Genomic DNA, 115,343 nt, shown 5'->3' with positions numbered 1-115,343 from the left:
GCACTTGTAATCGGAGGAGGCAACATTTTCAGGGGCGTTCAATCCGAGAAAATCGGAATCGACCGTGTGCAGGGTGACTATATGGGCATGCTGGCCACTTTGATCAATGCCATGGCGCTTCAGAGTGCCTTGGAGCAAAACGGCATGTACACCCGACTGATGTCCGGCATCAAAATCGAGAGCGTATGCGAGCCTTTTATCCGCAGAAGAGCCATTCGTCATTTGGAGAAAGGAAGAGTAGTGATTTTTGGTGCAGGTATCGGCAACCCATACTTCACCACGGATTCTACGGCGAGTTTGAGAGCCATTGAAATCGAAGCTGAGGTGGTATTGAAAGGCACCCGAGTGGATGGAGTATATACTGCAGATCCTGAAAAAGACGCCAATGCCACCCGTTACGAAACCATTTCCTTCCAGGAAGTTTATGAAAACAACCTAAACGTAATGGATATGACGGCTTTCACCCTTTGCCAGGAAAATAACCTTCCTATCATCGTCTTCGACATGAACAAAGACGGCAATCTGGAAAACCTGATCAACGGAGAGGACGTTGGTACTTTAATTATGTCAAAATAAGCTTTTAACTATATCATGGAAGAGATTCAATTAGAACTTGATAATGCAAAAGAGCTCATGCAAAAAGCCGTAGACCACACGGCTGCTGAGTTGGTAAAAATAAGGGCCGGAAAAGCTATGCCAAACCTGCTTGACGGGATCATGGTCAGCTATTATGGCGCTCCTACCCCATTGCAGCAGGTGGCCTCAGTCACCACGCCAGATGCCAGAACCCTCACTATCAAGCCATGGGAAAGAAACCTGATCGGTGAAATCGAAAAGGCAATTGTAAACTCCGACCTAGGACTTGCCCCGCAAAACAACGGGGAGATCATCATCTTGACCATCCCGCCTTTGACAGAAGAGAGAAGAAAAGGTTTGGTAAAGCAGGTGAAGCAAGAGTGCGAAAACGGCAAGATCAGCCTCCGTACCGTCAGAAAAGATACCAACGACTCCTTGAGAAAGCTGCAGAAAGATGGGGCTCCTGAAGATGAAGTCAAAAGAGCAGAAGACATGGTTCAGAAATACACCGATAAGTTCAGCGGAAAAATCGACGAGCTTTTCGACAAGAAAGAAGCCGAAATCATGAAAGTATAAAAAAATCCCTTCGGGGATTTTTTTATTGTACTAAGTACACTGTACTAGGTACTAAGCAGTCTAGCGCTTTAGGTTCTGCCCATTAAAATAATATTTTTTTCGGCCTCCCTCCCTGAAGAGGCTCTATGACCCTTTCCCTCCGCAAAGTGCCCTTTCCCGCTCCGCTTCTCGGAACAAGTTGTGCCACTTCTTTAAAACTTTGTGGCCAATTACTCCGCGAAGTGGCTTTTGTTATCATTTTAATATTTCGTCCTCACTCCCGGATGCTTGCCCGCAATATCCTTCAACCTTTGAATTTGGCCCTCCGTCACGTCTCTTTTTGGAATCAGCAGTGCCATTTGGGCATTTTGCCAAAGCAGCACCCAGTGGTCTGAAACTTCAAACTTATAAAGTTTCTTCCATGAGAAGGTTGTGTCAAACGATTCGCCCAAAACCTGTATCCTCTCCCTGTCAAGTTTGTAGGTAAACTTCTCCCTCAAGCGGGCATCGCCAAAATAGTTCTTCTTGGACGACCTGAGCAAGGACAAGGGTGGCAACAAAACCATCGCCGCACCCAAGGCAATTGGCAAAATGGGAAAACTGGAATAATAATCAGGCCTCAAAAAATATAAAACCACCGTGCCCAATATCAACAAAACCCCCAGCACCAGCATCCCCCTGGTCATATTCCGCCTATACAGCAAAAAGAAATTCGCCCTCCTGTAATCTTTAAAACTCAATCCGGTATGTATGGTGACTTCTGACATAGAGGGAAGATAAGGTGTAGGGATTTATTTTGCAAGGTAGGGGCGGGATATATGGGTGAAGTACCCTACCAGCCATCACCCTAACCAACCACTAAACCCTTTCCCCCTGCATCATTCTCCAAAAACCCCTATTTTCAATCCAAACCTACCAACCTATGAAAACCTCCTCCCACAATATTTCCCTTTATTTCCTTTTATCCCTATTTCCTCTAATAGCTTGTTCTCCGCAAGAACCCATTACAACCGAACCCGCCTATTCCGGAAATCCGGTTATTGAGGGTTGGTACGCTGACCCGGAGGGAATTGTCTACGGCGACACCTATTGGATCTACCCCACCTATTCGGATGCCTATCACCGGCAGGTCCATATGGACGCATTCTCCTCTAAAGACCTGGTCAACTGGGAAAAACACGAGCGAATTATTGACACAGCCGTCATTACTTGGGCCGACAGTGCCATGTGGGCTCCCTCGGTAATTGAAAACAAGGGCAAATACTACCTTTTCTTCGGGGCAAACGATATACAAAAAGAGGAAGCTCTGGGAGGTATAGGCGTGGCTGTAGCGGATCAACCCGAAGGGCCTTTTGAAGACCTCATCGGCAAGCCTCTAATCAACGAGATCGTCAACGGCGCCCAGCCCATTGACCAGTTTGTTTTCCGGGATGCAGACGGGACCCACTACATGTATTACGGTGGCTGGGGCCACTGCAATGTGGTCAAGCTCAATGAGGACTTCACCGGGCTCGAGCCATTTGAGGACGGGGAACTTTACCAGGAAGTAACTCCGAAAGATTATGTGGAAGGACCATTTATGTTTATCCGGGACGGAAAATATTACTTTATGTGGTCCGAGGGAGGCTGGGGAGGCCCTAATTATAGAGTGGCTTATGCAATTGCCGACAGTCCATTCGGCCCATTCGAGCGGGAAGCCACCGTCCTCCAGCAAGACCCCGAAGTAGCCACCGGTGCCGGCCATCATTCCGTCATCCAGATTCCCGAAGAGGACGAATACTATATCGTATATCACCGCAGGCCCTTGGAGGAAACCCACCACAACCACCGCGTGGTCTGCATAGACAAGATGGAATTTGACGAAGAAGGAAAGATCAAGCCGGTAAGGATTACCTTTGAAGGGGTTCCGGAGAGAAAAATTGCCGGAAAATAGTTTAGAAGTTTATTTCCCGAACACCCCTTCGGGGATTGGGAGTTTAGGAGCCTGTCTGCACCAGGTAGGTTTAGCTGGAGGAGACCCTCTAAACCATCATATCTCCTGACATCTGCCATTACGTTTTTGATGCAACCAAAGGTGCTTTTTTCACCCACTTATCAGAGGAAACCTGATCGACTAAAAACATCCCCAAGTCATCCAATCTAATTGAGGTGCCCGGCATCCGTTTGTCATCGGCCAACACCTTACCCGTCCCCGCTTTTTTAGTGATCATGGCAGCTCTCACAAAAGTCCAGTATATCTGCCCATTTGATATAATTATGGGCATCAGTGCTTCTTGGGCCTGTTTCATCTCTTTAAAAAGTATACTTACAAAAACCTTCATAATTCTCCTTTGCAAATCCAATGACTCATTAGGAAGGGCACTGACGGCCCCGGAGATATTGACCAACCGCTTTATTCCTTGATCATTCATTTTACCTGTCAGCAACTGTCCGATACGTTGAAACTTTTCAAACTGATCAGGCTCTTTCACTCCCCCCGCGGCATTAATAACCGCAGCACTCCCTTGAAGTGCTTTTTCAACTGCATCCGCATCCAACAAGTTACCGGTGACTACCGTAACTTTATCTCTCAGGTCATTCAGCTTTTCCGGAGATCTCACTAAAACTTTCACTTGGTAGTTTTTCTTTAACGCCTCTCGAAGTACTGAGCCACCCACCTGACCAGTGGCTCCCAAAATAGTGATTTGCATAATGTTGGAATTTTATCAGAAGTGAAATTATACACTAAAACATACCCGATCGGCATTAAAAACCTCACACCGAACCAACTCGCAAAAACCTAAAAATTAACCACTTACAAATTTACCGATAAACTCATTCAGATCAAAAAGATTATCTCTAACTTCGTACTTAAAAATTCTTCGTGCTACTACTTTTGAACTTTGTCCACTTTGTGACCATAGTGCCCTTTTTGACCAATTCTTACTCCGCGAAGAGGCCATAGTGTACTTCTTTAAAATTTTGGGTCCTTTGCGGCCCATTTTCTTCCGCAAAGAAGTTAAACCTTAAAACCACACGCCCTCTCAATCTCCTCAGCCACCTTCATCACACATACGCCCAATTCATTCTTCACCTCAAAATCCCAAAACCTCAAAACCGTCCAGCCTTTGGACAGGTAGTAGGCATTTACTTCTTGGTCTCTTTGCATGTTTCGCTCGATTTTGGGCAGCCAAAAATCTCGGTTGCTCTTGATGGAAGATTTCCTGCGGTTCCAATCATGACCATGCCAGAAGCTGCCATCTACGAATACAACCAGCTTATACTTGATGAATGATATATCAGGTCTGCCTAGGAGTTTTTGGCTGTTGCTTCTGTATCGGACTCCCGCATGCCAGAGCGCCTTTTTCAGTATTTTCTCAGGCTTGGTATCCCAACCTTTGATGCGGGCCATGTTGTCAGACCGTTTTTTGGTGGTATAAAAGCCATTCTCCTCACTGAATCTAGGCACTTGTATTTTGGGCTGCTTATATAACTTACTCATTGGAAATTCACTCCACTACACTTTCTCTGGAGCTATAACATACCCAAGGACTCAATCGTGCAATTCAATGAAATAACTCCAAATCATGTAGAAACAATCCCCTTGCCCTAAAGGAAACTACGATTACTTTTCCCTGATGCGGGAAATAGAATTCTTGTTGATTTCCGACACCATGAGATGGAAGTGGGCAGGCGCCAATCATTTTTCACTCCCTTATACACCTCACCGATCGAAGAAATACATTATCGGGATTATCAAACCCTGATTCATGAAGTGTTTGACTTAACCATACGGAATGAACCACATCATAGGGAAACCAAGGGTCCTCCATTTCCTCCACCGTACTGGTCCACCAAGAAGTCATTTCATTGAACCTACTGAAATAACTCGGAAAATTATAGCCAAAAAGGTCAAGCCAGACCAACCCTGCCCCTACTGCATTGAAATCACTCTCATTGGTGGCTGTTCGGTGAAACTCTTCGATCCAATATCTAGGGTTGGTACTTCTCATTTTTTCTGGGGCTTCTTCACTGCCTCCTAAGTAATCGCGAAGTTCTCTCCAGTCATCTAGGCTTGGGACTTTATAACCACAGGGACAGATATTTCTATCATCGACTACAGCCCTATTGTTATAAAGCTTGCCATATGGAATATCATATTCCGGCTGATTGTCAAATGACCAGGCACCTGGGATGTCATTGCCATATTCCCAATCCCAATTGGGCTGGCCGGCATCCTCCAGCGGATCACCATTGCAGAAAGTAGAGCTACGCAGGTTTTCGGCCATCCAATATTGATTGCCGATTTTGACTACCTTATATACATTCCCCTCAGCATCCCTGACTACCCCCTCCACTGCAGGAGTCAGGTCCAGCCCCTCCTGAATCAGCGAAAATTCAGTAAGTACTAATTGAAAATATGCATTACCTTGCTCAGGAAGCTGCAAATAATAATGGTAATGGTTGGCAGCCTCCACGGCCACTTCCATTTCAAGAACTTCCCTATCAAAATGTTCTATTACCCTCAATGTGCCATTGGTACCACCTCGCACATATTGATAGTAAAAGTTGCGATCAGCAGATCTCCTCAGCTCCTTTTCATCTCCTCCGGAAACTATTTGGGATGCCTCCACATATTCATTCCTCAGTGAAACCAAACCATAATCACTGAAAGCTTCAATGGTGATCGAAACAGGACTGCCATTAACGGCAAATGCACCGTGGGTTTCGAAAGGCAGGTAATCCTCAAAAACTCCAGCTGAAGGCTCATAGGAAAACACATAATCCCCAAAAGGCAAGTCCACACTGTAAGGAGTGCTGAAATCGTTGGGATCTAGGGGCAAAAGTAATTCATCACCGGTCTGTTGGTTAACTATTGAAATCTCAATGTAATCGGGTAGCACATGTTGCCAATCAGATGCATCCGCTTGTCTAGCGTTTATGGAACTCTGTCCAAAATCGGCAATATTGATTCCCGTAAATTGCAGGGTGGAAGTAGGAATTATTTCCTCCTCTTGGGTACAACTGAGAAGCCCCAATAATAAAAATATATAAAGCAGTTTTTTCATGGCTTAGGGGTTTTCATTAATGCATCTGATGGACATTCCTTCGGTTTTGTAGCCATCGTGAACCCCCGGGTTCACATACCCGACGCTATTAAATCTCAAATCCATAACATAAAGGGTATTGAACCTATACCCCGGTGGCTCAGGTTGAGAAGCATACCACCAAAACCTGAATTCTCCCTCGGTCTGCGTCCACCAACTCCCCACAAGATGCAACCAATTGTAGCCAACCCTTAAAGGGAAGGGATAATGCCATCTATTTTCTTCCCTGTCGCGCTGTGGGGTCTGCCTGAGCAACATTCCGCCACCTCTCATGGTCATGCCCGTTTCATTGGTCGCCCCTGTGTTTGGCGATTTCCAGTGCTCAAATCCGGTATCCTTCATTCTATCTGGTCCTGTATAATCTTGGTCCAATAACTGGGCAAGCTCTTCAAAATCCTCCTTAGTGGGCACGCGCCAGTCGCAAGGGCAAATGTTCCGCTCATCGGTTGCAGCATAGCCGTTGTAAAGTTTTCCGTAAATCGGCCCATAGGCCTCATTGTCATCATAGTAAGTCCATAGCCCTTCTTCTACATCATCCCAGTTTTCAGGATTTGCCTCCCGTCTTATAGGATCGCCATTGCAATAGGAGGAGGTCCTGAGATTTTCGGCCATCCAAACCTGGTTGCCGACCTGAACGGTGCGATACCTGTTTCCATCCGCATCATACACCACATTGGTAAGGTTATCCAAAGCTATCTCTTCCTCGGTATAGGAAAACTCCCCCATCACCAAGTCGACCAAGCTCGAATTGGGCTCTCCGCTTGGATTGATGAAAAAATGGTAATGCTCAGAGGTCCCAACTGTCAATTCCCGATTGATCGGATCCTGTCCATCTTTGGGATTGACTGTTAGGCTGACAGCACTTCCCCCCGCTACGTATAAGTAATAGAACTCCTCATCATCTGTCAGGTAAAATTCCTGCCCTTCACTGCTCACCCCATCCACTTGGTCATTGAGCACGGTGATTAGCCCATAGCTGCTTTCTGCCTGCATGCTGATTTGGGCCTGAGGGCCTTGGAGTTCAAAAGTCCCTTCAGACCTGAAGGGCAAATATTGCTCCATTTCCCGGCCATCCAGTGTGACCTCATAGGTATAGGTGCCATAGGGTAGTAGGATGGTTTGGGGCAAATTAGAATTGGAAAGGGTAAAATTCAGCACATGGCTGCTGCCATCGGCGGTGCTCTGGATATGAACCTCCATTGATGCGGCCATCTGGTGCTCCCAGGCTGAAATTCTAAGCTGGCGCGCATTGATTTCCACATTGCCAAATTGGGGCATATACCCTATTAGAAAGCTGGCTTGCCCATCTGCGGTCTGTTCCTCGTAGGATTGACAAGCTATTAGGCTAAAAAACGCTATAAAAGTTAAAAATCTCTTCATCTAAAATCCCTCTACTTCGCCAAAAAGCGATATTCTTAAAAACTGCTAATAGCATCAAACAATCTATATACCAAAAATATCTTGATTAAATTATATTAGCAAATTAAATCAGTGTTTTGTTTACTATTTTGAATCGAAAAAATTTAAAAACTAACTAGAAAGACCAAAGGGAATTGAAGGGAAATATAACAACAAAGGTAGCAGAGGGGATTTGGGGGAAGTCAAAGGTAAGAGGTAAGTAGTTAGGAGACTATGGTTTTACAGCGCGGGTCGGTTGATAGGTTGATGTCGGATGGCGCTTTGCGCATCCGAGGGATTAAGGGATTAACGTAAAGTGCTATTGTTCCTTAATCCTTTATTCAGGTCCGAATGGAATACAGCGAAGCTATTCCATTTCGGTATGCTCAACCATTCAACCAGCACTCTACAACACCTAAACCGAGGCCGAAGGCCGACTAAACTCCTAAACCAGAACGCCAAAAAATAAAAAAGGCTTCAAAGAAGCCCAGACTCTAAAGAATTGGCCGTCATTGACAACCAGTTCTTTCCATTATTAAACCTTACAGGGATAAAGTTACATAAATACTTTGTATCAAAAAAGGCAGCAATAATAAAAGTTTAACCTAATTATATACCACACGCTATGCATCTCTTGCATGAAGCTGCTAAAATTACCGCCTGTAAAGAATTCATTAACCTTCGGCTATAAAGCCTTAACTTGCAATTGGGAAAATGGACTAGTATGGGAATTGAAAATAAAAACAAGCTGGAAAGCGAACAATTGGTAAAGGTCTCCAAGTTTAAGGAGGTAATCAAAAAAACCAAACCTCATAAACATGCTGGCTATTATGAACTTATTTTTTTAAGCGAGGGAGAGGGTTTCCATTGGGTGGAAACTGAAAACTTTCAGGTCAAAATTCCAGACCTTTATTTCATGAAACCTGGGCAAGTCCACCATTGGCAATTTACAGCGGTTCCGAAAGGCTACGTTGTCTTATTCAAAGAGGAGTTTATCAATAAAATAACTGACGCACCTCTTTGGTCATTATTGAATAGACTCCCATCCATACTGCGTAAATCTGTAAAACAGGAAGAATGGAACAGTGAAATCATCCTGCAAGAAATGTTTGCTGCTTACAAATCTGATTCCCCGTTAAAAAATGAGATGATACTGGGTTACCTAAGGGTAATCCTGGCCTACTTATGTAATTTTGAAGAAACTGAGAGCCTTACTGTGCCAGACCACGGCGGGATGTTTGATCAGTTCCAGCAGCTATTAACCACGCATTGTCCCCAATATCACCAAGTCAATCAATTTGCAGAAGCCTTGGGGACTACACCCCAAAACCTAAACAGGATATCTAGAAAGCATTCTGGTAAAAGTGCAGGAGAATTAATAACGGGGCAAATAATACTGGAAGCCAAAAGAAATATCCTTCATTCAGAGTCCAACATCAATGAAATAGCTGACCTGCTTCATTTCAATGACGCCTCTTATTTTATAAAATTCTTCAAAAAACACGTTGGCATCACCCCTTATCAATTTAGAGCCAGACACTTTACTCATCAATCCTGATTTCATATTTACCATTTTACCTCTCAAATTTACCAAAGCCCGCTTGGATAATCCTTTTAACTTGCATTTGGCTTTAGGCCTAAAATTATATCTAACCTTACTCCATGCATAAAACCATAAGTTTATTCTTTCTTTTGGCTTTGACCCTCATACAGGAAGCTTTTCCCCAAGAGAGTATCAACCTACTGGTAAGAATCAGCACCGAAAAATACCCAGAAGTCAGGGCAAGGCAATTGGAAACGGCTGCAGCCCAAAGGGAACTTTCTTACCAAAAAGCAGATATTACCCCCCAGCTCAACGCCTCATATCAAGCCAATTATGCTACCGCCAACAATATTACGGGGATGTTTATGCCCGGGCAGGTTTTGCCTATCAGTGGCCCTCCTTCCCTAGAAAATTCCGCCCAGATGGTATACGGGAGCGCTGCTGCACTATTATTAAACTGGTCTCCGCTGACCTTTGGGAAAAGACAAAGCCGGGTCAACACTGCCCAAGCAGAATTGGAGTTTTCAAAAGCCAATGAGGAATTAGCCATCTTGGACCATCAAATAAAATTTATCCATGCTTACCTCGATTTTTGGGCGATGACGGCCAAAGTCAATGCGCTTGAAAAAAACATGGAGAGGTACAGGTTTAATCTTGAGTTGAGCCGAAGTTTGGTAATAAATGGACTTAGACCTGGCGTCGATTCATCCCAGTTCAACTCACTTTTCATCAAATCCAAATTGGAATTACTCCAAGGCCAAAGAGAAATGGAATCCTATCGAACTTTGGTAAGAGAGCTTTTGGGTGACGATGATGTCACAATACCTGTAGACCAAAGACTCGGCAATCAAACAGCACGCTTACCCTCCTCCACAAATACCCTTCATCCATTAATCCAAAGCTCCCAACAGCAAACGGCAATTGCCCAATACCAAAAAACACAGATCAGCCGCTCATTACTTCCAGACCTAAATTTTTGGGGAACCGGATTTGCCAGGGGCTCGGCCATCCTAGCCGACGGGACTTTTGAAGCGCCTACAGAAGGTTTGTCATTTTCAAGGTACAATTATGGTTTAGGATTTCAAGTCACCGTTCCGGTTTTCCAATTTGCACAGACCAGGCAGCGGATCAAGCGACAGGATTACTTGGTCGAAGCTTCCAAAGCCCGGGAAGAGACAATCTATAGGGGTTTGGAAAAAGACAGGATAGTAGCCCAAGTGACTTTCGACAAGGCTTTGGAAACCGCCGAGCTTGCCCCTGATTACGTTCAGGCAGCCCAGTATAGTTTTGATGCGCTCCAGGCCAGGTATGATGCCGGCCTGATCAATATGGCTGAACTTTTACAGGGACAGGCCACTCTGGCCGAAGCAGAGGCCGAGGTGATCAAGGCCAAGGCGGAAATGTGGAAAGCGTTGCTTTACCAAGCGGCCGTGCAAGGAGAAATCAGTGTATTTACCCAAAACTTCGAATGATATGGATTTGATCAAAGCCTCTTTAAGAAAACCCATATCAGTGATGGTGATCGTGCTTTCGATTGGGTTCTTTTCCTTTTTGACCATCAGGTCAATGCCCATTGACATTTTCCCCGAACTTGGGATTCCTACCATATATATTGCCCAGCCTTACGGAGGCCTTTCGCCGGAGCAGATGGAGGGTTATATGACCTCGGTTTACGAACAGCATTTCATCTACATCACCGGGATCAGCAGTATGGAATCGAGGTCGATCCAGGGCATGTCCCTGATCAAGCTGCAATTCCATGAAGGCACCAATATGGCCGAAGCCATGGCCCAGGTAGTGGCGCAGGTCAATCGGGCCGGGGGAAAAATGCCCCCGGGGACCATTGCCCCTTTTGTGGTGCGGTATGATGCAGGCAATGTTCCTGTAGGCCAACTCGTTTTCAGCAGCGAGGAGCGATCTTTATCGGAAATCCAAGACCTGGCGGTAAACAGGGTTAGGCCCATGTTTTCCTCCCTTCCCGGCGTTTCCTCCCCTCCCCCGGTGGGCGGAAATCAGCGTTCGATCGTCGTAAACGTGGACCCCGAAAAAATCCGCAGCTACAAACTCTCCACCGAAGATGTGGTAGAGGCCATTGCCAGGGGCAACCAACTCGTTCCTTCGGGAAGTATCCGAATAGAAGATACGGAGTTTCTTACGCGCCCCAATACCGTAGTAGAAAACTATAAGGAACTTGAAAACATCCCCATCTACACCCAGTCAGGGCCATCGGTTTACCTGCGGGATGTAGCAGAGGTGCAAAACAGTGCCGACATTGCCACTGGCTATGCTTTGGTCAATGGGCAGCGCTCAGTCTATATCCCTGTCACTAAAAGGGCTGATGCCTCCACTTGGACAGTGGTAAAAAACATCAAAAACGCCCTACCTGCCATGCGGGAAGCAGTACCCGAGGATATCAAAGTAGAATATGCCTTCGACCAGTCCGGGTACGTGATCAAATCCCTCAGGAATGTTTTGACCGAAGGGGTAATTGCCTCCATTCTGACCGGGGTGATGGTTCTGCTGTTCTTGGGAGATTGGCGCAGTGGACTCATTGTGGTCATGACCATTCCGTTGGCCCTATTGACTTCACTTGTGTTCCTGAATCTTGCCGGGCAAACTATAAACATCATGACCTTGGTCGGGCTGGCCCTATCCATTGGAGTACTGGTAGATGAGGCCACCGTCACCATTGAAAATATCCACAGGCATCTTGAATTGGGAAAAAGTCTTCCCAAAGCGATAATTGACGGCACCAGGGAGATTGTGGTCCCGAAGATTCTGATTGTATTGAGTATCCAGGCGGTCTTTGTGCCTTCTTTCTTTATGTCAGGTGTACCGAGATCTATGTTTTTACCGCTTTCCCTGGCGGTAGGCTTTGCCATGATGGCCTCTTTTATACTTTCCCAATCCTTCGTACCCGTATTGGGCAACTGGCTGCTAAAAGAGGATAAACTGAAAAACCATGCCCAGAAGCAGGAGGCAGGAAGGTTTGCAAAGTTTGCCGCTCACTATAAAGTAAAGCTTCAAAACCTGTTGGACCGCTCAAAACTGACCATAGCCCTCTATTTCTCCATTTCCCTCTTGGGAGTAGTGGGACTTTATTTATTGATAGGAACCGAGATATTCCCTTCAGTGGACGCAGGCCAGTTTCAGTTGAGGATATCAGCTAAAGAGGGGACCCGGATTGAGCAGACTGAAAGGCTCACACAGCAGGTTTATCAGGAAATCCTGGACCTTACCGGAAAGGACAACATTGAGGTAAGTTCGGGATACGTGGGGACTATTCCTTCAGCCTATCCTGCCTCCACCACCTACATCTGGAACAATGGACCTCAGGTGGCTTTCCTAACCGTTAAGCTAAGGGAAGGAAGCGGCATAGGGATAGAGAATCTGAAGGAAGAAATCAGGACAAGACTGGCCGAAAAACATCCCGACCTTAAACTTTCATTTGAACCGGCAGATCTGGTGGACCAGGTCATGAGTATGGGGAGTGACACTCCTTTGGAAGTTGCCGTGACCGGAAAGAATATCCGGGAAACCCGTGCATATGCCGAAAAGCTTGAAAAAGAGCTTCAAAAAATCAGTTATTTGCGCGATGTCCAGATTGCCCAACCTTTGGACTACCCTACTTTTGATGTCAATATTGACAGGGTGATGGCTGGCCAACTGGGACTCTCAGCAGGAGAAGTGGGCAAGGCCATGATTTCAGCGACCAATTCCAGTAGGTTTACCAGACCCGTTTATTGGCTGGACCAAGGTTCGGGGAACGCCTATCAGGTACAGGTAGAAATTCCGCAGTACCGAATGAACAGTGAGGATGAGTTGCGGAATATTTTCATGCCCAACATAGAAGGTTTCAACAATAGGCTTGGAGACCTGGCTTCCATTGAACCGACTTATACCCAAGGGGAAGTGGTCAGGCTCAATCAACAAAGAATGGTATCGGTGCGGGCCAATATTCATGGCAAGGCCATTGGCTCCATTAAAAGGGATGTGGACACCGCCATCGCCAGCTTGGGCGAAAAGCCAAGGGGATTGAATGTACTTGTGCGGGGCCAGTTGGAATTCCTTGACGACACCCTTTCTGAACTACAGACGGGATTGATCATTGCCATATTTGTCATCTTCCTTATGCTGACGGTCAATTTCCAATCCTTCAAAGCCGCCCTTTCCACGCTTTCTACCATTCCGGCAGTGGCAGTGGGTTCTCTTGGGTTCCTGTTGTTGTTTGGCGCTACGCTGAATATCCAGTCGTATATGGGCTTGATCATGGCCCTTGGGGTGTCCATTGCCAATGCCATCTTGTTTACCACCTTTGCCGAAGAAGAAAGAAAGCGTGGCAAAGAAGCTGTGGTTGCCGCCCAATCGGCAGGAGAAAGCCGCTTGAGGCCTATTTTGATGACCAGTATATCCATGATTGTCGGGTTGATCCCACTGGCAGTAGGAGGAGACCAAACTGCTCCGTTGGGCATTGCGGTAATTGGGGGCTTGCTTTTCTCCACCTTCACCACCCTTTTGATTATGCCGGCAGTTTATGGAAAAATAATGCAGGGGGCCAGTATCAAATCTGTCTCTTTGGATCCTTACGATGAAAAAAGTGAAAAATATGAAAAATAAATATATGGGTTTGTTCATCCTTTTAGCCCTGTTTGGCTGTGGGACGGCCCAAGATGAAAACACCAACCAAACCGTTCAGGAGGACAACCATCAGACCTTTGAGCTTCAAAGGCAAAACCTGACGGGTGAAGTAAGTCTTCCTGCAGAGCTCCAACCCTATGAAGCCATCAGTCTATTTGCCAAAGTGACGGGGTTTGTTCAGGAAATCAAGGTGGACATAGGCTCCAAAGTGAAAAAGGGAGATGTCCTGGCCATCATAGAAGCACCAGAAATTTTGGCTGAGCTGGCTTCCTATCAAGCCAATCTGGAAACTGCACGAGGCAGGAGCCTTCAGGCCAGATCAAGATACAATACAAGTCAGGACCAATTTGATAGATTGCAACGAACTGCCCAAACAGAGGGAGCTGTCTCAGAGGGCGATATTAAGCGCATGGAAAACCAACTGCAGGAAGATCAGGCGGGATTTGAGGCAGCCCAGGCCAGCCTGAATGCCGCCGAGGCAAATCTAAAAGCTGCGCAACAGAGGGCAGCCTACCTTACCATTCGGGCACCCTTTGACGGGGTAGTGACCGAAAGAAATGTTCATACTGGCGCATTTGTCAACCAACAGGGAGGCGAAGGGCAGCAGCCATTATTCCGCTTGGAAATGACTCAGAAACTGCGGTTAAGGGTACCCATGCCTGAGAGTTATGCGGGTCTGGATTTTGGCAGGGACAGCCTCAGCTTTACCGTTAATACACTTCCCGGAAGAGTTTTCAAGGCGAAGGTTTCCAGACAATCCGGTAGCTTGGCCAACCACACCAGAACGGAAATGGTGGAAGCTGACATTGACAACTCTGATCTTTCAATTAAGTCAGGAAGCTTTGCTCAGGTCAATTTGGTTTATCAAAAGGAAAACACATTTGCAGTTCCCCGCACGGCGATGTTGACTACCATGGAGGACCGCTTTGTGGTGAGGCAAACCGCTGATGGCAAGCCCGAAAGAGTGCCTGTCAGAAGAGGTCTGACTGCTAAGGACAAGGTTGAGATTTTCGGGAATCTAAACGAAGGGGATATAATAATTGAAAACCCCAGTGAAAATATCTAAACGACAATTAATTTTCCGGGTTAGATCAAGCCCATTCCTAACCCAATGGAAATGATGATCAGCATGACAGCCACTATAGTCTGAATGGAATCCAAGGTGACCTTTTTCAATAATTTATTGCCAATAAAAGCACCTAGGATTCCGGCAAGTGTAGCCGAAATGACTAACGTAAGATTTTCATAGAGCCCTGTCTGGCTGAACCTGGTTGCATAAACACTCAACCGGGTAAAATCAACAAAGGTCGAAACCACCACGGCGGTCCCGATGAAAGCCTCCTTGGACAGGCCAGCCTTGATCAAAAAGGCACTTCGCAAAGCACCCTGATTTCCGGACAAGCCCCCGAAAAACCCACTGATGAAACCTCCCAATGGCAGCTTGTCCTTGCTGAATTCCATCCTTTTGAAAAACGGAATCAAATCCATGGTGGCGAATACAATCAAAAGGAATGAAATCAGTAGTTTCAATGGATCCACGCTGAATGTCCTCCCTCCTAGTTGATAACTGAAAAGTGGCTGCAGTTCGGTAAGGTTGATCAATATCCAGGATCCCAGAAAAGCGGCCAAAACAGCGGGCCCACCAAAATAAAGTAACACCCGCCTATCAGCACTCCTTCCCACCAGAATCAGCTTGAAGATATTGTTGAAAAAGTGGACTACCCCCGTGAGTGCAATGGCCAATTCAACAGGAAAGAAGATCATGAAAATAGGCGTAAGGATGGTCCCCAGCCCAAATCCTGAAAAGAAAGTAAGAATGGCGACCAAAAAAGCCGCCAATGAAATGATTACTATTTCCATTTAGTATCGCTTGGTCTGTAGTGAGTGATCCACCGACCAATAGCCTCCCCCTTTGATCAAAAGGAAAATGCTTCCCAGCAGCATGGACCAATCCGTACGGCTGCCGTGCATCATCTCCCAGAATCCGTCTTGAGCCAGCACCTCAGATTTGGTGGTGGCAAAGGCGACCAACATGATAACGATTAAAGGCAAACTTGCCAACCGGGTAGCCAAACCGAGCAAAATCAAAAGGCCACAGATAATTTCAGATGCACCTACAAATCCCCCCAAGAATTCCGGGTTAGGCAGCCCGATCTTTTCAAAACGCCCAGCTCCCCTAATTGCCGGAAAAAGGAACTTTTGGATCCCTTCGGAAAGGAATACTGCGCCTACCATGAGGCGGATGAGGATAGTGGTTTTGGAGTGGTCTGTCTGTAATAGTGTTTTGAACATTCTTCTTTGGTTTTGCCGGATGTTGGTATCCGAGGATGGTACAAATGTTAATGGCAGCGTAAAATTCACATTTCCCCGCCAAAGTCTCATGGTAAATCTGAAAGTATTTCGGTGGAAACCAATAAAGAAATCCAAAAAGCCAAAGCGGGACCTTGTTTTTGCTTCCTGTTTTGATGCCGTCAGCTACCCAAATCGGGACAGAAGACCGAAGTCGGGAACCGAAACTCTCCTTCGATATCACATCAACCCACTATGTTGCCAAGCATACTGAGGCAAATGCGGATATAGATTGTTTTCTAAAGAAAACAAAAACTACAATAGTTTTTTACAAAAACAATTACGATCAATTAATATTGATAAACGAAGCCACCCCGATCCTTACCCCTGAGGTACTATACCGACCGTTTTCAAAACCTGCACCGACTTCGAGCCTGAAGATTCGGAATAATTGATCTAGGGAATAGCCGATTTCAACATAATGGGGAGAATTGGCTGTTTTTAAATAATTAAGAAAAATATTTTCCCTCAGCCCCGTGTATCTCAGCATGGGCAGTTGTGTAAACAGGAATTTTCTAAATTGATAATGGACAATGGAGCTGATAAAATCCGTCTGTGTACTGAAACGATAATAGTCCAAGAATCTATAATTTGAGGCCACACCCATGTTGCTGAAAATTGTCCTATTCCCGCCAAAATGTTTGTAATCCATAAAATACATACGGTCATTATTCAGAAATGTCCCAGCGTTGACATTGAAATCAAGACGCCCACTCACCCCAAACAGGAAGCTGTGGGACACACCGGCCTCTAGCAGGTCAAAGTCAGTGGTAGTTTGACCACGGAAGTTGGGAATCCCCTTGGTGTAGCCAAAATTGAACTCCGGAGCCCGGTCATAAATAGCATACCTTCGCCCGTTCCTTATTCCATATTTCACCCCTGGCCTCCATCTGAAGGCCGCATTAAGGATCAAAGCCTGGTGGTTTTGAAAATTGGTGGGGCTAGATTCCAAGTTGTCAGGGCGGTTTGGCGTAAACTCCCGAGTCTCCTCATAAAAGAAGCTATTGTCCGACTGGTTAAACAGCTCTCTCCTATCTGCCCATTTCAAGCTACCTTCATAACTGAACTTGTCACTCAGACGACTGGAATGATAAACTTGAACAAAATCCTGCTCATACAGCTTCATGAAATTCTGCCTCATTACGAGGGTATACAGCGTATTTACAAATTCGGTGATAGGTTCATCACTGTTAAACTGTTCAATATACCTGCCTCCTGTTATCCCGAGTCTGGAATTTATAGAGCCCGCTCTTACATTCCTGTAAATATCCGTTTTGAGATAAGGCCTCTTGCTGGCAAACCCATAGCGGAAAGCTGGCCGCACTTGGTATTCCACTGTCCTCCGCGTGACCGAGTCAGCAAGCGTATCCACTTTGGCATATCTCAAGTAGCCCGATACACCAAACTTCCACCCCTCCACGGTATTGAACCCGGTTTTGAAAAGGTTTTCATCAAAGCCGGCAGATTTCCCTCCACCAAAACTGTAGCTACCCCCAGTAATGACAGATAAAGGGTCAAATTTCTTTTTGACTTTCTTCCTTGCAGTGGTGTCGCTTTTATCAACTTTTGCTTTCTCAACCACAGCAAGGCTGTCATCCCGCTTGTATCCCCTGATTTCGTCAGCGGTTAACTTTACCGGCCTTATGCTGTCCCAATAATTTTCATTTCTCTTAGAAGCCAGGCTGTCCACTTTGTAATTTCGCTCCCTTACTACCTCCACATCTTCCCGCTGCTTCAAGGCCTCTTTTTCATATTGATTGACCATTTTCCGAAATTCCTTTCGGGTCAGCTTATCCCCTTCTTCAAGCTTTTCCAAGGAAGAACTTTTCTTGTCGAACCTGACAATGTCCTCTGGCACTTCCTGCACCTTTTCATCTATTATTTCTGGCTCCACCTCCAGATCCGGGTTCAGCTTAATGTCATAATCTCGGATCGAAGCTAGGTATTTGTACTCCCCAGCAAAACCAAAGATTTTTCCCCCAAAGAGATATGTATGACTGATAGGCATCCAAACCTGATCCTTCACTGGGGCGTAGATTTGATTCACATTGACCTGGAATCCCATGATGGATGTTTTGAGATCCAAGCTGTGGATGGCCCACAGGTCTTCAATGATATAAATGAACCCCTCGAAAACATTTTCACCCCTTGAGCGTGGCGTCACCTTAACCTTATTGATTAGGATGCCATCCTCCATAAAGGAACCCATTAGGGTAAATTTATAATAGGCAAAAGCGCTTCTTGAAAGAGGGGAAATGGCTCCATTGATTTTCTCATTATAAAAGCTGGTGCCGATATAGGGTGCCGGTGAAGTGGCGTTGTCGTCACCGCTTGAGCGGATACTGATCACTCTTTCCTCGATTTTATCAGGCTGGGAAAATTTAACCTCAGAAACCGACTCTGATGTATAGGCCTCATTCAGGTTTAGCCCCTCTTCCTTAAGTTTTTTCTTCAGAAAAAAAGGCGCGTTAGTCAATTTACCAGTGCCTTTTAGGTAAACCTGCATGGAATATTCCTGCACTTGTAGGCGGTGAAATTTGGCTTTTGAAATAGCTTTTCTCATCACAGTGAGGGCTGGGTCCTCTTGCCCGCTTCTTACCACCACCTCTTGCAGTCCAAAAACCTGCTCTTTGAGTTCCACATTCAGCTCTACCCATCGGTCTTGGACCTCTACGGTTTTGAGCACAGAAGTGTATCCAATATATTGAACCAATATATCATACATGCCGGGTTTTAGGGCATACTCAAATTCCCCATTTTGATTTGTAGGCACTCCGTCACCCAGATTCCGGATATATACCGAGGCATAAGCCAGGGGGTCACCAGATTCGGATACCACTTTGCCTCTCACCCCTTGGGCATAAAGGCCTTCACCGAAAAATGAAATGGCCAAAATCATCAATATTGTTATTCTCATAATAAAATGAATGCGCTGAAAAGCCGAACTTACTCAATCCTTATAATCGGTGTAAATTAGATAAATCGCAGGACATAAGGAATACTTAAAAACTTACCCAAATAATACAATAAGGCCAAAAAACAAAATCAACGTAATATTTACCAAATCAATCCGAAACCAAATCATAGCATAAAATAGAAAATTGGCCATTACGACATCTTTACCAATGTTAGTATCTTACAACATTTTTAATAAAACAGTGAAATTTTAAGTATTAATAAAATTCAATCGTTTTCGATTAACATTTTTGCAAATAATACAACATAATACTATCAATTTTACAAAATAGACTACTAAAATTTAACAAACCATCTCAATAACAGGTAATTTTGAAAATGTTAAATTTTGCAAAAATGAATTAATTATTCGATTTTACATTAGAATTAGCATGTTCTACCAATTTTTGAAGTTTAACAGAATAAACCTATGAAAAACTATTTACTCAGCATGAAAGTCATGCTGCTGTTTTTGGCCTTGTTTATTACGGCTGAGACAGTGTATGCACAGGGCAGGCAGATTACCGGTACGGTGATCTCCGGCGAGGATATGCAGCCGCTTCCCGGCGTTGCAATCCAGGTAAAAGGGACTTCCAGGGGAACCGTCACCGACATGGATGGCAAGTTCAGTCTGGATTTACAAGGTGGTGAAACGACCTTAGTTGTATCTTTTATTGGGTTTACTACCCAAGAGGTTTCAATTGGAAATCTTTCACTTTTCACAATTGCACTTGAAGAAAACATCCAAAGCTTAAGCGAGACGGTAGTCATCGGTTACGGGCAGCAAAGGGCCCAAGACGCTACCGGTGCGGTGATTGCACTTGGTGAGGAAAAATTCAACAAAGGTATCATCAACTCTCCTGAGCAGTTGCTACAAGGTAGAGCTGCTGGTGTGCAGGTGACCCCGAGTAGTGGTGAGCCAGGTGCGGCGGTCAACATTCGTATCCGGGGTACTTCTTCAGTAAGATCTGACAACAACCCGCTTTTCGTAATTGACGGCGTTCCCTTGGACGGTGCAGCCACACAAGCTGGTGGCGCTGACTATGGAGCCGGTGGTTCACAGCCAAGAAACCCGCTAAACTTCCTAAACCCAGACGATATCGAAAGTATCTCTGTTCTTAAGGATGCATCTGCTGCCGCGATTTACGGTTCAAGGGGTTCCAATGGTGTGGTTTTGATTACTACTAAGAAAGGAAAAGCTGGACAGGAAAGCCTTACTTTCTCTACCAGCGCGAGTGTAAGTACCAGAGCCAGAAAAATTGACCTTTTGGATGCAAACGATTACATTCCTCAGGCAGTAGCCGCTGGAGCTGATGAAAACGTCATCAACTTTGGAGGAGCCACCGACTGGCAGGATGAAATATTCAGGACTGCTATCACCCAAAATTACAATGTTGGTTATGGTGGGGGCACCGAAAACACCCAATATAGGGTATCCCTCAGCTACATGAACCAAGATGGTATTATCAGAAACACTGGACTTGAAAGAATCACCGGACGTATCAATGCTTCTCACAAAGTTTTTGACGACAGACTGAGATTTGACTTACAATTAACCGCCTCAGACATCAAGGACACATATGCTCCTCTTGGTGAAGATGTGGGCTTTGAAGGTAACCTTATCGGTGCGGCCCTTCAGGCTAACCCTACCCGCCCTATAAGAAATGCAGATGGCACTTTCCAGCAATCTCAGGATTTTAGAAACCCAGTAGCCATGCTGGCTTATATCGATGATCGCGGTGAGACGACCAGGGTATTGGGTAACATCGGTGTTACATTTAATTTCACAGACAACTTCTTCTACAAAATGAATTTCGGTATGGATAATTCATCCGGGGTTAGAAGAACAAGTTTGGACCAAAGATTAGTGTTCCCCGGAATCGAAAATATCGGTAGAGGTGTGATCAACAATACCTACCAGCGTAACCAGTTGATCGAGCACACCCTGAATTACAACGGTACTTTGGGAGAAAACAGACTAGAAGCCCTATTGGGTTTCTCTTATCAGAAATTCGAAAGCCGCGGTCACTTCTTGCAATCGCAATTTTTCACCTTACCTAATGTGCCTCCAGTGGATAACATGGGTGGTGTGGACAACGTAACCGCTAGGGCATTCCTAGGAAATTCATTTAGAGGCCAAGATGAACTGCAATCCTTCTTCGGTAGGGTAAATTACAACATCCGGGACAAATATTTGATCACTGCCACATTGAGAGCTGACGGCTCTTCAAAGTTTGGTGAGGACAATAAATACGGTGTATTCCCATCTCTTGCTGCAGCTTGGAGGATCAACGAAGAGGACTTCATGAGTGGAAGTACTTTTAACGACTTGAAATTGAGAGCAGGTTGGGGTGTCACTGGTAACCAAGAATTCCCTAGAAACGCGGCAGTAACAGTACTTAGAGCGGATAACCAAGGCGGTACTTTTATCTCGAACCAATTCAACCCTAACTTGAGATGGGAAGAAACGGTTCAGTACAACGTAGGTTTTGATTTTGCCATCATGCAATCCAAGCTTACCGGTGCTATTGACTATTTCAACAAGCAAACGGAAAACCTGCTGATCCTTGTGGATTTCCCGGCTCCGGCAAATGCCATCACCAGATGGGAAAACCTTCCGGGCCGCGTAATTAACGAAGGGGTTGAATTTACTTTGGATTATTTGGCCATAGACAGAGAAAACTTCTCTTGGAACATACTAGGAAATGCTACTTTCCTGAGAAATGACGTTCAGGGCATAGGTACTACCTTGAATACCGGTAACATTGACGGACAAGGTTTGACGGGAGCTTTTGCCCAGAGAATCACCGATGGACAGCCGCTATACTCGTTCTACATGAGGGATTTTGAAGGTTTCACTGAAGACGGCTTGGGTATTTACAGAAACAATGAAGAATTGTTCTACTTGGGTTCTCCATTCCCAACATTCACGTGGGGGCTTACCAACAACTTCGCCATCGGCAGATTTGACGCCAGCGTCTTCTTCAACGGACAGAATGGCGGTTTGATTTACAACAACACCGCTAACGCCATCTTCTTGAGAGGTAACTTGGCCAACGGTAGAAACGTAACCCGTGAGATCGCCAATTCCGGTGAAAACCCCGCAAACTTTGGTGAAGTTTCTTCCAGATTCTTGGAGTCAAGTGACTTTGTAAGGTTAGCCAACCTAAACCTGGGTTACACCTTCAATATGGCTGACAGCCGTTATATCAGATCGATGAGAGTTGGCTTTACTGGCCAAAACCTGCTGTTGTTTACAGGATATAGCGGTTTTGACCCAGAGGTGAACACCAATAAAGCCAGGGACGGGGTTCCTTCCTTGGGTATAGATTATACAGCTTTTCCTTTACCGAGAATCTATACGCTTAACTTGAACTTTGGATTTTAATTGACATGGACATGAAAATATTGAATAAATATTATCTACCTGCACTTGCCCTTACCTTGGGGATGGCTTGTACAGAATTAGATGATGCGGCCTTGGATGCGGAGTCGTTCAATAGGCCATCGGAAGCAGGCGAGGGAGCTGAGGCGGCGGCTGCCCTTCAAGGTACTTACAACCAGCTGAATGCTTTTTCGGATCAGGCGGGAATTTATGCCCTTCAGGAGCATCCCTCGGATGAGATGATGGGACCCACCAGAGGTACTGACTGGAGTGATTTTGGGGTATGGAGACAGTTACACCTGCATTCTTGGGATGCCAGCCACGAATTTGTATTCAACGCCTGGAACATTCTAAATACCGGACAGCTAAGAGCCACACAAGTAATCGATGCGCCTAACGCCAGTGCCCAGCAAATTGCGGAAGCGAGGTTTTTGAGATCGTATTATATCTATAATATCGTGGATCTATACGGCCAAGTACCGATAAGACTTGACTTGGATGATCCAAATGAGATCCCAACCGTACTTAGCAGAGCTGAGGCTACCCAGTTGATCATTGATGATTTGGATGCAGCGATTCCAAACCTGCCATCCTTGAATGGCGCCAACACCGGTCAGGCGACAGTAGAGGCTGCACATTTTCTTAGAGCAAAAGTTTATCTAAACAGGGCTGTATTTACTGCAGCTGAACCTGCTGGTCCATATAACTTTACGAATGAAGATATGCAGGCAGTGATTGAAAGTACTGATGTGGTGCTCAATAGTTCTGTAAGTTTGACTCCTTTCTATTGGGATAACTTTGTGCCGGACAATAGAACCACTTCTAGGGAAATCATTTTTGCCAGAAGAAACGAAACTGGCAATGCCGTGGCAAGTGTTCAGAACCGTTATAAAATGACAATCCACTACAACCAGGTACCTGGATCAGGAGGCGGTTGGAACGGTTTCACCACAGTGGCAGACTTTTATAACAAGTGGGGAGAGACTGACGATGTAAGGAAAGGGCAGGCATTGCCTGGCTTTACAGATAGACACGGTTTGAGGGTTGGATTTCTAGAGGGCCAGCAGTTTGACGGGGCCGGCAATCCGCTTACTGACAGAGGTGGTAACCCGTTGGTATTCACTCCAGAGGTTAGCTTGCTTTACTCTAATGAGAGACAAGGGGTCAGGGTAATCAAATACCCCCCGGATCCCAATAACCTTGCGGACAACTTAATCGGCACTGACTACATCTTCTTCAGGTATGCTGATGCTTGGTTGATGCGTGCAGAAGCTTTATTTAGAACTGGCAATACCGGTGAGGCATTGGCAATGGTTAATGGATTGAGAGAGGCAAGAGGTGCAGAACCTTTAGCCAGCTTGACCGAAATGGGTCTGCTTGATGAGAGAGGCTTTGAACTATACTGGGAAGGCTGGAGAAGAAATGACCAAATCCGATTTGGCATGTTTCTCCAAGAGTGGCAAAACAAGCCGGTGACCCCTCCCCACGTGGTATTGTTCCCCATCCCACAAAGGGCCATGGACACCAATCCAAACTTCACCCAGAACCCAGGCTATTAACTCTTTATTTAAATTCATATTTTTTGACATAAAAGCAGGTAGCGATATCTGCTTTTTTTTTATACTTACTAATCACAAAAACCTCATTTCTTGCCCTCTCCAATTACTAAATTAATTATCTTTAGTACATGAAGTACCCCAATTATCTTTTTGCGATTATCCTTTTGACGATAGGTTGTCAAAGCCAGCCTGAAACCGATATTCCCCAAGGCAAACTATTCACGAGGCTTACTCCCCAGCAGACAGGCATTCACTTCACTAACGAATTGGAAGACAGTGAGGATTTTGACGTCTTCCGATATAGAAATTATTACAACGGTGGCGGGGTGGCCATAGGGGACATCAACAATGACGGCCTGCCAGACATTTTCCTGACGGCCAACCGTGGTCAAAATAAACTCTACCTCAACCAAGGCGATATGCGGTTTGAAGATATAACCGACAAGGCAGGGGTGGCCGGCACTAAGCCTTGGTCCACCGGCGTGACGATGGTGGACATCAATGGGGATGGCCTGCTCGATATTTATGTGTGCAATTCCGGAGACCTTGAAGGCAACAACATGGAAAATGAGCTGTTCGTCAACAACGGAGATGGAACCTTCACGGAAAAAGCTGCCGAATACGGCTTGGCTGACCCAGGTTTTTCTACACATGCGGTGTTTTTTGATTATGATGGGGATGGAGACCTTGATTGTTATTTACTCAATAACTCGTTTCGCCCAATTTCAACTTTGGGATTCCGAAATCTAAGAACCCAACGGGATGCAAAAGGCGGGGATAAACTCTATAAAAACGAAAAAGGGAAATTTATAGATGTCAGCGAAGAGGCCGGTATCCATGGAAGTGTTATCGGTTTCGGACTTGGGGTAAGCGTGGGGGATGTAACCGGAAACGGGCATCCTGATATTTTCATTTCCAATGACTTTTACGAAAGAGATTATCTCTACATTAATCAAGGCGATGGTACTTTCCAAGAGGCCCTACCCGACTACATGCAGCATATCAGCATGTTTAGCATGGGCGCCGATATCGCCGACATCAACAACGATGGGTATCCGGAAATCTTCACTACCGACATGATGCCGGAATCGGACCGGAGGCTGAAGACAATGGCGCAGTTCGAGACCTACGATGTGCTCCAACTCAGGCTTCAGCAGGACTATTTTTACCAATATATGCGCAATACCCTGCAGCTCAACAATGCAGGGCAGAATTTCAGCGAGATCGGATACTTAGCCAACGTGGCTGCGACCGACTGGAGCTGGGGGGCGCTGATTGCAGATTTCAACAATAATGGCAACAAGGAGATTTTCGTCAGCAATGGGGTGTATAAAGATGTGACAAACCAGGATTTTGTGGAATACTTGGCCTCCAATGAAAATATGAAAGCAGCTGTAGAAGGTAAAAAGGTCAATTTCCAAGACTTCGTCAACCGAATGCCCTCCGAAAAACTGACTAATTACATGTTTACCCAAAAGGCCAAGCTACAATTTGAAAATGTGGCCGATGATTGGGGATTTGGCGAGCCCACTTTTAGCAACGGTGCGGCATATGGGGACCTGGATGGAGATGGTGACCTCGACCTGGTGATCAACAACCTAAATCAAGAGCTTTACATTTATAAAAACAACACCGTAGAAACTCAACCTGACAACAAATTTCTGACTTTCACTTTTGAGGGAGAAGGCCAAAACAGTTTCGGTCTAGGCGCCAAGGTGCAGGCTTATGCAGGAAATGAGGTCATCAGCTTTGAAAACATGCCGATAAGAGGGTTTCAGTCATCCATGGATTACAAGATGGTAATGGGACTTGGAGACTTTATTCCTGATAGCGTCCTTGTGCATTGGAGAAACGGCAAGGTGCAAAAACTGACCGACCTTGAGCTAAACTCCCATTATCATTTGAAGCAGGCAGATGCGGATGATAGAGAATGGAATAGTAGGGAAGCTGAGCCGCTATTTCTAGAAGGACCAAGGGTGGATTTTCAACATGTGGAAAACCCTTTTAATGATTTTGACAGAGAAAGGCTTACCTTCAAAATGCTTTCTACAGAGGGGCCAGCATTTGCGGTAGCAGACCTCAATGGTGACGGGCTGGAAGATTTCTTTGTCGGAGGGGCCAAGGATCAGGAAGGAGCTGTCTTTCTTCAGACTTCTGAAGGCGAATTCCTCCAGACAGGGCAAAAGTTCGCTAGTCATTCCGGGTCTGAAGATGTCTCTGCCCTGTTTTTTGATGCCGACAATGATGGAAAATTAGACCTTTTGGTAGTGAGCGGAGGGAGTGAGTTCAGCTCCAATTCTCCACAGTTAAGGGACAGACTATATCTAAACAAAGGTCTCGACGCCAAAGGCCATCCCATTTTTGAACATGCCGAAGACGCTCTACCTAATACTTTCCAAATCGGCAGTAAGGCCGTCGCATTTGATTTTAATGGAAATGGACATCAGGACCTCTTAATCGCCAGCCGAAAAAGCAACCAATACTATGGGCTCAACCCCACCCACCAATTGCTCATCAATGACGGCAATGGCAACTTTCAGGACAAAACGAGAGAAAATGGTCAGGTCCTAAGAGATATAGGAATGTTGACAGACCTGGCTTTATTTGAACACGGTGGAAAAACAAAAATCCTGGCCGTAGGCGACTGGAACTCTATCAAACTGCTTTCAGTGGAAGACCAAACTTTGGTTAGTGAAGAATTAAAAATAGAGGGGATTGACAATACCGATGGCTGGTGGAATAGCATCACCCTTGCTGACCTAAATAAGGATGGCAAAATGGATATCATTTTAACCAATACAGGTCTTAACACCCGTTTGAAAACTTCCCCTGAAAACCCCATTAGCCTTTATGTGAATGATTTTGACAACAATGGATCGTATGAACAAATCACCACGTATCACCAAAATGGAAGGGACCTCCCGATTCATACCCGACACGATGTGGTAAAGCAAATGAGCTCCTTGAAAAAGAAGTTTCAAACTTATGACTCCTACGCTGAAAAAAGCATGGAGGAGATATTTGATGACAAGCAGCTTTCAAGAGCAAAGGTTTTGAGAAGTTTTATTAGCGAAAGTGTCGTTCTGATGAGCCGAGGCAACGATAGCTATTCCATGGAAATCCTCCCACTAGCGGCACAGTTTACCACCATGCGGAGTGCAGAGGTGATGGATGTAAACCATGACGGACATTTGGACATCATCATGGCTGGAAATCTATATGGAGTAAAGCCAGAGTTGGGCAGATATGATGCATCCGACGGCGTGGTCCTGCTTGGCGACGGCAAAGGCAATTTTGTACCCCAGAACTTCACCGGTTTTAAAGTCCCAGGCGAAACCAGGCACTTGCGCAAGCTGCAATCCACGTCTCCCAAACTGATTGCAGTTCGCAATAACAATACACCCCTAGTTTTTAAATTGAATTAAGATGAAGTACCGAGTACCCGCTTTTATATGCCTATCCTTATTTGCATCCTGTAGCTCCAGCAAAGAGGAGGATAAGGACACCCTCTTCAGATCAGTTAGCGCAGAGGAATCCGGCATTCATTTCAGCAATGAACTGGAGGAAACCGTAGATATGAACATATTTACCTACATGTATTTTTACAATGGCGGCGGTGTGGCTGTGGGGGATGTAAATGGTGACGGCTTGCTCGATGTATATTTCACCTCCAACCAAAACGAGAATAAACTCTACCTGAATGAAGGAAACCTGAAGTTTAGGGACATCACGGAGGAATCTGGCGTGGCGGGCTTTAACAGTTGGACTACAGGTGTGAGCATGGCGGATGTCAATGGTGATGGACTGATGGATATTTATGTCAGTTACTTAGGAGATCATTTGGAGTTTAAAAGCCAAAATCAACTATTCATAAACCAAGGCAATGATGCAGACGGCATTCCAAGCTTCCGGGACGAGGCTGCCGATTATGGACTCAACCTAATCGGGTTTTCTACCCAAGCGGTCTTTTTCGATTACGACCTAGATGGGGACTTGGACATGTTTATGCTCAACCATTCGGTGCACAACAACGGAACCTTTGGTCCCAGCACCCTCAGGGATAAAACCCATCCTTTGGCTGGTGACAAATTATTGAGAAATGATAACGGCCGGTTTGTGGATGTGACCGAGGAGGCCGGCATATTTAGCAGTGCAATCGGCTATGGCTTGGGCGTGGTAATCAGTGACGTGAACCTCAATGGGTACCCGGATATCTTTGTTGGCAATGACTTCCATGAAAACGACTACCTCTATATCAATAATGGCGATGGGACATTTACCAATAAGCTGAATGAATCCATGATGCATACCAGCCATTTTTCCATGGGAGTGGATTTTGCGGATTTGAATAATGATGGATTTCCGGAGCTTTTCACGTTGGACATGCTACCTGAAGATCCCAAAATCTTAAAAGCCTCAGCTGCGGAAGACCCTTATGATGTATATAACTTCAAGCTAAATTACGGTTTCACCCACCAGTTTGCCCGCAACACCCTCCAGCTCAACAATGGTAACGGCACTTTCAGCGAGGTGGGCATGATGGCCGGTGTACATGCCACGGATTGGAGCTGGTCGACATTTTTGGCTGACCTTGACCTGGATGGGTACAAAGACATTTTTGTTGCCAACGGAATCCTGCGAAGAAGCAATGACCTCGATTACATTAACTTTATAACGGATGAGGACATACAGTACCAGTTGCAATATGACCTCACTGAAAAAGAGCTTGCCTTGATTGAGAAAATGCCCACGATCAAACTACCCAATTATGTCTACCGCAACAATGGCAACATGACTTTCACAAACATGTCGAAAGACTGGGGATTGAACCTGGACTCCTACTCAAACGGGGCTGTATTTGTGGACCTTGACAATGACGGGGATCTGGACATTGTGGTCAACAATATCAATGACCAGGCATTTGTACTGGAAAACAGAAGCATTCAAAAGGATTCAGAATCGGATAAAAACTATGTTAAAATCCTTTTAGAAGGGAAGCCTGGGAATAATTTCGGTGTAGGCAGCAAAGTATTGGTATATCAGGGAAATGATTTTCAGATCCAGGAAGTCAGTCCAGTAAAAGGCTTCATGAGCTCATCTGATTATCGGGTGAATTTTGGGTTCAGCAAAGAACAGCCAATTGATTCCCTAATTGTAATTTGGCCGGACTTCAGCTATCAGATTATCTCCGATGTTTCTCTCAACCAAACCTTGGAGGTACAGCAGACAAATGCTTCAGGAAAGTTTGATTACAGCAGGTTTCACCAAGAAAAGCCTTTCACCGTCCAAGTTGAGGATGATTTGGGAATAGATTTCAAGCATAAGGAAAACACATTCAATGAATTTACCCGAGAGCCCCTCCTCCCCCACATGCTTTCGGCAGAAGGTCCAGCCGCTGCGGTGGCTGATGTGAATGGGGATGGATTGGAGGATTTGTATATCGGCGGAGCCAAACATCAAGCAGGCAAGCTGTATTTGCAAACCTCAGGTGGCAGATTTCGCCCCAGCACTCAGCCGGTATTTCAATTGGACAGCCTGAATGAGGATGTGTCGGCTATCTTCGGAGATTTTGCCGGCAATGGTTTCCAAGACTTATTGGTTGTGAGCGGTGGAAATGAATTTTATGGAAAGAATGCTGCCAATCAACCTAGACTTTATGTTAATGACGGAAAGGGCAACTTCAGTAAATCGGAAAACTTCCCTACTCTCTTCCTCACAGGCAGTGTGGTAGCTGCCGGAGATTTTGATGGAGATGGTGACCTGGATCTGTTTATAGGTGCCCGTACTGAACCTTGGAAATACGGAAGCAAACCCCAGTCCTATCTCTTGGAAAACAAAGGCAACGGGAAATTTGAAGATGTTACCGCCGAGAAAGCCCCTTTCCTAGAGCAAATCGGAAAGGTGAAGGATGCCAAATGGTTGCCTCTCGAAGACAAGACCTACCCTGCCTTGGTAATCGCCGCCGAATGGGAGCCTATTACCATTATCAAAAACGAGCAAGGCAAACTCACCCAGCTGGATGTGGCTGACAGCCCGCTTGCCTATACAAACGGTTGGTGGAACACCATCGTGGAAGGAGACTTCGATGGAGACGGAAGAATGGATTTTATCATGGGCAACCTGGGCACCAATTCGAAACTGAAAGCGAGTAAGGAGCAGCCACTGCGGCTGTATGTGAATGATTTTGATGAAAATGGGACAAGGGAGCAGGTTCTTTCCCACTTTATGGCTGGAAGGGAGTACCCTTTCCATACTAAAGATGAATTGTCAAAGCAGGTACCTTCGCTGAAAAAGCAGTTTCTTTCTTATAGCGTTTTTGCTGAAGCTACCTTGGAGCAGGTCTTTGGCAAAAAACAACTTGAGGAATCGGCCAGAATGGAAGCCTATCAGCTTAATTCCCTACGGGTAAGAAATTTGGGCAATTATAAATTCGAGGTTGACACCTTGCCGTTTGAAGCTCAAATCTCCCCCATTCAAGCGGGTTATTACGATGCGGAGCAAAAAATGGCCCTCTTAGGTGGTAACTTCTACCCCGTAAATGTGCAAAGAGGACGCTATGACGCCTCCTATGGCCTGGCTTTGAAAGGCTCTTCCAATCCTGGCAAATTAACAGCATTATCCGGAAAAGAATCCGGTTTGAAAGTCACCGGTGAAACCAGGCGCATACTTCCTATTATTATTGAAGGGGAAATGCATTATCTATTTATTAGGAATAATGATACGCCGGTATTGGTGAAGAGGACGGAAAACGGGGGACAGAAGAAGGAAAGCTAATGAAGTAGTGACTTTGAAAAAATACAATTTTGAAGTATCTTACTTTATATTTTAAACAGTAATAATATTACCAAATTTTATCGGGATGAGAATTCAGTTGTCCATAGTATCATTTACCTTTCTGATTATGGGATGGGCATGCCAGCCTAAGGAAATGGATGAGCGGGTTTATACCGGAGATTTGCTTATAGATGCCAATGAACAGCTTACCCAAGTGATTGTTCACGACATTTTTAGCCCACCCGTGGCCAGCAGAATCTACGCTTATCCCTCCATAGCAGCTTATGAAGTGGCTGCTATGGCTGACCCATCTCTACAGTCCCTTGCAGGGCAGCTCAATGGCTTTGAGGAAAAGACCTATGATGTCCCCGAAGATGTATTTTACCCATTGGCAGCACTGACTGCATACTATCAAGTGGCCACTGCGTTGGTTTTTTCGGAAGACCAGCTGGAAAACCACCAAAAAGAGCTTTTAAAATCATTTAGGTCAGCATTGTCCACAAAAGCTTATTCCAATTCCATCGATTTGGGAAAAGAAGTGGCCGCCCACGTACTTGATTATTCCAAGGGGGACAATTACCACCAAAGCAGGTCTTTTGAGAAATACGGGTTGACGGGCATAGAAGGGACTTGGCAGCCCACGCCTCCAGCTTACATGGAAGGTATAGAGCCGCATTGGAATAAAATCAGGCCATTCTTTTTGGATTCAGCCGCCCAATTCAAATCAACACCTCCAACAGCCTACAGCAAGGATCCAGAAAGTCAGTTTTACAAAGAGGCCTACGAAGTGTTCAATGTTCATCAAACCATGACCGATGAGCAAAAGGATATTGCCTTTTTCTGGGATTGCAATCCCTACAAGATGAATATCAAAGGCCATGTGATGTTTGCCGAGAAGAAAATCACCCCTGGAGGGCACTGGATGGGCATTGCAGGCATTGCAGCCAAAAAGGCACAGCTAGACTGGAAAGGCACTGCTGAGGCCATGGCTTATACCGCTATTACTTTAATGGATGGATTTATCGCCTGCTGGGATGAAAAATACCGAAGTGTACTGGTAAGGCCTGAAACTTTCATCAATCAGCATATCGATGAAGACTGGGTACCCTTGTTGCAGACTCCCCCATTCCCAGAGTACACCAGTGGCCACAGCGTAATTTCTACAGCCGCAGCCAATACATTGACACATCTATTTGGGGAGCCATTTGAATTTGTGGACTCTACTGAGGTAGCTTACGGCCTTCCTACACGCACCTTCCCTTCTTTTAGGGCAGCAGCCGAAGAAGCAGCCATCAGTAGGCTATATGGAGGAATTCACTATAGGCCAGCGATAACGGAAGGCACCAAAAAGGGTCAAAAAGTAGGCGACCACCTACTTGTAAAGGTAAAAACCCGCCAGGAAAACTTGGCGGAGAAAAGGTAACCTGAACTTAATCAACAGCAATTTCAACTACCAAGGCTAAATGTTCTTCAGAAGTATCGAAAACTCCGATAATTCCTTCAGTGCCGTAGAACCCAGAATAGATTCCAGATTTTGAGAGTTGAAAATCAACAGCCACCTCTACTTTTGGAGACTCCAATAGGTCAATCACTATAAATACTTCTTTTAAGCCTTTAGGAATAATAACACCTTCTCTAAAATCAAACTTATTCCAGCCTCCGCCTTTACTTATCTCAATTACCTGTTGAGCAGAAACCAAATCCCTGAAATGCGAAATATTATAAATCTTACCGTCCTTTTTGACCTTTCTGTGATCGGCTGAACCTAAAACCCTTACACTTGCTAAAATTGATTCTGCAATATCCTCTGAAAAATGTACTTCCACTGCCTTCACAACTCTTTCTTTTTTGGAAGGCAATGTTACCAAAGCAGTATACCGATAATTCATAGTCGCATTAGCAAATTCAATGGGCCTATATGATTTAATTAAGGAATACTCTTTATTACCAATCCAAACAGTCTTCATTTTTTTATCGGTCACAACCACTTCTTGAAGATCAATGATTCTTGGAGTCAGATAAATCTTATCTGTAGCTATAATGTCCTTTATGGAAATTACCGTATCCTTCACTTCAGCCCCTGATATGTATAGTTCCTGGCCTATCCCTGAATCCAAAAGGCTGTTACCTTTTTCGTCTGTGAAAATAACTTTACCCGAAGGTTTGTACACCAATTTAACATAAGGTAAACCAACACCTGTATCGGAGGACACAAATGTTTTCGATTTTTCTTGGGCACATAATGGATTAGCAAACATCAGCAGTATGAGCCAAATGAAAATATCACACAATTTATGGCAACTTAAATTCATAGGTAATCAATAAAGGATTATCCAAATTAACCGCTGCGAGCTGAATATCCAGTTCCTTCAGCAGTTCCCTATCATATTCTCCTGGTAACAAAACAGCTCGATTAAACCCATCCCTAACACTTAAGGGTCGATACAGCAATTCTTCAACACGACTTTTGGGAGAAAAAACACGTAAAGAGCCTCCATTTTTATCCATAATTCCTAATCGGACATTTTCAGGGGAACCTTCGTAGTAGTTGAAGGAATACAGTTGTTCATTGAAATTAAAATTATGAACTGCAAAAAAATAATTACCTTCATCCAATAAATCATAAAAATCATATGCCTCTTTCATTGAAAATACCCTCTCCGAAATCCGCTTTTTACCGAAATCCAAACATACTCTATTCAGTAAATTATCTGAATCTATTAAAAACACTTTATCGGAAAAGGGTTCTGAGAAGTAACTACTTCCATTGATAGTTGATATATTAAAAGAATTAAAGCCTTCAATCGAAGCTGGGAAAGCATTAATTTTATTTATAATGTTTCCATTTTTATCCGAAAAGATATAGCCTTCATACCAATCATTATCAATATCTGAATCGGAAACTAAAAATAGCCCACCTGTATCGTTGGAAGAGTAGCCCCCAATAAAATAATATTCTGATTTTCTTTCAGATAAAAACTCAAAAGATTCTATATCAAAATCTAAAAACTTCATAGAGTGCCTATCATATAAAATAAGCTTATCATTTGTAGCAAGGAAAAAATCAATATCAAAGTACTCCCCAGGTCCAGCACCCAATTTATTTAATTCCTTGATAAACTTACCTTTGTCATCAAAAAGCATTAAGGAGCTGATTACACCATTTTGATGGATTAATGTATTGGATTTTATAAATTCCACCGCCTTCACATCTCCTATAGTTGTATTTTCAGGCAATTCCAACTCTAATACATCAATAATTTCTATATATGCAGATAAACTATCAATTGATGGTCTTCTATCCAATGTTGCGACAAGGCAATCATCCGAATGTCTACAACTAAATTGAAACACCAGTAAAAGTAGTACAAGGGATTTTTTCATGTCCGTAAATTGATATAAAAGTAAGCAAGACCACTGAAAAACATCCAGCGGTCATGGCTAAAAACTAAGTTAGGGTAATGATGGTGGATCGGGCAGCTGAGGTTGATCACACCTAAGAAGACATGTATAATTTTCTTTGTACTTGCAATTAGTGCTTAACCATTGCTTTTTATAATCAATCAAAGCATTTCCACAAGGCACAGTTTCTTGAGCTGAAATTATTTGTGGAAAGACATTTAAAAGCAAAAACAGCACTCCCCCCATTAAAACAGATACTTTCTTTTTCATATCTAATTTGGTTTTGTTAAAAATAATTTAGTTCAATGATAAAAAAAAACTAATACTTCAAAATTTCACAGAAAAAATTTTCTATCCAAGATAAACTCCTCCACTTTGGGGTGAAGTAGATACTTTACAGAAAAGCCTGACTTGATAGATTTTCTGATAAAGGTGGCAGAAACGTCAATCATCGGGGCATCTACATAGCGCACATTTGAATGCTCTAACACTTTATTTTTCCCCGGCCGGGGATACACATACAAGCCATACTGCTCTAGAATTTGCTCACTGTTTTTCCACTTGTGGAAATGGTTGAGATTGTCCCCCCCAATGATCAGCTTAAACTCATGGCCGGGATGTTTATCGGAAAGGTACGTGAGGGTATCAATGGTATAGCTTGGCCTGGGCATGTGGAATTCCACATCGGTGGCCTTGAAGGAAAAATGGTCGGCAATGGCGAGCTCCACCATGCGGAGTCTATCCTGTTCGTGCAGTAAAGAACGGGGGTTTTTGAAGGGGTTCTGGGGAGAAACGACAAACCATACCTCATCCAAATCCGTCTGATCCACCATTACGTTAGCAATGATGAGATGACCTATGTGAATGGGATTAAAAGAGCCGAAAAATAAACCGATTTTCATGGAAAAAGGGACACAGAGTTAAACAGAGTTTAAAATGAGTTTCACAGAGTTTCAACTGAAGCACAAAAGTCTTACCCTATTTTCTACCGTATCCGGTATTCGGCCTCCCGTCCTCCGTCTTCGGTCTTCGGTCTTCGGTCAAAATTATTTATTTAGAAAATCACCGACCAGCTTTTCTGCTTCGGCAAATGATTTTTCCATATCATCGTTGACCAAGGTGACGTCGAATTTGTTTTCGAAGCCCATTTCAAACTTGGCTTTGTAAAGTCTTCTGGAAAGACTCTCTTCCGATTCAGTGCCTCTGTCTTTGAGTCTCTCGGTGAGTTCGTCCAGAGAAGGGACTTTCACAAAAATCGCCAAAGCCTTATCTCCAAAATATTTCTTAAGGTTAAGGCCTCCTTTAACATCCACATCGAAGATCACATGGCGGCCCTCATCCCAGATCCGTTGGATCTCTTCTTTGAGCGTCCCGTAGAAGTTGCCTTCATAGACTTCCTCCCACTCGATAAATTCGTCTTTGTCAATTTTTTGTTTGAAATCCTCAGGGGTTAAAAAATAATAGTCCTTTCCGTTTTGTTCGGAGCGACCGCGTTTGTCCCTAGTACAGGCTGAAATAGAAAAACCCAGCTTTGGGTTTTTAGAAATGAGGTGTTTTACAATTGTGGTTTTCCCGGAACCCGATGGAGCCGAAAAAATAATCGCTTTTCCTGATGACATGAATTAACTTAATTATTTAATCTCTTCGATTTTTTGGCGTATGCTGGAAGCTAATTCACTGGGAACCGGCTGCTTGGAGCATTTGGTTTTGAGTACTTCTCTGATGGCTTGTTCTAAATGAAAATATTCAAAGCAAGGCTGGCACTTGGCAAGTTTGCCGTCCAGGGTTTCCTTTGATTCGGAATTCACTTCACCATCTAAGATGCTTTCCAAAAGCTGGAAGCATTTACTCACATCATCACATTCTAGTTTTCTTTCTCCGGAAGGGGTTAAATCTTTCTCCATTGCTTTATTTTATTCAATAACTAAGTCAAATTAGTCCTCATTATCAGTATCGTATCCCATGTCTTGTGCGTAGGAACGCAGCTTGTCTTTCAATAAGTTCCTGGCCCTATGCAATCTTGATCGCACAGTGCCGATCGGGATGTCCAAAATCTTGGCCATCTCCTCATAAGTGAAGCCTTCCAGGTCACATAAAATTATGACCGTACGGAAATCAACCGCCAGGCTGTTCAGGGCATTGGAAATCTCATCCCCGATCATGTCCTTCACGGCATCTACCCTCAAATCTGAAGTGATACTATGGTCAACACTCTCGGAGTTATAATAAGTTTCAACTTCCTGATAATCTACCTTTGCGGGCTGCTTGCTCTTCTTGCGGTACTCATTGATGAAACTGTTCTTCAGTATTCTAAACAACCAAGCTTTGGCATTGGTGCCCTGCTCAAAGGAATTAATGAACCGGTAGGCTTTCAGGTAGGTGTCCTGTACCAAATCCTTTGCATCATCTTCATCAAAAGTCAGCCTATAGCCAAAGTTATACATCGAATCTATGTGGGGCATAAATTCGTTGTCGAAGATGTTGGTTTTTTCTTTTTCAGAATATTTTTTTTTCTGTACTTCAGACATAAGTTCCAAAAATACTAATTGACTTAATTTATAACTAATTTTCGGCCAGAAAGTCACTCAATTTCCTTTAATTTGAAAATTATTTTCTGCGCCCCTCCAATGTGTTGGAGAAATAATACGCAAAACCCATCCGAATGTTTATCATAAAGCTTATTTCCCGGCTTCCGCTGTCGGTTTTATATATCCTGTCCGATTTTCTATATTTCCTGGCCTGCCATGTATTGCAATACAGAAAAGAAGTCATCGTGACCAACCTCCGCCATGCCTTTCCGGAAAAATCGGAAAAGGAAATCCAAAGAATCAAAAAAGATTTTTACCGCAACTTCACCGACTCGATTGCAGAAACCGTCAAGTTCCTCACTATTCCCAGGGAAGAGCTTTTGGAAAGGGTCAAGCTGGTCAATTATGAGATCATCCGAGAAAGAGTCGAGGCCGGCAAACTGGTTATCGGGGTGTGCCCTCATTTCTTCAACTGGGAGGCCCATTTGCTCGCCGGCACCGCCACTTGGTCCATTCCAGTGGAGACTGTATATCAGAAGGTTAATGAAGCGTTTTTCGAAAACCTCATGTACCAAATCAGAAGCCGTTTTGGCTGCGACTTGGTAGAACGGGGCAATTTCCAGCGGAATTTCATCAAAAAAAGAAACGAACCCAGGCTGATCGTCCTAGCCGCGGATCAGCGCCCCACCCATTCGGATATCAGGTATTGGAGAAGCTTTATGAACCAAGAGACTGCATTTTTCGAAGGGGCTGAAAAGATCGCCAAGAGGTTTGACAGCTCAGTGATCTTTGGCTTTACCACCAAGCCGAAGCGTGGGCATTATACCTTCACCTACCAGCTAATCTCCGATGCCCCACATGATGCAACTGAACACTGCATCACGGATAGGTTTGTGGAGCTCACGGAAGAGAACATCCGCCAGGAGCCAGCTCTTTACCTTTGGAGCCATAATAGATGGAAGGAGAAGAGGGAGAAGAGTTGATCGGAAACTTTTTATTTTGTACATATATACAGATAATATCATTTCTATGCTCACTACAACTTTATCGGATTTCAGGAAAGATATCAAAAGATATTTTGATACCGTAACTCAAAATTTTGAGACACTCATCATAAACCGTGGAAAGGATAATGGTGTGGTAATCATGTCATTAGCCGAGTACAATTCTTTATTAGCGACTCAGCACGAGCTTTCTTCCAAAGAAAATGCGCGTCGACTGGATTCTGCTATAGAAAAATTAAATTCGGAAAAAGGCAGTTCCAAAAATCTTTTGGAAGAATGAAATTTGTGTTTGTTGAACTCCTAAAGGATATTTCCAGAAATCCATTTGAAGGAATAGGAAAACCTGAACCCTTAAAATTTAAATATTCAGGTTATTGGTCACGAAGAATCGATGAGGAACACCGGTTGATTTATAAGGTTAAGGGTGATGAACTTCTAATAGCAAAGTGTCGATTTCATTTTGAATGAATCGAACGAGCATAAAAACCCTTAAACTTTAAAAATTAAACTTCACTCCCACTAATACCGGGTTTCCTTCTATATCTAGGTTTTCGGAGATGCCTTTTATTTTTTGGATGTGTTTATCATGGTGTTTTTGAAGCAGATTCTCTGAAAAATTCTGCTTGAAGCTTTCGGGCTTGCTCAGAAAATAGAAGGTCTCCCCAGAAACCCCAATCAGATAACTCGATGGATCAAGGGTTACATCATCTATCAAATCAGAATTTTTAAAAATGACAGACTCCCCAGTATAATTTGAATAAATGTTATTCCACTTTTCCCCATCAAGAAAAAAAGAAAGGAATCTATACCCCTCCGACTCAAAGAAGTACAAAGTATTTGCCGATTTGGCAATTTCAGACATCATGACTTCATCTTTCTCCCCTAGCCATTCGTACACGTTTGGTGCTCTATTACCATATTGAACTTTCAAGTAAGGCTCTGGGTAATCCAGATTGTTGACAGCAAAGAGAGTGTCGTTGAGACTTCTTCTATAGATGACTTGATTATTTGCATTGGTTGACAAAGGATTTAAAAGCATAGCATTCAATGGCCTAGCCAAATAGGGAAAATGGGAGCTTACCAGATTTAAAGAGCTGTCGGTAAGGTGTAGATTATTTTCATGTGGCCCCGCTCCAATGAATGCATAACCATTATCCAATTTGTGAAACCTAGAAGCCATAAACCCACTAAATTTTCTTGAGGAAACAAATGTCCCATCAAGTTCATAGCTGTGGATTTTTCCAACATCCAACACCTCAATCTTATCCTCGAGCAAGCCAAAATCCATGGCTTGCAGATATTGCCCCAGGCCATTGCCTCGACTGCCTATCTTCCTAACAAATGATCCACTTTCATCAAAAACCCTGGGCTCCCCATCCCCGAAAATGTCAAATAGGAAGAAATTGCCATCCCTCTTTTCTAAAACATCAATAGAAGTCATATAAAAATAATTTCCTTCAACATCAGTATTGGAAAGTGGGATGACCACTATTTCCTCAGTGACAATATCGGAAAAATGAAGATTTTTGGCTGCTGAGGAGTAGTCAATGATCAATTCAGATAAATTCAAATTTATTTCTAAATCCTTTCCAGAGCAGGAAATAAATACATTTATTAAAACGACAAGAACAGTTGTTCCTATTAAAAATTTTTTCATAATAATAATATTAAAGTAGAGAAAGACTCCTCTTTCTCTACCTAAGTTTAAATTAATCCTTGCTAATTGCAATTTCGAGTACTTTCTCCATACGTACTGCAAAGAGCCCCGTCCCCTGTATACCAACAAGTTTCAAGAATAGTCCCATTTGGACAAACTCGCTGCTGCCAGCTCAAGGTTGGCTCAGGCTCAGGAAGGGAGGCTTGAGACATAGCGGGGGAAACATAAAACCCCATTGCACCCGCAAGTGCCAAACTCAAAATTAACTTTTTCATTGTTTATTAAAAATTAGGTTAGTTTAAAAACTCCGGCCGAAGCTGGCTTTCACTTAAAAGCTGACTAAAGATGTCTATTTTTTTTTTTGATCCAAATCTTTAGTTCAAAAAAATAAAAAACTAATTCCCTCTCAAGAATCAGAAATTCAAAACCACTCCCCCGTTTGTGGGATTGAGGTTTAGGTGAAGATTACTCATGCCGGAGGCGGATTGAAACAGCTGCCGGTTATAGAGGTTGACTGCACTTTGCCGATTGGCCCGGGAGGCATTGAGAAGGATGGATCCGGAGATCAATGACACAAAAGAAGCTCCGCCTACAACCAGTCCTGCCCTCTCATTTTCAAACAGCAAAACTGTACCGGCAACAAGCCCAACCCCACCGGCGGTTACCAGCCCTACTCCTATACCCCTTTGGCGGTTGGCTTTTAATATTATGTCTTTTAAATTGGCATCTTCTGCAAGAATATCAGTAAGCTCATGGTTATTCATCCGGTGGCCATCCTGGATATAAGAAAAATAACGAAATGGGGTTTGCCCATATTCCAGCTCGATGAAGGACCCCATATTGCCCGCCCCCATTTCTTCAAATTGGGTTCGGTTATAATTATTAACCGCTCGCAGCCTATTTCTCAAATAAGAATTGATATAAAGAGACCCCATTGTCTCCACAAAAATGGAAGACAGGAAAACCCAATCATGCGTTTGAAAACTGGTCTCGTTCGAATTTATATTGTTTCGATTAATCAATACCAAGCTTGCAATCAATCCCACGCCTCCGGCAATATTCAGCGGCACCCCAATCCTTTTGTCCCTTCTTCCATTTTCCAAAAGATTGTAGGAAAGCGCGTTCCCCTGAAAAAGCTCACTTAAACTTTCATCATCCAAATCAATTTCATTGACACTATGCTGAATCCGGTTTGTGCCTGCAAAACTGAAATTGCGAGAGTACTTTGTCTCTACAAACCCATCTTGGGCAAAGGCATTGCTGACCATCAAAACAATCAGGAGAGTGAATAGGTGTTTCATATAAAAAGGTTGGTGTAATTGCACATTTTAATGGGACCTGTATACCGCAGACGGCTAGTATCATTTCCAGTAAAATTAACCAAGAAAAATTAAAAACCTAGTAGCAAAATTTACAATTAACAACCCATTAGTTATAGCCGCTATGGAGTAATATCGTCTAAAAGCAAGATTAGCTCTTTGTTAAGTTGAAAGATTCTTTGTGCTACTTCTTTTTCACTTAGTGTCCTTAGCGACCAATTGCTCCAATTATTCGGTCTTCCGTCTTCCGTCTTCCGTCCATTGTTCACCTATTTATTCCTAAAAGCCTCATTTCCCAAAAACATCTATGAGTCCGAATACGCATATCCTGTTCAATTCCTTACCTTTGTAAACATTCAAAGAACCAAAGGATTGAACCATCGCCCAGGCATGGTGATTATAAGCAATATGGATTATTTAGAAGGACTCAACCCACCACAAAGACAAGCTGTAGAACAAACCGAAGGTCCGGTAATGATCATCGCCGGCGCAGGATCAGGTAAAACCAGGGTACTTACCTATAGGATCGCCCACCTGATTTATTCCAAAGGCGTGGATGCTTTCAACATTCTTTCGCTCACCTTTACCAACAAGGCAGCTGCGGAGATGAAACACAGGATCGAGCAGGTGGTGGGTCTGGAGGCCCGCAATACCTGGATGGGAACTTTCCACTCCACTTTTGCCAAGATCCTAAGGGTGGAAGCCGACCGGTTGGGCTATCCTTCCAACTTCACCATTTACGATACGGATGATAGCAAGTCGCTTATCCGTACTATTGTGAAGGAAAAGAGACTGGATGATAAAGTTTATAAGCCAAACACGGTATTGGCCAGAATCTCCGGTGCAAAAAACAGGCTGATCTCCTGGCAGACTTATCAAAATGACCCCTATATCAAGGCTGATGATGAAACTGCCATGAAACCCAAAATCGGGGAGATTTACAAAACTTACCAGGAAAGGCTGTTCAAGGCGGGAGCCATGGATTTTGACGATTTGCTTTTCAACACCAACGTGCTTTTCAGGGACCACCTTGATGTACTGAATAAATATCAGCAGAGGTTCAAATATGTAATGGTGGATGAGTTTCAGGATACCAACCTATCCCAATACCTGATTACCAAAAAACTGGCGGCAGTGCACCAAAACATCTGTGTGGTGGGTGACGATGCCCAAAGTATCTATGCTTTCCGCGGAGCGGATATCCAAAACATCCTTAATTTTGAAAAGGACTACCCGGATCTATTCGTGGTAAAACTGGAACAAAACTACCGCTCCACCAAAACGATCGTAGAGGCAGCCAATTCCATTATTTCCAAAAACAAAGCCCAGTTAAAAAAGAACGTGTGGACCCAAAATGAAAATGGGGACCTCATCGAGTTGATCAAGGCTGCCTCTGATAATGAAGAGGGACGTTTGGTGGCCTCCACCATCTTTGAGGAACGAAACAACAAAAAACTAAACAATAGCGATTTTGCCATCCTCTACAGAACCAACTCCCAATCCAGGGCAATGGAGGAGGCCCTGAGAAAGATGAACATACCTTACAAGATTGTGGGGGGATTGTCGTTTTATCAGAGGAAGGAAATCAAAGACTTGATGGCCTACATGAGGTTTACGGTCAATCCGGCTGACGAAGAGGCCTTCAAGAGGGTCATCAATTATCCAAAACGTGGCATTGGTGACACTTCAGTGGAGAAGATGATGATTGCGGCCTATGAGCACGACATACCGCTATGGGAAGTGGTGACCAATGGTTCCAGCTTCCTTGCTGGCCGTGCGGCAAACTCTGTGGATGATTTTGCCACCATGATCAAGAGCTTCAAACTAGAGGTGGAAAGAAAGGATGCCTTTGAGGCCGCTACCTCAATCGCCAAGCAGTCTGGATTGCTCCGAGAGTTATATGAGGACAAAACCATTGAGGGACTCAACAGGTACGAAAACGTGCAGGAATTGCTGAATGCGATCAAGGAATACGTCGACAATCCTGAAAATGAGGACAAAAGCTTGGGGGCATTCCTGCAGGAGATCGCCCTGCTGACCGACAATGACCGCGACAAAGACCAAAGCGATGCGGTCACCTTGATGACCATCCACTCCTCAAAAGGGCTTGAGTTCAGGCAGGTTTTTGTGGTTGGAATGGAAGAAGACCTCTTCCCTTCGCAGATGATGATGCAGAGCCGTGAGGATTTGGAAGAAGAGAGAAGGCTCTTTTACGTAGCCACCACTAGGGCAATGGAAAAACTTTATTTGACCTACGCACTATCTCGGTACAGATTTGGTAGGCTATTAAATTGCGAGCAAAGCAGGTTCCTGGAAGAAGTCGACTCCACTTATGTGAAGGTTAACAAACGGATGAGCTCAGCCATTGCTAGCAGCTTCCGAGACTATGGCAGTGAGGGTAAAAGTGGGTTTATAGGCCTCAAAAAGCCGGCAATGCGCACAGGCACCACTGCCAAGATTCATACACCTAGCCCAGACTTCAAGCCTTCCAACACCAACAATCTACAGGAAGGCCAAAAGGTGGAGCATCCAAAATTTGGATTTGGTGACGTGATGAAAATCGAAACAGAAGGGGCAAATAGAAAAGCTTCAATAAAATTTGATAATTTTGGCGAAAAGACTTTATTACTTAGCTTTGCAAAGCTCAGAATATTAGAATAAAATAGGTATAATGAAATAGTGAAATATTAGAAATAGTGAAATAGAGGTTTAATCCAGTATTTCAATATTTCCTTAATTCATTATTTCCCCATAAATATATTGACCTCCTGCTGTTAAATGCATTGATCAATTCTCCGGTTAAGTGACATATTTTTTGTAAATTATAGTGTCATTTCAAACTAAGCAGGCAGAGGTATGGAGATAAATGAAAAGAACAAACACTCAGTAATCTTGAAAGAATACGGCAAAAACATCCAGAAGCTGGTGGACTATGTCCAGACCGTGCCCGATAAGCAGAAGCGTACCGACTATGCTTACACCCTGGTGGACCTGATGAAACAACTCAATCCACAGTTGAAATCTGAAAGTGATCAAAAGCTTTGGGATGATCTTTACATTATGTCCAACTTTGAGCTGGACGTGGATGCCCCTTTTCCGATGCCGGAAAAAGAGCTGCTTGGAAAAAGACCTCAGATGATCGGCTATCCGGAAGGTGAGGTGAAATATAAGCACTACGGCAGAAACATCGAAAAGCTCATCGAAAAAGCCATTGAGATCGAGGACGATGAAGAGCAGGAAGCGGCCATTATTTTTATCGGTCAGCTGATGAGAAGTTTCCATTCCACCTGGAACAAGGAAAATTTCGACGACGGCATTATCTTGGACGATATCAAGACCCTTTCAAAAGGTCGGCTTCATATTGACCTGGAAAAAGTGAAGGAAAACGGCCTGTTTGAAACCAGCATGAGACGGGACTTCAAACCCGGCTCCCAATCTAACAATGACTCCCAAAACCAAAGCAGTGGCCGCAGAAATTACTCCCAAAACTCCGGGGGCAATGGCCATAAGAGAAGAAACAACGGAGGAAACTACAAAAAACGCAGAAATTAATGTCTTCATTTAGAGTAAAAGGGGGATTGAAACTGAAAGGTGAAATCACTCCTCAGGGCGCCAAAAACGAGGCGTTGCAGATACTTTGTGCAGTATTGCTAACAGAAGAAAAAGTCACCATCAACAAAATCCCCAACATCCGGGATGTCAATAAACTGATAGAGCTATTGGCCGACATGGGTGTAAAAGTGGAAAAAGTGGGCCCAGAGAGCTATACCTTCCAAGCGGATGAGGTGGATTTGAATTATCTTGACACACAGGATTTTCTAAAGAAGGCTTCAGCCCTTAGGGGATCCGTCATGATCCTAGGGCCACTATTGGCCAGGTTTGGAACGGGAAGACTTTCCAAGCCAGGAGGAGACAAAATTGGAAGAAGAAGATTGGATACCCACTTCGTTGGATTTCAAAAATTGGGCGCCAAGTTCGAATACGACAGCAAGCAGGAAATCTACAAAATCGACGGCACCAATCTTAAGGGGACCTATATGCTTCTTGACGAAGCTTCGGTCACCGGTACGGCCAATATTTTGATGGCCGCCGTGATGGCAGAAGGCCAAACCACCATCTACAATGCTGCCTGCGAGCCTTATTTACAGCAACTTTGCGATATGCTCAACAGAATGGGCGCGAAGATCACCGGTGTCGGTTCCAATTTGCTGAATATCGAAGGAGTGGAAAAGCTGAATGGAACTGAGCACACTTTGCTGCCGGATATGATCGAGATCGGTTCTTTCATTGGCCTAGCTGCCATGACAAAATCTGAAATCACCATCAAAAACGTACAGGTGGAAAAGCTGGGTATCATCCCAGAAACCTTCCGCCGCATGGGTATCAAGCTTGAAATCAAAGGAGACGATATCTATATCCCCAGCCAGGAACATTACGAGATCGAGACATTCATCGACGGGTCAATATTGACGATCGCCGATGCCATTTGGCCTGGCTTCACGCCTGACCTTTTGAGTATTGTGTTAGTAACTGCCACGCAGGCTAAAGGCACTGTCTTGGTGCACCAGAAGATGTTTGAAAGTCGCTTGTTCTTTGTCGATAAACTGATCGACATGGGTGCACAGATCATCCTATGCGATCCGCACAGGGCTACTGTGATAGGTTTGGACAGGAAATATCCACTGAGAGGCATCAGAATGACCTCTCCGGACATTAGAGCCGGCGTATCTTTGCTTATCGCCGCCCTTTCCGCTGAAGGCACCTCTGTCATTGACAATATTGAGCAAATTGATCGAGGCTACCAATATATAGACCAGCGTCTTAATGCCTTGGGAGCTGACATTGTAAGAATCGACTAAAATATATGAAACACCTTCTTTATCGGAAGGTGTTTTTTTATATCCTACTATGAAAGACAGGTTTTCACATGATTCCGCCGGTTATGCTAATTTTCGACCACATTATCCCGAAAGCGTGTTTAAGGAGCTCTTTGGGCTATGTGTGTCTTTCGATGCCGCTCTGGATGTAGCCACAGGCAATGGGCAAGTTGCCCGGCATTTGGCGAGAAAATTCAGCCAGGTCAAAGCAACCGACATCAGCGAGCAACAAATCAAGAATGCGTACCAGGCATCAAACCTTGAATACTCCATTCAGCCTGCCGAGGAAAGCAGTTTTGTAGACCATTCCTTTGATTTGATCACGGTCGGACAAGCGGTCCACTGGTTCGATTTCAATAGCTTCTATGCTGAGGTAAGAAGGCTCCTGAAGCCAAATGGGCTTTTGGCGATCTTGGGATACGGGTTGATTCAAAGCGAGCCAAGTGTTGAGTTGATAATTGGATATTTCTATTCTGACATTTTGGGCAATTATTGGGACCCTGAGCGGAAATGGATCGATGAAAATTACCAGACCATTCCGTTTCCTTTCAAGGAAGTGGACTTTTCCAACCACACCATAGCCTATTCTTGGAATCTAGAGCAGCTGACCGGGTACCTCCAAACTTGGTCAGCCGTCAAAAATTATAAAAACCAAACTGGGTTAGACATAATGCCACAAGTCACTGAGGAACTGAAAAAAGCATTTGGTGAAAGAAAAGAAGTTAAGGTTTCCTTTCCTATCTTAGCTAGGATAGGAAAGGTCTAATCCTCCACGGGTGCCTTCCAAAGCAGTCTACCTGAAGCTGTCCGGAGAAGTTGCTCGTTTTCGAAATGGCCCAACCTTTCCGCTTCACCTGACTCCAAAGTGTTTTCAAAATAAGCCGCCCCTTCTTTATCTTCCCTCAGCAAATCCGATTGGCTGAGGGTTACCGTTTCCAGAGGATTTTCAACTGGTTCGACAAGTGAAGCAAAAACATAGGCTTTTTCCTGATTCGGCAAGGTCACTCTATACCAGTCCTTGGTTTGTGCCTCCACTCTCAGCACCTCATGTTGGCTAAGCTCCCGCACTATATCCCCAGAGGTTGATGGAAGGCTTCGAAGGTTAATTCTTGCATTGGCCACTCTATGGAAATTTCCGATCATGGTAGTATCCTGCAATTCCATTTCAGCCAGCTCATCGGGAGAGTGCAGGAAATGAAAAGGATCAACAGCTCCTCTTCCCGCTCGGTAAATCCCAAAATGCAAATGTGGCGCCGTGGTGATGGCATTACCCGTATTGCCTACCAAACCAAGAGTATCCCCCAGTTGCACAGCTTGGCCCACGTCCACCAATTGGCTGTCCAAATGGGCATAATAATAGGAATAGCCAGGCCCACTTAAGTTTACCACTTTTCCACCCAATCGATTGTTTCCTACTCGTCTGACTCTACCATCCCTTACGGCCACCACTGGTGTGCCTCTTGGTGCAAAAATGTCTACGCCTTCATGTTTTCTGGCGCCTGCATCACGGCCATCTCCATAAAAGCTGGCTATGTTTCTACTAGTTTTTTCCGGAATTGGAAAAGCCAATGTCGCCTCGTTGCTCACTTGAAGTGAGAACACTCCCCCTCTAAAAAGCTCTGGCTGCACCCGCACGGCATGGAGGCCATCTTTTTTAACCTCATAAGATATACTCAGCTCCTCTTCCGCATAGTGTCTCCGAGCAAGCTGCCCATCGGCGCCCACTTCAAATACATCCACAAAATATTGGGAATCCACTTGGGATACGGGCTCCACTTTCACATTGATCCGCTGCCCCTCTTTCACTTCATATCGAAGCAACATGGCAGATGCTTCCTTAGGATCAAAATACCCCACCTCTTGATAGGGCAGGTTAATGCTAAGGCTGTCAGAAAGCACCTTCTCCCCTATCCTCACCCAATCCCTGACCATGGCGCTATGCTCCAAGGAAGAGGTTTCCAGTCCGTTTTTATATTTCTCATACGGGCTTCTCTCACCCAAAAACCTGTCTACCCTTGTGCCATTACAGGCCATCAAAAGAGTAATTGCTATTAAAGACACATATTTCTTCATCGTAATAAAAAACAGGAAGATGCCGTTTTGGTTCATTTTGACCCATCCAGCAAAGCTGGGCGAAAACTTCTGCGTAAACCCAAACCTTCGACATATTAAAATAAAACTAAACCAAACAAACCTCTACTTTTAACCAAATATTAAACCAGTTATCAACCTGATATCAACATATTTTAAACCTATATTAAACCATTACAAGATTGTTTTTACACTGGTTTAATACTGGTATAAGTATTATCGAATTACCAAGAGGAATCCAATTCCTATACAGAATGATCTTATACTGCTATAATTCAAAAGGGCTGCTTCATTAAATGAAACAGCCCTTTAATTAAGATGGCAAAATTATGCTAGACAGTCTTCTGGTCTTCGTGAACACCCTCTTTTATTTCCTCAATCAGCTTCTTGTTGAATGCTGGAAGATCATCTGGCTTTCTGGAGGTCACGAGGCCTGAATCGCATACACACTCTTCATCCACCCAGTTGACACCGGCGTTTTTGAGATCTGTTTTGATTGATGGCCAGGAAGTCATCTCTCTTCCTTCCAGTGCACCAGTCTCGATCAAGGCCTGTGGCCCATGACAGATGGCTGCTACCGGCTTGCCTTTTTCAAAAAAGGCTTTCATAAAGCTCACTGCCTTTTCATTCATTCTTAGTTTGTCAGGGTTGATCACCCCACCCGGCACTACCAGCGCATGGTAGTCGTTAGCATTGGCGTTATCTAGAGCCAAGTCGATTTTCACCTCTTTGCTCCAGTTGCCATCTTTCCAGCCTTTGATTTCCTTGGCTGGGGATATTACATGCACAGTGGCACCCTCTTTCTCCAAGGCTTCCTTTGGGCTCAGCAATTCGCTCTCCTCAAATCCGGTCTCGGTTAATATAGCTACTTTCTTACCTTGTAAATTAGACATGGTGTTTTAGGTTTTGTGGTTTAATTATCTGTTTATTCCTAAACAGGCGTAACCCTGCATTGTTTGTACAATCGAATAATTTTTAGGCCACAAAAAAAACGCCCCAATACTAAATATTGAGGCGTTTTCATTATAAATTTTAATGTCTACTTCTTATACGTAGTTATTCAACATAACAGGCATCACCAACATCAAGATATCTTCGTTCTCTCCCTTATCAGAAGGAACAATTAGACCAGCTCTGTTAGGAGCGGAGAACTTCAAGGTTACTTCTTTGGCAGAAATGTTATTCAACATCTCGATCAAAAACTTGGCGTTGAAGCCGATTTCGATATCTTCTCCTTCATGCTCACAAGATAGGCGCTCATTGGCTTCGTTAGAGAAGTCAAGATCCTCAGCAGATATTTGAAGCTCGCTTCCTACCAATTTCAATCTTACCTGGTGGGTAGTTTTATTTGCATAGATGGCGATACGCTTCATAGAGCTCATAAATTCTACTCTATCGATGGTCATATCGTTGTTGTTGTCCACTGGAATTACGTTTTCGTAATCAGGGAAACGCTCATCAATCAACCTACAGATCATCCTGATGTTGTTGAAGTTGAAGTAAGCATTGCTGCTGTTGAATTCAACTGACACCGGCACATTTTCAGAAGGCAAGGTTGATTTAAGCAAGTTTAGGGCTTTTCTAGGGATAATGATGCTTGCCGCATCAGGAGAAGCCACATCCACTCTTCTATATCTGATCAATCTGTGGCCGTCGGTTGCCACAAATGTCGCATTGGTACTGCTTAGATTCACATACACCCCAGTCATCGCCGGTCTCAACTCGTCGTTGCTGGTTGCAAAGATGGTGTTGTTGATGGCACTGCTAAGGACCTCAGTGGACATATCCACAGTAGTGGCATTGGTTACTGAAGGGATTTTTGGGAAGTCGGTAGCGTTCTCACCAGCCAGTTTATAACGACCGTTATCCGAGCTGATTTCAATGCTGTAGGTTTCACTATCGATGCTGAATGTCACCGGCTGCTCCGGAAGGTTTTTCAAGGTTTCGATAAGAATTTTGGCAGGAACGGCGATGTTGCCATCTTCCTTTGCCTCCACATCAATTTCAGTCATCATCGAAGTCTGAAGATCAGAGGCGGTAATGGTCAGTTTACCCTCTTTAATTTCAAAAAGAAAATTTTCAAGAATAGGCACCACCGGGTTTGTGGTCACTACCCCATTGATAGCAGAAAGCTGCTTTAAAAGTGCAGAAGAGGAAACAATGAATTTCATACGGTCGACTAATTTTTCTATTGTAGTTATAACAGGGTAAATTTAGAAATAAAATTATAAAAGCTCCCCTTGCTGGGAGATTTATGGCAAAATATTTCGAATAATCTTCATTTTTTTGGGGTTAACCATACTGCTTTTTTCGCAGGTAGACTTTTACCAAGCCAATCAAACAGATCAACAACACGGGACCTCCAATATTCATCACTTGCCAGAAAGTTTTCTGATTGCGGATTTTTACCTTATTCAAAGGTCTAATCTGGAACTGTTTGGTCCGAGTGGCAATGATGCCGTCGGGCTCGATGAGGTAGCTGACCATGTTTTGAAGAAACAATCGGTTAGCATACTCACTGCCCGTAAAAGGATCCATTCCCAAAGGTACAGGCTCTCTGGAATTGAGATCAAAGTCGCTTTTAAACACCTGGCTATCCCCGATCACCACCACTTTTCCTTGGCTGCCTTCCTCGATAAACTCTTCCTTATTGGCCCCATCAGGGAGAAACCTATTTTTGTAAAAAGAAGTGAAATTGCCTTCTAAAAGATATGCAAGAGGCAAATGCCTTTCGTTAAACCTCTCCACCTCCGGCTCCTGAGCCATATCCTCAAAAGCCACCCTAACCGGGAAGGCCATCACTCTGCTATTGTCACTTGAGAAAATCAGGGGAGTTTTGGTCACCCCCTCAGCCTTTACCGTATCAATGGAGCTGATAAACTGGAATTGAACCTGATCCAATCCTTTGGTGATGGGGTGGTTTTCCATTCTCCCCGCCACTACATAAAATGGCCATGGCAAAGGCGTTATCTGCGGCTGATCCCCAAACTGCCCGGTCATTACAGGATGATAGCCGAAGCTGAGATCCTGGATCAAATCCCGATTGACGCGCACTCCATAGCGGAAGAGCAGGTCATCCAAATTGCTTTCCATCGGCAAAGCCGTGGTGCCACCACCTCCGGCTTCGGTCAGATCCACCTGCATCTGATCCAGCAGGAATATAATGTTCCCACCTCTCATTAAGTACTGATCCAGCAGATACTTGCTTCTTTCCGAATACGCCTGCTTTGGACCGGCCACCAGCATTACATCGAATCCCAGGATATCTTCCACAGAGGTGGCGTCTGCCAAAGGCACCTTATATACCTCATAATCTTCCACCAAGGCTTCCACCATCCCAAAACCGTCATCATCATCCAGCTCCCCATGGTCCATCACCATACCTACTGCATACTGCTGTTTGGTAATCAGTTTTTTTATCCCATTGATAAGCTCATATTCCAGATTTTCAATCGAAAGGTTGAGGATTTCCTCCGGGCCCATCCCTCTTTCTCCTCTTAGGAGCAGCACTCCGGTCTCAAACTCACTGTCACGAATCACCACACCGGGAAATATAAGTCTGGAAGACTGCCCCCCGTCTACCGTAGCATGAAGATTTGTTGGGCTAATTCCATATTCGGAAAGTGAATAGATAAAATCACGCTGCTCTTCTCCTTCAATTTCTAGCGGGTCCTGGTAATGATAAGTGATTCTATGAGAACTGTAGGCATTGAATGTCCTTATCGTCTCCTCGATTGCCAGTTGAAGTCGGCGCATACCACCGGGTAGTTTGCCGGTAAGGACAATTTCCACTTCAAGCGGCTCGTCGAGCTCTTTTAGTGTTTCCTTTGTTGCGGGATGCAGGGAATACTCTTTATCTTCAGTCAGGTCAATCCTAAATGGAAATAGACTTTCCAAAATAAAAAACAGCACCAGCAATCCCGCAAGAATTCCGATAGACTTCAATATGCTCTTGTTGGTGTTTCTCATTTTCTGCGGATGATTAAAGCTGTGGCACCCAATAATACCGTGATCAAGGCAAAAAAGTACAGCAGGTTGGATGATACGATCACCCCTCTGCTTAGGCTGCGATAATGATAGCTCAGACTCACATTTTCCAGCCAAAGGCTAAATTGGCTCAAGGCCATCAGGTCGGTGACGGCTGTGAGACCAAAATAAAGGAAAAAGCTTAGGAATACCCCGATCACAAATGCAACGATCTGGTTATCTGTAAGAGCAGAACTGAAAATCCCAATGGCGGAAAAGACAGCACCTATGAAAACCAGTCCTATGAACGACCCAAAAAAACCTGCACTATCTATATTCCCCACCGGGCTCCCCAATTGGGAAATGCTAAAATGGTAAATCAGGGTGGGCAAAACGGCTATCAAAACCAAAAGCACAGCGGCTAGGTACTTGGCTAATACGATCTGAAAAGGATTAATGGGGGAGGTCATGAGCAATTCCCATGTCCCGGTTTTCTTTTCCTCGGCGATCATTTTCATGGTGATAGCCGGCACCAAAAACACAAACACAAAGGGAGTATAGGTAAAAAGCGGGTCCAAATCTGCATAACCGTACTCCAAAACTGAGGTATCCGGAAAAACCCACACTATTAGACCTATAGAAATGAGGAAAATGATGACAATTAAATATCCTGTGAGTTGGTTGAAAAAGCTGTTGATCTCTTTCTTTAATAAACTACCCATTCTGATTGGTCAACTGATGGAAAATGGATTCTAGGTTTTTTTCTTCTTGCTGTATCCGCACCAAGGTAAGGTCTTTGTCTTGGACAAACTGCAGGAGCTGTTTTCTCAAAAGCTTTGGATCGGAAGTATAAAAAAGTGCCGTATGTTGGTCAACCAGCTTATGGCTATTCACCAAAGGCAGGTTTTTAAACAGCTCCAGATCCATGGTTTCTTCTATCTGGAGCAAGATTGAGCTTTTACCCGCTTCGGATTTGAGGTTGGCCAAAAGGTCTTGGGCGACAATTTGCCCTTTATTAATGATGACCACCTTTTCACAAATGGCCTCCACCTCTTGCATGATGTGGGTACTGAGGATAAGCGTTTTATTCCTACTGATGTCTTTGATCAGCTTCCTGATATCTACCAATTGATTGGGGTCAAGCCCGGTGGTGGGCTCATCCAAGATAATCACAGAAGGATCGTGGATCAACGCTTTGGCCAGCCCTACCCTTTGGCGGTAGCCTTTGGAAAGCTGCCCGATCTTTTTATGCTGCTCCGGGCCTAGGCCGCACTGTTCAATTACTGTTTTGGCCCTGCTTTCATGATGGCTTTTCCCCATGGAATATAGTCCTGCTATAAAGGCAAGAAATTCCTTAACATACATATCCAGATAAAGAGGATTATGCTCAGGCAGATAACCTATCATTCTGCTGACTTCCTTGGGATCGGACAAAACTGAAACCCCGTTCACCCTAACTTCTCCCTCATCGGGAAGCACGTATCCGGTGGCGATTTTCATGGTCGTAGACTTTCCAGCACCATTTGGCCCCAAAAAGCCCAGAACCTGTCCGGCCTTGGCTTCAAAGGAAATTTTGTTGAGCACCTTCTGCTCCCCGTAAGTTTTAGAAAGGTTGATTACTTCCAAAGACATAGTTCAGCGGTTAGTGCGTAAAAATACAGGGAATGCTTTACATACCCAAATGAGAGACCGAAGACCGAAGAAACCTCAATCCTACTTCTTCTTGCCTTTTGGCTGGAGTGGGCGGCACTCTACGTCGGCGATGAAGAAATTGGGGTGGGTTTCCAGCATTTGCACAATGGTGGTGGCCACATCTTCCGGTCGCATCATGTTTTCACTCGATTCCATTCCATCGATATCATCAAAAAACTGCGTCTGGGTAGAACCTGGATAAATTGTGCTGACTTTGATCCCAAAATCCCTCAATTCCATATAAAGTGAATGGGAAATACCCCTCACAGCATGTTTGGTAGCACAATAGGCGGAAAAATTAGCCAGCCCATTCAGCCCGGCAATGGAGGAAATGTTTACAACATGGCCCTCTTCCATTTTTTTCATATGGGGCACTATTCTCTTGGTGGCATAATATATCCCGTGGACATTGGTCTGGAACATTTTCTCCCAATCCTCTGATTTCATTTCATCAATCGGAGAAGCTTGTCCATACCCGGCGTTGTTGATCAGGATATGGATCTCTTTACCATATTTTTCCTTGGTAGACTTATAGGCTTCCTCAACAGAACTTTCGCGGGACACATCGCAAGGGAAGAAGGTAAAGTTGTCGTGGTAAAGGTCGGGATGGCTCCTGCCCCAACCGGCCACTTTTACACCTTTTTCCAAAAGTTGGGTCACCACCTGGTAACCAATGCCCTTGCTGACTCCCGTCACGATGGCTAATTTTCCTTCAATTTCCATATGGTTTGTTAAAATCTGTATCCAACACCGAACACCAATCCGTAGTCAAAAGTAGAACCTAATTCTGAAGGGGGCTGGTTGTCAAAGTTGTTATAAAAGTTCAAGTTTATTTCAAAGTTATTGATTACCGTCCAGGACAAGCGGGTATCCCCATCGTTTCTGATCCTGCCCTGCTGGGTTAGGCTGACAAAAAGACTTTGGGTCGTTCTGAAGTTCAGCTGGGGTTTTCTAAGGCGGAAAAAGGTGAATTCTAAAATCACCGGCACCTCATAGAGTGGGGAATTGACCTGCCTTTGAATATTGACCTCCTGATTAATCACAAGCCCACTGGCCAACCTGCTGATAGTTCGCTTATCCTGTATGGCAAAGATACCCAAACCTGCCCCCTGCTGCAAACGCCTCAGTATGCCCAGCTGTAAATTCCGCTGATAATTCCCAAGCCCCCAGGCATGCCAACTCGGGCTGAGATAATAATTAGCAATCAGCAGGACATTTTCCCTATCCCGGCTGAATCCCCCTTCTTCTTGGCTGACGATAATGGAACCCGTAAGGTCAATGTCGAGCCTTTCGGTATCATATCCGAGTTCGAGCGAACCGTTCCAAAGCCCAATGTTACTGGATCGGGAAAAGGTATACCCTGCAGTTGCCCTTCCCTGCACTCTTTCCAAAAAGTTTTCTCTCAGCAGGTTTACCTCATTTAGATTTCGAATGGCTATATCAATTTCATCATAGCCCGTCAGAATCCGGACCCGGCCCTCCTCCTCATGAGTTTTGAAGATCCCGATGTAAAATTCCCTGTTGGCCGTCTGCACCCGGTAGCCGAATCCATAAGTCCGGAAGGTCTTGATATTCGTAATATCCACTTCCACCCTACCCACATTGTCGGCATTGAAGCGCACCACGCCAAATTGAATCCGCTCCAATTTGCCGACAAGGGGTGATTGGTTCTTTATGTATAGGGTGTCTTTTTCTTGGGCTAAGCCAGTAATGCTGCTTGTAAAAATGAAAAAGATCAGCAAAAAGAAATACCTCATTAAGAATGATGTTTGGTCAATTCATGCAATCTTTATTCCATTCATAAATTTGAGATGTATAAGAAATGGAAATTTTGTATTTTTAAAAAATTGACCATCACACAACTATCAAAAACATGAAGAAAGCAGTACCAATTTTACTCTATATGGTGTCCCACTTAGCCTTGGGGCAGAGTGATTTAAAGTCCATGGTGGATGAAAAAACAAGTTCGATTGAGGACCAGGTAATCGAATGGAGACGCGATTTTCACCAACACCCTGAGTTAGGCAACCAAGAAACCCGTACGGCCAAAATTGTGGCCGACCACCTGAGGTCTCTGGGAATGGAAGTTCAGGAGGAGGTGGCCGTGACCGGAGTGGTTGGCATTTTAAAAGGCGGGAAACCTGGCCCCACCGTAGCCTTGAGAGCTGACATGGATGCTCTACCAGTGACGGAACGGACAGATGTCCCCTTCAAGTCTACCGTAAGAACAGAATATAACGGACAGGAAACCGGCGTGATGCATGCCTGTGGGCACGACACCCACGTGGCCATGCTGATGGGTGTGGCTAAGGTTTTCGCTGAAATGAAGGATGAGCTGAAAGGAACCGTCAAGTTCATCTTCCAGCCTGCAGAGGAAGGCGTTTTTTCACCCGACGTGGAAACCTGGGGAGCCAAGCAGATGGTGGAAGAAGGTGTAATGGAAGGCGTGGATGCCATTTTTGGTCTACATATCAATTCCCAGACTGAGGTTGGCAAGATTCGCTATCGTTCAGGACCTGCTATGGCCGCAGTTGATAATTTAAAAATACGGGTCAAAGGACGCCAAGCCCATGGGGCAGCACCTTGGGCGTCCGTTGACCCCATCGTGACTTCAGCCCAGATCGTGACGGGCCTCCAGACCATTCTAAGCCGAAACGTCAACATCACCGAAAGCCCAGCTGTGGTCACCATAGGGGCGATCAAGGGCGGGGTCCGCCAGAATATCATCCCTGAGGAAGTGGAGATGATCGGAACGGTTAGAACCTTTGGAGACGACCAGCAGGAATTGGTGCACAAGCGCATTGCAGAAATTGCCGAAAAGATCGCCGAAAGCGCAGGGGCAAAAGCAGAAGTAACCATTGAAAAAATCTATCCATCCACGGTAAATGACCCTGACCTGACCTCTAGAATGGAAGCCACCCTAAAAGAAGTGGCAGGTGAAGAAAATGTGATCTATTCAGATCCCATCACAGGAGCGGAAGATTTCAGCTATTACCAAAGAGAGGCCCCGGGGCTGTTTTTCTTTCTCGGCGGAATGCCCAAAGGCGCTGACCCTACCGAGGTGGCCTCCCACCACACGCCTGACCTCTACCTGGATGAAGGAGGTTTTGTGCTCGGCATGAGGACCTTGGCGTATTTGACTTTGGATTTTATGGAGCAGAATTAAGCGAAAAGGCTATCCCAGAAATTGGGATAGCCTTTTTTGTTAAGCCAATTTGAATTTCACTTGTAGCTTGTTGTAGGCCGAATACAAGCGGGGATAATCTATGGACAAGATTGCTTTTCTCAAAAGGGTAGAAATGATTCTGTTTTCATTTCTCTTTTCCTTTAAATAGGATTTAAACCAATATAAAAACTTCCTCCTGATGTCTATATATTTAGCCCTATCCGCTACTGTGGACATCATGGAATCTTTCCTCTGCCTGTAAAAATTATTGCATGATGAGGAAATGTATCCCACCTCATTGTAATATAACTTGCTTAAAAACACTTGATCCTCATACATTCCAGTAAAGGACTCCTCAAAACCATCATTTCTTAATATAGACTCCCTTTTCACCATTACGGCACACATACAAGGAGCTGCATGGGTTTTGAGGGGATATAGGATTTGATTCAATTCTTGTGGATTATAAACCTGCTCACTTGGAGCTCCCACGTATACAATTTGGTCATTATCATTCCCCTCCCAATACAATGTGGCCTCACATATATAGGATACTTTATGGTTCAGCATCTTTTCAACCTGAGTACTGACATAGTTCGGAAGGTACACATCATCTGCATCTAAAAAAGCAACATACTCCCCTCTGGCAAAATGAATCCCACGGTTTCTACTGGCGCTCAACCCTCTATTTTCACCGTTGGCGTGTTCCACCAACCTGATCTTTTTTTTGTGGGCTAACATAAAGTTTTCCACAATCCCGCGACTTGCATCGGTGGAGCCATCATCAACTAGAATAATTTCAAGGTTGGGATAAGATTGATTCAAAACACTTTGGATTGCTTCGCCCAAATATCTCTCCTCATTAAAGAAGCAGATTACAACAGATACCAATGGTCTCATAAAGCTTCCTTTTTGATTACTGACCCAACCACTGGGTACATTTGTAAGAAAAATCCTCCCTTCCCCAGTCCATAACCTGAAACCTGCCCATTTCAAAAGGCTTAGTCTTTTTGGAAATTGGCACGGGAACCGTCGTAAGTCCAGCCTCCAGCCCAAGTCTATCTACTACCTCAAGGGTATTTTCGTTGTAACTTCCTGATGGGTAGGCTATAAATTCTGGGATGGAACCAGTCAGTTTGTATAGATAATCCAGGTTTTGCTTGATTTCAAAAAACTGAGTCTCGATAGAATGGGCCTCAAGAGCGGGATGTGAATGGGTATGAGCCCCAATCGTGAAAAGCTCATTACTGGACAAATCCTTCAGCTGCTCTTTACTCATGCATTTGTCTACATCATAAGAGTTTCTGTTTGCCCACGCTTTAACCTCTGCGAGTCGGATGTCCTGCTCCCTCCATTTCAAGGGACCAAATTCCTGCCATAGCATGTAATAAAGTTCTGATCTTTTGTTAATCGGCTCCATGGCGTAAAACCTTGCATTTCCATCCCAATGGTTGGCAGCAATTGTCATTTCATCACCAAGGTCTATTTCCGACCCATTGGCATGTATGGAAGCGGGGAGCTGGCCGGAATGCAAGGCTATTTCTTCCAAATCATCCCACCAAAAGCTTTTCCCATCCTCAAGGTTTCTATCCGTAATAAAAAAAGTTGCTGGAATCCCGTACTTCTCCAAGATTGGTTTGGCCAATATATAGTTATCTTCATACCCATCGTCAAAAGTAACGGCTACGGAGTTTTGGATGATTTTTCCAGCCTTTAATTCCCCTATAAGCTGGCCAAGGGCAACAACCCGAAGATTGTTGGACAACCAGGCCATTTGCTGATCAAAATTCTCCTCGGAAACAGCAAGAAGCCAGGGGTCGGTCTTGGGTGAGCCGATCTTATGGTACATCAATACTATAGCTGTGGAGGGTTTAAGTAGGTTATTGATAAACTTCCTCATAATTTCTGAACCTTTACGGTCACCACCACCTGAAAATCTGGGTCCTGGTAATCCAGCTGCTCATGCGTAAGTTCCTGCCACCCCAAACCATATAAAAAACTGGAAGCCGAAAACACATTTCCAAAATTCTCAACCTCAGTTTTTCCTTGGGGACACACTGCCTCCATGATCTTCTGCATCGCTCGGGAGGTAAATGACCAGTACCAGCTTTCCCCCCATTCATCTTTTGCAATTGGAGTAATACCGGGTACAGTTAGCAAAAGGAATCCTCCTGGCTTTAATATCCGAATAGTGCTTTGCAATGCTTTTTTGAAATCGTAAATCAGGTGAAGAGTCTGTGTCAAAATAATACAATCAAAACTGTCATCCTCCACCTGCGGCAAATCCGAGATATCACCAATGATTGTCGCTTGTGGATTCCGCTCATGAACATGCAGGATATCACTGCGCAGCACCTTGTCTCCGCCAAACCGCATGGTATATTCATTGTCTCCAATTTCGAGACAACGCCCTTGAATGCATTCAGCGTTGTTTGTTAAAAAATTCTCGATATAATAGCGGTCAATAGGGCCTCCCCTATCATAACCAAATACATCGCTAATGGGAGTTAATCTTTTGAAATCTCCGAATTTCATCTGCCCTACAGTAGGCTTAAAATCATAATGAAAACCGAAATTAATAAGATTGCGCTTAAGGGAGGATTTGATGGAATCCTGAAAAAGTATTTTCATATTAAAAAAGTTTAAATGTTACTAAATTTAATCTTTTTTTCAAATACAAAGCAACCTAAACCCATAAAAAAAAAGCAGGTTTTCAAACCTGCCTCAATCCTTCAATAGCTGTCGGAATATCCTGATCGCCAGAGAGTATCTCAAAAGTCAACCCTGTACCATAGTCCCTATCCAAGCAGTGAATCATCACTGATGCCACATCCTCCCGTGGGATTTCTCCCTGCTCCTCCAATTGAAAAGCTGCTTTGATCTTACCTGTCCCGTTTTTGTGGGTCAGTGCGCCAGGTCGTACGATGGCATAGGGCACTCCGCTTTTTTTCAGATGCTCGTCGGCAAGATTTTTTGCCGAAAGGTAATGGTGCATTCCGGAATCCGGATCCGGGTCTTCAGCCCCCATAGAGCTGAGCATTACATACTTTTTAATCCCGTGCTTTTTGGCTAAGTCTACACTTTTCTGGGCGCCATCTTTATCAATCGACTCGGTTTTATCCTTGCCTGTGGAAGATCCCGACCCCGCGACAAAGATGACCTTATCCACAGTTTTATAGCAGCTTTCAAATTCTTCCTCTAGATCTCCCAAGCAGGTTTGTACGCCCATTTCCTCAAAATAATCCTTCTGACCCGCATCCCGTATCATGGCTACCGGGATATACGAAGCAGCATCCTTTAATTTGGTTGCTATGATTCTTCCCGTATGCCCATTGGCTCCTATAATTAATACCTTTTCCATATTCTGTCAATTTAGGGTTAAAAAACAACCTAAAATTGTCAAGAAATATGCCATGGAAGGGAATCAGCTCTGAAGCAGCTCCTCGACCAATTTGCTCAGGGAAGCCTCAGCCTTTTGGGCAGCATCCACCACACCATCATGAGAAAAGTGTTGCTTTTCTTGGGGTATGCAGAGGTTGGTGATGGCACTTACGGCTATCACCGGCAAGTCCATGTGCCTGGCCACGATCACTTCTGGCACCGTACTCATCCCCACGGCATCGGCACCGATGATCCTCAAATACCTCATTTCTGCCCTTGTCTCTAGTTTAGGTCCTTGCACACCTGCATATACACCTGAATGGGCCAAAATATTGTTTTTGACTGCAATCTCCAGAGCCTTTTTGCGAAGCGCCATATCGAAGGGTTCACTCATATCCGGAAATCTGACACCAAAGTCATCTTCATTCTTTCCACGAAGTGGATTGTAGGGGAACAAATCAATATGATCCTGGATAATCATGAGGTCACCCACCTGAAAACTGGGATTCAGCCCTCCGGCAGCATTGGAGATTACAAGAAAATCTATTCCTAAGAGCTTCAACACCCTGACCGGAAAAGTCACCTTATCCATCTCATATCCTTCGTAGAAGTGAAACCTCCCACTCATGGCAACCACGGGTATGTTTTTGAGCGTTCCAAATATCAACGTTCCAGAATGGCCCTCCACGGTGGATTGAGGAAAATTGGGGATTTCGGAATAGGGAATCTCAATCGGACCTTCTATCCTGCTGCTGAAATTGCCCAAACCCGAGCCAAGAATGATCCCGGCTTTAGGTAATGTGGGGAATTTGGACCTGAGGAAATCCAAGGTTTCGGTAAAGTTTTCTCTCATCAAAGCCATCTTAGGGAAGTTGTCCGATAAGTTTTTTAATGATCAGCGCCATTCCCGGCTCAGCTTTGGCCGCTGCGGCAAGTACCTCGGCGATGCTTACTTTCTTGATATTGCCCGGCGAGCAAAGATCTGTGATGGCAGAAATCGCAAATGTCGGCAATTCCATATGCCTAGCTACAATCACTTCGGGAATGGTGCTCATCCCCACGGCATCAGCGCCGATGGTGCGCAGGTATTTGTATTCAGCCTTAGTTTCCAAGTTAGGACCTTGCACGCCAGCATATACACCCTCATGGGCCATTACTCCTTCTACCTGGGCAATCTTCTTGGCTTTTTCGATCAACTCAAAAGAATAAGGCTCGCTCATATCGGGGAACCTCACGCCGAACTGGTCTAGGTTTTTCCCTCTCAACGGGTTTTCAGGAAAGAGGTCGATGTGGTCATTCAAAATCATGACTTCCCCGATTTTATAAGAAGGGTTCAACCCGCCTGCAGCATTGGAGACAATCAGACAGGAAACCCCAAGTTGCTTCATGACACGAACAGGGAAAGTCACTTCCTTCATGTCATAACCCTCATAGTAATGAAAGCGCCCTTTCATGGCCACAATGGACTTTCCATTGATCTTGCCAAAAATCAGTTTGCCCGAATGGCTTTCCACAGTAGAAACAGGAAAATGAGGGATATCCGCATAGTTCAGTTCCCCTTCGATTTCGATATCGTCAATCAATCGGCCCAAGCCTGTCCCGAGGATCACCCCTACTTGAGGATTAAATTGAATGTGGTTTTTTATATGGCTCACCGCCTGCTCAATGCGGCTGGAATAGTCAATTTCGCTCATGATAACTTGGTTTTTGCCCAAATTTAATAGAAAATCCACAGGAATCATTTGTGCATTGCCTAAATTCAGGGCCCAGAAACTTAAAGGTAGCTTTTGGTGTATTTAATTCAGCCGAATTAAACCAATATTAGCAACGGGTCACAAAATTGCACCAAGCTTAAATAGAAGGACACCAAGGCAGTCTATCCGTAGGCTTTAAACTTTAAACTTCAAACCATAAACAAGATAATCCTAACAGGACCATTTTGAGATGATAAAAATTATAGTAAGCACAAACAGGAGAAATTCCATTTCCAGCCAGATTGCCCAGCAGTATTTGGAAATCCTGCAGGACTTGAATCAGGAAGCTGAGATCATTGACCTAATGGACCTGCCAAATGATTTCATATTTACGGCTCTATATGAGCACAATGGCAAAAACAAGGAGTATAACCGGGTGCACAACCAAGTCAAAGAAGGGATGAAATTTGTATTTATCGTACCGGAATACAACGGCTCGTTTCCGGGAATACTGAAGTCGTTCATCGATGGGATGAGTTATCCCAACACTTTTAGGAACAAAAAGTGCGCTTTGGTGGGGCTTTCCTCAGGAATTGGCGGGGGTGGCATCGCTTTGAGCCACCTCACCGACATCTTCCATTATTTGGGAATGCATGTATTAGCCAACAAGCCAAAACTGGCCAAAATTGAGGAAAATATGTCTGACAATCTGCTCACCAACAGATTCTACATTGACTTATTGCAAACCCAAGCTGAAATGTTGATTGATTTTTAATCAATCAACATTGTCATGCAAAAACCTGTTGTTGCCAAGTATTTCGTTGTCATCATTCAGGTTAAACTTGGAAATGCTCTGCTCAGAACTGTGCTGAACATCCTGAAGCTTCACATTTTTTCTCAAGTAAGCTGGAGTCTCTAGTTTTTCCTTGAAATCTTCCTGAGACTGGTTTACAGATCTCATCTGGCTTAATCTTTCAAATCTTTCGTGGGCTCTTTTGATCGCCTTTTGCTTGTACTGCTCGTAATGGTCAGTAGTATAGGCACCGCTCACCTCTTCTTCCTTAGTCTCTTGATATCTAGACTGAGGCTCTGGTTCACGCTCATCACGCTGGTTATCATTAGGCTTGATGAAAGTATATTTATTTGATGGTGTATCCTTTTCGGTTCCATCCAAAGTATATACTTTTCTCTCAGGTTGCTGTGGAGCAGATGGCGCCTGCTGCCTTTGCGGCTGCTGGTAACCATAGTTTACATTTTCCTGTCTAGCAGGATTAATTGGAGAACCCGGAATGTTGATTGGGAAAGTAAAGGTAGACCCCGCTTCTGCAGTCTCTTCCACTTTAGAAGTTTTGCCTGACTCCAAATCAATGATCTTGGTAGCATTGGCTTCTTCTTCCAATCTTTTCTTTTCCGCTTCTAACTTGGCTTTTTCTGCTGCAATTCTAGCTTTTTCAGCCTCTTCCTCTTCCTGCTTCTTTTTTTCCGCCTCCAGCTTCGCACGCTTCTCATCTTCTTCTTTAGTTAATGAATCAGCTTCAAAACCTGTAGCGATCACGGTGACACGGATACATTTCTTAAGATCCTGATCGATACCCTGACCGAAGATAACCTCTGCCTCTTCTCCAGCTTTCTCTTGGATAAATTCAGTGATTTCGCTCAATTCGTCCATAGAAAGCTCCTCTTCCTCACCAGACATGATGGAAAGTAAAATCTTCTGCGCACCTCGAATGTCCACATTGTTGAGCAATGGAGATGCGATGGCTTTCTCAGCGGCTTTGATGGCACGGCCTTCGCCTTCCTCTGTTGCAGAACCCATCACGGCTGCCCCAGCATCATACATCACAGTTTTCACATCTTCAAAATCGACGTTTACATCCTGGTGTACGGTAATGATTTCAGCGATGGATTTGGCAGCAGTAGAAAGGATGTTGTCGGCCTTTCCAAAAGCAGATCTGATGGCCAGGTTGCCGTATATTTCACGCAACTTGTCATTTAGGATAACAAGCACGGTGTCGCAGCTTGCACGAAGGGCTTCGATCCCCTGCTGGGCTGCTCCCATTTTCTTTCTGCCTTCAAAACCAAACGGAGCAGTGACGATACCCACGGTAAGGATATCCATCTCCTTGGCAATCTTGGCAATCACCGGTGCGGCACCTGTACCGGTTCCACCGCCCATACCGGCAGTGATAAATACCATCTTGGTATTATCGGAAAGTAATTCCCTAATTTCTTCCTTGCTTTCAATAGCAGCGTTTCTTCCTCTTTCAGGATTGGCACCGGCTCCAAGACCTTCTGTAAGGTTGGCGCCGATCTGCACCTTCAAGGGTACAGGACTGCATTTGAGTGCCTGGGAGTCGGTATTGACTACCACAAACTCCACATCCTTTATACCTTGGTTGAACATGTGGTTCACTGCGTTAGAACCACCCCCTCCTACTCCTATCACTTTGATGATAGACTTGTGGTTTTTCGGAAGGTCAAATCTGTAATCTTTGTTGTCTGACATTTTTTCCTCAATTTTTGGTGAACTGTAATTTAAAATCTAAAAATATGTAATCGTTAAAGTGAACTTGGGAGGGAAGCTTAAGGCAAGGCCTTAAGACTCCCTATTTGATTAAGCCCTAGTAAAATGGAACTACTTCCAAGTGTCGTCGCCTATATCATCCGTAATGAACCCTTTGAGCCTGTCTCGGATGGAACCGAAGATGTCTTTGGCGCCAGCTTCCACTTTCGGCTGTGTGCGTGGGGTTACGGATACCGTTTGTCTCTGTCTGTAAAGATCCTCTCTGTCGTCCAGCGCTTTAAAACCTGCTAGCACCAAGCCCACACTAGTAGCGTACATAGGGCTCTTTACATCTTCTACAACTGTCTTACCCAGGTGTTCATTAGGGTAACCGATTCGCGTATCCAGACCAGTCATGTATTCAAAAAGTTGGCTTACACCTTGGAGCTGTGACCCACCGCCGGTGAGCACAATTCCGCCTGCCAATTTCTTATATAGACCGCTGGCCATGATTTCTGATTGTACCATTTCAATAATTTCCTCCATTCTGGCCTCAATTACGGAAGCCAGGTTTTTGATGGAAATCTCTTTTGGAGGCCTGTTTCTAAGGCCCGGGATGGATACTATTTCATTTGGATTGGCATCCTCAGCGATTGCCCTACCGAATTTGGTTTTCAGCAACTCCGCCTGAGTCTGCATTACCATGCATCCTTCCTTGATATCTGTGGTTATGATATTTCCACCAAACGGAATGACAGCCGTATGTCGGATGATGTTGTCATAAAATATAGCTATATCGGTAGTACCACCTCCGATGTCCACAAGACATACCCCTGCTTCTTTGTCTAAATCACTCAGGACCGAAAGTGAACTAGCCAATGGTTCAAGAATCAAATCCCTGGAAACAAGATCTGCTCTTTTCACGCATCTGTTGATGTTGTTTATAGCTGTGGTTTGGGCGGTGATGATATGGAAATCCGCTTCAAGCTTGGCACCAGACATACCTACCGGATCTTTGATCCCATCTTCATAATCGACAGTGTAATCCTGAGGCATCACGTGGATGATGGTGTTTCCCGGAGGCACTACGATGTTTTCCATGTCGTTGGAAAGCCTTCTTACGTCCTCTATGGTAATCTCATCTTCTTTAGTATTTCTGATGATTACGCCATGGTGGATGGAACTTCTGATGTGCTGACCTGCTATACCCACGATCACCTCGCCGATATTCACGTTCGCCATTTCCGAAGCCTCGTTTACGGCTTTTTCAATAGCACTCACTGTCTTGTCAATGTTGGTCACAATGCCGCGGATCACGCCGTCAGAAACAGCCTTGCCCATACCGAGTACTTCCAACTTGCCAAACTCATTTTTGCGGCCGATGATGGCGCAAATCTTGGTGGTCCCAATGTCCAGCCCAACTACTATTTTGTCATTTTCCATAGCTATAATCAATTATTCACAAATAATCTGGTCCTTATATTTGACATTCACCCTGTCGTAGGCATTCCAGCCTTGCTTGGGTAAAATCTCCTTATACAAAATCTCTATCTTTTTGAACTTCTCCTCAATCTCAGTAGGCTTGCCAAACTCAATCGTCTGCTTGCCTACTTGCTGGTATAGGGTAATGTCGCCCTTTTGATTGATTTCCATGGAGGAAATCTGTGCGTTCCAAAACTTATCATTTACGATAAAATGGATCAGTTCAAGCAGCTCTTTATCAGTCTTACTGATATCCTTTTTGCCCAACAAGGCTTCACCATTTGGCCCATCAATCAAAAGCACCCTTGAAGTGTATTTCTGGGAAGTCGGCAAAACAATTCCTTCTGAGGAAATATATCCATCGGCAGCCATCGGTCTTACCACTCTCGCAATAGGTTTGTGCTGGTTGATTTTCACCACCACATTTCCTTTAAGGTCCTTAAATGCTTCTGCGTCCTTTACAAAAGGATGCTTGCCCACCTTTTTCTCCACGCTTTTCAAGTCAATAGCATGGATTGGCGTACCTGGCTTAAGGGTAGAAAATTCATTTTCCAGAATCTTCACGATTTCCTTTTCATCCACAAAGTATACGTCGCTTATGCTGGCAACAATTACTTCAAGTTTATGGAAAACCTTGCTGTCTTCCTTCTTTTCCACAAATGCAATAAAGCCCAGCAGCACCGCCACGAGCAGGGTAAACACTACGCTGTTTTTAATTCTTAACCTACTCATCATTTCCCTCCATCCATTTAGTGATCGGTTCCACCATCCGGTCAATATCTCCGGCTCCAATAGTCACCAGGACCTCCGGCTTGTTTTTTTCCAAAAACGGAATCACATCTTCTCTTGCCAATACAGCTTTGCTCCCAGAGGTAATCCCCGGCAATAACATCCGGGAAGTCACACCCTCGATAGGTAGTTCTCTGGCAGGATAGATATCCAATAGCAGCACTTCTTCCGCAAGGGAGAGGCTTTCTGAAAATTCCTTCGCAAAATCTTTGGTTCTGGAAAACAGGTGAGGCTGGAAAATTGCGGTCAGCTTGTTGTCTGGGTACATGGCTTTCACCGAACCAAGAAAGGCTTTAATCTCCTCGGGGTGGTGGGCATAGTCGTCAATGTATACCCGGCCATTTTGCTGATACCTGATTTCAAATCTTCTCTTTACTCCTTTATAGCTCTCCAGTCCTTTTCTGATCGAATCGGCATCGATTCCCAATTCCAAAGCAACAGAAATGGCAGCCAGGGCATTCTCCACATTGTGGAATCCCGGTACATGAAGAGCTAGATTCTCTAAACTCTGATTTTTTCCTGAATAGGTAAACTCAAAAGAACGTATTCCGGACTGAATATCAAGGGCTTGAATAGACGCGCCATTCAACCCATATATTTCTAGGTCCAAAGAGCCAAAATTATTCCTATTTAACCTTTCAACAGCATTTTTTTGAATAAATAATTTACCTTTTTTGTCTATCAAATTAATGAAGTCGGCAAATGATTTTTCAAGCTCGTTGGCATCTCCATAAATATCCAAATGGTCAGGATCCAAAGAAGTCACAATGGCAATATTTGGATGAAGGGTAAGGAAAGAGCGATCAAATTCGTCAGCCTCTACCACAATCACCTGCGCATCGGAATCACCTTCGGAAAGCAACAGATTGCTATTGAAATTCTGGGTGATCCCACCCAAAAATGCCGTCACATTCAACCCTCCGACTTTCAGCAAATGGGCTACAAGTGCGGATGTTGAAGTTTTCCCGTGCGTGCCAGCCACGGCCACCGTTTTGAACCCCTCCGTGATCATTCCCAATACCTCAGACCGCTTCTTCAACTGGAAGCCGTTTTGGCGGAAATAATTCAGCTGGTAGCTGTTGGCTGGTATAGCCGGAGTCCAAACCACCAAGGAGTTTTCTTTATCCAATCCACTTGGCAAAGTGGCCTGGCTATCTTCAAAATGAACCTTAATCCCCTCCTGCTCCAACTGCTGGGTCAAAGCCGAAGAGGTGCGGTCATATCCGGACACGGCAATACCTTGATGTGCAAACCATCTGGCAATGGCGCTCATCCCGATACCTCCTATGCCGAGGAAATAGACGCTATGTAGGTTCTTCAAATTCATTTAATCAATTGTTCAATTTCTTCTACAATGGTATTGGTAGCCTCTGGCTTTGCCAAGCGCTTGATATTTTGCCCCAAGAGTGCCATTTCAGCCTTATCGGCGATCAGGTTGGCGACCGTTTCCCCAAGTCTTTCCACTGCTACATTGTCTGCCAGCATTAGGGCTGCTTTTTGCGACACATAGGCCATGGCATTTTTGGTTTGGTGATCTTCGGCCACATTCGGAGAGGGTACAAAAATCACCGGCTTGCCCACCAAGCTCAATTCGGACACAGATAGCGCACCCGCTCTGGAGATCACGATATCTGCGGCAGCATAGGCGAGGTCCATTTCCTTGAGAAAGGCCAAAACCTTCACATTTTTAAACTTGGAACCTTCTACTGCCTTGGACATCTCCTCGAAATAAAATTTCCCGCTCTGCCACAAAACCTGATACCCAAGTTCATCAAACTGCTGAAGAGCCCCAAGCACCGATTGGTTGATCGTTCTGGCTCCAAGGCTACCGCCCAATACTAGGATTACAGGCTTGCCTTTTTCGAGACCGAAGTTTTCCAGTCCTTTATCTTTTTTTCCCTCCAAGGAGAGTATATCTTTTCTTACCGGGTTTCCTGTGTAGGTGATTTTTCCCGATGGGAAAAACTTGTCCATTTCAGGATAAGCCACGCATATGGTATTGGCTTTTTTGGCAAGGATCTTATTCGTCAATCCAGCATAGCTGTTCTGTTCCTGAATCAAGGTTGGGATACCTTTCCCCTGGGCAGCATATAAAACTGGCCCACTGGCATACCCCCCAACTCCAATCACCGCATCCGGATTGAAATCCTTCACCAGTTTCTTGGCTTTTTGGAGGCTAGCTAGCACTTTGAAAGGGAAAGCCAGATTCGCCAAGGTCAATTTCCGCTGCAGACCGGCTATCTTCAAGCCCTTGATTTTATATCCCGCCTGAGGCACCTTCTCCATTTCCATTTTGCCTTCAGCACCCACAAACAGAATCTCTGACCCGGGATGCTTTTCCATCCAGGCATTGGCAATGGCAATGGCAGGGTAGATATGTCCGCCGGTGCCACCACCGCTAATCATGATTCTATATGTTCTTGCTTCTGTCATTTAGGCTACTTTGGCAAAATTTCTAGCTGTACTCATTTCTACCGGGAAGGCATCCTCATGGTCTCCACGGCTTACACTCAATATAATTCCAAGGGAAATCCCTGTAAATATCAATGATGTCCCCCCCATACTCAACAGTGGCAATGGAAGGCCTGTAATCGGCCCAATACCCACCGCAACGGCCATATTGACCATGGCCTGAAGGACAAGCGCGAAGCTCAAGCCTGCGGACAACAAGCCACCAAAGGGTCTGTTAGAAATGGCTACCACCCGCATTCCTCTATAGAGCAAGGCCAAGTAGAGAAACAATACCCCGGTACCGCCTACCAATCCGTACTCCTCGATAATGATCGCAAAGATAAAATCGGAGTAAGGGTGAGGCAGTCTGTTGCGTTGCTCACTGTTACCCGGTCCAAGACCGAAAACCCCACCATTTGCAATGGCTATGTAGGACTGCTCGGCTTGGTAGGGAACTTCATCCCCGGTCACGAAATTCTCAATCCTGCTGAAGAACGTACTTCCCCTCTGACCTAGGAAAATGGCCGATGTAAGGGCCAAGCCCCCGATCAAAAGCACCGCCATGATGAACTTCATAGGCACCCGGCCAATGAACATTAACAAAAGGCAAGTACAAAGTAAAAGCACCGCTGTGGACATGTTAGCCATCGCAATCAGCATACAGATTATTCCTATCCAAATCATGATGGGAAGGAAAGTATTCTGGAAATCCTCAATATTTTTTTGCCTTTTGGCAAGCATTCTGGCTACCGCCGCAATCAAAGCAAGTTTGGCCAAATCAGATGGCTGGAAAGCCTGGTTGATCACCGGAATGGTCAACCATCTGGAAGCCTCATTCACGTTGGAGCCAAAGAAATAGGTAAATGCTAGCAATGGAATGGATATCCACAAAGCAAACAAGGAAAGCTTGGCGTAATATTTATATGGCAACTTGTGCGCACCCCACATAACAAACAAACTGGCCAGAATCAACGATGAATGCTTTATCAGGTAAGCCTCTGTGTTGCCTCCCATTTTTTTGTAGGCAAGGGTACCAGTAGCGGAATACACCACCAGAATACTGATAATGGACAACAGGATTACAATACCCCAGATTATAGGGTCACCCTTCAAATTATTGTCGATCCATGTTTTTACTGTTCCCATCACTTCACCGTTTCCATTTCCTTTACCGCTTCAATAAACTTCTCACCTCTGTCCATATAGTTTTTGAACAGATCGAAGCTGGAGCAGGCTGGTGATAATAGTACCACATCACCTGCTTGTGCTATTTGCTGTGCCATTTGCACGGCTTGGCGCATCTCTTGGGTTTCCATAACTTGAGGTACCATTTGCCCAAAAGCAAACTTCAGTTTCTCGTTATTTTTGCCCAGGCAGATCAAAGCTTTTACCGAGCTTTTCACTACTTCTGCCAATTCATTATAATCATTGCCCTTGTCCACACCTCCAGCAATCCAGATAATTGGCTTTGACTGGTAGGCCGCAAGAGCATAATAGGTTGCATTTACATTTGTCCCCTTGCTGTCATTGATGAATTCCACCCCGTTGAGCTCGGCTACTTTTTCCATTCTGTGGGCGGCATTCTTAAAGGTAGTCAACCCCTTCATAGCCCGCTCTTCATCAGCTCCCGCGGCAATCACCGCCTGAGCTGCAGCCATCACGTTAACCATGTTGTGATGCCCTTTTAAGGGAAGAGATGCTGTATCAATTATTTGAAAACCCTTCCCTGTGGAATAATGAATCTGGCTTCCATCGAAATAGGCACCGTTTTCCACTTTTTGAGCAATGGAAATTTGATGGATATTGGCCTGTACAGAAAGCTCCTTTAGACCTCTCCAAATATATTGATCTTCCTTAAAATAGATCAGATGCCCTTGGTTATCCATGTTTTTGACCAAGTTGAGCTTAGAATGGATGTAATTTTCAAGTCTATACTCATACCTGTCCAAATGATCAGGCGTGATATTAAGAATGACCGCCACTTGGGGCTTCAGCTTTTTGAATCCATCAATTTGAAAACTGCTGACTTCCAAAACCCACCAGGCACGATCACCATCCACCAACTGCCTTGCCCAGCTATCTCCGACATTTCCCGCCAGCCCCACATCCATTCCCGCTTCTTTCATCAGGTGGTAAGTAAGTAGTGTGGTAGTGGTTTTTCCGTTTGTCCCGGTGATGGCAATGACTTTTCCATTGCTGAACCTGGAAGCAAACTCCAATTCATCAATAAGTGAAATCCCTTTCTCCATGATCTGCTTCACCATAGGAGCAGCATAAGGAATCCCTGGGCTTTTTATGACTTCGGGGAAAGTAAGGAGCTTTTCCGCAGAATGTCCCCCATCCTCATAGGCAATACCTTTCGCATCGAGCAGAGCCTTGCGCTCCTCGCTGATAAGGGCAAATTCGGATACAAAGACCTCGTATCCTTTGGCTTTTGCCAAAAGAGCCGCGCCAATGCCGCTTTCACCTGCTCCAAGTATTGCTATCCTATTCATCATCTAAGCTTCAAAGTTGCCAATGTAATGATGGCCAATAATATCCCCACAATCCAAAAACGGGTTACGATCTTGGATTCGTGGATTTCCTTTTTCTGATAATGGTGGTGAAGCGGGGACATCAACAATATCCTTCTTCCCTCACCGTATTTCTTTCTTGTATATTTAAAATATGACACCTGTAAGATCACGGATAGGTTTTCAATCACGAAAATCCCGCAAAGCACAGGAATCAAAAGCTCTTTTCTTAGGGTCAGTGATAGCACCGCGATCACTCCGCCCAGCATCAAACTTCCCGTATCTCCCATAAAAACCTGGGCGGGATAAGCGTTGTACCAAAGGAAGCCGACACAGGCCCCTACAAAAGCCGCACAGAAAATCACCAACTCGCCTGAGTTAGGGATAAACATCACATTCAGGTACTGTGAGAAAATGGCGTTACCACTGATATAAGCAAAAATGGCGATGGTTAGGCCTATTATGGCCGAGGTCCCGGCGGCCAGACCGTCAATCCCATCGGTAATGTTTGCCCCGTTAGACACTGCCGTAATGATGAAAATCACGAGCAAAATGTAGAGATAAGGGGTAAGGTCATCGCCAAGGAAACCCAAAAGCCTTTCATAATTCAGCTCGTTTCCTTTCACAAATGGGATGGTGGTTTTGGCCACTTTTACATCTCTAAAGGCCGGTGTATCCACCACGCCTTCCTCAATGGAGACAGGTGTTTCAAACTCTCTAACCACCACATCTTCATGGAAGAAAAGAGTAGCTCCCACAATCACCCCGATACCAATTTGGCCGGCGATTTTGAATTTGCCTGCAAGGCCATCCTTGTTTTTCTGAAAGACCTTGATGTAGTCATCAATGAATCCAATCGTTCCCAGCCACACAGTGGTGATCAGCAAAAGAATGATATAAATGTTATTAATATTGGCGAAAAGCAATGTCGGAACGATGATAGCGGCCATAAGCATCAATCCACCCATGGTCGGTGTGCCTTTTTTGGCCTGCTGTCCCTCAAGCCCCAAATCACGGATGCTTTCTCCGATCTGTTGCCTACGGATCCAGTTGATGATATGGTGTCCGAAGGTAATCGTGATGATCAATGAGAATAGCGCTGACATACCCGCACGGAATGAGATGTACCGAAACACCCCTGCGCCCGGTAGATCTAATGCTGTGTCGAAATAGTCAAATAGATGGTATAACATTCCTTAATCTTGGTGTATCTGTTTTAATAAATTTTCCGCGATCTCCCTATCATCAAATGGGTATTTCACGCCTTTAATCTCCTGATAAGTTTCATGGCCCTTTCCGGCAATGAGAATAATGTCACCTTTTACGGCAAACATGGCAGCCGTTTTAATGGCCTCTTTTCTATCTTCGATCAACATGGTTTTTTTGAAGTTGATCGGATTGACTCCTTTTTCCATATCACGGATGATGTCCATTGGAACCTCATCCCTTGGGTTGTCAGAAGTCAAGATAACTTTATCGCTGAACTGACAGGCTATTTTGGCCATTTCTGGCCTTTTCGCCTTGTCTCTGTTTCCGCCACAACCCACTACTGTGATTACATTTTCTCCGCCATCTCTTACACCTTGGATGGTCTTCAATACATTTTCCAGCGCATCAGGCGTATGGGCGTAATCCACAATTACGGTGATGCCCTTATGGATAAATTGATCGAAACGCCCGGTGGCGCCTCTCACTTTGGAAAGCTGCATCAGCACCTCATCCGTCTCCTCTCCCAGCAATACCGCTGTACCCAGCACCGCCAGAACATTGTAGGCGTTGAACTCACCAATCATCCTGAACCATACCTGCTTTCCATCTATATCCAGCTCAAGCCCCTGAAGCGTGTTGCTCAGGATTTTGGCCTTGAATTCAGCAGGGTATTTCAATGCATAGGAATGCTTTTCTGCTTTTGTATTTTGAAGCATCACCAAACCACGTTTGTCATCAGCATTGGTCAGCGCAAAAGCGCCTTTTGGCAACTCATCAAAAAGCTGCTTTTTGGCCTTGATATACTCATCAAATGACCCGTGATAATCCAAGTGATCATGGGAAATGTTGGTAAACACAGCTCCGGTCAAGTTCAGCCCGGTCATCCTATGCTGCACAATCGCGTGGCTGCTTGCCTCCATGAAGCAATGCGTACATCCCTCCTTCACCATTTTGGCCAAAAGCTGATTAATGGCCAGGGCATCCGGAGTGGTATGGGTAGATGGTATTACCTCCTCGTTTATCTTATTTTCAACTGTTGACAGCAATCCGGTAACATAGCCCAACTCCATGAAAAGCTGGTGTAAAAGGGTCGCTGTGGTGGTTTTTCCATTGGTACCGGTCACAGCTACTATCTTCAACTTATCTGAGGGATTCTCATAATAGTTGGCAGCCATGACCCCAAGGGCTCTCGCAGAATCTGCCACCTGCACATATGTGATGCCGGCAGCATGCTCGCTAGGCATTTCTTGGCACACAATGGCTTTTGCCCCTTGATCAATGGCTTTTGCAATGAAGGCATGTCCGTCAACCTGGGTTCCTCTGATGGCCACAAAAACGCAATCTTGAGAAACCTTGCGGCTGTCAAATACAATTTCGCTAATCTCCACATCCATATCACCTATGGCCGAAGTAAGCGATGCTTTGTATAATATGTCCTTAAGTACTTTCATTAACCCAGCGTCAATTTTATTATTCCATTTGTGGGCACGTTGCCTCCAGCCAAAAGCGACTGGCTTTTTACCCTACCCTTGCCTGAATATTGAACCCGCAGCCCTTTGTTCTCCAACACATACAGCGCATCTCTCAAAGACATCCCTGTCACGTCCGGCACAATCGGCTCATCTACTTTATTTGGTGCCCAATAGATCGCTGAATTGGCCACCGAAGATTTCACCCAGCGCTCGCCACCTTCATATTTGTTGGTCAGCCCAAACTTGGAGCAGATCATCTGAAGCTCTTCGGCTAGACCAGCCTGTATCATCGGAAACTGGTTTTGGTCTACCTCCACCAGATTTTTGTATTTTTTTGTATTCAAACTCAGGTCTTGAGCAAATATCTTATCGGCAATATCCTTAAACACAGGTGCAGAAACATCCCCACCATAAGCATTGAAACCTTTAGGGCTATCAATCACCACAATCGCTGAATACTTCGGATTGTCAGCAGGAAAATATCCCGCAAAGGATGCATAGTACTTTTGTGTATAGCGCCCGTCAATCAACTTTTGGGCGGTACCCGTTTTTCCAGCGATTTTGTAATCCGCATTTCGGATATTCTTAGCCGTACCATTTTCTACCACACCCTCCAACAGAGACTGCAATTCCTTGATGGTTTTGTCAGATGCGATTTTCTTTCTCATCACTTCTGTCTTGAATTCCTGCTCCACTACATTGGCTCTGGAAATCTGCTGCACGATCATCGGCTTGACCATGCGGCCGTTGTTCGCCACCGCATTGTAAAGCATCAGGGTATGCAAAGGAGTAAGCTTCACTTCATACCCGATGGACATCCATGGAAGCGTAGTCCCATACCAGTTTTTGGAACCGGGCTTTTTGAAATAAGGAACACCTTCACCTTTTAGCTGAAAGTCAATCGGCATGTTGATACCCGCTTTTTCCACATAATCCAAAAACTTTGACGGTGTCACGCCAAAGTGCTGTTCTACTAGTCTGGAAATCCCCACATTTGAGGATTTCTCAAATGCCTCTCTGATCGTTATTTCTCCATACCCTCCATGTTTGACATCCCGCATAGTGCGGTCATAAAACTTGAAGGTTCCGTTTCCGGTCTCCACTTTATCATTCAAATTAATCTTTCCTTCTTCGAGCAAGGCCATAATGGAAAGTAATTTAAATGTGGAACCAGGCTCGGTAAGTCCTTGCTCGCCTATGGCGTAATTATATAGCTCACCATAACCGTATCCGTTTTTGTTTTTCTGCAGGTTGGCAATGGCCTTGATATGGCCTGTAGCCACTTCCATCACAATCACGCTTCCGAATTCAGCATCCTTATTCATCAACTGCTTCAACAAGGCTGACTCAGCCACATCCTGAAGATTGACGTCCAAAGTGGTGACGATATCGTATCCGTCCTCAGGCTTGATGTCATTGGCATCGTGCACGGGCTTCCAAGTGCCTCCAGCGATTTTTTGGAAAAGGGCCTCCCCATTTTCTCCGCCAAGCTGTGCATTGAAAGAATATTCGAGTCCTGCTCCGTAGTTGTCTTCATTCAAAAAGCCCACGGTACGTCCGGCAAGAGCCTTGAAAGGATAGAATCTCTTTTCCACTTTTTCGAAAATCACCCCTCCGCCCATTCTTCCGTTTCGGAAAATCGGCCATTTCATCATCGCCTGCATCTCCTGATACCCGATTTGCTTGCGGTTTAGAAGCACATACTTCTTATTATTGGATCTAGCGTCACTGATCAGCCTCTTATAATAGTCTCTGGATTTATCATTATAATGCTTGGAAAGCATTATGGATAAGCTGTCGATCCCATTTCTGAACACCTCGTCCTTTGCAATGGAAGGATCGAGCGCCACTCTATAGAAAGGTAGGCTGGTGGCCAAAAGGCTTCCATCACCGCTGTAGATATTCCCACGCGTAGCTTTTACCGTTCTGTATTGAAGGTTTACTTCATCAGATTTTTTACGCCATTCTTCACCCTCCACAAACTGAATTTGGGTAATCCTATAAAAGATTACCCCGGCAAAGATCGCCACCACCAGGAAGGCAAATCTTATTCTCAGCAGTATGGATTTCTTAATATTCACTTCTTCACTTTTATTTTCATAGGAGGCTCATCTATTTCGTAGACTCCCAGTGCTTGCATTTTCTTGGCTACTTCCGATTGCTTTGAGCTAAACATATAGTCGGCCTCCAAAGTAGTGACATCCGCTCTCAGGTCCTCCACCTCCTGTTGGACCCGATTGATCTCGCGTATGGTGTTTTCAGCTTTATGGTTGCTCCAGATATAGATCAAGGCTAAAGTGGCCGCATATAGGAATGGAGGGACCAGCTTTACTGGGATACCGTAACCGATCAACCCAGTGATGTCCAATTTCTTTTCGATGAAACTGAACAAGCTGCTGCCACTCGAAATACGTTTGGTAGCTTTGCCTTTTTCCTCTTTTGCCCTAAATGTGTTCTTAGCCATTTTTCTTCGCGATTCTCAGTTTGGCACTTCTAGCCCGATTGTTACGCGCTATTTCCTCTTGATCTGCTACTATAGCCTTGCGACTCACCGGTTCTAGGGGGCGGATCAAGTTTCCATAGAAATCCTTTTCCACCTCTCCATGCATTTTACCTTTATTGATGAAGTTCTTCACCATTCTATCCTCAAGACTGTGGTAGCTCATCACCACCAGCCTGCCTTCAGGCTTCAACACTTCAACTGCCTGCTCAAGCATATCTTCCAGCGCCCCCATCTCGTCATTCACCTCAATTCTCAAGGCCTGAAATACCTGTGCAAAATATTTGAACTCCCTGTTTCGTGGGGCAAATTTCTGCAACAGCTGCTTGAATCCCTCTATGGTTTCAAATGTGCGCTGAGCCCTTTCGGACACCACTGCCTGAGCCAATGTCTTGGCGTTTTTCACCTCTCCATATATCCCGAATATCTTGTGCAATTGGGCCTCATCGTAGGTGTTCAAAACCGTTGCCGCCGACACTTCGGAAGACTTGTTCATCCTCATATCCAATGTGCCTTCAAACCTGGTGGAAAATCCACGGGTAGGCTCATCGATTTGATAAGATGAAATGCCCAAATCGGCCAATATCCCATCAACCTGCTTTACCCCATGTAGTCTTAAATAACGCTTCAAATCGCGGAAATTGGCCGCTACGAAGGTGAAATTTGGACTATTTGGCACATTCCGCTCAGCATCAGGATCTTGATCAAACCCGTAAAGATGTCCTTTGTCCAAGTGCTTCAATATTTCTTTGGAATGCCCTCCACCGCCAAAAGTCAAGTCCACATAAATCCCATTAGGATCGATGGCCAGGCCTTCGATGCATTGCTGCAACATCACGGGAATATGGTACACTTGCTCACTCATTGTGATAAATATTTTGCTATCAGTTCTGCCTCTTCTTCTTCAGAAAGACTATTTTGTGACTCTTTGAATCGCTCAGGACTCCACATTTCAATATATCTGCCTACTCCTACCAATACCGCTTCGCGATCGATCCCTGCATGAACCAATACGTTTTTCGGCACCAACATTCTTCCGGCACTATCTAGCTCCACTTCAGAAACCCTGGCCATCAAGACTCTTCTCAAGGCTTTTGCCTTAGGGTCAAACTCATCAAGGTTGGAGATTTTGGCCCCAATTCTTCTTTGATAATCGTTCGCTACATGGATTTCGACACAGCCTGATTTGTCCAGATTCAATATCAACTCACCCCCTTGCACCTCTGGCAATGCCGCCTTGAATTTGGCAGGCAAAACCAGACGTCCCTTGGCGTCGAGTTTACATTCGAATGTGGATAAAAAATTGGCCATTCAGATTTCTAGAGTTTCCTTCAAATACAAAAGTAATAAAAGCATTTACACATCCCACCACTCTCTCCCACTTTTTACCACTTGTTGATAAAAATATCTAAAAGTTTGAATTATTACAACTTTTCAGCAAATAATTACTAATCTTATTTTCTGAAGGTCATGAAGTTAGGACTGGAATCAGGAGCAAAAACACCAGAGAATGGTTAGAATTATAAGGTTAAAAAATTGTATTTTCCACCAAATAAAAGCCTGAAGGCCATATTTGTGGTTTTTATCAAATAAAGAATGGATGAGAATTTCCCTTATAAAAATTAATATTTTTTCCAGTGGGGGAGAAAGTGGGAGAACATCCCAGCTTCGGACTTATTTTTTCCTTTGAATGGTATACTCGACTAGGGCTTCGAGTGAAACTTTGTATTCTGATGGAGGGAAAGCCGCAAGAATTTCCAGGGCCTCCTCATAGTACCGGTTCATCACACTTTCGGCATACTCCAAACCTCCAGAAGCCTTTACAAAGTCAATTACTTTGTTGACAGACTTCTTGTCCTCGTTTTTATTCCGGATAAGGTAAATGATCTTTTTCTTTTCCATCCAGGAGGCCTTTTCCAAAGCAAAGATCAAAGGCAAGGTCATTTTCTTTTCCTTGATGTCAATACCCACAGGTTTGCCTACTTCATCTTTTCCATAATCAAAAAGGTCATCCTTGATCTGAAAGGCCATCCCGATTTTTTCCCCAAACAGCCGCATCTGCTCCACCTGATCGGCACCCACACCAGCAGTAGAAGCACCCACTGCACAACAAGCGGCAATCAGGCTGGCGGTTTTTTGTTTGATGATGGTATAATAAACGTCTTCGGTGATGTCAAGCTTTCTGGCTTTGGCAATCTGCAGCAATTCCCCTTCGCTCATCTCCCTTACCGCGCGGCTCACGATCTGAAGGAGACCAAAATCACCATTGTCCACACTGAGCAGCAGCCCGCGTGAAAGCAGGTAGTCCCCCACCAGTACGGCAATCTTGTTTTTCCAAAGAGCATTGACGGAAAAAAAACCTCTCCGGTAATTGGCATCATCCACCACATCATCATGGACGAGGGTCGCGGTGTGGAGAAGCTCGATTAGGGCGGCGCCGCGGTAAGATGATTCGGTAATCCCACCTGATACTCCGGCAGTTAAAAAAACAAACATGGGCCGCATCTGCTTGCCCTTTCGCTTTACGATATAGCCGGTGATATGATCGAGAAGTTTCACCTTACTTTTCATAAAGGTTCGAAACTTCTTCTCAAAATCGTCCATTTCCGTGGCGATCGGGGCTTGTATTTGCTTTAAATCCGGCTTCATCGATGGTTTGAAGATGCAATAATACAACCTATTACTTCATTGACAAAATGACCTTCGGTAATATGTTGGCAAAATCATAAACCCAGATACCCGCTGATAGTTTCTTCAGATTGATCCTCCTTAGATAGGAAACTATTTTTCATTATCTTTGAATCGTTTAAACTAGAGATCCTTGACTGACGATTACATAAAGCATAAGTACGCCCCAATCCTTCCCCAAAAAGACGAATGGCCCGTCGTGAAGCTCAGCAAACACCGAAAGGAGTTTATCAAAGCTGTGGCGCTGGCGGCCAGAAACCGCATTATCGCCCTGACTGGCAACAACATGGAGATACTGAGGGAGGAACTGGAAACGACTTTGTATCGGGAAAAGCTCAGGATCAAACAGAACCCCTGGTTGGTAGATCCGGAGGATGATTATGAGTTTTGGTCAAAGGTGAAATCGGCAATGGTACACCTGACCTCCGAAAGCAATCTTTCTAATAAGGACAAAAAAACAGCTTACCACAACATTCTTCATGATATCACCACCCGATATGCTGAGGAAATTGCCAGTAATTTCAAACACAGCCATTACAAAGCGACCAGGCGCTTGGTTACCTATGGTTTTTCGAGATTGCTCAATGCGGCGAGGGTAAAAGGTTTCAAATCCCTTTTTAGTACCCAATACACCCTTCAGGATAAAATCCAGATCATTGGAGAAACCGAACAATTAAGGGATCTGGCTTCTAAAGGGACCGTGGTTATGGTGCCCACCCACTTCTCCAATCTGGACAGCATTCTGATCGGATGGACCATCAGCACCTTGGGGATGCCCCCTTATATATATGGAGCAGGCCTCAACCTGTTCAATATCCAGATATTTAGCTATTTCATGAATGCCTTGGGTGCCTACAAGGTGGATAGAAGGAAAAAGAACCTTCCCTACATCGAAACGCTCAAAACCTATTCGAGTGAAGCGATACAGTTTGGCTGTCATAGCCTGTTCTTCCCGGGCGGTACACGCTCTAGGAGTGGGAAAATCGAGTCCAAATTAAAACTTGGCTTACTCAGCACTGCCGTGGAAGCCCAGCGGGCAAATTACCAAAAGGACCTCAATGACATTAGCGGTAAAATATTTATCGTCCCGGTAACGATCAATTACCATTTTGTACTCGAGGCGCCAAGTTTGATTCAGGAACATCTATCGATTACAGGTCAGGAAAGGTTCTATCAAGAGACCGATGAATTCTCTGACTCGCTCAAAATAGCCAAATTCTTGGTAAAGTTCTTCACCAAAGGCTCCGACATTTCAGTCTCCATAGGCAAAGCCATGGATGTTTTGGGCAATTATGTGGACAAGGACGGCAAGAGTCTGGACAGCCACGGTAGAAATATAGACACGCGTGATTACTTTGTTTCAGACGGAAAAATCTCCATAGACACACAGCGGGAGGACCAATATACAATTAGACTGGGCAACCGGATCGTTGAGGAATTCCACAAAATCAACCGGGTGTTCAGTAGCCATTTGGTCGCCTTTACCGCATTTCAGATCTTCAAACGCCAAAACAGGAAACTTGACCTGTTCAGTTTGCTTAGGTTGCCGGAAGAGGATTTGGTGATCCCTTATGCTCAATTCAGAGCAGAATGTGAACGGGTGCTCAACAGAATCAAGGAAATCAGAGCCGCCGGGAAGGTGCATATTGCCCCGCACTTGAAGCAGGACCTTGACGGCATCATCGCACATGGATTGAGCAATGTGGGCCTTTACCACTCCAAGCGCCCATTGATCTTGAATGATAATGGCGACATCATCACCGAGGACATGAACCTCCTTTATTTTTATCACAACAGACTTGACGGATATGATCTTGAAAAACTCTTCTAGGAGCAATAAGCCCGTTGGAGTAATTGGAATTGGAAGTTTTGGAACCGCAATAGCAAACATGCTGGCCGAAAAAAGCCAGGTGATCGTATATGCGCGGAAAGCCGACGTGGTCGAAGAGATCAACGCCCGCCATACGGCAGGAGGAAGAGACCTGCATCCTAGAATCGAGGCCACTTCAGATATCGAATACATTTGCCAAAAATGTGAAATCCTCTTTCCTGTCGTGTCCTCATCTGGATTCCGAGAGGTGATGCAGCAATTTGCGCCTTTTCTTCACCCCTACCACATCTTGATTCACGGCACCAAAGGCTTATCCTTACTCCTGCCCGATGGCAAAACTTTGGAGACGGTAGACAGAATCAAAAGGGACAATATTGCCACCATGAGTGAGGTAATCCTCAACGAAACCGTAGTGGTGCGGGTGGGTTGTCTTGCCGGGCCCAACCTTGCCAAGGAACTATCCCTCAAGCAACCAGCTGCCACGGTGATTGCCAGTAAATACAACGAGGTAATCTTGGAAGGCCAGCGACTGCTTCGCAACGACCGCTTCCAAGTGTATGGCAACCAAGACATCATCGGCGTGGAATTGAGTGGGGTGTTGAAAAACATCATCGCCATCGCCGCTGGTGCACTTGGCGGCATGGGATTGGGAGAGAATGCCAAAGGATTGTTGATTTCCCGAGGCATGGTGGAATTGATCTATCTAGGAAAAGCTTTGGGCGGAGGCACCAAGTCTTTCATAGGTTTGGCAGGAATCGGGGATTTGGTAGCCACTTGTAGCTCTAAACTTTCCCGAAATTACACGGTTGGCTTTAGGCTGGCAAATGGAGAAAAACTGCCGGATATCATAGCCGATATGGAGGAAGTGGCAGAGGGGATCAATACGGTGAAGCTGATCAAGACTTTTGCAGAAAGCACAGGTATGAGGGCGCCGATTACCGAAAATCTCTATAAGGTGCTTTTTGAGAATTTCAAAGTGGAAGAAGCCCTGCAGTATCTAATGAAATATCCATTCAACGTGGATGTTGATTTCCTTTAACCTTCCAGCTTGGCCAGTCTTTTCAATAAAGGCGGGTGGCTATAATGGACAAATACATACAAGGGATGTGGATTCAAATGGCTGAGGGTTTTTACGGACAGGGTCTTTAGCGCTTCTGCCAGGGGCTGCCCTGCAAAGGTTTCTTTGGCAAAAGCATCCGCCTCATATTCATGTTTACGGCTCATCATGTTTAACCCCACACCCAACAGCATGGAAATCGGAGAGAAAAGCATGGTAAATCCAATCAGATTCAAATGGATAGCCAGTTGGTTTCCTCCCAAAGCCAAACTCATGTTTTCGTTGTAAATCACCAAAGACAATATATAAAGCATCACACCCACCTGCAGCGAACTAGTGAGCAGGTTGTACCAAATATGCTTTCTTTTGTAATGCCCGATTTCGTGGGCCAGTACGGCGATCAACTCATCCGGCGTATGTTGCTCGATTAAGGTATCAAACAGTACGACTTTTTTCCTTCTTCCAAAGCCTGAGAAAAAAGCATTTGCCTTGGTGGACCGTTTGCTGCCATCTACCACAAAAATATTATCAAGTGAAAACCCCACGGAATTGGCATAAGCAAGAATACGGTTTTTCAACTCCCCTTCTTCCAGCGGACTTAATTTATTGAAAATCGGAAGTACCCAAGCGGTGTAAAACAAATTTACCGCAAGCATAAACACCATCGCCACAGCCCAGAAAATCCACCAAAAGTCACTTCCTATCTGGTGAATCAGCCAAAAGAGGGCTAAGAGCAATACGCCCCCCACGGTGATGGAAAGCAAGTAGCTTTTCAACTTATCCAAGAAAAAGGTTTTGGGGGTGGTTTTATTGAAGCCAAACTTTTCCTCAATCTTAAAAGTGTGGTAATAATCAAAAGGAAGAGAGAGCAGATCCGAGCCAATAAACAGAATGCCGATATAAATAAGAGACCGCAAGAGCGGTTCCCCTACAAAATCCTGCAGCCAGATGTCAAGATCACCAAAAAAACCAAACAGGATGAAGATTGCCGTAATAAGGTAGGTAAATAAGCCCGTGATCAGCCCGAAATTGTAATTTGTCTTTTGGTATTCTTCCGACTCGGTTACCTTTTCTTGGCTCAGGTACTGTTCCAAGGTTTTAGGCACCAAGCAATGGGCCCTCCTGACATTAAGCCAGTTGATGGACTTTTCAAATATAAGGTTCAACGTAATGATACCTAACAAAAGGTACTTCAGCAATGCCGGATCCATACACAGGTTTTATTAAAACTTGGGGCATGGAAGGATGGTGTCCCTTCTTCTTGGTTTACCTTGGTTTGGATCTGGAAAAATATAGCTCAAACTAATTTCGTGTGCTCCTCCCGACTGGATCCCAAGTTGAGAAACCGTGTAATCAAAACTATAACCTACATTGAATCCCGTTGGCAGACTAAATCCGACCAACAGCACAATGGCATCACGGTTACTTTGACTTTCAACTGGTTTGTAAGGCAATCCTCTATACCACATACCCACAATAAGTGGTTCTGCATATAAATACGCCCCGAGGTCCAATTGTTCAAACGGTCCCTGTCTTTTATAATTAAAAGTCGGCGTGATATAGCGTTGCTTGAAAGTGTGGGTAAAATCTTGACGCATCGGTCCCTGTCCCAGCGAAATCCTGTAACCTCCATGTACGGACCATTTTAACGGTAGCGGGCTCACCCCGTCCAAAAAGGACTGGTTGGGCTGGTTGACGTGGTGGGCGGCACCGCCGAGCCAGAAGTTTTCCGTGAAAAACAATCCCCCGAAGGAAAGTGAAAGCATGTTCACCGGTGTCCCCAAATCCTCGTTCGGCCCGGGCAGGGTCGGCCCAAAGGGGTCGGTCGGGTTGATCTGGTTGGCGAAGATCAGGTTTTCATAATAACCTATATCCCTGCGGATGTAACTCGCCTGAAACCCCGGACGGAAATAAGCCCCTTCAGAGAGGCGGAGTTCATAGGAGTACAAACCCGAAAGGCTCAATGACCGGAGTCCGGCAGCCCCCTCCACATCATTCATCATGTGAAAGCCAAAGCCGCTGTTTAAATTTTCATTATAGGTATCAACATAAGCCGAAAAGGTGCTGAAATTAGCGTCCAGTCCGGGCCATTGGTTGCGGTAGTTGAGCCCGATGCGGGTGGTCAGTTCCGACCCGGCAAGGGCGGGATTCAGATACATCGGGGCAGCATAGTACTGGCTATATTGGGGATCCTGACCAAAAGCCTGATAGGAAAGGCTGAGGAGCAGGGTAGTAAAAAAAACAATATAAAGGTGCGACTTAAACAATTATTTGTTCGTTTATTTGAAGATGACTAGCTTATATAAACGTTTTGCCAATTCGGGTGTTTTATTGGCAGCTATTTAATATGAAAATTCCGTATTCTTTACTAAAAATAAAATTCATTTTTTGCAGCCTGCTGATTTTCGGGCTCATTTCTTCTTTTAACAAAAACCAGGCCCAAGGTTTCAACAACAACGAATGGATCTTCGGATGTGGTTTAGATGGCGTAGAAAGTGGTTTTGCCAAAGCTATATCTTTTGGGAAAGGAAATACTCCAACAATTCGAAACATTGAAAATTATCTTGGAAGCAACAATGTTTCGGTAGCAATAGATCCAATTTCAGGCAATGTTATTTTTTACACCGATGGCGAACTTATTTTTAACAACCTTGGAGAGGGAATAACAGGAAGTGCACCTGGTTTAATTGGTGACCAGTACTCTCAACAAGGCGTTGCCATTGGGATTCTAGACTATGACGTGGATGGAGACAAACTCTATTACACTTTTTATGTAAATGATGTTGGTAATCTTTATTACTCCATAGTAGACATGAATGATCCAGGAGGAGCCACGGGCAGCCAACCTCCCCTGGGAGCCATTACTGAAAAAGATATTCAGATCACCACTGGAGTCACAGGGCCGATCCTCGTAGTGAGGCCGGCCGAAACCACCTTTCTTCTGACCATAGAAGGGGGCAATCTGGTAGCACGCGGTTTTACCGATGTGGCTGGGGAATTTGAGGATCCCATCACCACCCCTCTGCCCTTTGCGGTCAGATCCATGTATTTCGATGAGGAGTCGGGGGAGCTGGTTCTTATTCCTGAAGATCCAAATGAGGACATTCATATCCTCACCATTGAACCTGACGGAAGCAGTCTGGGTGAACTGATCACAATTGAAGGCACCGGTAACGGAACGCCCATCAACGGGGTGGAATTTTCCCCCGATGGGGAATACATGTATTTCTCAAGAGGCAATGAACTGATCAGAATTTCCACTACGGACCCTGATCTACCTGCGCAAACTATACCTCTGCAAACCGAGATCGAAGAAATATATGACATAAGAGTCGGTCCCGATGGCCGGCTATATTACCTATACAGTGAGCCGGGGCTGGACGCCATTTACGTAGGGGTAGTAGAAAATCCCAATGAGGAGGATATTCTAGAAGTCACGGTGGACGAAGACCCATTTGACCAGGCGGACTTCTGCAGCACCACCTTCCCCAATTTCTCCCCCAATGCCGAGCTCGACCCTGTGGTGGACTTCACCTGGCAGCCTGAGCAACCCTGTCAAAACAACCCCATACAACTAACCTCTGAGATCACCCCGAGGAATTTCCGGCCTGTTTCTTTTGAATGGGAGCTATCTGCAGAGCTTGTAGATGCAGATGGAGAACCGATTGAGCTGGATCTTGACCAAGAGCACCTTCTTATCCCGGCAGACGCCACTGCGGAGGAATCTGTTACAGTTACTTTGACAGTAACATTTGCGGATGGATCAACAATGGATGTCACCAATACCATTACTTTAAACGAAAATCCAATTGAGGCTCAATTTACTCCTCAGGACACCACCATTTGTGCTGGTCAATGTTTTGATATTGACACATGGCTAGAAGCTAGCATGGGTGATGACCAGCAAGGTGGCGGGGGTATAGGAGGCCCTGGCGGTGGGGGCATGGATAATCTAGTGTATTTCTGGTCAGATAGAAAAGAAGAAGGCTGGGGACCAAAAGAGCGACCTTGTATTACCGATAAACCGGGACTTTATTGGGTGCTGGTAAGAGATCCGATGAATCCTGAGGGATGTACTGCATATGCTAGTATCCGAGTAAATGTTTGGGACATTGATGACCCGAAAAACAACATCTGGTACTTTGGTGATGGAGCGGGATTGGATTTTAACCCCGATCCTGACGATCCTGATGGCCCTATTCCCCGCCCAATCCCCAGCCGACACCCATCCAATATGCCTGCCGGGGTTACCACTATTTCCGATGCGGCTGGGGAAGTACTATTTTACTCTGATGGCTCTACTGTTTGGAATGCGACTGGTGATGTCTTAGCAGAAAACATTGGAGGGGACCCCAATGTTGGTCAAAGCATTTTGGCTGTTGCCGTTCCTCAAGACGAGACATTATATTATTTATTTACTATTGGGAATGGCGAGGCTAAATTCTCAACAGTAGATTTAAAGGGCAGTCCGCCAACAGGGGTTGGCTTTGGCAGCGTGCCTACTCAGGACAATTTCCTGTTCAGCACAAGTACCGAGAAGATGGCCGCCGCTGGCAGCAGCCCGACCTGGGTGCTCTTCCACGAGGCCGGCAACAATACTTTCCGGGCATATCCTGTGGGCCCCCAGGGTATCGGGCAGCCAGTATTCAGCGCGGTGGGACAAAACCATAACTTTGACTCCGGGGAAATCGGAGCCATGAAATTCAGCCCTGACGGTTCCCAAGTGGCCATCACCTTTAGTGACGGTACAAACAACTGGGTGGAAATCTTCGATTTTGATTCCGAAACAGGTGAGCTTTCCGAGTATGCCTCCATTGATCTGGGTGGTGATGGAGAAGTGTATGGCGTGGAATTTTCTGGCGACGGGTCCAGAATATATGTGAGTTACCGAGGTGGAAACAGCCGTGTGGAAGAATTTATCATTGAGCCTATCGAAGGCTGTTTTGAATGTCTGGACAACGCAAACACAAAAGGTGAGCGAGAAAGCTGTATCGTAGATACCCGCATGGAAGTTACCAGTGAAGGTGACTTTGGGGCCCTGCAAATCGGGCCAGATGGTCAGGTATATGTAGCGAGGCCAGGCCAGAGTGTGATCGGGCAAATCCAGACGCTGGAAATTTCCGATGAGGACTGTACTACCAGACACTTCTACAATACCCAAGCCCACGATCCAATGCCCGGCACTTCCAACTTGGGACTACCTGCATTTGTGAACATGGACGGCAGCGCCATTCCAGAGCCCGCCCTTGATGGCCCTGAGCAACTCTGCTTGGATCCTGAAGAAGGTGCCTGGGGACTTTTTGAAGGAGGTGGTGAGCCGGATATTGACACATATTTTTGGACTATCCGAAATGAAGATGGCGATATCATACATGAAGAAGAAGGAGGTGAGGAAGCCCAAAATCTTGAATATGAATTCCCAACTGACGGCACTTTTACTGTAGAATTAAGAGTAGACAGATGTGGTGACCCAACTTACTTTGAAGATGAAATGGAAGTCGTGGTGATTGCCCCTCCCACACTGATTCTTGAGGACGAAGCGGTGCTTTGTGCAGGTGATGAGATCGAACTTACCGCAATGGACGAAGAAGCTGATGGCTTTAATGAGGAGGATTACATTTTCGAATGGGTGAATGCTGCAGGGGAAATTTTAGGTACTACAAACACGATTACGGTAAATGAGGAAAGTATCTATACCGTAAGAGTCCGCCACCGTATCCCAGAGGGCACACCAGATGCGGAAATTTTAAGCTGTCCAAACACCCAGTCCATATTTGTAGGACCAGCCTTCCAGTTTGAAGTGGAGCAGTCCGATGAGGAAGTCTGCGTGGGGGAAATTGTAACGTTTGAGCCTGATACTCCAATTGAAGGTGAGTGGTTCTATCAGCTTGAAGGGGAAGAAGATAGGATTCGCCTGCAAACATCTGAAACCTTGGAATTGGACACTGAAATTCTAGGCGCAGGGCAATTTGACATCATTTTCGTTGCAGAAGACCCCTTGGTGGAGGATTGCATGATTGAAAAAAGAAATCCTTTATTGGTAAACCCACTGCCTGACTACACAATTGAGGTATTGGATATTGAGGTAGACTGTGACAATCCAGAGGGAGTTATCGTTCTGACAGTTAATTCTCCTATAGAAAGCTTGGTCATTGAGGAACTGGACCTTTCCTTTGAGAATTTAGAACCTGGACAAGTAGAGCAATTAGAAAATCTCGCCCCTGGGGTTTACACCTTTCTAGCCAGCAACAACAGCTGTGAGTTTACCAGAACCGCCAGAATTGACAACATTTCCCCTCCTGCCAATTATGAATATGATTTGGATCTTGAAGCAGACTGTGATGACCAACTGGGCTCAATTACCGTTACTTTCTCCAGCATCCCGGTTACCGCTTCTTATGAATTGGTAAGAGAAGGATCAGGGGAGACTTGGACGGGGGAATTTAGCGAAGGGCTTCCTAATACCATCGAAAACCTGCCTTCTGGACAGTATGCTTTCCAGATCATCACCCCCGATGGTTGTCCAATACCTCACCCTGATCCAATAATTATTGATTTCAGAACAATACCAGCTGAACTTGTCCCAGAATCTTTCTGCGGAAATGAAGGAAATACCATTACTGTTACAGGAAACTTCAGGGAAGGAATGAGCTTCGAATGGTACCTGGACAATGTACCACTTTCTTCTGGACCCGAAACTACCATTCCAGCTGAAGATGGAGGGGTGTATTTTGTGGAAATTCTAAATGAGTTTGGCTGTGTGGTGGGTGAAGACAGGGTTACTATCTTGGACTCCAATATTCAGACGCCAACTCTAGATGATAGGTATGTCATTTGCGCAGTTGAAGAGTTTCCAAAAGAGCCCATTTTTGCTGGAAATTACACTCAGTATGAATGGTTATTTGAAGACGAAGAGGTACCTTTTAGTGTGGACGACTCTATTCTACCAACTAGAGCTGGCGAATATACCTTAAGAGTTTGGGACGAAGAGGGCTGTATGGCTATGACCACTTTCATGGTCGAAGAGGATTGCGAACCTAGAGTCATCACTCCAAATGCCATGAACCTACGCGACCCCAATAAATGGTTTGTAGTCTATGTCAATGAATTTGTCAACGAGGTCCAGCTCCTCATTTACAACCGATGGGGTGAGCTGATCCATGTGGATGAGCAGGTAGACACCCCACCTAGGGTGCCGATTTTGGAATGGGACGGTACCGTAAGGGGCCAAACCGTGCCTATTGGAACATATCCGGTCATTATCAGGTTTAAGAGTGTGAGACAAAATCTGAAAAAAGAGATCAAAACCGCTGTAGTGGTATTGGAATAATACTTATTACAATTACAAAAATCACGTGGCGTTCGTAGCGAATCTTTGCGGACGCTGCGTGAAACTTTACCGAAAACAAACTATGATTACGATAATTTCCCCCGCAAAAACACTTGATTTAAGCACTACCGAAGTAGACCTGGCTACCGAGCCTATATTTAAAAAAGACATACAGGAGCTGGTCGGGATCATGAAAACCAAAAATGCCTCTGACATTAAAGAGCTCATGGGCGTAAGTGAAAACCTGGCCCAGCTGAATGAAGAAAGGTATCAGAACTTTAAGAAAAAATTCACCTTTGACAACTCCAAGCAGGCCTTACTCGCCTTTAAAGGCGATGTGTATCAGCAACTGAAAGTGGAGGAATATGGTGATCAAGAACTGAAGTTTGCCCAAGACCATGTGCGCATACTATCCGGCCTGTATGGCTTGCTTAGGCCTTTGGACCTGATCCAGCCTTATCGATTAGAAATGGGAACCAAGCTGGAAAATGATAAAGGCAAAGACCTTTATGAATTTTGGGGTGCCAAAATCGCAGAAGAATTAAATAAATTGGGCAAAGAGACCATCATCAACCTGGCCAGCCAGGAATACTTCAAGGCTGTAGATAAGAAAACCCTAAAGGCCAATATCATCAGTCCGACCTTCAAGGAATACCGGGATGGGAAGTATAAGATCATCGGTATTTTCGCCAAAAAGGCCCGTGGAATGATGACCAATTTCATTATCCAAAACCAGATCGATGATCCTGACAAACTGAAGGTTTTCAATGATGAGGGATACGAGTATGATGAAAAGTTGAGTACAGAAAAAGAATGGGTCTTCGTTAGATAGACAAAAAATACTGCTTTTATGTGAAAAAAAGCAGTATTTTTCATTTTATAGCACTTCTTTTGTTATTGATTATTTTTTTAAAGTATAACTTAAGATGCGCTTTTCCTACTTTTTCACGCTATTGGCCTTCATGGCTGTAGGTTTGGTAATGGTCACCAAGTCTGCCTCATCCATCTCGGAGGACGCATACTATAACACCCCCGAACTTGAAGGACCTGATGGCGTATGTTTGACCTATATTCTAAAGGAAGCTACCTTTTCCGCTGGAGGCAATCCCGAAACTGATTTTTATTTCTGGAGTGTGACGGACAGCGAGGGATTTGAGGTTTATTACAGAGACGGTTTAGGAGTGGAAAGCATCACAGTTCCCTTTACGGTATTGGGGAATTATACCATTAATGTAAGGGTGGCAAGGGATGGAAACCCTGATTTCTATAGGGAATCGCAGCCATTTTCGGTAATACCCGGACCTTCTTTTGCATTGCCAGGAGTAGTTACTCTTTGTGCGGGAGAAAGCTTTGCGCTAGAAGCGCTTAACCCTGCTGACCCAAATTTCTCTTTATATACTATACAATGGCTTGATGCTGGCGAAAATATAATCGGTACGGGCAATACAATTGAAGTCGATGAACCAGGCCGTTATTTTGCAAGCATTTCATCAGGCTTTTGCGAAGCAGTGGCAGAAGTTATAGTAAGACCTTCTCTTGAGGTTGAAGTTACGCCATCCACCGACACTGCCTGCTTAGGTGCCACGGTCAATTACACACCGGACGTCCCCATCTCTATAGATTGGTATTATCAGAAAGAAGGACAGCCTGCCAGAACCTTCATTGAATCCTCATTTGAACTAAATCTCAACACGAATGATCTTGAGGACATAGGTGAGTATATTATCTCTTTTGAGGCTGAGGATCCGAATAGACCTGGCTGCCCGGTTTCAGATTCTTTCGCCCTATTGGTCGAGTCAGCTCCCGAGCTCAACATTACAAAGCTGTCAGATGCAGAAAGCTGCGAGAATCCAACCGGATCTTTTCAAATAGTAGCCGATACCTTATTGGAAAATATTGAAGTAAATGGCGAGGAGTACGGTTCATTGGAGCCAGGTGAGGAACTGATCATTGAAGATCTTTTCCCGATGGTTTACACCGTCAGGGCGGCTTTAAACGGCTGCCCGGTCTCCAGATCAGTCAGCATCGAAAACGACAACCCCGAGGATGGCATACTTTTTACCGTCAGCGCTACCCCCCAAACATGTTCTCCTACCGGCTTCAGCGATGGGGTGCTTACCATAGATTTTGGAGGAGAAGCACAGACAGGTACTTACAGGGTGGTAGGTCCTGTAACTAGAACAGGTTCCTTTACGGACAGAACAAATGTTGAGGTAAGAGTACCTAAAGGTGAATACAGTGTGGAAGTGGGCGGTGAAGATGATTGTATCAGCCCTACTTCGGAAACTTATTTAGTGGAAGGCCCAGACCAGGTAGACTTCTCTGTTCCGCCCACTATTGCGGCCTGTGAGTTTTATGAATTTGTACCAAATGGAGATGAAGATTTGGAATACACCTTAACTTACCCTGACGGAACAAGCATCACTGATGAAGCTTTTGAAATAGAAGAGTCTGGCAGATATTCCTTATTGGGAGTACCTACTGACCCGGATTCACCACTATGCCCACGTACGCGAACCTTTAATGTCACCATCAGCTCACAAATAGAGTTCGACATCAATAGACAGCTGTTGGATTGTTTTGGTAACCAATTGTACACTGCCACCTTGGATAGGGAATTCGAGGAGGTGAATATTCAGTGGCTGGCTTCAGATGGCAGCACTGTTCTGTCTATTGATCCAGCATTCCTGCCCCCAGGACCAGGCACCTATTATCTGGATGTACAGCCTCGTTCGAGTAGCCCTTGTCCTTCAGAGCCTTTGGAATTTGAGGTGGTGGATCCCATTCAGGAGGTTGAAGTAAGTTTGGATGGTGATATTTTCTGTGGAACGGATGCCTTTACCACGCTTACTGCGGACTTTTCATTTGAGGATGATTATAGCATCGATTGGTATTTTTATGAAAACGGCGACAGGGTTCCCTTGATCGAATTTTTTGACCAAATGAGTATCGATGTTGAGATGGATGGCACATATGAGGTCATACTTCGAAATGAAATCGGCTGCAACCTTGGCTCTGCCACCTTCGAGGTGATCCAAAGCCCTGAAATTGAAGTTAGCCTTCAGGATGAGGTAGGCATCTGTATCGAGCTAAATATTCTGCCCAGAATAAACCCTGGAGAATTTGAGATGTACTTTTGGAGCCAAAACGGTTCGGTGATAAGTACTGATCCCACCTTTGCTCCTGTAGAAGAAGGCAATTACCAGCTGGAAGTTTGGGATGAACTGGGTTGTAATGCGTTTTTTGATTTTGAAGTTAGAGACCTTTGCGAGCGCCTGTTGAAATACCCAAATGCCCTGAACCCCTTGGATCCGGAAAAGGATTTCAGAATCTTTGCCGATGAGGTAGTACAGGAAATTGAGGTGTTTATTTATACCAGACAAGGAGAACTGGTTTTTCACTGCGCCACGCCAAACAATGGCCCACTTTCCCCATTATGCATTTGGGATGGAACGATGAACGGCAAAAATGCCCCAATTGGCACTTACCCTCTGGTAATCAGATTCCATAATGCGGAACTGGGTATTCATGAGGAAGTTCAACATTCATTAGTTGTTGTTAATTAAGCAGAATGGCACTGGACTTGCTGAAATTGGTCAAAATTATATCATTACCATGTTTTCCCGAGTAAGCTTAACCCTGCTTTTGTTCTCTTTTCTTCTGATTTCATCCTGTGCGCCACGCGCTACCAGCACTGCCTCCAAGTCGAGAATGGTCACCCAAAGCGGCAAGGCGAGTTATTACGCCAACAAGTTTCAAGGCAGAAAAACGGCCAATGGGGAAATCTACAGCCACAACAAACTGACAGCTGCGCACCGAACACTCCCATTTGGCACCCAAGTAAAAGTCACCAACCTCAAAAACGGCAAAACCGTAACGGTAAGGATCAACGACCGGGGCCCATTTGTAAAAGGCCGGGTAATTGACCTTTCACGGAGTGCCGCCAGAAAAATAGATATGATCAGGGACGGCGTCGTAAATGTGGAAATCGCATATCCACGACCGCGCTAAGGAATTCCCAATTCAGCTAAAAGCCTAAAAAAAATACCCAAGAGAAAATCCCTTGGGTATAAAATGTCATTCAAAATGTTTTATTCGGACAGCGCTTTCACTCCTGGCAGCACTTTTCCTTCCATATGCTCAAGCAACGCACCTCCACCGGTGGATACATAAGATACATCATCACCAAAGCCAAACTTGTTCACCGCAGCAGCTGAATCACCTCCTCCAATTAGAGAGAAAGCCCCATTCTTGGTGGCTTCCACCACCGCCTCAGCAATGGCCTTGGTGCCCCCTTCAAAACTGCTCATTTCAAAAACACCCATAGGGCCATTCCAAAGAACAGTTTTGGAGTTTTTAATCACCTCAGAGAAAGTCTTCCTGGACTCCTCTCCGATATCCAACCCCATCCAGCCATCAGGTATATCGTTGTTGGGAGCAGTATCCTTGCTTGCCTCATTGTCAAACTTATCTGCAATCACGCTATCACTTGGCAACAGCAGCTTGACACCGTTCTTTTTGGCTTTTTCGATAAGTTCCAAAGCTAGCTCAAGCTTGTCTTCTTCCACTAGGGAATTGCCGATCTTGCCTCCTTGGGCTTTGGCAAAAGTATAGGACATACCGCCACCTATGATCAGGTTATCCACCTTATCCAAAAGTTTCTCAATGATCAAGATCTTATCGGAAATTTTCGCCCCACCCATGATAGCGGTATAGGGCTTTTGTGCGCTGTCAAGTACCTTGTCGGCATTATCCAATTCAGCATTGAGTAGGTAACCACCAACTTTCTCATCAAAGAATTTGGCAATAATGGCCGTACTCGCATGGGCTCTGTGGGCAGTGCCAAAGGCATCATTTACATAGATATCTCCCAGCTTGGAAAGCTTTTCTGCAAAGCCCTCATCACCGGCCGTCTCTTCCTTATAAAAACGCAGGTTTTCCAACAACAACACCTCACCATCCTTCAACTCTGATGCTTTCTTTTCTACCTCATCACCGATACAGTCGTCGACAAATTTAACCTTTGTACCTAAAGCCGATTCCAGTTTGCTGACCACATGCCGAAGGGAAAACTTATCCTCTTTTCCGCCTTTGGGACGGCCCAAATGTGACATCAAAATCACCGCACCGCCATCACCCAAAATCTTCTTGATCGTGGGAATTGCAGCCTGGATACGGGTATCATCGGTCACCTCAAAATTATCATTCAACGGTACGTTGAAATCCACACGGATCAACGCTTTCTTGCCTTTAAAATTTACCTGATCGACTGTTTTGACTTGGTTGTTCATGTTAGAAAATTAAGTTAGAAAATTGATAATGGTTATCTGGGTATGTCTTTCGACTATCGCTATTGGGCAGCAGCCCTTCTCAATCTATCATTTATGGCTCGGCCCAAACTTTCTTCTGGGAGCAGTTCGGCCAAAATCACCGAAACCTTTGCCTCATCTAAATCCCTTAGTGCGCCAAAAAGTTTTTGGGCAGCCTCCTTAAAATCACCTTTTTGGCTCAATACCACCTGTCGATCGGCCGAAAGCCCGGGAAAGCTTTTCTCAAAACTCAACACCCCATAATCCTCACCTTTCTGCTCATACTCTTCCACCAAAGTGTCCAAATTGCCAAGTACAAAAGGCTTCCTAGGCGCATAATGGCTTTTCAGCATGCCAGGAGTTTTGGGATTACTGGATGAATGGGATAGCACCTTGACAGGCCCCACCACGGATTCCACCTCAGCCACATCCATCCCCCCCAATCGGTAAATCACAATCTCGCCTTCCTCCATACCTATAATCGTGCTTTCCAGCCCGACCTGGCATTCACCACCGTCAAGGATATAAGCAAGTTTATCCCCCAACTGATCGTTGACATGCTTGGCTTTAGTAGGACTGATGTATCCAAAAGGATTGGCGCTGGGAGCGGCCAATGGGAAATCCAGTTGACCCAAAAGTCCCTGTGTTAAGGGATGGTTGGGAATTCTTATCGCCACCTGATCCAGTCCGCTGGTCACCAGATCCGGGACTATGTTTTTTTTGGGCAACAAAAGCGTAAGAGGCCCTGGCCAATATTTTTCAGCCAGTTTTTTCAGCTCCTCGGGCAGCGATTTTACATATTTGGACACCTGCTCGATTTTTCCCACATGGATAATCAGGGGATCAAAACTCGGCCGGTTTTTGGTCTCAAAAATCTTGGAAACCGCTTGGGCATCCAGGGCATTTCCTGCAAGACCGTATACTGTTTCGGTTGGAATAGCGACAAGTTCTCCCTGCTCGAGAAGACTTTTAGCCTTTTGGATATTTTGACCTATCTCAGCCATTATTCCTCACCGCAAAACTCTTCAATCCACTCTTTAGCTTCCGTGAAGCCCAACTGCAAGGCGCTCTGCAGGTTTCTGCATCCTTCATCCTTCATAGCCAAAGCACTCAGCTGGGTGATTCCCAATAGGTAAAATGCTGCACCGTTTCGGGTATCAATTTTCACGGCTCTACTTAAGGATTCAATGGCCTCCAAGGGCTGGTTGTTTTCCATTTCGGCCTTCCCTTTATAGAAAAATGCCTGTCCATGTTCCGGATTAGCCTGTAGTGTCATTTCAAAATCTAGAATGGCATCTTCAAATTCTTCCATTGCCAACAAAGTCACCCCTCTATTGTAATAGATATCTATCACCCCCGGATCGAGGCTGCTGGCATAGTTATAATCCTGCAGGGCTTTCACATACTCCTCTTTTTCCAAGTAGGCATTTCCCCTATTGTAAAAAGGCTTGTAGGAAGCTGAATCCACAGCAATGGAGGCGTTGAAAGATGCTATAGCTTCATCATATTGCTCCATATTGAAATAGGCCACCCCTTTGGCATTGTGGGCCGAGGTGTTTTCAGGGTTTTTCTCAATAGCGCGGTCGAAGTATTCCACAGCTTTGGAATGGTTACCTGATTCCAGGTTTTCCACTCCTGCATCGAAAAGCTCCTGCTCCGAGGGAGAACAACTGACAAATATGAAAACGCAGATGAATAAACTTAGATATTTGATCACGGTAAAGGTGTTTTTTTGACAAATATAGAAAAACTTACAGGTATATCCGCAATCTCCCGTCTCCCGGCTTCGGCCTTCCGTCTTCCGTCTCTAATCTTCCCTATTCCCCCACTTTATCCAAAGCCCTCATCTTTGCCACATATTCTTCAGGGATTTCCGTAGGTCGGATGGTCTTCATATCCACGGTTACCATGGTCACATTGCCAGAGGCGAAAACTTTTTCAGCGCCCTTGGAAGTTTTGCCTGCCAATACCTGCTCCAGCACAAAGGAACTTTTGCCGATCTTGATGGTGCGGACATAACACTGTACCTCGTCCATCAGGTGGATAGGGCTCAAAAAATCCAAGCTGACATTGGCCACTACAGCCCCTGTACTCATCATGTCCCAGTCGCAAACCTTATAAAGGTAAACCGCCCTGGCGTGCTCGAAATAGTTGAAATAAATCCCGTTATTGACGTGCATATAGCCGTCGATATCCGAAAATTTGACTTGGATGGGGATAGAAAAGGAAAAGGAAGACTTTACATCTTCCATGGAATATTTATTCATTTAATTAGGTAAAGTTAAATTGCAAGTTGTGATTTGCTGGTTTTTTCCAGCATCCTCAAAATGGACGGCTGGTTGCCAACTAGGTCCTCCACGGTTTCGTAAGGCACCCAAGCCAGATCCTTGCTTTCAGGACTGATGACCAAGGGCTCATCGATAGATGCCTCTATCAGAAACCTCACATCATAATGAAAGTGCTCGGGATCTTTTTGATTGGCGGGGATGATATGCCTGTCAATATCGAAGATGGAAACATCCACAATGCGCAGTGAATTCAATCCGCTTTCTTCTCTGGCTTCTTTCATGGCCACTTCCAAAAGGTTTTCGTTTCCATCCGCATGTCCGCCCAATTGAAGCCAACGGTTAAGTTTGCGGTGGTGCGTCATCAGGGCGTGCGTCCTTCTTCGGTTTACTATCCAAGCAGAAGCGGTGAAATGCCCCTGCACCCGCTGACGGGAAAATGCCAGATCATCGTGCGTCAAAGCGATAAAGTCGCTTATGAACAGACTCTCCTCCTCAAAGGGGGTCCGGTAGTTTTCGAGTAATTTTCTTAATTGCAGCTTATTCATTGTGGTGATTAAACAATTGCTCAACAAATTCATCAAAAGGTTTGGCGTCTTGATAGAGGCGGTCCGAATAAACGGTTACCAATACTGTGATATAACTCGGCTTATCATTGAAAAGAACTTTCTCCACACTTACGTTACCAAATAATTGATCAATTTTCTGGCCAAAATCCTTATCTTGAATGGGCGGTTTGAAATATTGTTTCTCAATTGTTTTTACTTCCGTACCTATGTCCTGGATTTTTCTGTCCTGACTGACCTTTCGATATCCCAAATCTACTATTCGCTGGCCAAATGCAAAGAAAAGATTGGAAAAAGAATGGAGTTCCAAGGGAGTTTGATAAAATAAGGCGAATCCATTGGCGTAAGGCGTGTTGTACAGCTTCACAAAAGGTTTTGCACTGATGGAAGCTTTCTGCAGGTGGTAGTTTTTATACACCATTTCCATCACCTCGGCCCCCTCACCGTACATCCATTCCTTCACCTGCTCGGCATCGGCCTCTTTTTGGATGAAATTCTCCTTAAAAGCCACATTGCCCTGCTTGTTGCCGAATAGCTTTTCTACAATTTCATCCCAAAAACTCATAATCAGTTCATTTTTATCCTGCCGTCGGCGCCCCTCGCGATCAGCCCCTCATCTTCCAACTCCCGAAGTAGGGCTACGGTTTCCAAATCATTTTTTACAGCTACCTTTTCGGTCAGCTCGTCCATTGACAACGCCTGCCCACCCGACAAAGTTGCCAAAACCGCCTGTCGCAACCCCAAACTCCTGTCCATCACAGTACTCCTTTTCTTATTTTGCACACAAACATCACACACCCCGCATTCCTTCTCGGTGTCCTCCCCAAAATAATTCTGCAGCTGCACGGTCCTACAAATCCTATCCTGCTTGGTATAAGCTGTAATGGCCTGGGCCTTCTGTCTGGCGTTTTCCCGTCTCTCGGCAATCCTCTTTTGGTTGAGCGGCAATTTCCCCGCATCCATCCTGGCCGTCAGGAAAGTTACCTGTGGCTGATCCTTGCGCTTGTTGTAGGCCAGGATTCCCAAATTATCCATCTGCTCCAATTGCCTCACCACTTCCTGTTCTGGAATTTTTAGCGCCTGGGCCAATTTGTTTTCGTGGATCCTGAGGTACTCCACAAACAGCTCCCCGCCATAGGTTCTCAAAAGCACTTTTATCAAGGGATCCAATTTGCCATAGGACACCTGAAACTCATATAGTTTGCCGTGATTCACCAAAAAATGCAAAGTGGACGGCACAAAGAAGCTTTCGGTCAACTCGATCAGGTTTTCCTCCTGCAACACTTTCAAGGCATTATAGGTGGAAAGAACTTCCAAATTGTAGGTGTCGGTAAATTTTGAAATATCGAAATCAAAGCTACTCATCATGTTGCTGCCCACCGCTATCCGGTAATAATTGGCCAAACATTGATAAACCCGCTTGAGAAATTCTATAGGGGGATAGCTTTTTTCTGCCCTTTCGGCCAAAATCTGCAAATCCTTTTCATTGGCAAGCAGCACGGCATAAGCCTTCTTTTCATCCCTGCCCGCCCGCCCGGCTTCCTGGTAATAATTTTCGAGGTTTTCCGGCAGGTCCAAATGGATCACCGTCCGCACATCCGGCTTGTCGATCCCCATCCCAAAAGCATTGGTGGCCACGATTACCCTGACCTTCCCCGTGATCCAATCCTGCTGCCTGGCCTCACGCGTGGCATTGTCCAAACCGGCATGATAAAAAGTAGCGGAAATCCCCATATATGACAAGGCCTGGCTGACCTGCTTGGTAGCCTTGCGGTTTCTCAAATATACAATCGCACTTCCAGGGATTTTCTGCAGGATTTCAAAAGCTTTCTCTTCCTTATTTTCCACCATCCTGACAGAATAGGACAAGTTGGCCCTAGCAAATGATTTCTTAAAAACCTTGGGCTTGACCATTTTGAGCTTTTCCAAAATATCCTGCTGCACCACATCGGTAGCAGAAGCGGTAAGGGCAATCACGGGAACCTTGGGGTGGATCTCCCTGAGTTCGGCTATTTCTAGGTAAGGCGGTCGAAAATCATAACCCCATTGGGAAATACAATGCGCCTCATCCACGGCAATCATATTGACCTTCATCTGCTTTACCCGTTCGCGGAAAAGCTCGGTTTTTAGCCTTTCGGGAGATACATAGAGAAACCTGTAATTGCCGTATATACAATTATCCAGCACCGTATCGATTTCCCTTTTTCGCATCCCAGAATATACTGCCACCGCCAACACCCCCTTTTTGCGGAGGTTATCCACCTGGTCTTTCATCAACGCGATCAAGGGACTCACCACGATGCAGATCCCTTCCTTCATCAGGGCTGGCACCTGAAAACAGATGGACTTCCCGCCCCCGGTGGGCAATAGCGCCAAGGTATCTTGCCCACCCGCTACCGAAAGGACAATATCCTCCTGCATGGGCCTGAAATCATCAAACCCATAAACTTGCTTGAGTACACTTAGCGCTTTTGTTTTCAATCTACCAGGTAATTTTTTCTTTGTTCAAAAATGCGGCAATCCCCTTCTGACAGTCCTCTGTACCCCTAGCCTTGGCGTTGATCTTTGAAGCATGCTCTAGGCCATCAGCAAGGTCCATGCCCTGCACTTCGGCAATCATCTGCTTGGTAAGCCCCATGGCCAAACCGGAGTTTTGATTAATCAGCTTTTGGGCAAAATCATATACTTCAGAGGCAAGGTTTTCAGCCTCCACCACCGTGTTTATCAACCCGTAATCTTTGGCCACTTCCGCTTCAATAAGTTCAGCACCCAGCAGCAATTCCTTGCTTTTCCCTTCGCCAATTTTCCTCAAAAGGAAAACCTTCACGATCGCTGGCACAAAGCCTATCCGCACTTCAGTATAGCCAAATTTTGCCTCCGGCACACTGAAGGAAAAGTCGCAGACCGTCGCCAAACCACAGCCACCAGCCAAAGCATGGCCCTGGATTTCCGCGATCACCACCTTGGGAAGTGTGTAGATCAGGTGAAAAAGCTCTTTGAGGCTCTTGCTGTCCTGCAGGTTTTCCTCATAAGTATTGCTCTGTAGCGCCTGCAGCGAGGCCAAGTCAGCTCCCGAACAAAACACTTTGCCCGCTGCGCGGATCACGATGACTTTGGCCTTGTCCGTAGCCGCCATCTTGTTGAGCGCCTTCTTCAGGTCGGCCACCATATCCGCATTCAGGGCATTTCTCTTTTCTGGTTTATTGAGAGTGATGTAACCTATCCGGTCTTTGATTTCTGTGGTTATTTGGGTTTCCATATCTGTTTTTTTGGTCAAAAAGTATTCTTGTCTTTCATCAAAATTAGAAAAATAAATCAGTCCAGAGTTAACTTATCAAGGCTTTTATCCTTGAGCAAACTTACTGATTTGTCCAGAGGCTTTATTAAGCCCGGCTTTCCGCTGCCAATCACCTTGACCCAATTATGCACCCCTCCCAAAAAAACCAGCAGCATTATGCCAATCAAAACTTTCCTGTTGGGAGCATGGAAAAGCAACAGCATCAAAGAAACCAGGACATAATACCCAAAGATCTCAAAGCCATCCATACCGATATTGGCAATTTTGGAGTAGGGCAAATCCTGAATGAAAAACATGGCCGCATTAAACCCTCCGATTAATAAACCCAAACCTTTTCCCAGCCATATGGCTGCAAATGTCCAACCTGACAAAAGTAGGAATGGAATCCCAATAGCCATAATGAAAAAGGCCCCGGGGATGGCTACCAAATTGGAGAACATGAAGTAGACCGGAAACTGCTGAAAATAATACCCCGAGATCGGAAAAGTCCCCAACTGTGCCGCAATTCCCACAGAGGTGATGACCCAAAAATAACCAAGCACCCTGTTTTTAGGCAGCCACAATTTTACAATAAGGGGCTGAAAAAGCAATATGCCCAGCAATGCGGCATAGGAAAGCTGAAACCCCACATTGTACACCATGTTTGGGTCAAAGACCAGAATCAACATGGCCGAAATGGCTACCGCATTGAAAATGGAAGGAGACCTTGACTGCATTTGAGCTAGCGCCATCAGGGTAAACATGGTAGCCGACCTCAGCACCGAGGGGGACAGCCCAGTAACGAAGGCATAGCCCCAAATCAGAATAATAAGCCCAGACAGGAAAAGGAATCTTTTGAAAGTGGGTAAATCATTGGGTTTGAAAAACAGAAAGAAAAATCCGTAAATTATCCCCACATGCAAGCCGGAAACCGCCAGCACATGCATGGCCCCCGCAGTACTGAATGCCTCCGTGATTTCCTTATCCAGATTTCTTTTCTGCCCCAGCAGGAGGGCCTTGGCAATCTGCCTGCTGCTTTCGCTTGGCAAATAAAGCTCTATTTGCTCAGCATAATAGCCTCTCCAATCTTCAAAGAAAAACCTTAAGGGATTGTTGCTGACTTTATCAATTACCTTCAAGTCCGACACAAACATGGAATGAAAGATCTGCTGCCTAGCCAAGAATTTTGGATAATCAAACCCTTCCGAATTGGCAAAACCTGTTGCCCGTTGCAGTGGCTGTCCTACCAGAATCACATCCCCGGGATTGAGGCTGTCCTTATGGTAGATGATTACCCTACCCTCGCTTTTCACCCAACCCTCAGCTATTTCCACCTCCAGAATATTTACGAGGTTTCTATTGCTTTTGGGCTTGGGTTCGTCCCTATCCTGCGCCACCCCAATCCAAGCTTTTACCTCTTCGGCATTTACGATATGTATCGGATTTCTCAACACATCCTGTTTTCCGCTTAGGACCAGACCAAAAGAAAAGCAAACTGCATAGGCAGCTATAGATAGCGGGAGTTTTTGGGAAAAGCCTTTCTGAAATAGACTTTGACTCAGCAAAAAATAGTAACCCGCAAAACAAAACAGGAATCCTCCATACAGCCAATAGATTTCCAATTCACCCATCCAGGCATAGCACAGAATGCCCAAAGTGAAAAACACCGTATACCGGACAAAAGGGTAGTCCCCAAAATGAAGCATAAAAAAGTCAGTTGAAAAATATCCAACTGAAAATAAGCATTTTAAACGAAAAAAGATACCTTAAAGGTATCTTTTCATTTTGTAATGTTCGATTTCACACTCCGAGAAGATATCCCCCTCTTTTTCAAAATTGAACTTCTCATACAAAGGCACCGCAGCTAGCTGGGCATGCATGTAAAGCAATTGCCCTTTGGCGGCCTCTTCCCTGGCGATGTCGTCAACGACTGCCTTGACCAAAGCCTGCCCCACTCCTTTGCCTCTCATTTCCTTCAATACGGCAAACCGCTCCAGCTTCACGCCGTTGTCGGTATACCGCCAGCGGGCCGTACCGGCGGGCACGCCTTCCAGCAGGGCCAGAAAGTGTGTGGAAGTCTCCTCAAACTCATCGTATTCCTCTTCGGGATGTACGTTTTGCTCAAAGACAAAAACCTCCTGCCTTATATTGAAAATGGCCGTGAGGGCCTCCTCAGTTTTTATTTTGGTTATTTCGATATTCATTTTTCCTTCTCTCCTTTTCTTGATCATCTCTATCATAAGCTTCTATTATAGATTTTACCAACCTGTGACGGATCACATCCTTTCCGCTAAGGTTGACCACACCTATACCGTTTACATCCTTCAATACGCCAAGCGCTACGCTCAAACCTGACTTTTGCCGGGTAGGAAGATCGACTTGGGACTGATCACCTGTCACTATTACTTTTGAATTTGGCCCCATACGGGTCAAAAACATCTTGATTTGTTCACTGGTCGTGTTTTGAGCTTCATCCAATAACACAAACGCGTCGTGCAGAGTTCGTCCCCTCATATAGGCCAGGGGGGCGATTTCGATCACGCGCGTTTCTTGGTAGAACTTCAATTTTTCAGCCGGCACCATGTCGCTGAGCGCATCGTAGATCGGCCTCAAATACGGATCAAGCTTCTCCTGAAGATCGCCTGGCAAAAAACCGAGGTTTTCACCGGCTTCCACCGCTGGCCTGGTGATGATGATCCGCTTCACCTCCCTGTTTTTCAGCGCCCGCACCGCCAATGCCACGGCTATGTAGGTTTTACCCGTACCGGCAGGCCCAAGGGCAAACACCAGGTCGTTTTGATAGCTGGCCTCCACTAGCTTGCGCTGGTTGGCAGACTTGGGCTTGATCACCAAACCTTTGTTACCGAAAACAATCACATCATTCTTTGGCGAAGCCTCAAATGGCACCCCTTCCATCTCGATATACTCCTTGACATTATCCGGGGTCACCTGACCGAAACGGTTGAAATGCTGCAGGAGCATGTTGAGGATATCGTTGATACGTAGGATTTCAGGCGCCCGGCCCTGTATGCGGATCTCATTTCCCCTGGAAACGATCTTGCTCTGTGGAAAAGCAGCGGCAATTTGGCGAATATTCTCATTTTCCGTACCCAGAAACTCCAGTAGCGGAATATTCTCTAATGTAATTATTTTCTCTACCAATCCTTTTCTCTCGATTTAAAGGTTATTTGATTATTCTACGTAAGAATAAAATTCTATTTTTGTTTTTAAGATACTAACAAAAATACAAAATTAATTAACTTGATTCTATGGCCTTAGTAACATTCACCTCGGATTTTGGCGATACCGACTTTTATGTGCCTGCCGTGAAAGCCAAAATGCTTTCCATAAATCCTCAGTTGAATATCGTGGACATTTCCCATAAAATCAAACCTTATGACATTGCCCATGCGGCTTTTTTGTTGCGCTCGGTGTACCGCAACTTCCCAAAGGGGACCATCCACCTGGTAGCCATCAACAGCACCAGCAGTATGACAGATGGCTTTATTGGCATCAAACTCAATGAGCATATTTTTATAGGTCCGAACAACGGCGTGTTAAGCATGTTGTCGGACACCGATCCCGGCATTATAGTACAATTTGCTGACATCCACATTAAAGACAGCACATTTCCTGCCAAAGACATCTTGGCACCTATCGCAGCGAAGGTCGCCAGCGGCGCGGCCATACATGATTTTGGAGGACCGCTAAATTCCATAAAAAGAATGCTGTCCCGCCAATTCAAGGCCACCAAAAAGGAGATTGTTGGCTATGTCATCCATGTGGATAATTATGAAAACCTTATCACCAACATCCCCAAAGATGTGTTTGACAAACTCAATCCGGGTAAATTCACCATAGAATTCAGCCGGGAAGTGCTCCACAGCCTCAATGATTCCTACGATACCGTGGAGCCGGGCGACTGTTTTGCTTTCTTTAACAGCCTGGGGCTGCTGGAAATCGGAATCAACCACGGGGAGGGGGCCAAATTGCTGGGTCTCCGACTGGACAGCCCCGTTTTTATCCATTTCGAACAAGATTAAACCTTAACCACCCTTTACCTATGTTGATCAGGACCGTGCGCATGACCTTTCAGCCAAACAAGGCAGATGAATTCCTGGAGATCTTCAATTCAAGCAAGAAAATGATCCGAAATTTCCCGGGCTGCACCCATCTGGAACTTTGGCAGGACTATCATCAGAAAAATATTTTCACCACCTTCAGCCATTGGGAAGATGAGGAGGCGCTGAACAATTACCGTGATTCTGAACTCTTTAGATCGACCTGGAAGAAAACCAAGGCACTTTTCCAGGAAAAACCGGTCGCCCATAGCCAAAAAAAATCACAGGAAGTGGCCCCCTAGTATTGCACGATTAAAATTCTTTCCCCATATTTGCACTCCGATCAGCAAGCAACGAAAACACTAAAAGAGTGGTGGACATGCATCAAAGCTGAAAGGAACACAGACTACATGTCAAAGACATGCCCAGATGGCGGACCTGCCTGCCGGCAAAGGCAGGATCGGTAGACGCGTTGGTCTCAAACACGATATTCGCAGTTTACAAGAAACTGAATTTATATATTAAAAGTAAAATGCCCAGATGGCGGAATCGGTAGACGCGTTGGTCTCAAACACCAATGCCGCAAGGCGTGCCGGTTCGACTCCGGCTCTGGGTACACTGGCCGAAAAGCTCTCGAAAGAGGGCTTTTCTTTTTTTAAAGCCATTTTTTTTAGACTCATAATTTTTCTCCTTATGCCGATCTTTGTATATGCAATCAAAAGCTTGGTCAGAAACTACCTCATTCTAACCGAAGAATTCCCGTCTAGAACGGAAGCACGAAAAAGAGAAAAGTTTCTGAAAGCGGGGAGCGGAAAAAAGTACTTAAAATCTTTATAAGAGCACTCAAACACCAATGCCGCAAGGCGTGCCGGTTCGAACCTGCCTGCCTGCCAAGGCACGCAGGCAGACAGGTCCGGCCCTGGGTACAAGGACTCCTTTTAGGAGTCCTTATTTTTTTTTAACGAAAGTGCATACTTAAATGAGGTCATCTTTACTCAACCCCACCTGTTTTAAAATACTTAATAGCGTACCTTTTTTCATATCTAAAGAATGGACTGGCACTATAACTCTTAGTCCATTGGGATGGCGAAATAAGTGATGACTTCCTTTACTTCTCTCTAGGCTAAAACCATGAGATTCCAGAATTTTGATGAGTTGTTTGGAGTAACGCTTTTCATTTAGCTAAAAAAATAAAGCAGTATTAAAAACTTATATTTCACGCTACTGTTATGGATATTTCCAGGTTTTCACTGTCATTAGGCACTTCTTCCCCCTCTGCCTCAAGATCTTCTACGTAAAGATCAATCGCCTCTTTGGCCATGGCTTTAGCCTCTTCAATACTTTCTCCCCAAGTTTCACATCCAGGTAGCGAAGGGACAATTACTGTATACCCGCCTTCCGGTTCTGGTTTAAGTATGATACGAAATGTTCTACTCATGGTAATTATAACGAAAAAGTAGAACTTTGAGGTTATCCTGTTTCTGAGACCCGTCTCCCTTCATGATCCTTACTTGAAATCACAGAATTATCTCAAAAAAGAAAAAAGCGGGAAATCGTAAAAGGAAAGCGTAACGTAACCGCCAACATTGCCCTAAAACTGGAAAAAGAATTGGGGATTGCTGCAGAATTCTGGATATCCCTTCAGATGGATTATGACTTATATATCTGTGCAGAAATCTATCCCAATAAATCCAAAATTCACGATTGCGGTTTTGGCACTTTTTGAAGGACGGAATGATTTGGATTTTTGAAAACATGGAGGATGAATTGGGCTTCATAAGGCTTTCTATTAATAGCTAAAAAAATCAAAGTAGGTCAATAATGAGCTTGTCCTATCCCTTTTCGCTAACCCCCTTTCGCTTCACCTTGGACTCAGCATAACAAACCGGGCTGCTATTTTCTATCTTCGTTGCATCCCTAACCGCCATCAAAATATTATCAACAACCCCGATTTTCGCCACCACCTCCATCTCCTCCCTAAAAGGCGAGCCAACCCAGATATTATATGGTTTTATTTTAAGCATGGTTTTATCAAGTATAGGATTATTCTTAATGAAAATAATAATGAATAATGAACGCTGAATGATGAATGATGAAGTGTCGCTTAGCCTTCTATTATTAACCTATCCCCCGACCACAACCCGGCTTTTATCCAACCTTCACCCAACGCAAACTTGGGCCAGTGTTGGGTAAGAGTTGAGTCATGGTTGGGTGAATGTCGGGCCATAGACGCTTCATACATACTTGATGGATACCTAGTACAGGGTACAAAGTACTAGGTACCAAGTACTAAGTACACCGAATTACGCTACTAAACTGCGGTTGCAAGAAATATGAATTATGATAGAAAATCAGGCTTTGCGACTTCGTAAGAAGGTACTCTGTGGGGAAACTTCGTGCCCTTCGTGACCCATTTCAATGTTCACTGCTGGCTCACTGTATACACCAGGCTCACCCGGAAGTTCCCCGGGGCATAGTACCTTTCCATCAAATCTGCACGGTAGTCTATATCAAACTGGTTTCCGGGCCGGCTATTATCACCACGGCGCCCACTGTTGAGAACTTGGCTGCTGCCGCTGATGGGCAGGTAATTTTGGTTACCATTCACACGGACTTGCAGCACCTCCACGGGCAGCTCAGAACCCCCTTCTTCGGTAAGGAAATAATCGCTTTCGGCCCTTACGCTCAGGTTCCAGTCCTTATTAGACCGAATGCCTATACTACTGGCCCCGATGAGTTCCATGCCCTGCTCCACCTGCTGGCGGTCGGTAAACTCAAACCTGGCCTCCCCGCCTAGGTTGTTTTTCAGATCCAGCCCCATCACCTCATGGATGACAATACGGACTTGGTCAATGGCGGTGGTATTATTACTCTGGGCCATAAGATTATTATTTGCCCCTATATTTAAAACACCAAACAAAATAGCGAACATAAAGAATCTCATCATCATTCTCCCTCCTTATAGTTAAATTATCAGTCCATGATATACCTAAGTATACGGACAAAAAGTTCATAAGGATAAAAGAGAATGGCTTGCTAAAATGTTTGAGTAATGTGACGAAATTAGCTGATTAAAGTCACTGAAAGTAAAGGGGGTAAGGGGATTTATTATAAAGTTATCTGTTGATTTTATGCAAAAACGGGGATTTTTGATTTGAAGAAATGCAGAATTGCAAGGAGGAAAAGCGGAATACTTTGTTTACAAAACATTAGAAATAAAGAAGATTAAAAATTCAAGTCATTATGGCCTAGATAGCGTAAATAACAGATTGGCTGAATATTCATTAGGAGGTGTTGTTAAGCCAGGAGTTACCTTAATATCAACACCAAAATCATAATTTTTCTTACCACCGAATATAAATGGTATATCTCCAAGCTGATGATAAGCTTCGGTTCCATTTTTACGAATGCTAATAATAGAACTATTAACAGACTCTCCCGCGCCACTTGTGAATCCAGATGATTCAGCTTTAAATATCCAATCTATATTACTTTTTATTTTAAACCTTATTGCATTCCCAGTAGGAATACCACCGGTAAGCTGATCAATGGTTTTAAATTCGAGAAACCCCATATTTATTACCCCTTTTTCTAATTCTAATAATTCAGGAAACGAAAAAGTTAAAGGAACTCTTTTAATATCTTGACAATTTAAACCATTTTGGCCCTCACAAACTCGTATATTTAATGACATGGAATAAGAATAATATGGGAGTATAGAACCTAGGGAATTAATTCTAAATTCAAATGACTGAATTTCAGAATTGCCCCTCCCCCCTTTTCTTCCACTTGCAACTCTCTGGTATTGTGCATTAAGCGGTATAGAAATATTGGAATTCCTAATAATAACTTTATTAGAAAGCTCATCAATCAGCCCCTCAATTTGCATATCGATATAATAATCTCTTTGCAACCCGTTAATTTCTATAGAAAAATTACCCAAATCATAAATTAACTCAATTCTTTCCGGATTAGTTACATAATCAGCGTGAAAGGTTGAGGGCATAGAATAATTCGGAGTTTCTAATTGACTATAAGCCTGTGTTGAAATAAAAAAGAATAGAAAAACTAATATTAGAGAGCATTTTTGCATGTATCAAAAATACGTCAACCCGCTTTCTTCACAAAACAAAAATCGCTTATTTTGACAAAATTTTAGCACAAATAACGGCATACCCCTCATGAAATACATTTTACAAAAGTTTAAATTGAAATTATCCTGTTTTCTAGTTTTGGCAGCGACTTCAATCACAATCACTCAGGCCCAAAACATCAGCGTATACCCCACTACCTTGGACTTCAACCTTTCGGCGGGCAACAGCCAGGTGCAGCGGGTGGCTGTGACCAATGTGTCCAACAAGGAGATCTTCATTGAGGCCGAACTAGGGGACTGGCTGAGGGATCCTATGGGAAACCACCAGTATTTCAAACCCGACACCCTCGACCGCTCCCTTGGCCCATACCTCACCATGGACCGCAACTTCACCAGCATAGCACCGGGAGAGACCGAGGATGTGCAGCTGACACTATCCCTGCCAGGCGAGCCAGAACTCAACGAAGCCATGCGCTGGAGCATGCTCTTCATTACGGGAGTGGAACCCAAGACTGATATAGAAGAAGAAAACACCGGACAGGTCCGCACCCAGATCAGGGAAGTTTTCCGTTTCGGCATCCACATCTACCAGACCCCTCCAACCCTCACCAAAAAGTCCGCAGAAATCAATGATTTATTCTTAAATGAAGAAGGCCTGATCCAACTGGAAATGAAAAACACAGGGGAATATATGCTGCAATGCAAAGCCCATTTGGAACTGGTACACTTGGAATCAGGTAAGGAAATCAAAACTGAAAAGAGGGAGTTTCCTGTTTTTCCGGAGGGAGAAAGAAAGTTGTTGTTTGAAAAACCGGACGGATTGGAAAATGGAGAATATGCGGTTATGGCAGTAATTGATTATGATCCGAATATGCCGATGGAGGCTGTGGAAACAACTCTGAAGCTATAAAAAATAATGGCTAGATTAAAATTAATCTAGCCATTATTTTTTTATCATTTTTAATTATTGCTGTGTAAGTGTATACGCTACTTCAACATTATATTCCTTGGGTTCTAAACTAATTCCTGGTTTTATTTTATAAAATACATCTTTAACTAGTTCATGAGTAGGAGCTTGTTCTTTCCAAAACTCGACTTCATTTAAAGTCCCAAAAGGAACAAAACTTCCTTCCGTATTTGTGGTTGAAATTGTAAATATATCACCTACAAGAATCTCTGGGTCTCCTGTCAATTTAGCATCGACTCTCCACTTTTGATTGGAACTGATTTTTAATTTCCCTACCAATCTATCTTTACCCTCTATAAGGTCTGTAAGATTATCAAATACAAATATACTCCCCTCAGCATCAGGGGTGAATTCTAATGAAGCAAGTGGCAAAATATCAATCGTTACAGCATGATTGGCAGTTTTTACTACTTTGGACTTATCACCATCACCTTCTCCACTTGCCTTTGACACCTGCACTGCACTCACTACTAAAAACGCGGATAATAAAATCTTCTTAATCATGGTAATTTTTTTAAGGTTTAAGTTTGTTGTTCGGGTGTTTTATCAAGTGCCACAAAAGTATATTCTGTTTCACATATATCAAAACGAAATGCAATTTATTTGACATTAAATCCTTTATTTTTTATTCAAAATACAAATAAGTGATTTTACCTATTTTTCTTATTCACTTTTAACCATATGGTTTTAAGCCATTTACGAAAGAATCATCCGCTATTCATATAGTTCTTTTTACCAGTCACCTTCAGAACTATCTTCGGCTTATTCTTCGGATATTCATGTCCCTGGCCTTTTGGCGGATGGTGAAATGAACCTCGCAGCGCCCGTTATCCAACAGATCCACGGATTGGCTGCTGTTCTCGATCTGATATTTGTCAGCCGACAAGCCTGCCGAACTCAAGGTCACAATGTATCTTCCCGAAGGCACGTTGAGCAGGAACTCCCCTTTGCTGTTCACAATGGTCTCATATTGTTCTCCCTTTTCGTTCACCACATTCACTTTCATACCCTGTGGATTGAACCTGTCAGTCTGGTTATCGTCATGGATCCCCCTAACTGAGCCCTTGATGAACTTGCTCTTTATAAACGGTACGCCATAAGCCCCACCCCTATAAGTGGTGAAGTGCTGCTCCACTCCCCTGGCAGGCACCCAGCCCACCAGATTCCGCATGTTGCGCATCTCGAGGGTGTACTTCCCGTCTTCCACATTTTTGTAGGTGATCACCCCTTCCGCATCAGTCATCGCCATTCGGCCATTGACCATCACATATTCGTTGGCTATCACTTCTTCACCGGCATCCCATACCCCATTGCGGTTTTCATCCTTGAAGAACTTCAGCTTGAGATCATGGTATTTTCTGATCCCCACAGTAGGCACGCTAAGCTTTTTCCCCAAGTTGAAATTGACAAAGCTGTTGTTTCGGCTTAGCATATTCAGGGACACGGATAGTCCGCCATAAAAACCTGCTTTGGGAAGATTAAAGCGGAAGGAATTTCTCACGAAAAGCATCTCACGATCAAAGAACACGTTGTCCTTGAAATATTCCGCCTGGGTGTTGTTGCTGAATTGGGCGCCGTTTTTAAGAGTTTTGGTAAAATCCACATAGGGGCCGGCCTGTATCCGCTGGGGAAGGATATTGTCCTCAAAGTCCCGCACCACCTCATTGTAAAAATTCGGTCCACGGTCCACACGGCCCCTAATCCCAAAACTCCTATAGCTCAAGTTGAAATTGTTGGTCATGGCAATCCTGCTGTACACATCCTCCAGACCTTCCAGCGTCACATAGCTGAGCGCCGAGTTCAGGGAAAATCTCACAGGAAGATTGCCCCCATAATTATAGGTCCAGGCAGTTCTAAGGTACTGCGCCATTGGCCCGGCCTGCATGGCAAAGCGCTGCTCCATATAAGAAAAGGTTCCGCTCATCCTGGCCTTCTTATAGACAAAACTGTTTCGCACCCCCGTCTCCTTCAGTTGCATCGCGTCCACCACGTAGATGCTGTCAGGGGTGAAGATCATTGGCCTTCTTGCGGTCTGGTTGTGGAAAGCAGAAAGCTCGTAATTCTTCCAGGATTTCCTCACCTGGTGCCGCTGATAAGAAAAACCCCTGTTGATCCCGATAAAGGTGTCGGAATAGTTATTGATCTGGGAAATGGCGCTGAAACCGTTTTTTTGATATGCCACCTCGTAGCCCCATAGGTGGCCTTCGGTCAATCGGCCTTGGAAGTTGTCAAATTCATTGGAATAACCGCCCGAAACACCCACCGTCCAGGCTCTGTTGATCTGATACTGCAGGCTTTTGGTAAAGAGGTAATTGTAGCTGCCGCTTTGGTAATCATAATTGGCAAAATGATGAACCGTGCCCGCCACATCTTGGGCATATTTGAACCCTCCCGAATAATCCACCTGATAAAGGGGATCCATACGGCTCTGGCTGACGGTCAGGTCATGGAATTCCTTATCAGATTTATGGTAGCTCATGCCTGCCCCGTAACCGTTGATCAGGAAGTCGGTAAATTTGATGATGGTACCGGCGGTGTAGGTAAAGTCGCCTTTTCTATAATGGGCCTGATATAGGGAGTTGGGCCCGCCAAGATGCCCCATACCGTCCGTACGCATGTTGATGCCCAAGGCTTGGTCATTGTGAAGCTCTATGGAACCAGCAAGGTTGAGAAACATCATGGGACGTCCCAGGCTGCTTCGAAAACCCTGAACTTCCATTGTCAAGGGGATATCATAATAGGCATTCTGTTGCTGCCGGATTTCGGAGCCGACCAGCTGAATATTCCCGGTCATTTCCTTTTTGCCTTCAAAGCCATCTCTCAAGGAAAACCTGATTTGGTCAAGTTCCAGGTCAGCAAGGGAGGTTTCCGCTACAGGAAAACTCAACCGGATCAAGGTATCCCTTTTGGCCTCCAGTGCGAAAAACAGGCGCTCATCTATCAGCTTTTGACCTTTCTGGCTCGTGGATCTAAGGGTGAATTCCTCCCGTCGATTCCCCCTGTTCTGCACGTTGAGCTCAAACTCGACCATGTCCTCATACTGGACCAGCACTTGGTTATTTGCCAAATTCGCTCTCCAGTTTCTGCTTTCCTGGGTTTTGATCACAAAGTCGAAAGGCTCTAGAAGCTCCTGTGTATCCTGCATGAGGATCTGAAAGCTTACCGGATCCGCCCTGAAGTCACTTTCCTGATGATATCGGTAAGAAAAACGGATGGGAAGGATGATTTGCTGACCCGGTCCGATATTGATAGTGCGCTCAAGATCAGAGATCATCCTGATCTTATCGTTATCCAAAAGCTGTACTTTGATATTTACCGCTTGGGGTGAAGGGTTGGAAATAATCAGCCTGTTTAGGCCTAAATCATTCTCGTTAAGGTTAATTTCTTTCTCCGAAAAATGATATTCCAAAATATTTTCGAAGTTTCCGAACTGCTGGGCCGTGGAAATTTGGCTCAAGCAACATAGCAATAGACAAGAAACAATCCCCTTTAGTGCTAATCGGAACATGGATACTTTATACGCTTCAAATGCAACAGGACTACACCTGCCACAGGTTATTTTGTAAGCGACTCAAAACAAAGCATTTAGGACACAAACCCTTTCACCCCTCTTCCGATCTACCAAATATTCGTCTGAATCGTATGCAAAAGTATAAGATCCGATTAGATTAACAAGCGAAAAAGTGGATATATTATGCGTTTTTTGTTATATGAATTATATCGTACTATGTACTAAGTACTATGTACTAAGCTTCAACTGCGGCAACAAAACCCCTTCATAGTACATTGTACCTAGTACCTAGTACAACATTTAAACCCCCTTAACCGGGAAATCATAAAAATACTTCTCCCCGTTTACCACGATGATGTATTGGTGTGTCTTGTATTCCTCAGGCAAGGGCAGAAGATCGTCAATGAAGGAAAACTCCTCGCTGATCTTTGGGGGGATGCCCTTGTTGTGGGCCATCAGGAAGTGCATAAAATCCTCCGGCACATAATATATAAAAGGCTTCATTTCCTTATCCGGGTGGTCAACTTTAAAAGCATCCTGGGTCTTTTGGTGGTTTTCAAGGAGCACGGATTTCTCCTTATCGGTCAATGTTCTCATAAACTTGAATATTAAAAATGTTGGTTATTGGGTAGTAGAGCAATTGTTATGCCTTGAAAATTGTACTAGGCGTCTGGGTACCAAGTACCAGGTACCAGGTACCAAGTACTTCTAGGACTGGGCTTGATTTTAGGCCATTTTGAGGTCCTCCTGTCATTTACGGCCCCTATCCCCGTAACCCTCCCTCCGAGCTTCGCTCTACGGATGGGGTATGTTTTAATGACCACAATGGCCACAAAGGGCACAAAAATATAAACATGCATGTGCGAAGAAGCCTTTGTGCCACTTCTTTGAAACTTTGTGCTCTTCGTGACCATTTTATCCGCGAAGAGGCTCTCCCGTCTCCGGTCTTCCGTCTTCCGTCTTATTTCCTAAACTTTATCGTGCACCCAATCGCCTTGGTGCTGGTTTCGGCGATCTGTCGGTCGTCCAACAGGGCATCCACTGCTTCTTCCACATACCTCTCCGTCACCTCACTGGCGTCCCTATAGTTGTTATCTATTGCCCCAATATACTTCACCACCAATTCATCATCCTGCTTCTGCAATAGATACACCTCAGGCGTACGGGTGGCGCCGTAGGCATTCACGATTTCCTGGCTTTCGTCGTACACATAGGCAAAGGGGAAGTTTTTATCCCTGGCCCTTTCCTGCATCTTCTCAAAACTGTCTCCCGGAGAAAGCGCCTCGTCGTTGGGGTTGATGGCGATCACAGGGTATCCTTTAGGCGCATACTTTTCGTGCAGCTCCATCATCCTGTCTTCATATGCCACAACATAGGGGCAGGTGTTGCAGGAAAAAATCACCAGAAAACCTTTGGCGTCCTCATGGTCGGCCATCGAAACGGTCTCACCATCCACATTCTTGAGTTCAAAATCCCTCGCGGTGTCACCTATCTGGTAACCGCTTTTCTGCGCCATTGCGCCCGTAAAAACTAGGGCAAGCAGCATTGTCATTAAAAACCTCATGTTTCTCATATTTATTTAAGTTTATTGATAAAATCCTTCAGTTCCTGCTCGCTCATTTCACCTTCGTGAAAATGCCGCTTTCCATTAGCATCTATAAATAAGGTGGCCGGGATAGCCCCTGACCAATCATCACTCACCTTGCCAATCCAGCGGTTGTAATCAATATCATCCAGCAGCACCACCGGGGAGGTGATGTTTCTCTTTTCCATAAAGTTTTCCACCCTATCCGGCTTTCTGCCATCATCCAGGGACACAAACATCAGTTCCACTCCTTCTGACCTGCTCACTG

General features: G+C 44.8%; 98 protein-coding genes and 1 tRNA gene (2 of these 99 only partly in view). 31 read left to right on the top strand and 68 right to left on the bottom strand.

What is annotated here, in order from left to right; genetic code table 11:
* Together pyrH and frr are read left to right on the top strand one after the other, a co-directional pair.
* On the top strand, positions 1 to 576 hold the 3' portion of the coding sequence (gene pyrH, locus KI659_RS08255; RefSeq protein ID WP_213944872.1) for a UMP kinase. Its footprint begins 135 nt before the window's first position; 576 of the gene's 711 nt are visible here — the last part of the coding sequence; its start codon lies beyond the left edge, outside the window; its stop codon occupies positions 574 to 576.
* Between the two features lie 15 nt (positions 577 to 591).
* A complete protein-coding gene (frr, locus tag KI659_RS08250) occupies positions 592 to 1,152 on the top strand; it encodes a ribosome recycling factor (RefSeq protein ID WP_213944871.1) in 561 nt (186 codons plus the stop codon).
* A gap of 239 nt (positions 1,153 to 1,391) precedes the next feature.
* Here the strand turns inward: frr and KI659_RS08245 are convergent, their stop codons facing one another.
* A complete protein-coding gene (locus KI659_RS08245) occupies positions 1,392 to 1,898 on the bottom strand; it encodes a YcxB family protein (protein WP_213944870.1) in 507 nt (168 codons plus the stop codon).
* 155 nt (positions 1,899 to 2,053) lie between these two features.
* Between KI659_RS08245 and KI659_RS08240 the strand changes: the two genes are divergently transcribed.
* Positions 2,054 to 3,064 (top strand): glycoside hydrolase family 43 protein, encoded by a 1,011-nt coding sequence (locus KI659_RS08240; protein ID WP_213944869.1) that lies wholly within the window; start codon positions 2,054 to 2,056, stop codon positions 3,062 to 3,064.
* A 118-nt stretch (positions 3,065 to 3,182) separates the two neighbouring features.
* Here KI659_RS08240 and KI659_RS08235 read toward each other — a convergent pair whose 3' ends face one another.
* From KI659_RS08235 to KI659_RS08220, 4 genes are all read right to left on the bottom strand, one after another.
* The gene (locus KI659_RS08235; RefSeq protein ID WP_213944868.1) at positions 3,183 to 3,821 is read right to left on the bottom strand and encodes an NAD(P)-dependent oxidoreductase; all 639 of its coding nucleotides are present in this window, start codon (positions 3,819 to 3,821) and stop codon (positions 3,183 to 3,185) included.
* Positions 3,822 to 4,129: 308 nt separating this feature from the next.
* Complete coding sequence (locus tag KI659_RS08230; RefSeq protein ID WP_213944867.1) at positions 4,130 to 4,612, bottom strand: very short patch repair endonuclease; 483 nt, start codon at positions 4,610 to 4,612, stop codon at positions 4,130 to 4,132.
* Positions 4,613 to 4,817: 205 nt separating this feature from the next.
* The gene (locus KI659_RS08225) at positions 4,818 to 6,179 is read right to left on the bottom strand and encodes a fibrobacter succinogenes major paralogous domain-containing protein (RefSeq protein ID WP_213944866.1); all 1,362 of its coding nucleotides are present in this window, start codon (positions 6,177 to 6,179) and stop codon (positions 4,818 to 4,820) included.
* Between the two features lie 3 nt (positions 6,180 to 6,182).
* Positions 6,183 to 7,598, bottom strand: coding sequence for a fibrobacter succinogenes major paralogous domain-containing protein (locus tag KI659_RS08220; protein WP_213944865.1), 1,416 nt, complete (start codon positions 7,596 to 7,598; stop codon positions 6,183 to 6,185).
* Positions 7,599 to 8,340: 742 nt separating this feature from the next.
* Between KI659_RS08220 and KI659_RS08215 the strand changes: the two genes are divergently transcribed.
* From KI659_RS08215 to KI659_RS08200, 4 genes are all read left to right on the top strand, one after another.
* Positions 8,341 to 9,174, top strand: a complete 834-nt coding sequence (locus KI659_RS08215) for an AraC family transcriptional regulator (protein ID WP_213944864.1) — start codon at positions 8,341 to 8,343, stop codon at positions 9,172 to 9,174.
* A gap of 104 nt (positions 9,175 to 9,278) precedes the next feature.
* Positions 9,279 to 10,631, top strand: a complete 1,353-nt coding sequence (locus KI659_RS08210; RefSeq protein WP_213944863.1) for a TolC family protein — start codon at positions 9,279 to 9,281, stop codon at positions 10,629 to 10,631.
* 1 nt (position 10,632) lies between these two features.
* On the top strand, positions 10,633 to 13,776 hold the full coding sequence (locus KI659_RS08205) for an efflux RND transporter permease subunit (protein ID WP_213944862.1): 3,144 nt from the start codon (positions 10,633 to 10,635) through the stop codon (positions 13,774 to 13,776).
* Positions 13,766 to 14,863, top strand: coding sequence for an efflux RND transporter periplasmic adaptor subunit (locus KI659_RS08200; protein WP_246535333.1), 1,098 nt, complete (start codon positions 13,766 to 13,768; stop codon positions 14,861 to 14,863). The genes KI659_RS08205 and KI659_RS08200 overlap by 11 nt, the downstream gene beginning before the upstream one ends.
* A 20-nt stretch (positions 14,864 to 14,883) precedes the next feature.
* On the opposite strand, the gene KI659_RS08195 is transcribed toward KI659_RS08200, so the two are convergent.
* The 3 genes from KI659_RS08195 to KI659_RS08185 form a co-directional block, all read right to left on the bottom strand.
* Positions 14,884 to 15,657 carry a sulfite exporter TauE/SafE family protein gene (locus tag KI659_RS08195; protein ID WP_213944861.1) on the bottom strand — a complete coding sequence of 258 codons (774 nt, stop codon included), beginning with the start codon at positions 15,655 to 15,657 and terminating at the stop codon, positions 14,884 to 14,886.
* Positions 15,658 to 16,089: a DoxX family protein gene (locus KI659_RS08190; RefSeq protein ID WP_213944860.1), complete on the bottom strand. Its 432-nt coding sequence runs from the start codon at positions 16,087 to 16,089 to the stop codon at positions 15,658 to 15,660.
* A gap of 343 nt (positions 16,090 to 16,432) precedes the next feature.
* On the bottom strand, positions 16,433 to 19,063 hold the full coding sequence (locus tag KI659_RS08185) for a DUF5686 and carboxypeptidase regulatory-like domain-containing protein (protein WP_213944859.1): 2,631 nt from the start codon (positions 19,061 to 19,063) through the stop codon (positions 16,433 to 16,435).
* A gap of 468 nt (positions 19,064 to 19,531) precedes the next feature.
* Here KI659_RS08185 and KI659_RS08180 point away from each other — a divergent pair, with 468 nt between their 5' ends.
* The 5 genes from KI659_RS08180 to KI659_RS08160 all read left to right on the top strand — a co-directional run bounded on the left by KI659_RS08180 (position 19,532) and on the right by KI659_RS08160 (position 32,242).
* The gene (locus KI659_RS08180; protein ID WP_213944858.1) at positions 19,532 to 22,489 is read left to right on the top strand and encodes a SusC/RagA family TonB-linked outer membrane protein; all 2,958 of its coding nucleotides are present in this window, start codon (positions 19,532 to 19,534) and stop codon (positions 22,487 to 22,489) included.
* An 11-nt stretch (positions 22,490 to 22,500) separates the two neighbouring features.
* Positions 22,501 to 24,045: a RagB/SusD family nutrient uptake outer membrane protein gene (locus KI659_RS08175; RefSeq protein WP_213944857.1), complete on the top strand. Its 1,545-nt coding sequence runs from the start codon at positions 22,501 to 22,503 to the stop codon at positions 24,043 to 24,045.
* A 128-nt stretch (positions 24,046 to 24,173) separates the two neighbouring features.
* Positions 24,174 to 27,470 carry a VCBS repeat-containing protein gene (locus KI659_RS08170; protein WP_213944856.1) on the top strand — a complete coding sequence of 1,099 codons (3,297 nt, stop codon included), beginning with the start codon at positions 24,174 to 24,176 and terminating at the stop codon, positions 27,468 to 27,470.
* A 1-nt stretch (position 27,471) separates the two neighbouring features.
* Positions 27,472 to 30,819 (top strand): VCBS repeat-containing protein, encoded by a 3,348-nt coding sequence (locus KI659_RS08165; protein WP_213944855.1) that lies wholly within the window; start codon positions 27,472 to 27,474, stop codon positions 30,817 to 30,819.
* 85 nt (positions 30,820 to 30,904) lie between these two features.
* On the top strand, positions 30,905 to 32,242 hold the full coding sequence (locus tag KI659_RS08160; protein WP_213944854.1) for a vanadium-dependent haloperoxidase: 1,338 nt from the start codon (positions 30,905 to 30,907) through the stop codon (positions 32,240 to 32,242).
* Between the two features lie 7 nt (positions 32,243 to 32,249).
* Here KI659_RS08160 and KI659_RS08155 read toward each other — a convergent pair whose 3' ends face one another.
* The 7 genes from KI659_RS08155 to KI659_RS08125 all read right to left on the bottom strand — a co-directional run bounded on the left by KI659_RS08155 (position 32,250) and on the right by KI659_RS08125 (position 36,749).
* Positions 32,250 to 33,032: a hypothetical protein gene (locus KI659_RS08155; protein WP_213944853.1), complete on the bottom strand. Its 783-nt coding sequence runs from the start codon at positions 33,030 to 33,032 to the stop codon at positions 32,250 to 32,252.
* Between the two features lie 79 nt (positions 33,033 to 33,111).
* Entirely contained in the window at positions 33,112 to 34,203 is a 1,092-nt protein-coding gene (locus KI659_RS08150) for a 6-bladed beta-propeller (protein WP_213944852.1), read from the bottom strand.
* Between the two features lie 69 nt (positions 34,204 to 34,272).
* The gene (locus tag KI659_RS08145; RefSeq protein WP_213944851.1) at positions 34,273 to 34,491 is read right to left on the bottom strand and encodes a hypothetical protein; all 219 of its coding nucleotides are present in this window, start codon (positions 34,489 to 34,491) and stop codon (positions 34,273 to 34,275) included.
* A gap of 65 nt (positions 34,492 to 34,556) precedes the next feature.
* Positions 34,557 to 35,123, bottom strand: a complete 567-nt coding sequence (gene nadD / locus KI659_RS08140; protein ID WP_213944850.1) for a nicotinate (nicotinamide) nucleotide adenylyltransferase — start codon at positions 35,121 to 35,123, stop codon at positions 34,557 to 34,559.
* 144 nt (positions 35,124 to 35,267) lie between these two features.
* Positions 35,268 to 35,840 carry a guanylate kinase gene (gene gmk / locus KI659_RS08135; RefSeq protein WP_213944849.1) on the bottom strand — a complete coding sequence of 191 codons (573 nt, stop codon included), beginning with the start codon at positions 35,838 to 35,840 and terminating at the stop codon, positions 35,268 to 35,270.
* Positions 35,841 to 35,852: 12 nt separating this feature from the next.
* On the bottom strand, positions 35,853 to 36,125 hold the full coding sequence (locus KI659_RS08130; protein WP_143959970.1) for a mycothiol system anti-sigma-R factor: 273 nt from the start codon (positions 36,123 to 36,125) through the stop codon (positions 35,853 to 35,855).
* Between the two features lie 30 nt (positions 36,126 to 36,155).
* On the bottom strand, positions 36,156 to 36,749 hold the full coding sequence (locus tag KI659_RS08125; RefSeq protein ID WP_213944848.1) for a sigma-70 family RNA polymerase sigma factor: 594 nt from the start codon (positions 36,747 to 36,749) through the stop codon (positions 36,156 to 36,158).
* A gap of 134 nt (positions 36,750 to 36,883) precedes the next feature.
* On the opposite strand from KI659_RS08125, the gene KI659_RS08120 reads away from it, so the two are divergent.
* From KI659_RS08120 to KI659_RS08110, 3 genes are read left to right on the top strand one after another with little or no spacing between them, the layout of a single operon-like run.
* Complete coding sequence (locus KI659_RS08120; RefSeq protein ID WP_213944847.1) at positions 36,884 to 37,732, top strand: lysophospholipid acyltransferase family protein; 849 nt, start codon at positions 36,884 to 36,886, stop codon at positions 37,730 to 37,732.
* 46 nt (positions 37,733 to 37,778) lie between these two features.
* On the top strand, positions 37,779 to 38,033 hold the full coding sequence (locus KI659_RS08115; protein WP_213944846.1) for a type II toxin-antitoxin system Phd/YefM family antitoxin: 255 nt from the start codon (positions 37,779 to 37,781) through the stop codon (positions 38,031 to 38,033).
* Positions 38,030 to 38,221 (top strand): Txe/YoeB family addiction module toxin, encoded by a 192-nt coding sequence (locus KI659_RS08110; RefSeq protein ID WP_213944845.1) that lies wholly within the window; start codon positions 38,030 to 38,032, stop codon positions 38,219 to 38,221. Before KI659_RS08115 ends, KI659_RS08110 begins: the two co-directional genes overlap by 4 nt.
* A gap of 28 nt (positions 38,222 to 38,249) precedes the next feature.
* On the opposite strand, the gene KI659_RS08105 is transcribed toward KI659_RS08110, so the two are convergent.
* Together KI659_RS08105 and KI659_RS08100 are read right to left on the bottom strand one after the other, a co-directional pair.
* Positions 38,250 to 39,410, bottom strand: coding sequence for a 6-bladed beta-propeller (locus KI659_RS08105; RefSeq protein ID WP_213944844.1), 1,161 nt, complete (start codon positions 39,408 to 39,410; stop codon positions 38,250 to 38,252).
* A gap of 413 nt (positions 39,411 to 39,823) precedes the next feature.
* Positions 39,824 to 40,711: a hypothetical protein gene (locus KI659_RS08100; RefSeq protein ID WP_213944843.1), complete on the bottom strand. Its 888-nt coding sequence runs from the start codon at positions 40,709 to 40,711 to the stop codon at positions 39,824 to 39,826.
* A 426-nt stretch (positions 40,712 to 41,137) separates the two neighbouring features.
* On the opposite strand from KI659_RS08100, the gene KI659_RS08095 reads away from it, so the two are divergent.
* The 4 genes from KI659_RS08095 (at position 41,138) to KI659_RS08080 (ending at position 46,372) form a co-directional block, all read left to right on the top strand.
* Complete coding sequence (locus KI659_RS08095; RefSeq protein ID WP_213944842.1) at positions 41,138 to 43,390, top strand: ATP-dependent helicase; 2,253 nt, start codon at positions 41,138 to 41,140, stop codon at positions 43,388 to 43,390.
* 195 nt (positions 43,391 to 43,585) lie between these two features.
* On the top strand, positions 43,586 to 44,281 hold the full coding sequence (locus tag KI659_RS08090) for a DUF4290 domain-containing protein (RefSeq protein ID WP_213944841.1): 696 nt from the start codon (positions 43,586 to 43,588) through the stop codon (positions 44,279 to 44,281).
* Complete coding sequence (murA, locus tag KI659_RS08085; protein ID WP_213944840.1) at positions 44,281 to 45,588, top strand: UDP-N-acetylglucosamine 1-carboxyvinyltransferase; 1,308 nt, start codon at positions 44,281 to 44,283, stop codon at positions 45,586 to 45,588. The genes KI659_RS08090 and murA overlap by 1 nt, the downstream gene beginning before the upstream one ends.
* A 49-nt stretch (positions 45,589 to 45,637) precedes the next feature.
* Positions 45,638 to 46,372, top strand: coding sequence for a class I SAM-dependent methyltransferase (locus KI659_RS08080; protein ID WP_213944839.1), 735 nt, complete (start codon positions 45,638 to 45,640; stop codon positions 46,370 to 46,372).
* On the opposite strand, the gene KI659_RS08075 is transcribed toward KI659_RS08080, so the two are convergent.
* The 8 genes from KI659_RS08075 to KI659_RS08040 all read right to left on the bottom strand — a co-directional run bounded on the left by KI659_RS08075 (position 46,369) and on the right by KI659_RS08040 (position 55,112).
* On the bottom strand, positions 46,369 to 47,715 hold the full coding sequence (locus tag KI659_RS08075) for a M23 family metallopeptidase (protein WP_213944838.1): 1,347 nt from the start codon (positions 47,713 to 47,715) through the stop codon (positions 46,369 to 46,371). The two genes, KI659_RS08080 and KI659_RS08075, sit on opposite strands and share 4 nt — an antisense overlap.
* A gap of 314 nt (positions 47,716 to 48,029) precedes the next feature.
* Positions 48,030 to 48,590: a type 1 glutamine amidotransferase domain-containing protein gene (locus tag KI659_RS08070; protein ID WP_213944837.1), complete on the bottom strand. Its 561-nt coding sequence runs from the start codon at positions 48,588 to 48,590 to the stop codon at positions 48,030 to 48,032.
* Positions 48,591 to 48,743: 153 nt separating this feature from the next.
* A complete protein-coding gene (gene dnaN, locus KI659_RS08065) occupies positions 48,744 to 49,868 on the bottom strand; it encodes a DNA polymerase III subunit beta (RefSeq protein WP_213944836.1) in 1,125 nt (374 codons plus the stop codon).
* A 121-nt stretch (positions 49,869 to 49,989) separates the two neighbouring features.
* Entirely contained in the window at positions 49,990 to 51,666 is a 1,677-nt protein-coding gene (gldG, locus tag KI659_RS08060) for a gliding motility-associated ABC transporter substrate-binding protein GldG (protein ID WP_213944835.1), read from the bottom strand.
* Positions 51,663 to 52,385, bottom strand: a complete 723-nt coding sequence (gene gldF / locus KI659_RS08055) for a gliding motility-associated ABC transporter permease subunit GldF (RefSeq protein WP_213944834.1) — start codon at positions 52,383 to 52,385, stop codon at positions 51,663 to 51,665. Before gldF ends, gldG begins: the two co-directional genes overlap by 4 nt.
* Positions 52,378 to 53,295: a gliding motility-associated ABC transporter ATP-binding subunit GldA gene (gene gldA, locus KI659_RS08050; protein WP_213944833.1), complete on the bottom strand. Its 918-nt coding sequence runs from the start codon at positions 53,293 to 53,295 to the stop codon at positions 52,378 to 52,380. Before gldA ends, gldF begins: the two co-directional genes overlap by 8 nt.
* Before the next feature lie 81 nt (positions 53,296 to 53,376).
* Positions 53,377 to 54,078, bottom strand: coding sequence for an SDR family oxidoreductase (locus KI659_RS08045; RefSeq protein WP_213944832.1), 702 nt, complete (start codon positions 54,076 to 54,078; stop codon positions 53,377 to 53,379).
* An 8-nt stretch (positions 54,079 to 54,086) separates the two neighbouring features.
* A complete protein-coding gene (locus KI659_RS08040; protein WP_213944831.1) occupies positions 54,087 to 55,112 on the bottom strand; it encodes a DUF481 domain-containing protein in 1,026 nt (341 codons plus the stop codon).
* 116 nt (positions 55,113 to 55,228) lie between these two features.
* Here KI659_RS08040 and KI659_RS08035 point away from each other — a divergent pair, with 116 nt between their 5' ends.
* Positions 55,229 to 56,521, top strand: coding sequence for an amidohydrolase (locus KI659_RS08035; RefSeq protein ID WP_213944830.1), 1,293 nt, complete (start codon positions 55,229 to 55,231; stop codon positions 56,519 to 56,521).
* 39 nt (positions 56,522 to 56,560) lie between these two features.
* On the opposite strand, the gene KI659_RS08030 is transcribed toward KI659_RS08035, so the two are convergent.
* From KI659_RS08030 to KI659_RS08005, 6 genes are all read right to left on the bottom strand, one after another.
* Positions 56,561 to 57,421 carry a glycosyltransferase family 2 protein gene (locus KI659_RS08030; protein WP_213944829.1) on the bottom strand — a complete coding sequence of 287 codons (861 nt, stop codon included), beginning with the start codon at positions 57,419 to 57,421 and terminating at the stop codon, positions 56,561 to 56,563.
* A gap of 16 nt (positions 57,422 to 57,437) precedes the next feature.
* Positions 57,438 to 58,421, bottom strand: coding sequence for a polysaccharide deacetylase family protein (locus KI659_RS08025; protein ID WP_213944828.1), 984 nt, complete (start codon positions 58,419 to 58,421; stop codon positions 57,438 to 57,440).
* Entirely contained in the window at positions 58,418 to 59,152 is a 735-nt protein-coding gene (locus KI659_RS08020; protein WP_213944827.1) for a class I SAM-dependent methyltransferase, read from the bottom strand. The genes KI659_RS08025 and KI659_RS08020 overlap by 4 nt, the downstream gene beginning before the upstream one ends.
* Positions 59,153 to 59,234: 82 nt before the next feature.
* A complete protein-coding gene (locus KI659_RS08015) occupies positions 59,235 to 59,882 on the bottom strand; it encodes an SDR family oxidoreductase (protein ID WP_213944826.1) in 648 nt (215 codons plus the stop codon).
* A 63-nt stretch (positions 59,883 to 59,945) separates the two neighbouring features.
* Positions 59,946 to 60,764 carry a purine-nucleoside phosphorylase gene (locus tag KI659_RS08010; RefSeq protein WP_317195942.1) on the bottom strand — a complete coding sequence of 273 codons (819 nt, stop codon included), beginning with the start codon at positions 60,762 to 60,764 and terminating at the stop codon, positions 59,946 to 59,948.
* A 1-nt stretch (position 60,765) separates the two neighbouring features.
* Complete coding sequence (locus KI659_RS08005) at positions 60,766 to 61,596, bottom strand: purine-nucleoside phosphorylase (RefSeq protein WP_213944825.1); 831 nt, start codon at positions 61,594 to 61,596, stop codon at positions 60,766 to 60,768.
* A gap of 250 nt (positions 61,597 to 61,846) precedes the next feature.
* Between KI659_RS08005 and KI659_RS08000 the strand changes: the two genes are divergently transcribed.
* Entirely contained in the window at positions 61,847 to 62,371 is a 525-nt protein-coding gene (locus KI659_RS08000; RefSeq protein ID WP_213944824.1) for an NADPH-dependent FMN reductase, read from the top strand.
* Here the strand turns inward: KI659_RS08000 and ftsZ are convergent, their stop codons facing one another.
* The 14 genes from ftsZ to KI659_RS07930 all read right to left on the bottom strand — a co-directional run bounded on the left by ftsZ (position 62,372) and on the right by KI659_RS07930 (position 79,164).
* Positions 62,372 to 64,102: a cell division protein FtsZ gene (gene ftsZ / locus KI659_RS07995; RefSeq protein WP_213944823.1), complete on the bottom strand. Its 1,731-nt coding sequence runs from the start codon at positions 64,100 to 64,102 to the stop codon at positions 62,372 to 62,374.
* Between the two features lie 129 nt (positions 64,103 to 64,231).
* Complete coding sequence (ftsA, locus tag KI659_RS07990; RefSeq protein WP_213944822.1) at positions 64,232 to 65,542, bottom strand: cell division protein FtsA; 1,311 nt, start codon at positions 65,540 to 65,542, stop codon at positions 64,232 to 64,234.
* Between the two features lie 12 nt (positions 65,543 to 65,554).
* Entirely contained in the window at positions 65,555 to 66,316 is a 762-nt protein-coding gene (locus tag KI659_RS07985; RefSeq protein ID WP_317194933.1) for a cell division protein FtsQ/DivIB, read from the bottom strand.
* Positions 66,306 to 67,697, bottom strand: a complete 1,392-nt coding sequence (gene murC / locus KI659_RS07980) for a UDP-N-acetylmuramate--L-alanine ligase (RefSeq protein WP_213944821.1) — start codon at positions 67,695 to 67,697, stop codon at positions 66,306 to 66,308. Before murC ends, KI659_RS07985 begins: the two co-directional genes overlap by 11 nt.
* Positions 67,694 to 68,803: an undecaprenyldiphospho-muramoylpentapeptide beta-N-acetylglucosaminyltransferase gene (gene murG / locus KI659_RS07975; RefSeq protein WP_246535332.1), complete on the bottom strand. Its 1,110-nt coding sequence runs from the start codon at positions 68,801 to 68,803 to the stop codon at positions 67,694 to 67,696. Before murG ends, murC begins: the two co-directional genes overlap by 4 nt.
* On the bottom strand, positions 68,804 to 69,967 hold the full coding sequence (locus KI659_RS07970; protein ID WP_213944820.1) for an FtsW/RodA/SpoVE family cell cycle protein: 1,164 nt from the start codon (positions 69,965 to 69,967) through the stop codon (positions 68,804 to 68,806). It lies immediately after the preceding gene.
* Entirely contained in the window at positions 69,967 to 71,319 is a 1,353-nt protein-coding gene (gene murD / locus KI659_RS07965) for a UDP-N-acetylmuramoyl-L-alanine--D-glutamate ligase (protein WP_213944819.1), read from the bottom strand. The genes KI659_RS07970 and murD overlap by 1 nt, the downstream gene beginning before the upstream one ends.
* Positions 71,316 to 72,527: a phospho-N-acetylmuramoyl-pentapeptide-transferase gene (gene mraY / locus KI659_RS07960; RefSeq protein WP_213944818.1), complete on the bottom strand. Its 1,212-nt coding sequence runs from the start codon at positions 72,525 to 72,527 to the stop codon at positions 71,316 to 71,318. The genes murD and mraY overlap by 4 nt, the downstream gene beginning before the upstream one ends.
* A 3-nt stretch (positions 72,528 to 72,530) precedes the next feature.
* Positions 72,531 to 73,994 (bottom strand): UDP-N-acetylmuramoyl-L-alanyl-D-glutamate--2,6-diaminopimelate ligase, encoded by a 1,464-nt coding sequence (locus tag KI659_RS07955; RefSeq protein ID WP_213944817.1) that lies wholly within the window; start codon positions 73,992 to 73,994, stop codon positions 72,531 to 72,533.
* Positions 73,994 to 76,096: a penicillin-binding protein gene (locus KI659_RS07950; protein ID WP_213944816.1), complete on the bottom strand. Its 2,103-nt coding sequence runs from the start codon at positions 76,094 to 76,096 to the stop codon at positions 73,994 to 73,996. The genes KI659_RS07955 and KI659_RS07950 overlap by 1 nt, the downstream gene beginning before the upstream one ends.
* The gene (locus tag KI659_RS07945) at positions 76,093 to 76,479 is read right to left on the bottom strand and encodes an FtsL-like putative cell division protein (protein ID WP_213944815.1); all 387 of its coding nucleotides are present in this window, start codon (positions 76,477 to 76,479) and stop codon (positions 76,093 to 76,095) included. The genes KI659_RS07950 and KI659_RS07945 overlap by 4 nt, the downstream gene beginning before the upstream one ends.
* Complete coding sequence (rsmH, locus tag KI659_RS07940; RefSeq protein ID WP_213944814.1) at positions 76,472 to 77,380, bottom strand: 16S rRNA (cytosine(1402)-N(4))-methyltransferase RsmH; 909 nt, start codon at positions 77,378 to 77,380, stop codon at positions 76,472 to 76,474. Before rsmH ends, KI659_RS07945 begins: the two co-directional genes overlap by 8 nt.
* The gene (locus tag KI659_RS07935; protein WP_213944813.1) at positions 77,377 to 77,826 is read right to left on the bottom strand and encodes a division/cell wall cluster transcriptional repressor MraZ; all 450 of its coding nucleotides are present in this window, start codon (positions 77,824 to 77,826) and stop codon (positions 77,377 to 77,379) included. The genes rsmH and KI659_RS07935 overlap by 4 nt, the downstream gene beginning before the upstream one ends.
* A 363-nt stretch (positions 77,827 to 78,189) precedes the next feature.
* Positions 78,190 to 79,164: a polyprenyl synthetase family protein gene (locus tag KI659_RS07930; protein ID WP_213944812.1), complete on the bottom strand. Its 975-nt coding sequence runs from the start codon at positions 79,162 to 79,164 to the stop codon at positions 78,190 to 78,192.
* Between the two features lie 172 nt (positions 79,165 to 79,336).
* On the opposite strand from KI659_RS07930, the gene KI659_RS07925 reads away from it, so the two are divergent.
* Together KI659_RS07925 and KI659_RS07920 are read left to right on the top strand one after the other, a co-directional pair.
* A complete protein-coding gene (locus KI659_RS07925; RefSeq protein ID WP_213944811.1) occupies positions 79,337 to 81,034 on the top strand; it encodes a 1-acyl-sn-glycerol-3-phosphate acyltransferase in 1,698 nt (565 codons plus the stop codon).
* Positions 81,012 to 82,073: an NAD(P)H-dependent glycerol-3-phosphate dehydrogenase gene (locus KI659_RS07920; RefSeq protein ID WP_213944810.1), complete on the top strand. Its 1,062-nt coding sequence runs from the start codon at positions 81,012 to 81,014 to the stop codon at positions 82,071 to 82,073. The genes KI659_RS07925 and KI659_RS07920 overlap by 23 nt, the downstream gene beginning before the upstream one ends.
* On the opposite strand, the gene KI659_RS07915 is transcribed toward KI659_RS07920, so the two are convergent.
* Complete coding sequence (locus KI659_RS07915) at positions 82,070 to 83,302, bottom strand: M48 family metallopeptidase (protein ID WP_213944809.1); 1,233 nt, start codon at positions 83,300 to 83,302, stop codon at positions 82,070 to 82,072. The two genes, KI659_RS07920 and KI659_RS07915, sit on opposite strands and share 4 nt — an antisense overlap.
* Before the next feature lie 12 nt (positions 83,303 to 83,314).
* Positions 83,315 to 84,358: a PorP/SprF family type IX secretion system membrane protein gene (locus tag KI659_RS07910; protein ID WP_213944808.1), complete on the bottom strand. Its 1,044-nt coding sequence runs from the start codon at positions 84,356 to 84,358 to the stop codon at positions 83,315 to 83,317.
* Positions 84,359 to 84,438: 80 nt separating this feature from the next.
* Between KI659_RS07910 and KI659_RS07905 the strand changes: the two genes are divergently transcribed.
* From KI659_RS07905 to KI659_RS07890, 4 genes are all read left to right on the top strand, one after another.
* Entirely contained in the window at positions 84,439 to 89,421 is a 4,983-nt protein-coding gene (locus KI659_RS07905; RefSeq protein ID WP_213944807.1) for a T9SS type B sorting domain-containing protein, read from the top strand.
* A gap of 82 nt (positions 89,422 to 89,503) precedes the next feature.
* Positions 89,504 to 90,253 (top strand): peroxide stress protein YaaA, encoded by a 750-nt coding sequence (gene yaaA, locus KI659_RS07900; protein WP_213944806.1) that lies wholly within the window; start codon positions 89,504 to 89,506, stop codon positions 90,251 to 90,253.
* A gap of 94 nt (positions 90,254 to 90,347) precedes the next feature.
* Positions 90,348 to 92,987: a hypothetical protein gene (locus KI659_RS07895; RefSeq protein WP_213944805.1), complete on the top strand. Its 2,640-nt coding sequence runs from the start codon at positions 90,348 to 90,350 to the stop codon at positions 92,985 to 92,987.
* Positions 92,974 to 93,432: a septal ring lytic transglycosylase RlpA family protein gene (locus tag KI659_RS07890; protein ID WP_246535331.1), complete on the top strand. Its 459-nt coding sequence runs from the start codon at positions 92,974 to 92,976 to the stop codon at positions 93,430 to 93,432. Before KI659_RS07895 ends, KI659_RS07890 begins: the two co-directional genes overlap by 14 nt.
* 80 nt (positions 93,433 to 93,512) lie before the next feature.
* Here the strand turns inward: KI659_RS07890 and KI659_RS07885 are convergent, their stop codons facing one another.
* The 11 genes from KI659_RS07885 to KI659_RS07835 all read right to left on the bottom strand — a co-directional run bounded on the left by KI659_RS07885 (position 93,513) and on the right by KI659_RS07835 (position 104,020).
* A complete protein-coding gene (locus tag KI659_RS07885) occupies positions 93,513 to 94,712 on the bottom strand; it encodes a phosphoglycerate kinase (protein WP_213944804.1) in 1,200 nt (399 codons plus the stop codon).
* 59 nt (positions 94,713 to 94,771) lie between these two features.
* Positions 94,772 to 95,734: an L-threonylcarbamoyladenylate synthase gene (locus KI659_RS07880; RefSeq protein WP_213944803.1), complete on the bottom strand. Its 963-nt coding sequence runs from the start codon at positions 95,732 to 95,734 to the stop codon at positions 94,772 to 94,774.
* Positions 95,734 to 96,447 (bottom strand): tetratricopeptide repeat protein, encoded by a 714-nt coding sequence (locus KI659_RS07875; RefSeq protein WP_317195940.1) that lies wholly within the window; start codon positions 96,445 to 96,447, stop codon positions 95,734 to 95,736. The genes KI659_RS07880 and KI659_RS07875 overlap by 1 nt, the downstream gene beginning before the upstream one ends.
* Before the next feature lie 100 nt (positions 96,448 to 96,547).
* Positions 96,548 to 96,997 (bottom strand): acyl-CoA thioesterase, encoded by a 450-nt coding sequence (locus KI659_RS07870; protein WP_213944802.1) that lies wholly within the window; start codon positions 96,995 to 96,997, stop codon positions 96,548 to 96,550.
* Positions 96,998 to 97,011: 14 nt separating this feature from the next.
* Positions 97,012 to 97,563 carry an NUDIX domain-containing protein gene (locus KI659_RS07865; RefSeq protein ID WP_213944801.1) on the bottom strand — a complete coding sequence of 184 codons (552 nt, stop codon included), beginning with the start codon at positions 97,561 to 97,563 and terminating at the stop codon, positions 97,012 to 97,014.
* A complete protein-coding gene (locus tag KI659_RS07860) occupies positions 97,556 to 98,146 on the bottom strand; it encodes a hypothetical protein (RefSeq protein ID WP_213944800.1) in 591 nt (196 codons plus the stop codon). The genes KI659_RS07865 and KI659_RS07860 overlap by 8 nt, the downstream gene beginning before the upstream one ends.
* 2 nt (positions 98,147 to 98,148) lie before the next feature.
* Positions 98,149 to 100,062: a RecQ family ATP-dependent DNA helicase gene (locus KI659_RS07855; RefSeq protein WP_213944799.1), complete on the bottom strand. Its 1,914-nt coding sequence runs from the start codon at positions 100,060 to 100,062 to the stop codon at positions 98,149 to 98,151.
* A gap of 1 nt (position 100,063) precedes the next feature.
* Positions 100,064 to 100,840, bottom strand: coding sequence for an enoyl-CoA hydratase/isomerase family protein (locus KI659_RS07850; protein WP_213944798.1), 777 nt, complete (start codon positions 100,838 to 100,840; stop codon positions 100,064 to 100,066).
* A gap of 56 nt (positions 100,841 to 100,896) precedes the next feature.
* On the bottom strand, positions 100,897 to 102,564 hold the full coding sequence (locus tag KI659_RS07845) for a ComEC/Rec2 family competence protein (protein ID WP_213944797.1): 1,668 nt from the start codon (positions 102,562 to 102,564) through the stop codon (positions 100,897 to 100,899).
* Between the two features lie 60 nt (positions 102,565 to 102,624).
* Positions 102,625 to 103,062: a GNAT family N-acetyltransferase gene (locus KI659_RS07840; RefSeq protein WP_213944796.1), complete on the bottom strand. Its 438-nt coding sequence runs from the start codon at positions 103,060 to 103,062 to the stop codon at positions 102,625 to 102,627.
* Entirely contained in the window at positions 103,031 to 104,020 is a 990-nt protein-coding gene (locus KI659_RS07835; RefSeq protein WP_213944795.1) for a PhoH family protein, read from the bottom strand. Before KI659_RS07835 ends, KI659_RS07840 begins: the two co-directional genes overlap by 32 nt.
* A gap of 107 nt (positions 104,021 to 104,127) precedes the next feature.
* Between KI659_RS07835 and KI659_RS07830 the strand changes: the two genes are divergently transcribed.
* The 3 genes from KI659_RS07830 to KI659_RS07820 all read left to right on the top strand — a co-directional run bounded on the left by KI659_RS07830 (position 104,128) and on the right by KI659_RS07820 (position 105,535).
* Positions 104,128 to 104,901 (top strand): SAM hydrolase/SAM-dependent halogenase family protein, encoded by a 774-nt coding sequence (locus KI659_RS07830; RefSeq protein ID WP_213944794.1) that lies wholly within the window; start codon positions 104,128 to 104,130, stop codon positions 104,899 to 104,901.
* 20 nt (positions 104,902 to 104,921) lie between these two features.
* Positions 104,922 to 105,221 (top strand): putative quinol monooxygenase, encoded by a 300-nt coding sequence (locus KI659_RS07825; protein WP_213944793.1) that lies wholly within the window; start codon positions 104,922 to 104,924, stop codon positions 105,219 to 105,221.
* A 232-nt stretch (positions 105,222 to 105,453) separates the two neighbouring features.
* Positions 105,454 to 105,535 (top strand) — tRNA-Leu (locus tag KI659_RS07820).
* Between the two features lie 359 nt (positions 105,536 to 105,894).
* On the opposite strand, the gene KI659_RS07815 is transcribed toward KI659_RS07820, so the two are convergent.
* From KI659_RS07815 to KI659_RS07795, 5 genes are all read right to left on the bottom strand, one after another.
* Positions 105,895 to 106,071: a type II toxin-antitoxin system HicA family toxin gene (locus tag KI659_RS07815; RefSeq protein WP_213944983.1), complete on the bottom strand. Its 177-nt coding sequence runs from the start codon at positions 106,069 to 106,071 to the stop codon at positions 105,895 to 105,897.
* A gap of 64 nt (positions 106,072 to 106,135) precedes the next feature.
* A complete protein-coding gene (locus KI659_RS07810; protein WP_213944792.1) occupies positions 106,136 to 106,357 on the bottom strand; it encodes a type II toxin-antitoxin system HicB family antitoxin in 222 nt (73 codons plus the stop codon).
* Positions 106,358 to 106,751: 394 nt separating this feature from the next.
* Positions 106,752 to 106,943, bottom strand: coding sequence for a hypothetical protein (locus KI659_RS07805; RefSeq protein WP_213944791.1), 192 nt, complete (start codon positions 106,941 to 106,943; stop codon positions 106,752 to 106,754).
* 398 nt (positions 106,944 to 107,341) lie between these two features.
* On the bottom strand, positions 107,342 to 107,800 hold the full coding sequence (locus KI659_RS07800; protein ID WP_213944790.1) for a hypothetical protein: 459 nt from the start codon (positions 107,798 to 107,800) through the stop codon (positions 107,342 to 107,344).
* A gap of 360 nt (positions 107,801 to 108,160) precedes the next feature.
* Positions 108,161 to 109,012: a hypothetical protein gene (locus KI659_RS07795; protein ID WP_213944789.1), complete on the bottom strand. Its 852-nt coding sequence runs from the start codon at positions 109,010 to 109,012 to the stop codon at positions 108,161 to 108,163.
* A gap of 88 nt (positions 109,013 to 109,100) precedes the next feature.
* On the opposite strand from KI659_RS07795, the gene KI659_RS07790 reads away from it, so the two are divergent.
* Positions 109,101 to 109,922, top strand: coding sequence for a fimbrial biogenesis chaperone (locus KI659_RS07790; protein ID WP_213944788.1), 822 nt, complete (start codon positions 109,101 to 109,103; stop codon positions 109,920 to 109,922).
* Positions 109,923 to 109,976: 54 nt separating this feature from the next.
* Here KI659_RS07790 and KI659_RS07785 read toward each other — a convergent pair whose 3' ends face one another.
* From KI659_RS07785 to KI659_RS07765, 5 genes are all read right to left on the bottom strand, one after another.
* The gene (locus tag KI659_RS07785; protein WP_213944787.1) at positions 109,977 to 110,483 is read right to left on the bottom strand and encodes a hypothetical protein; all 507 of its coding nucleotides are present in this window, start codon (positions 110,481 to 110,483) and stop codon (positions 109,977 to 109,979) included.
* 247 nt (positions 110,484 to 110,730) lie between these two features.
* Positions 110,731 to 113,436, bottom strand: a complete 2,706-nt coding sequence (locus KI659_RS07780) for an MSCRAMM family protein (protein ID WP_213944786.1) — start codon at positions 113,434 to 113,436, stop codon at positions 110,731 to 110,733.
* Between the two features lie 354 nt (positions 113,437 to 113,790).
* Positions 113,791 to 114,087 carry a hypothetical protein gene (locus KI659_RS07775; RefSeq protein WP_213944785.1) on the bottom strand — a complete coding sequence of 99 codons (297 nt, stop codon included), beginning with the start codon at positions 114,085 to 114,087 and terminating at the stop codon, positions 113,791 to 113,793.
* 364 nt (positions 114,088 to 114,451) lie between these two features.
* Entirely contained in the window at positions 114,452 to 115,063 is a 612-nt protein-coding gene (locus KI659_RS07770) for a thioredoxin family protein (protein ID WP_213944784.1), read from the bottom strand.
* A 2-nt stretch (positions 115,064 to 115,065) separates the two neighbouring features.
* Positions 115,066 to 115,343 carry the 3' portion of a TlpA family protein disulfide reductase gene (locus KI659_RS07765; protein WP_213944783.1) on the bottom strand. It continues 181 nt past the right edge of the window, so only the last 278 of its 459 coding nucleotides appear in the window; its start codon lies off the right edge, out of view; it ends in the stop codon at positions 115,066 to 115,068.

Source organism: Litoribacter ruber, from assembly GCF_018449405.1.
In the GTDB taxonomy this organism is placed as follows: Bacteria; Bacteroidota; Bacteroidia; order Cytophagales; family Cyclobacteriaceae; genus Litoribacter; species Litoribacter ruber.
Note: the sequence above shows the minus strand (reverse complement) of the source record. Positions and strands in the feature narration are given on the sequence as shown.

Excerpts from the sequence above, each read along its gene's own strand:
- KI659_RS08210 (WP_213944863.1), top strand. The coding sequence starts at position 9,279 with ATGCATAAAACCATAAGTTTATTCTTTCTTTTGGCTTTGACCCTCATA.
- murG (WP_246535332.1), bottom strand. The coding sequence starts at position 68,803 with ATGACAGAAGCAAGAACATATAGAATCATGATTAGCGGTGGTGGCACC.
- KI659_RS07860 (WP_213944800.1), bottom strand. The coding sequence starts at position 98,146 with ATGAGTTTTTGGGATGAAATTGTAGAAAAGCTATTCGGCAACAAGCAG.
- KI659_RS08160 (WP_213944854.1), top strand. The coding sequence starts at position 30,905 with ATGAGAATTCAGTTGTCCATAGTATCATTTACCTTTCTGATTATGGGA.
- KI659_RS07865 (WP_213944801.1), bottom strand. The coding sequence starts at position 97,563 with ATGAATAAGCTGCAATTAAGAAAATTACTCGAAAACTACCGGACCCCC.
- KI659_RS08040 (WP_213944831.1), bottom strand. The coding sequence starts at position 55,112 with ATGAGGTATTTCTTTTTGCTGATCTTTTTCATTTTTACAAGCAGCATT.
- KI659_RS08165 (WP_213944855.1), top strand. The coding sequence starts at position 27,472 with ATGAAGTACCGAGTACCCGCTTTTATATGCCTATCCTTATTTGCATCC.
- ftsA (WP_213944822.1), bottom strand. The coding sequence starts at position 65,542 with ATGGAAAATGACAAAATAGTAGTTGGGCTGGACATTGGGACCACCAAG.
- dnaN (WP_213944836.1), bottom strand. The coding sequence starts at position 49,868 with ATGAAATTCATTGTTTCCTCTTCTGCACTTTTAAAGCAGCTTTCTGCT.
- KI659_RS08200 (WP_246535333.1), top strand. The coding sequence starts at position 13,766 with ATGAAAAATAAATATATGGGTTTGTTCATCCTTTTAGCCCTGTTTGGC.
- KI659_RS08225 (WP_213944866.1), bottom strand. The coding sequence starts at position 6,179 with ATGAAAAAACTGCTTTATATATTTTTATTATTGGGGCTTCTCAGTTGT.
- KI659_RS08215 (WP_213944864.1), top strand. The coding sequence starts at position 8,341 with ATGGGAATTGAAAATAAAAACAAGCTGGAAAGCGAACAATTGGTAAAG.
- KI659_RS08075 (WP_213944838.1), bottom strand. The coding sequence starts at position 47,715 with ATGAACCAAAACGGCATCTTCCTGTTTTTTATTACGATGAAGAAATAT.
- KI659_RS08205 (WP_213944862.1), top strand. The coding sequence starts at position 10,633 with ATGGATTTGATCAAAGCCTCTTTAAGAAAACCCATATCAGTGATGGTG.
- KI659_RS07895 (WP_213944805.1), top strand. The coding sequence starts at position 90,348 with ATGCGCTTTTCCTACTTTTTCACGCTATTGGCCTTCATGGCTGTAGGT.
- KI659_RS08115 (WP_213944846.1), top strand. The coding sequence starts at position 37,779 with ATGCTCACTACAACTTTATCGGATTTCAGGAAAGATATCAAAAGATAT.
- mraY (WP_213944818.1), bottom strand. The coding sequence starts at position 72,527 with ATGTTATACCATCTATTTGACTATTTCGACACAGCATTAGATCTACCG.
- KI659_RS08180 (WP_213944858.1), top strand. The coding sequence starts at position 19,532 with ATGAAAAACTATTTACTCAGCATGAAAGTCATGCTGCTGTTTTTGGCC.
- KI659_RS08195 (WP_213944861.1), bottom strand. The coding sequence starts at position 15,657 with ATGGAAATAGTAATCATTTCATTGGCGGCTTTTTTGGTCGCCATTCTT.
- KI659_RS07870 (WP_213944802.1), bottom strand. The coding sequence starts at position 96,997 with ATGAATAAATATTCCATGGAAGATGTAAAGTCTTCCTTTTCCTTTTCT.
- KI659_RS08080 (WP_213944839.1), top strand. The coding sequence starts at position 45,638 with ATGAAAGACAGGTTTTCACATGATTCCGCCGGTTATGCTAATTTTCGA.
- KI659_RS08090 (WP_213944841.1), top strand. The coding sequence starts at position 43,586 with ATGGAGATAAATGAAAAGAACAAACACTCAGTAATCTTGAAAGAATAC.
- KI659_RS07840 (WP_213944796.1), bottom strand. The coding sequence starts at position 103,062 with ATGAATATCGAAATAACCAAAATAAAAACTGAGGAGGCCCTCACGGCC.
- KI659_RS08150 (WP_213944852.1), bottom strand. The coding sequence starts at position 34,203 with ATGAAAAAATCCCTTGTACTACTTTTACTGGTGTTTCAATTTAGTTGT.
- KI659_RS08000 (WP_213944824.1), top strand. The coding sequence starts at position 61,847 with ATGATAAAAATTATAGTAAGCACAAACAGGAGAAATTCCATTTCCAGC.
- KI659_RS08110 (WP_213944845.1), top strand. The coding sequence starts at position 38,030 with ATGAAATTTGTGTTTGTTGAACTCCTAAAGGATATTTCCAGAAATCCA.
- KI659_RS08130 (WP_143959970.1), bottom strand. The coding sequence starts at position 36,125 with ATGGAGAAAGATTTAACCCCTTCCGGAGAAAGAAAACTAGAATGTGAT.
- gldG (WP_213944835.1), bottom strand. The coding sequence starts at position 51,666 with ATGAGAAACACCAACAAGAGCATATTGAAGTCTATCGGAATTCTTGCG.
- KI659_RS08100 (WP_213944843.1), bottom strand. The coding sequence starts at position 40,711 with ATGAAACACCTATTCACTCTCCTGATTGTTTTGATGGTCAGCAATGCC.
- murD (WP_213944819.1), bottom strand. The coding sequence starts at position 71,319 with ATGATGAATAGGATAGCAATACTTGGAGCAGGTGAAAGCGGCATTGGC.
- KI659_RS08230 (WP_213944867.1), bottom strand. The coding sequence starts at position 4,612 with ATGAGTAAGTTATATAAGCAGCCCAAAATACAAGTGCCTAGATTCAGT.
- KI659_RS08070 (WP_213944837.1), bottom strand. The coding sequence starts at position 48,590 with ATGTCTAATTTACAAGGTAAGAAAGTAGCTATATTAACCGAGACCGGA.
- KI659_RS08185 (WP_213944859.1), bottom strand. The coding sequence starts at position 19,063 with ATGAGAATAACAATATTGATGATTTTGGCCATTTCATTTTTCGGTGAA.
- KI659_RS08010 (WP_317195942.1), bottom strand. The coding sequence starts at position 60,764 with ATGGCTTTGATGAGAGAAAACTTTACCGAAACCTTGGATTTCCTCAGG.
- KI659_RS07810 (WP_213944792.1), bottom strand. The coding sequence starts at position 106,357 with ATGAGTAGAACATTTCGTATCATACTTAAACCAGAACCGGAAGGCGGG.
- yaaA (WP_213944806.1), top strand. The coding sequence starts at position 89,504 with ATGATTACGATAATTTCCCCCGCAAAAACACTTGATTTAAGCACTACC.
- KI659_RS07935 (WP_213944813.1), bottom strand. The coding sequence starts at position 77,826 with ATGGCCAATTTTTTATCCACATTCGAATGTAAACTCGACGCCAAGGGA.
- KI659_RS07800 (WP_213944790.1), bottom strand. The coding sequence starts at position 107,800 with ATGGCCCAGAGTAATAATACCACCGCCATTGACCAAGTCCGTATTGTC.
- KI659_RS07845 (WP_213944797.1), bottom strand. The coding sequence starts at position 102,564 with ATGCTTCATTTTGGGGACTACCCTTTTGTCCGGTATACGGTGTTTTTC.
- ftsZ (WP_213944823.1), bottom strand. The coding sequence starts at position 64,102 with ATGTCAGACAACAAAGATTACAGATTTGACCTTCCGAAAAACCACAAG.
- KI659_RS08015 (WP_213944826.1), bottom strand. The coding sequence starts at position 59,882 with ATGGAAAAGGTATTAATTATAGGAGCCAATGGGCATACGGGAAGAATC.
- KI659_RS08190 (WP_213944860.1), bottom strand. The coding sequence starts at position 16,089 with ATGTTCAAAACACTATTACAGACAGACCACTCCAAAACCACTATCCTC.
- rsmH (WP_213944814.1), bottom strand. The coding sequence starts at position 77,380 with ATGAGTGAGCAAGTGTACCATATTCCCGTGATGTTGCAGCAATGCATC.
- KI659_RS08240 (WP_213944869.1), top strand. The coding sequence starts at position 2,054 with ATGAAAACCTCCTCCCACAATATTTCCCTTTATTTCCTTTTATCCCTA.
- KI659_RS08235 (WP_213944868.1), bottom strand. The coding sequence starts at position 3,821 with ATGCAAATCACTATTTTGGGAGCCACTGGTCAGGTGGGTGGCTCAGTA.
- gmk (WP_213944849.1), bottom strand. The coding sequence starts at position 35,840 with ATGTCATCAGGAAAAGCGATTATTTTTTCGGCTCCATCGGGTTCCGGG.
- murA (WP_213944840.1), top strand. The coding sequence starts at position 44,281 with ATGTCTTCATTTAGAGTAAAAGGGGGATTGAAACTGAAAGGTGAAATC.
- KI659_RS08095 (WP_213944842.1), top strand. The coding sequence starts at position 41,138 with ATGGATTATTTAGAAGGACTCAACCCACCACAAAGACAAGCTGTAGAA.
- KI659_RS08025 (WP_213944828.1), bottom strand. The coding sequence starts at position 58,421 with ATGAGGAAGTTTATCAATAACCTACTTAAACCCTCCACAGCTATAGTA.
- nadD (WP_213944850.1), bottom strand. The coding sequence starts at position 35,123 with ATGAAAATCGGTTTATTTTTCGGCTCTTTTAATCCCATTCACATAGGT.
- KI659_RS07880 (WP_213944803.1), bottom strand. The coding sequence starts at position 95,734 with ATGGCTGAGATAGGTCAAAATATCCAAAAGGCTAAAAGTCTTCTCGAG.
- KI659_RS07915 (WP_213944809.1), bottom strand. The coding sequence starts at position 83,302 with ATGGATCCGGCATTGCTGAAGTACCTTTTGTTAGGTATCATTACGTTG.
- KI659_RS07905 (WP_213944807.1), top strand. The coding sequence starts at position 84,439 with ATGAAAATTCCGTATTCTTTACTAAAAATAAAATTCATTTTTTGCAGC.
- KI659_RS08045 (WP_213944832.1), bottom strand. The coding sequence starts at position 54,078 with ATGGAAATTGAAGGAAAATTAGCCATCGTGACGGGAGTCAGCAAGGGC.
- KI659_RS08035 (WP_213944830.1), top strand. The coding sequence starts at position 55,229 with ATGAAGAAAGCAGTACCAATTTTACTCTATATGGTGTCCCACTTAGCC.
- KI659_RS07790 (WP_213944788.1), top strand. The coding sequence starts at position 109,101 with ATGAAATACATTTTACAAAAGTTTAAATTGAAATTATCCTGTTTTCTA.
- KI659_RS07770 (WP_213944784.1), bottom strand. The coding sequence starts at position 115,063 with ATGAGAAACATGAGGTTTTTAATGACAATGCTGCTTGCCCTAGTTTTT.
- KI659_RS07945 (WP_213944815.1), bottom strand. The coding sequence starts at position 76,479 with ATGGCTAAGAACACATTTAGGGCAAAAGAGGAAAAAGGCAAAGCTACC.
- KI659_RS07775 (WP_213944785.1), bottom strand. The coding sequence starts at position 114,087 with ATGAGAACATTGACCGATAAGGAGAAATCCGTGCTCCTTGAAAACCAC.
- KI659_RS07830 (WP_213944794.1), top strand. The coding sequence starts at position 104,128 with ATGGCCTTAGTAACATTCACCTCGGATTTTGGCGATACCGACTTTTAT.
- KI659_RS08170 (WP_213944856.1), top strand. The coding sequence starts at position 24,174 with ATGAAGTACCCCAATTATCTTTTTGCGATTATCCTTTTGACGATAGGT.
- KI659_RS07795 (WP_213944789.1), bottom strand. The coding sequence starts at position 109,012 with ATGCAAAAATGCTCTCTAATATTAGTTTTTCTATTCTTTTTTATTTCA.
- gldA (WP_213944833.1), bottom strand. The coding sequence starts at position 53,295 with ATGTCTTTGGAAGTAATCAACCTTTCTAAAACTTACGGGGAGCAGAAG.
- KI659_RS08020 (WP_213944827.1), bottom strand. The coding sequence starts at position 59,152 with ATGAAAATACTTTTTCAGGATTCCATCAAATCCTCCCTTAAGCGCAAT.
- KI659_RS07885 (WP_213944804.1), bottom strand. The coding sequence starts at position 94,712 with ATGAACAACCAAGTCAAAACAGTCGATCAGGTAAATTTTAAAGGCAAG.
- KI659_RS07985 (WP_317194933.1), bottom strand. The coding sequence starts at position 66,316 with ATGATGAGTAGGTTAAGAATTAAAAACAGCGTAGTGTTTACCCTGCTC.
- KI659_RS07955 (WP_213944817.1), bottom strand. The coding sequence starts at position 73,994 with ATGAAAGTACTTAAGGACATATTATACAAAGCATCGCTTACTTCGGCC.
- KI659_RS07785 (WP_213944787.1), bottom strand. The coding sequence starts at position 110,483 with ATGATTAAGAAGATTTTATTATCCGCGTTTTTAGTAGTGAGTGCAGTG.
- KI659_RS08120 (WP_213944847.1), top strand. The coding sequence starts at position 36,884 with ATGTTTATCATAAAGCTTATTTCCCGGCTTCCGCTGTCGGTTTTATAT.
- KI659_RS07930 (WP_213944812.1), bottom strand. The coding sequence starts at position 79,164 with ATGAAGCCGGATTTAAAGCAAATACAAGCCCCGATCGCCACGGAAATG.
- gldF (WP_213944834.1), bottom strand. The coding sequence starts at position 52,385 with ATGGGTAGTTTATTAAAGAAAGAGATCAACAGCTTTTTCAACCAACTC.
- KI659_RS08125 (WP_213944848.1), bottom strand. The coding sequence starts at position 36,749 with ATGTCTGAAGTACAGAAAAAAAAATATTCTGAAAAAGAAAAAACCAAC.
- KI659_RS08220 (WP_213944865.1), bottom strand. The coding sequence starts at position 7,598 with ATGAAGAGATTTTTAACTTTTATAGCGTTTTTTAGCCTAATAGCTTGT.
- KI659_RS07920 (WP_213944810.1), top strand. The coding sequence starts at position 81,012 with ATGATCTTGAAAAACTCTTCTAGGAGCAATAAGCCCGTTGGAGTAATT.
- KI659_RS08030 (WP_213944829.1), bottom strand. The coding sequence starts at position 57,421 with ATGAGACCATTGGTATCTGTTGTAATCTGCTTCTTTAATGAGGAGAGA.
- KI659_RS08105 (WP_213944844.1), bottom strand. The coding sequence starts at position 39,410 with ATGAAAAAATTTTTAATAGGAACAACTGTTCTTGTCGTTTTAATAAAT.
- KI659_RS07850 (WP_213944798.1), bottom strand. The coding sequence starts at position 100,840 with ATGGAAACCCAAATAACCACAGAAATCAAAGACCGGATAGGTTACATC.
- KI659_RS08005 (WP_213944825.1), bottom strand. The coding sequence starts at position 61,596 with ATGAGCGAAATTGACTATTCCAGCCGCATTGAGCAGGCGGTGAGCCAT.
- murC (WP_213944821.1), bottom strand. The coding sequence starts at position 67,697 with ATGAATTTGAAGAACCTACATAGCGTCTATTTCCTCGGCATAGGAGGT.
- KI659_RS08175 (WP_213944857.1), top strand. The coding sequence starts at position 22,501 with ATGAAAATATTGAATAAATATTATCTACCTGCACTTGCCCTTACCTTG.
- KI659_RS07825 (WP_213944793.1), top strand. The coding sequence starts at position 104,922 with ATGTTGATCAGGACCGTGCGCATGACCTTTCAGCCAAACAAGGCAGAT.
- KI659_RS07805 (WP_213944791.1), bottom strand. The coding sequence starts at position 106,943 with ATGCTTAAAATAAAACCATATAATATCTGGGTTGGCTCGCCTTTTAGG.
- frr (WP_213944871.1), top strand. The coding sequence starts at position 592 with ATGGAAGAGATTCAATTAGAACTTGATAATGCAAAAGAGCTCATGCAA.
- KI659_RS08245 (WP_213944870.1), bottom strand. The coding sequence starts at position 1,898 with ATGTCAGAAGTCACCATACATACCGGATTGAGTTTTAAAGATTACAGG.
- KI659_RS07970 (WP_213944820.1), bottom strand. The coding sequence starts at position 69,967 with ATGGGAACAGTAAAAACATGGATCGACAATAATTTGAAGGGTGACCCT.
- KI659_RS08145 (WP_213944851.1), bottom strand. The coding sequence starts at position 34,491 with ATGAAAAAGAAAGTATCTGTTTTAATGGGGGGAGTGCTGTTTTTGCTT.